We start from the raw sequence: 114311 nt of genomic DNA, 5'->3' as shown, positions 1-114311 counted from the left end.
CGACGCCGTCCAGGCCGAGCGCGCGCGCCAGCGCGAGGTCGGCCGGGGTGTTCACGGTCCAGGAGATCACCGAGATCCCCGCGCGGTGGCACTCCTGCACCAGCGCCAGGCTGATCCGCCGCAGGCTCAGGCTGACGAGCCTCGCGCCGACCGCCTGGGCGCGGGTGACGATCTCCGAGCCCATCGGGCCCTGGGCGACCAGCACGGTGCGCGCGTCGGGCAGCAGCTCGCGGATCTCGGCGAGCGCCTCGTCGTGGAAGGACAGCACGTCGACCCGCTCGACCAGGTCGCGCTCGCGCATCACGCCGGCCAGCACCCGGGCCGCCGCGACGTCCTTGATCTCGGCCTGGATCGGCTTGGTGACCGCGTCCAGCACGTCCTCGAACACCGGGATGCGCTCGCCGTGACCCGCGTCCAGATCGCGCAGCTCGTCCAGGGTGAAGTCGCCGATCAGCCCGGAACCGTCCGTGGTGCGGTCGACCTTCACGTCGTGCATGACGATCAGGGCGCCGTCCTTGCTCAGGTGCAGGTCGAGCTCGATCTGGTCCATGTCCTCGCGCTCGGCGCGAAGGAAGGAACGGAGGGTGTTCTCGGGCTCGACGCCCATGACACCGCGGTGGCCGACGGTGAGAAAGCTCAAAGGGGATCGCTTCCGTGCTGGGTGCTGCGGGTGGTCGACGGACGGTCGGCAGCCTAGCGGGCCCTTGCGGCGCAAGGCCGAACGCGGGATGAACGGCGCGGCCGCCCGCAGGAAGATCCACGGTCCGGGGCCTTCTCCGCGGAAGAATCTCCTCCGCCTCCACTTGAACGGGAGAAGCTGCCGTATATACGGTGAGCTGACAACAGGTTCTTCAGCGAAGGAGGGGTCATGACGGAAATTCTGTCGCCGGTAGCGGCATCGATGGACAGCGCAGCCACCAGCGAGACCGGTGTGTCCGGCGGCGGCATTGTCCGGCACCCGGCCTGGGCGGTCCTGAAGCAGGCGGTGGAGGAGATCCGCCCCTGGCAGAGCAAGGACGGCTCGATCGACTTCTCCGCGGAGGGCGCGCCCGGGCGCGCCGACGCCGAGAGCGCCCTGGACCGGGCGGTCCGCGCCGTCGAGGACCTCTCCCCGCTCGTGCCGCACGACAGGGCCTACCACGAGGCCCTGGTCGTGGACCTGCGCCGCTGGGCCGAGGGCGGCTTCGCGGTGCCCGACTTCCTCGACTCGCTGCTGGCCTTCCACCCCGCGGCCGACCGGCAGGACGGCCTGGAGCACCTCGTGGTGTTCCCGATGTACACGCAGAACGGCAACCCGGACCGCAACCTGGAGGCCGTCGCGCTGCGCGTCGTCTGGCCGGAGTGGCTGTCCGAGCTGGAGCGCACCCGCTACGACAACCCCCTCTTCGTGCCGATCACCTTCGAGGACTTCACCCCCGGGTACGACACGAACTCCGCCGTGCTCTTCCCGGAGACCGTCGCCGTCCGCGAGGCGCCCGAGCGCTTCACCTGGGGCGGCATCTTCTGCGACCGCGAGGCCGCCCGCTTCCGCGCGGTGAGCCGCGCCGCCGTGGACACCCTGGGCCTGGAACTCCCCGAGGACGCCGTCGAACTCCTCGGCGACCAGGACCTCAGCCAGCAGACCTTCGTGCTGTGGGACATGATCCACGACCGCACGCACAGCCACGGCGACCTGCCCTTCGACCCCTTCATGATCAAGCAGCGGCAGCCGTTCTGGATGTACGGACTGGAGGAGCTGCGCTGCGACCTCACGACCTTCAAGGAGGCCGTGCAGCTGGAGGCCGAGGGCCACGGCATGGGCCGCTACGTCCAGTACGCGGTCCTCTTCGACCGCCTCTTCCGCTTCCCGGTCACCGGCGACCGCGTCCGCAACTACGACGGCCTGGGCGGCCAGCTGCTCTTCGCCTACCTGCACAAGCACGACGCCGTACGCTGGACGGACAACAGGCTCCACATCGACTGGCAGCGCGCCCCGCAGGTGACCACCCAGCTGTGCGCCGACATCGAGAAGCTGTACCGGGACGGCATCGACCGCCCCAAGCTGGTGCACTGGTTCGCCGCCTACGACCTCGTCGCAGACTACCTCTCGCCGCACCCCGGTTCGGTCTGGGCCAAGGGGCCGGAGGCCCTGGACCTCGACCAGCCGCCGCGGAAGCTCGTGGACGACGTGCTGCCGGACGAATTTCCGCTCAGCATGTTCTACGAGGCCCTGGCGAAGAAGCTGCGTGATGTGATCGCCTCGACCAAGGGCATCACGGCCCACGGCACCGGCCAGGTGGCCGCGTGACCGATTCAGGCGAGGAGGCGGCGGAGATGACGGAAGCCAACGAGGCGGCCAGGGGACCCCTGGCCGGAGCCGTGATCGCGGTGGCCGGGGCCGGCGGCCCCGCCGGACGCGCGACGCTGCAGCGGCTCGCCCGTGCCGGCGCCTGGGTCATCGCCGCCGACGCCAACCCGGAGCGGCTCGCCGAGGCCGTGGACCTGGCCCGCTTCGACGCGGGTGGCGCCGGGATCACCGGGGACATCGTCGACCTGCTCGACCTGGACGCCACCCGCGAGTGGGCGGGCCGCATCGAGAAGGAGCACGGCCGGATCGACGGCATGGTCCACCTGGTCGGCGGCTGGCGCGGTTCGGCCTCCTTTCCGGAGACCGACCTCGCGGACTGGGACTTCCTGGAGAAGCTGCTGATCCGCACCGTGCAGCACACCTCGCTGGCCTTCCACGACGGACTGCTGTCCAGCCCCGTCGGTCGCTACGTGCTGATCAGCGCCGCCGGTGCCACCCAGCCCACCGCGGGCAACGCGGCGTACGCCGCGGCCAAGGCCGCCGCCGAGGCGTGGACGCTGGCGATGGGTGACTCCTTCCGCAAGCTCGCGGGGGAGCGGGTCCCGACCGCCGCCGCCACCGTCCTGGTGATCAAGGCGCTGGTGCACGAGCAGATGCGCAAGGAGCGCCCGAACGCGAAGTTCGCGGGCTTCACCGATGTGACCGACCTGGCCGACGCCATCGCGGACGTGTGGAACCGGCCCGCCGAAGAAGTGAACGGAACCCGCCAGTGGCTGACACCCCGCCCGTGACCGCACTCCAGACCGACGCGGTCCGGCACCACGACCCCCGCGTCCGGGGCTTCGCCAGCGACAACTACGCGGGCGTCCACCCCGAGGTGCTGGCGGCGATCGCGCTCGCCAACGGCGGTCACCAGGTCGCCTACGGCGAGGACGACTACACCGCCCATCTGCAGGACGTCTTCCGCGGCCACTTCGGCCCGCGGGCCGAGGCCTTCCCGGTCTTCAACGGCACCGGCGCCAACGTCGTGGCCCTGCAGGCGCTCACCGAGCGCTGGGGCGCGGTCGTCTGCGCCGCCTCCGCCCACATCAACGTGGACGAGGGCGGCGCCCCGGAACGGATGGGCGGCCTGAAGCTGCTCACCGTGCCCACCCCGGACGGCAAGCTCACCCCTGAGCTGATCGACCGGGAGGCCTGGGGCTTCGACGACGAGCACCGCGCGCAGCCGCAGGTCGTCTCGATCACGCAGTCCACCGAACTGGGCACCTGCTACACGCCCGAGGAGATCCGCGCGATCTGCGACCACGCCCACGAGCGGGGCCTGGCCGTCCACCTCGACGGCTCGCGGATCGCCAACGCCGCGGCCACCCTCGGGGTGCCGCTGCGCGAGTTCACCACGGACGCGGGCGTGGACGTGCTGTCCTTCGGCGGCACCAAGAACGGGCTGCTGCTGGGCGAGTGCGTCGTGGTGCTGAACCCGGAGCGGGTGCGGGCGATGAAGCACCTGCGCAAGCTGTCCATGCAGCTCGCCTCCAAGATGCGCTTCGTCTCGGTGCAGTTCGAGGCGCTGCTCACCGGCGACCTGTGGCTGCGCAGCGCCGGCCACGCCAACGCGATGGCCCGGCGCCTGGAGTCGGCCGTCCGCGCCGTCGAGGGTGTCACCGTCGTCCGTCCCGTACAGGCCAACGCGGTGTTCGCGCGGCTGCCGCGCGAGGTCGGCGAACGGCTGCAGAAGCGCTACCGCTTCTACTTCTGGGACGAGTCGACCGGTGAGGTCCGCTGGATGTGCTCGTTCGACACCACCGAAGAGGACGTGGATTCCTTCGCGGCGGCGCTGGCCGAGGAAATGGCCGCCCATTCCGCCTGAATCCGTCGTCCGCTTCGCGGGGCACCGCATCACAAAGCCCGAGGGGCGTACGGGATTTCCCGTACGCCCCTCGGTGCGTCATTCCGCGCCCCTCATCGGGCGCCGGATCACGCGTTGACGCAGACGTTGCCGGCCGTGGGGTTGAGCAGCCCGACGATGTTGATGGTGTTGCCACACAGGTTGATCGGCACGCTCACCGGAATCTGGATGACGTTGCCGCTGGCGACACCGGGCGAGCCGACGGCGGCGGCCTGGGCCGAGGCACCGCCGTGGTCGTAGCCGCGACCGTGGTCGGACGCGGCGGCGGCACCGGCGGCCCCCAGCACGGTGGCGCCGGCGACAGCAGTCAGGGCCGCGGCCTTGGCGATGCGCATCATTCGTTCTCCTTATGGAAGATCGCTCTGTGGACCCTGCTCAACGACCCGCCGTGGGGCCGGGTGTGGGAATCCACCCGTTCGGCCCTTGCGTCAACCGCGTAAACGTCACCGACTCGTACGGGGAGGTGATTCCGGTCTCGTAGAGCAGGCCGACCGTGCCGTCGGCGAGTTCGACGAGGTCGGAGTAGGCCGCGGGGAGGTCGCTGACGGGGGGTCCCGACGTCCACGACGCGCCCTGGTCGCCGCTGACCCGGAGGGTCATCAGGCGGCGCTTGGCGGGGTCGGCCGGGCCCGAGTACACCAGGGCCCCCGCGTGGGTGCGCAGTACGCTGCCCTGCACCTCGGGGCCCTCCAGGGTGCCCTGGGGCCGGAAGACGCCGGTGATCGTGAGCCCGCCGTCCGGACTGTAGGCGTCGGCGCGGGTGGGGGCGGAGAACCCTTTGTCGTCACGGCTGTTGACGTAGACCCGGCCGTCTGGGAGTTCGGCCATGGTGCTCTCGTTGAGGTTGAGCCAGTCCCCGGGAAGCGCCTGGACGAAGCCGATGTGCCAGTTCTGCCCGCCGTCGTCGCTGTACAGGGCGTGGGCTCCGTGCACCGTCTCGCCGGCCAGGACGGACGTGTGGTTGGCGGGTACCAGCAGCCGTCCGGCGTGCGGGCCGCTCCTCAGGGCGATGGCGTGCCCCGGACCGGTCGCGTACCAGCGCCAGCCCGGGGGTTTGACCGTGGACGTGATGTCGCGGGGCGGGGACCAGGTCATGCCGCCTGAGTCGCTGTGCAGTTCGTGGACCAGCCGTTCCTTGCCGGTGCCGCGGCAGATCAGCAGGACGACGCGGCCGGTGCGGGGATCGACCACCGGGGCCGGGTTGCCGAAGGTCTCGGTGCCGGCGTCGGCGATCACCTGGAGGGGTTCCCAGGTGCAGCCACCGTCGTAGGAGCGCCGGAGCACGACGTCGATGTCACCGTCGTCCGCCGCCGAGTTGCGCCGTCCCTCGGCGAAGGCGAGGACGGTGGTCCCTCCGATGCGCACGACCGCCGGGATCCGGAAGGTGTGGTAGCCCTGCGTCCCGGACCGGAAGGGCACCGAGGTCGTGCAGGCCACCGGGAGCGGCGTCACCGCCTCGCCCAGCGACGCCTGCCATCCGGTGGCGCCGGTGAGCAGCAGGGCGAGACCGGCCAGCGTGTGCCGGCGTCCGGCGGCGGCGAATGTCATCGGGCGATTCCTCCGGGGCGGCGTGCGGTCGGCCGGCGGCGCCACATTCTCATCGGTCCGCCCGGGTCGCGGTATGACACTCCGTTCGATGCTTTTCCGGTAGTTCAATATGAGGAATTAGGCCGAAACGGGCAGCGATATGCTTGACGATTCACCGGGGCCGGTCTTTCTCTGTGTCAGAGGTATCGACCAATGAATGTGCCCGGATCCTTTCGGGGGTGCTGGTCGAAAGGCCCGCGTGGAGCGATAGTTGTGCACCTGTCGTCCATGCCCATGACAGGGGGACACCCGCCATGACCCGACCGACCCCGCGTCGAACGGTGCTGGCCGCCGCCATCGCGGCAGCCACCGCGGCGGCGACCGCCCCGCGGGCCTTCGCCGCGTCCGACGCGGATGCGTGCGACCTCGCCGACGAGGTGGCGGGCACGCCTGGCGCCCACGACGGCGACGCGGCCCCCGTGGACTACCGCGCCTGGACGCGATGGGCCGACTGGCACCGCGGGCGGGACTCCGGCACGGGTGTCGTGCCCGGCCCGCGCCCCGGTGTGGCCATCCTGCGCCCCACGGGCACGGTGGAGTACACCGACCCGCACACCCGGATCACCGCCCCGTGGGAGACCGCCACCTGGACCTCTCCCGAGCACACCCCGCGGCACCCGGCGACCGAGATCGTCGCCTCCTGGAACGCCCGCACGCCTCCCGGCACCTGGATCCAGGTCGAGTTGCGCGCCACCTACACCGACGGCAGCCGCTCCCCGTGGTTCGTGATGGGCCGCTGGGCCTCGGGTGACGCGGACATCAGGCGCACCTCCGTCGACGACCAGAGCGACGGCAGGAGCAGCGTCTGGACCGACACGCTCTCCGTCGACGATCCCGCCTCGGGCCTGCGGCTCGCCTCCTACCGGCTGCGGCTCACCCTGCTGCGGACCCCCGGCTCGCGGGTCACCCCCACCGTCTGGCGGCTCGGTGCGATGGCCTCCGACATCCCCGACCGGTTCACGGTGCCGGCGTCCGTGCCGGGCGTGGGACGGGGGATCGAACTGCCCGTGCCGCGCTACTCGCAGGAGATCCACAAGGGCCAGTACCCGCAGTACGACAACGGTGGCGAGGCCTGGTGCAGCCCGACGGGCTCGCAGATGGTGATCGAGTACTGGGGCCGCGAACCGACCGCCGCCGACCTGGCCTGGGTCGACCCCTCCTACGCCGACCCCCAGGTCGACCACGCCGCCCGCTTCACCTACGACAGCCAGTACGAGGGCTGCGGCAACTGGCCCTTCAACGCTGCCTATGCCGCGACCTACCGCGACATGGTGGGCGTCATCACCCGGCTGCGGGGCATGGGCGACGTCGAACTGCTGATCAGGGCGGGCATCCCGGTGATAACGTCCCAGTCCTTCCTCGCCACCGAACTGGACGGCGCGGGGTACGGGACCTCCGGGCACCTGATGTGCGTCGTCGGCTTCACCGCCGACGGCGACGTGATCGCCAACGACCCCGCGAGCCCCGACGACGCCTCGGTGCGCCGCGTCTACAAGCGGTCGCAGTTCGAGACCATTTGGCTCAGGACGAAGCGCTACACCGCCGACGGGCAGCTGCGCAGCGGCACGGGCGGCGTCTGCTACCTGTACTGGCCGCTGCGGCCCTCCGGCCGCCAGGCCCGGGCACTGCAGCGGATCGGGGTCCTGTAGGGCGCCGCGATCACCGGGCCGGAAGGGGCGTGAGCGGCGGCACCAGGTCGGAGATCCGCGGGACCGGGCGCAGCGAGAAGCCGATGCTCGGGACGGGCAGCAGGGATGGATCGTACGTCGGGAAGTACGAGGGGTAGGCCGTCCGCCGGTTCCAGGACGGCGGGTAGGGGTTCGAGGAGGGGTACAGGGCCGGGCAGTCCGGGACGCCGTCGACGTAGGGGCAGCGGATCCCGGGTGGCGTTTGCGTCTCGCCGTCGTCGGCTATCCCCACGAGGACCCCGACGAAGACGGCGGCCCCGATCGTCCACAGACCGACACGGGTCTGGCGCTTCCGCTGCTCCTCCGCGTCGGGGTCGACCACGATCGTGAACCGCCGGCCCTGGAACGACGGCTCCTCCGCGTCGCCCGCCGGCTCCTCCAGCCACGGATTCGCCGGGTCGGGCGGCCCCGAGCGGTCGGGGTCCACGTCAAGGAGCGTGAGATGGAGCCGCAGCCGGTCGAGGACGGGCGGTTCGGAGAGCGCCTCCGCGACGAGTGACCGCAGTCCGTCGTCGGCCAGGCCGTCGCACACGAAGCGGGTGCCGCCGCCCCAGAGCGGGACCCAGGAGGCCCGCCCCTCCCTGAGCAGGGTGTGGCCCACCAGCGCGTACAGGGACTCCGAAAGCTCCTCGCGGGTGCCGTCGAACTCCCGGACCAGCGGCGCCGGTCCCTCGTCGGCGAGCAGACGCAGCACGGTGTCCAGCCCCGGGAGCCGCTCCCCGGTCGCACGCGACGCGGCACGCAGCAGGTCCCAGGCGCGCGTACCGGCGGCGCGGTTGGCGGTGAGCTCGATCCAGCGCTCCCAGGGCAGGGTCGTCAGGCTGTGGGCCAGCGGACCGCGCAGCTCGGTGAGCACCCGGCCCGGATTCTCGGGCAGCAGCCGGAGCGCCCCCGTCCCGTCGTCCTCCCCGGGCGGGACGTCGAGCTCCTCCAGGCGGCGCAGCCGCAGGCCGAGCGGGGGGTGGGAGTCGCGCCGGTGCGGGCGGGTGCGGTCGTCGTCCACCGGTTCGCGACGCACGCCCAGCTCGCCGAGGAGCGAACGGAACGCCAGATACGGGTTGTCCGGGTGCAGTCCCGCCAGGGCGGACGGATCGAGCCACTCCCGACGGAACCTCCGCCATGCCGTCGCGGTGCCGTGCGTCGCGCGCAGCGCGGACGCCGTCACCTCCCGGCCGGCGAGGGCGGCCGCCGTGCGGTCGGCCTCCAGTTCCTGGTGGCGTCGTACCGCGAAGGTGAGCCACCGGAAGGCCAGCGTGTACAGCCGGACGGAGCCGCGCACCACGAGGTGCGGGAGCGAGAACCACTTCCTGCCGGTGTCCCACTGCCCGAGCGTCGTGGCCAGTGCCACGTCGCACCGGTACGCGACGGCGCCGAAACGCGTGTGGCGGTGGGAGAAGTGGCCGAACTCGTGCGCCAGCACGGCCCGCAGCTCCGCGTGGGTGAGGCTCGCCAGCAGGGGCAGGCCCAGGTGGAGCCGCCGCTGCCCGGACAGCAGGCCCAGCGCGGCCCCGTCCTCCGACACCGAGGCGTTGGCGTCCCCGGTCAGCAGCAGCACGTCCGGCGGGCGTGCCCCGACCCGCCAGGCGATGCCGGTGGCCAACTCCCACAGCGCGGGGGCCTCTTCGCGGGACACCGGCACAGCGTCGGCGCGCAGGGGCGCCGACCGGGTGATCGCGCCCAGCCCCTGGGCCATGGTCAGCAGCAGGGGGACGGCCGCCGCCGCGATGAGGACACCGCGCATCGCGAGGTCCGCCTGGCCGTCACGCGCCGCCAGCAGGAAGAGCGCGAGCATTCCGAGGACGCCGAGCCCGAGCCCCCCGATCAGCACGACCAGCCCCGCCAGCAGCACGATCGCCAGCAGCGCCCGTAACGACGCCCACACCGTGCTCATCGCGCACCCCCTCGCGTCCCCGCGTCCCCCGTGTCCCTCGATGATGCCCTCTCGCGGACGCCGCGGACCACTTGTCCACAGGCTCCTCAGCCGGCCGGCACGCGCGCGTAACGGCCCGCCACGCGCAGGTCGTCGCCGATGCGCGCGGCGGCCTCGAGGAGCGGGGGCAGCAGTTCGGAGCGCGACTCCTCCACGGAGCGGCGGCTGGCGTGCATGGAGACGTTGATCGCCGCCACCACCCGGCCGCCGCGGTCGTGGACGGGGACGGCGATGGACCGCAGGCCCTCCTCCAGTTCCTCGCTGACCAGGGCGTGCCCGTCGGCGGCGACTTCGTCGAGGACCCGGGCCAGGTGCGGTGCGTCCGTGACGGTGTACCGGGTCAGCCGCGTGAAGCCGGTGCGCCCGAGGTGTGCCGCGCGTTCCCGCTCGGGCAGTCCCGCCAGCAGCACGCGCCCCATCGCGGTCGCGTAGGCGGGGAAGCGGGTGCCGAGCGTGATGTTGACGCTCATGATGCGGACGGTGGGGACGCGCGCCACGTACTGGATGTCCTCGCCGGACAGCACCGCCATCGACGCGGAGTCGTGCACCGTCTCGACCAGTTCGATCAGATGGGGCTGGGCGATCTCGGGGAGCGTCAGCCGCGACAGGTGGGCGCAGCCCAGCTCCAGCACATGCGGGGTGAGCCGGAACAGGCGCCCCGCGGAGGCGACGTAGCCCAGGTGCTCCAGGGTGATCAGGGAGCGCCGCGCGGTGGCCCGGGCGAGTCCGGTCGCCTCGGCGACGGCGGTCAGGGGGAGTTCGCCCCGGCCCTCGCCGAAGGCGGTGAGCACGGTGAGCCCGCGGGCCAGCGACTCCACGAACTCCGGCCCGAGTTCCTGCTTGGAGGCCCGCGTCCAGGCGGCGGGGGACGCGCCGGCCGGGGAGGGGGCGGGTGCGCCGGCGGGCCGGGAGAGGGCGTCCTCCATGGCCGTGACCGTCTCCCGCAGCCGGGGCAGCACGGCCTCGCGCAGCGACGCGGCGCTGTGCCTGCTGGTGTGGCTGACCACGCTCACCGCGCACACCGGCCGCCCGGCGCCGTCCCGTACGGGCACGGCGACGGCGATCAGTCCCGGTTCGATGAGCTGGTCGTCGGCCGACCAGCCGTGGGCACCGGCGGCGGCGACCCGCTCCGCGAAGGAGGCGGCGGCGTCGCCGTGTCCGCGCGGCAGCGCGGGGAAGCCGGTGTCCTGCGGGTCCGCGGCGCGGCGGCGGCGCCAGCGCTCCCAGTCGGCGTCGTCCCAGTCGCCGGCGAAGAGCGCACCGGGGGCGCCGCGCTCGGCGGGCAGCTGGTCGCCGATGCGGAAGGTCAGGGACATCGCCCGGCGCCGGGTCGCCTGGTGGACGAAGCGGACCCCGTCGCCGTCCGGCACGGCGATGGACACGGACTCGTCCAGGAAGTCAGCGAGGGCGTCTGCGAGCGGTCCCAGCAGGTCGGGGAAGCGGCTGGCGGCTAGGTAGGCGTTGCCGAGCTCCATCAGCCGGGGGGCGAGAACGGCGTCGCGGCCCTCGACCCGCAGGTACCCGGTGCGGACGAGGGTGCTGACCACCCGGTCCACCGTGGAGCGCGCCAGGCCGGTGGCGCGCACGAGGTCGCCGACCGAGCGGCGGCCGTCCGCCGCTGCCAGCTCGCGCAGCACCGCCAGTCCCCTGACCAGGGGGCCCACCGCCTCCTGCGGCGGGGGAGCGGTCGCGGTGGTCAGCGGTGTCATCAGCACTCCAGCGTGGCGAAATGTCGTCGAAACCGTACCGCCCCGGAACGTTGACAGAGCGGGCGCCCGAGGATCAGACTCAGGCACGAGTAATTGTGAACTTAAGTTCACTGGACGAACAAGACGAACGAGAAGGTGGACGCAGGATGGACAAGGTGGTCGCCTCGGCCGCTGAGGCCGTAGCGGACGTCCAGGACGGCGCTTCGCTGGCGGTCGGCGGCTTCGGCCTGAGCGGCGTGCCGAACACGCTGATCCAGGCGGTGTACGAAGCCGGGGTCGGCGGCCTCGCCGTCGTCTCCAACAACTGCGGCGCCCTCGACTCGGGCCTCGCGGTGCTGCTCGCCGCGCACCGCATCGCCCGCGTGACCGGCAGCTACATCGGGGCCAACAAGGAGTTCGCCCGCCAGTACCTGGCCGGCGAGCTGGAACTCGAACTGATCCCGCAGGGCACCCTGGCCGAGCGCCTGCGCGCGGGCGGCTGCGGCATCCCCGCCTTCTACACCCCGGCGGGCGTCGGCACCCAGGTCGCCGAGGGCGGCCTGCCCTGGCGCTACGACGGGGACGGAGGCGTGGCGCTGGCCTCCCCGCCCAAGGAAGTGCGCGCCTTCGACGGCGCCGAGTACGTCCTGGAGCGCGGCATCACCACCGACTTCGCCCTCGTGCGCGCCGCCAAGGGCGACCGCCACGGCAATCTGGTCTTCAACAAGTCCTCCCGCAACTTCAACCCGCTCGCCGCGATGGCCGGCCGGATCACCGTCGCCGAGGTCGAGGAACTCGTCGAGCCCGGCGCGATCGACCCCGACCAGGTGCACCTGCCCGGCATCTTCGTCCAGCGCGTGGTCGCGCTCACCCCGGAGCAGGCCGCCGACAAGAAGATCGAATTCCGTACCGTCACCGCCAGGGAGGTGCCGGCCTGATGGCCTGGACACGCGACGAGATGGCCGCCCGCGCGGCCCGGGAACTGCGCGACGGCGAGTACGTCAACCTCGGCATCGGCCTGCCGACGCTGATCCCCAACCACCTCCCCGAAGGCGTCGAGGTCGTCCTCGAGTCGGAGAACGGCATCCTCGGCACCGGCCCCTTCCCGTACGAGGAGGAGGTCGACCCCGACCTGATCAACGCCGGCAAGGAGACGGTCACCGTGCTGCCCGGCGCGGCCTTCTTCGACTCCGCGCTCTCCTTCGGGATGATCCGCGGCGGTCACATCGACACCGCCGTGCTCGGCGCCATGCAGGTCTCCGCCGGCGGCGACCTGGCGAACTGGGCCATCCCCGGCAAGCTCGTCACCGGCATCGGCGGCGCCATGGACCTGGTGCACGGCGCCCGGCGGGTCATCGTCACCATGACCCACACCGCCAAGGACGGCAGCCCCAAGATCCTCCGGGAGTGCGCGCTGCCGCTCACCGGGAAGGCCTGCGTGGACCGGATCATCACCGACCTGGGCGTCCTGGACGTCACCGACGGGGGACTCGTCCTCGTGGAGACCGCACCCGGCGTCACCACGCAGGAGATCCTGGAGAAGACCGCGGCCCCGGTGCACGTCGCCGTCGCCGCAGAAGGGAGCGCCCGATGAGCGGGCAGCTGCGTGAGGTGTACATCGTCGACGCCGTCCGTACCCCGGTCGGCAAGTACGGCGGCGCCCTGTCGAAAGTGCGCCCCGACGACCTCGCGGCGCACGTCGTGGCCTCGCTGGTGGCCCGTACGCCCGAGCTCGACCCGGCCAGGATCGACGACGTCTTCTTCGGCGACGCCAACGCCGCGGGTGAGGACAACCGCAACGTCGCCAGGATGGCCGCACTCCTGGCCGGGCTGCCCGTCACCGTCCCCGGCACCACGGTCAACCGGCTCTGCGGCTCCGGCATGGAGGCCGTGATCCAGGCCGCCCGAGCCGTGGCCGTCGGCGACGTCTCCGTCGCCGTCGCGGGCGGCGTGGAGTCGATGAGCCGCGCCCCCTGGGTGCTGCCCAAGCCGGAACGCGCCTTCCCGGTGGGCCACCAGGAGATGTACTCCACCACCCTCGGATGGCGCATGGTCAACCCGAGGATGGACCCGCGCTGGACCATCCCGCTGGGCGAGAGCGCCGAGCTGATCGCCGACCGGCACGGCATCACCAGGGAGCAGCAGGACGCCTTCGCCGTGGCCAGCCACGAGAAGGCGGCCCGCGCCTGGAAGGACGGCCTGTACGAGGCCGAGGTCGTCCCGGTCGACGGCGTGGACCTGGCGCGCGACGAGACGATCCGCGACAACACCTCCATGCAGGCGCTCGCCCGGCTGAAGCCCGCGTTCCGCAAGGACGGCGGCACCGTCACGGCGGGCAACTCCTCGCCCCTCAACGACGGGGCGGCGGCCCTGCTCATCGTGGACGAGGAGGGGCTGAAGGCCACCGGCCGCGAGCCGCTGGCCCGCGTCCGCGCCTCCGCCGTCACCGGCATCGAGCCCGACTACTTCGGCCTCGCCCCCGTCGAGGCCGTCCGCAAGGCACTCGCCAAGGCCGGCAAGGGCTTCGGCGACCTCGGCACCGTGGAGCTGAACGAGGCCTTCGCCGCACAGGTGCTCGGCTGCCTCGCCGGATGGCCCGAGCTCGACCCCTCCCTCGTCAACCCGCGCGGCGGCGCCATCGCCGTCGGCCACCCGCTCGGCGCCTCCGGCGCCCGCATCGCCGGGGCGGTCGCGCACCAGCTCGCGGCCGCGGGCTCCGGCACCGGCCTCGCCGCCCTGTGCATCGGCGTCGGGCAGGGACTGGCCCTCGTCCTTGAGAGGTAGGAGTCCCCGCATGAGCACTCCCCTCACCCAAGGTGACGTCTCCGCCGAGATCGCCGACGAGCGCGCGGCCTACGCCAAGCGCCTCGCCGACGGCGGCGCCGCCCGGGACCACCCCGACCGGGCCTACGCCCCCTACCGCAGCAGTGTGCTGCGGCACCCCAAGCGGCCGTTGGTGGCGGCGGGAGCGGCGGCCGGCGACCCCGAGGCGGTCGAGCTCTCCGGGCCGGTCTTCGGCGTCACCGACGTCACCGCACTCGACCACGACCTGACGCGGCAGCACCGTGCCGAGCCCCTGGGCGAGCGCATCAAGGTGACCGGGCGCGTCCTGGACCGAGCCGGCCGCCCCGTGCGCGGGCAGCTCGTCGAGATCTGGCAGGCCAACGCCTCCGGCCGCTACGCCCACCAGCGCGACGACCACCCCGCCCCGCTGGACCCCAATTTCACGGGCGTCGGCCGCACCCTGACCGGGGAGGACGGCTCCTACGAGTTCGTCACCATCAAGCCCGGCGCCTACCCCTGGCGCAACCACGTCAACGCCTGGCGCCCGGCGCACATCCACTTCTCGCTGTTCGGGCCGGCGTTCACCCAGCGCCTGGTCACCCAGATGTACTTCCCCGGCGACCCGCTCTTCGCGTACGACCCGATCCTGCAGTCCGTCACCGACGACTCGGCGCGGCAGCGCCTGATCGCGGCGTACGACCACGACCTGTCCACCCCCGAATGGTCGCTCGGCTACCGCTGGGACATCGTCCTGGACGGCCCGGCCGCCACCTGGATCGAGGAGGGCCGATGAGCGCCGAGGCACCCGCTCCCGGCCCCACGCCTTCGCAGACCGTGGGCCCCTTCTTCGGCTACGCGCTGCCCTTCCCCAAGGGCGGCGACCTCGCCCCGGCCGGGCACCCGGACACGATCACCGTCCACGGGTGGGTCTACGACGGTGCCGGGCAGCCCGTCCCCGACGCTCTCATCGAGGTCTGGCAGCCGGCACCCGACGGCTCCCGCCACGGCGCCCCCGGCTCGCTGCGCCGCGACCCGGTCACCGGCGCGGTCCTGGGGCGCGACGGACCGGCCTTCACCGGCTTCGGGCGCATCGCCACCGACGCGGACGGGCACTATGCGATCCGCACGCTGCCGCCCGGCGGCGTGCCCTACCTGTCGCTGATCGTCTTCGCCCGCGGTCTGCTCCACCATCTGCACACCCGCGTCTACCTCGGGGACGCCGAGGGCGACCCGCTGCTCGGCTCCCTGGCGCCGGAGCGGCGCGCCACCCTGGTCGCCACTCCTGAGGGCGGGCGCGTCCACCGCTTCGACGTAAGGCTCCAGTACGACGGAGTCCATGAGGAGACGGTCTTCCTTGCCTTCGACTGACCCCGCCGCGGACGTCGGCCTGCTCTCCCCGGTCCGGGCCGGATCGGCCGCCGAGGAGGCGACCGGGGACGCCGCCTTCGTGCGGGGCATGCTCGACGCCGAGGCCGCGCTGGCCCGGGCGCAGTCCGCACTCGGGCTGGCACCGGCCTTCGCCGCGGCCGCGGTGACCGCCACCGCGGCCGAGCCCGGCCGGTTCGACCCCCGCGACCTGGCGCTGCGCGCCCGGGCCGGGGGCAACCCGGTGATCCCGCTGGTGGCCGACCTGACCGCGGCAGTGGGGGAGCGGGACGCGAACGCCGCGTCCTATGTGCACCGCGGCGCCACCAGCCAGGACATCCTGGACACCGCCGCGATGCTCGTCGCGTCCCGTGCGCTGCGCCACGTCCTGGACGATCTGGCCGCCGCGGCCGAGGCGTTGGGGCGGCTCGCCGCGGAGCACCGCGACACCCCGATGGCGGGACGCACCCTGACGCAGCACGCCGTCCCCACCACCTTCGGACTCAAGGCGGCCGGCTGGCGCTCGCTCGTCCTGGACGCGCACGACCGCCTGACCGCCGTCCACGGCGCCCTGCCCGCGCAACTGGGCGGCGCCGCGGGCACGCTCGCCGCCTTCGGCGCTTTCGCCGAGGCGGACGGCGCCGCCCCGGGCGCCGCCGCCGCTCCGCGACTCCTCGCCGCCTACGCCGCCGAGACCGGGCTGGCGGAGCCCGCGCTGCCCTGGCACACCCTGCGGACCCCCGTCGCCGACCTCGCCGGGGCCCTCGCCTTCACGGCGGGCGCGCTCGGCAAGGTCGCCGCCGACGTCCTGGTGCTGTCGCGCACCGAGATCGGCGAGGTCTCCGAGGGCGCGGGCGGCGGTTCCTCGGCCATGCCCCACAAGGCCAACCCCGTCCGCGCCACGCTCATCGCCGCCGCGGCCCGCCAGGTGCCGGCGCTCGCCGCCGTGCTGTACGGCTCCCTGGCCGCCGAGGACGAGCGCCCGGCGGGTGCCTGGCACGCCGAATGGCAGCCCCTGCGCGAGGCCCTGCGCCTCGTCGGCGGCGCGGCCCTGGACACCGCGGAACTCGCCGCGGGCCTGCGCGTCCGCCCGCAGCGCATGCGCGAGAACCTCGACGCGACCAGGGGACTGGTGGTCACCGAACGTCTCGCCGCGGCCCTGGCCGCTCTCATGGACCGCGGCGAGGCCAAGTCCGCCCTCGCACGCGCCTCCAGGCGCGTCGCCGAGGAGGGGATCACCCTCGACGACGCCCTGGCGCGGGACCCGGTCCTCGGCGGCCTCCTCCCCGAAGGCCGCCTGCGCGAACTCACCGACCCCACCCGCTGCACCGGCTCCGCGGGCGCGCTCGCCGACCGCGCCCTGCGCCGCCCCGGCCCCGCGGGGACGTCCTCGTGACGGCCCCCGCCCCCTTCCGCGAGGAGCCCGCATGAGCACGCCGTACGAGGCCGTGGAACCGCGACTGCCGCACCACCGGGTGGACGGCGCCCCGGGCCTGCCGCCGCTGATCCTCGGCCCGAGCCTGGGCACCTCCCTCGCCGTGTGGGACCCGCAGGTCCCGGCCCTGGCCCGCGGTCACCGCGTCATCCGCTGGGACCTGCCCGGCCACGGCGGCAGCCCCGCCTCGCTGCTCCCCGAGGACGGCACCGTCGAGGACCTGGCGCGCGCGGTGCTGGCCCTCGCCGACGCGCTCGGCGCCGAACGCTTCGCCTACGCCGGCATCTCCCTCGGCGGCGCCGTGGGGACCTGGCTCGCGATCCACCACCCCGAACGGGTCACCGCGCTCGCGATCGTGTGCTCCTCGGCGGACTTCGGCGACCCGGACCGCTGGCGTGAACGCGCCGGCCTGGTCAGGGCGAAGGGCACGGGACCAGTCGCCGACACTGCCGCCGGGCGCTGGTTCACCCCGGACTTCGGCGGCGCCCCCGCCGTCAGTGCCCTGGTGGACGACCTGCGCGCCGCCGACCCGGAGGCGTACGCCACCCTCTGCGACGCCCTCGCCGCCTTCGACGTACGCGCCGACCTGCCCCGGATCACGGCGCCCACCCTCGTCGTCGCGGGCCGCGGCGACCCGGCGACCCCGGTCGCGGACGCCCGTGTCCTCGCCGACGGCATCCCCGGCGCGAGCCTCACCGAGGTGGCGCACGCCGCGCACCTGGCCGGCGTCGAGCGTCCGGCCCCCGTCCTCGCCGCACTCCTGCAGCACTTCGCCACCGAGCCCGCCGCCGACGACGGCGCCCGCCACACCGAGGGCATGGCCGTCCGCCGCGCCGTGCTCGGGGACGCGCACGTCGACCGGGCGATCGCCCGCACCACCGCCTTCACCGCCCCCTTCCAGGACCTCATCACCCGCTACGCGTGGGGCGAGATCTGGACCAGGCCGGGCCTGAGCCGCGGGACCCGCAGCTGCATCACCCTCACCGCGCTGGTGGCCCACGGCCACCTCGACGAGCTGGCGATGCACGTGCGCGCGGCCCGGCACAACGGCCTGACCCGGGAGGAGATCCAGGAGGTCCTGCTCCAGTCCGCCGTCTACTGCGGGGTTCCCGCGGCCAACGCAGCGTTCGCCGTCGCGAACCGCGTCCTCGAGGAAGAGCAAGAAGAGGAGTAGGAGAACACATGCAGCACCACACCACCGTCGGCATCATCGGTGGCGGCCCCGCCGGCCTCCTGCTGGCCCGTCTGCTCCACAACCACGGCATCGACTGCGTCGTCCTGGAGAGCCGTGAACGCGACTACGTCGAGCAACGCCAGCGCGCCGGGATCCTGGAACAGGGCACGGTCGACGTGCTGCGCTCCTGCGGCGCGGGGGAGCGGCTGGACCGCGAGGGCCTGGTCCACGACGGCATCGAGCTGCGCTGGAACCGCCGTTCCCACCGGGTGGACTTCCCGGCGCTCACCGGGGGCCGGCGCGTGTGGGTCTACGCCCAGACCGAGGTCGTCAAGGACCTGATCGCCCTCCAGCTGGCGGAGGGCGCCCCGCTGCTGTTCGGCGCCCATGTGCACGCGGTGGAGGGGGCCGACACGGACCGTCCGGTGGTCCGCTACCGCCACGAGGGCCGGGAGAAGACCCTCAGCTGCGACTACGTGATCGGCTGCGACGGCTTCCACGGCGTGACGCGTTCGGCGTTCCCGGAGCAGGCCCGGCGGACGTACGAGCGGGTCTACCCGTTCTCGTGGCTGGGCATCCTCGCCGACGTCGCGCCGTCCTGCGAGGAGTTGATCTACGCCCACTCGCCCCGCGGCTTCGCGCTGCACAGCATGCGTTCCCCCGAGGTCAGCCGGCTCTACCTGCAGGTGCCCAACGGCACCGACCCCGCCGATTGGTCCGACGAGCGGATCTGGGACGAACTGGAAGCCCGCTTCGCCGTGGACGGGGACTGGAAGCTGGAGCGCGGCCCCGTCACCTCCAAGGCCGTGCTGCCGATGCGCAGCTTCGTGACCGAGCCGATGCGCTGGGGCCGGGTCCTGCTGGCCGGCGACGCCGCGCACATCGTGCCGCCGACCGGCGCCAAGGGCCTCAACCTGGCCGCCGCCGACGTCATCGTGCTGGCCCGTGCCCTCGCCCACCTCGAGGAGACCGGCTCCACTGCCCTGCTCGACGCCTACTCCGACACCTGCCTGCGGCGGGTGTGGCGCGCCGAGCACTTCTCCTGGTTCATGACCACGACCCTGCACACCGACCCGGCGCAGAGCGACTTCGACACCCGGCTGCAGATCTCCCAGCTCGACCGGATCGCCGCCTCCCCGCACGCGGCGGCAGAACTCGCGGAGAACTACGCGGGCCTGGAGATCGGCTAGGCCAGGGGCCGGACCTCTTACGCCTTGCTTACGTGCGGCCCCGGCGGTCCGCGACCGCACCGCGCGGGATTACCGTGAGAGCCATGGAAGACAAGGGCACGCCGGTCGGCCGGCGCGTGGTGCTCGGGATGCTCGGGCTGGGCGCCCTGGGGGTGGCGTTCGGCAGCCGCGCGCAGGACGGCCTGGACTCGGCGCTCTCCCAGGTGGCGGGGAAGGACCCGACCGGGCTCAGCGGACTGCTCCCCGGGGGCGGCGGCTTCCGCATCTACAACGTGGCGAACTCCGTCCCCCACCGGGACGCGACCGACTACCGCCTCACCGTCTCCGGCCTCGTCGACCGGAAGGCCACGCACACCCTGGCCGACCTGCGGGCGATGCCGCAGACCCGGCTGGTGCGGGACGTGCAGTGCGTGACCGGGTGGCGCGTGCCCGGTACGCCCTTCGAAGGGGTGCGGCTGTCCCACCTCCTCGATCTCGCGGGGGTGCAGGACGGTGCCGGGGCCGTCCGCTTCACCTGCTTCGACGGGGTCTACAGCGAGAGCCTCACCCTCGAACAGGCCCGCAGGGAGGACGTCCTGGTCGCCCTGAGGATGCAGGACAAGCCGGTCAGCACGGCCCACGGCGGCCCCGTGCGGCTCTACGTGGCGCCGATGTACTTCTACAAGTCCGCCAAGTGGCTCTCGGGCATCGAGGTCACCCGCGACGTGCGGCCCGGCTACTGGGAGCACTACGGCTACGAGGTCGACGCCTGGGTCGGCCGCTCGAACGGACGCCACGATGACCCCACGTCCTGAGAGGGTGCGCCGCTTCACCCGCGGCGAGCGCCGGGTGCACCGCGCGACGGCCGCCCTGATGCTCGTCTGCCTCGTCACGGCGGCGGCCCTCTACCTGCCTCCGCTCGCCGAACTCGTGGGCCGCAGGCGGCTGGTGGTCGCCGTCCACGAGTGGTCCGGCATCGCCCTGCCGCTGCCGGCCCTCCTGGGCCTCGCCTCCCGCGCCTTCCGCCGCGACCTGCGGCTGCTCAACCGGTTCGCCCCGTACGACCGGGACTGGCTGCGCGACGCGCTGCGCCGCGTGCCCCGCGACCGGCGTGCGGCGGGCAAGTTCAACGCGGGGCAGAAGCTGTACGCGTCCTTCGCCGCGGGCGCGGTGCTCGTCATGCTCGGCACCGGGCTGCTGATGATGTTCCCGCACCTGAGCGGTGTGGTGTGGCGGACCGGCGCGACCTTCGTCCACGACTGGCTGGCCCTGGCGGTGGCGGCCGTGGTGGCGGGACACCTGTGGATGGCGGCCGATGACCCTCAGGCGCGTCTGGGGATGCGCACGGGGTTCGTCACGCCGGAATGGGCGCGTCGCCGGCATCCGCGGTGGGAGTACGCGGAGCCGGGCGAGACGGGTGAGCCGGGGCCGCCCGACACCGGCGCGTAGTGGGAGACATGCGGCCCGCGGGGTCCGCGGGGAACTGAACCAGACAACGGTTTCGGCCTCTTGACGTGCCGCCGACGATCACGGTCGGCGGCGCGTCGTCATGTTCATGTAATTTTTTCCGTCCGGCATCTACTCGCATAGACCCCTGCGGCTCCATCCTGGCTTCGCACACCAGTACCACCTGTTCGGTTCCGCATCCGGTTGCACCCCCATGCCCGCGCGTCACAACGCGCCCGTCAGTGACTGGAGTCCCCATGCGCCGAATCACGACCGGTTTCGCCGCCACCGCGGTCGCCGCCGTCGCCACCGTCGTCCTCGCCGTCCCCGCCCAGGCCGCTCCCGCCGACAAGGCCCAGGTGCTGGCCAGTTGGACCCAGACCAGCGCCTCCAGCTACAACACGTGGTGGTCCGCCCGCGGCAACCAGGGTGCCTGGGCGGCCTACGGCTTCGACTGGTCCACCGACTACTGCAGCAGCTCCCCGGACAACCCCTTCGGCTTCCCGTTCCAGAACTCCTGCGCCCGCCACGACTTCGGCTACCGCAACTACAAGGCGATGGGCTCCTTCTCCGCCAACAAGAGCCGCCTCGACAGCGCCTTCTACGAGGACCTGAAGCGCATCTGCGCCAACTACGGCGGCGCCACCGCGACCGCCTGCAACAGCACCGCCTGGACGTACTACCAGGCGGTCAAGGCCTTCGGCTGACCCGCGGAACACGGCGGCCCGGCACCGGGAGCTCCGGTGCCGGGCCGCTACCGTGCGACAGGGTCAGGCGACCGTGCCGGACTTGGCGATCTCGATGCGGGCGCTGGTGGCGCCGGTGCGCGAGCCGAGCGACTCGACCTTCTTGACGACGTCCATGCCCTCGACGACCTCGCCGAAGACCACGTGCTTGCCGTCGAGCCAGTCGGTGACGATCGTGGTGATGAAGAACTGCGAGCCGTTGGTGTTCGGGCCCGCGTTGGCCATGGAGAGCTGGCCGGGCTTGGTGTGCTTGAGCTGGAAGTTCTCGTCGGCGAACTTCTCGCCGTAGATGCTCTTGCCGCCGGTGCCGTTGCCGGCGGTGAAGTCGCCTCCCTGGAGCATGAAGTCGGGGATCACACGGTGGAAGTGCGAGCCCTCGAAGCCGAAGCCGTGCTCGCCGGTCGCGAGCTCACGGAAGTTCCGCGCGGTCTTGGGGACCACGTCGTCGAACAGGGTGAACACGATCCGTCCGGCGGGCTCGCCGTCGATCGTGATGTCGAAGAACACGTCGTTGCTGTTCATGCCCCCATTTTCGCATCCGTGACGCCCGGCCTCCGACGCGCCCCGCGGAAACGCGCTTGACGGGTGCCCCGGCAGGACACCACCATCCGGGGCATGCCCGAATCCGTGATCTTGGAAGGCCGGCACGTCCGCCTGGAGCCGCTGAGCGCCGCCCACACGGACGGGCTGCTGCGCGCCGCCGGCGAATCCCGCGACACCTACGCCTACACCAAGGTGCCGGAGGACCGTGAGGCGATGGCGCGCTACATCGAGGAGGCCCTCCAGGACCAGGCGAGCGGGGCCGCGCTCCCCTTCGCCGTACGGGACGTCCGGCGCGAGGTCCTGATCGGCTCCACCCGGTTCCTGGACCTCGACTACTGGACGGCCGCCCCCGCCTGGCCCGCGGGCCGCTCCGTGCCCCGCAGCGGCGCGGTGCCCACCGTCGCCGAGATCGGCAGCACCTGGCTCGCCGCCTCCGCCCAGCGCACCCCCTGCAACACCGAGGCGAAGCTGCTGCTGCTCACCCACGCGTTCGACGTGTGGGGTGTGTTCCGCGTCACCTTGAAGACGGACGCGCGCAACGCGCGTTCCCGGTCGGCGATCGAGCGCATCGGCGGCCGCTTCGAGGGCATCCGCCGCGCCCACACCCTTGCCGTGGACGGCACCGTCCGCGACAGCGCGTACTACTCGGTCGTCGCCGAGGAGTGGCCCGGTGTCCGCGCCGCGCTGGAGGCCCGTCTCGCCTGAGCCCGGCGGCGTACGCGAGGACGGGCCGGCCCTCGTGGGGTCCGGCCCGTCCTCGGCTGCGGAGAGGTCCTACGGGATGCGGACGCCCGCCTCGGCGGAGAGGCGGTCGATCTCGGCGAGCTCGTCGGCGCCGAGCGGGCCCGCGTCGAGGGCGGCGAGGTTCTGGTCGAGCTGGGCGACGCTGCTCGCGCCGATGAGCACGGAGACGACCCGCGGGTCGCGCAGCACCCAGGTCAGGGCCAGCTGGGCCAGGGTCTGGCCGCGCTCGCCCGCGAGCTTGTCGAGGGCGCGCAGGAAGGTGAGCTTCCGCTCGGTCAGGGCGTCGCGCTTGAGGAAGTGGCCCAGCGCCATCCGCGAGTCGGCGGGCACGCCGCCCAGGTAGCGGTCGGTGAGCTGGCCCTGGGCGAGCGGCGAGTACGCGATGAGGGCGGTCCCGGTGTCGCCGACGGCGTCGAGGACGCCGTCCTCCGGGTCGCGCTGGAGGATGCTGTAGGCCGCCTGGTGGATCAGCAGCGGGGTCCCCAGCTCGCGCAGGATCTCCGTCGCGCGGCGGTGCGCCTCGGCGGGGTAGTTGGAGATGCCGGCGTAGAGGGCCTTGCCCTGGCGGACCGCGGAGTCCAGGGCGCCCATGGTCTCCTCCAGGGGCGTGTCCGGGTCGAAGCGGTGCGAGTAGAAGACGTCCACGTAGTCCAGGCCCATGCGGCCCAGGGACTGGTCGAGGGAGGACAGCATGTACTTGCGGCTGCCCCACTCGCCGTACGGACCGGGCCACATGTCGTACCCGGCCTTGGTCGCGATGAAGAGCTCGTCGCGGTACGGGCGGAAGTCCTGGGCGAGGAGCGTGCCGAAGTTGGCCTCGGCCGAGCCCGCGGGCGGGCCGTAGTTGTTGGCCAGGTCGATGTGGACCACGCCGCGGTCGACGGCGCGGCGCAGCACCGCGCGCTGGTTCTCCAGCGGCGAGGTGTCGCCGAAGTTGTGCCACAGGCCCAGGGACACGACGGGCAGGAGAACCCCGCTGCGCCCGGTCCTGCGGTAGTCCATCGAGGCGTAGCGGTCGTCGGCGGCGAGGTAGGGCACGCGAGGGCTCCTGGGCGATGTAAGAAAATGTGCGGGATTGGGAGGCTACCGTCGCCGAATCGGCGCTGTCACGTCCCTTTTCCGCGCGCGGGCCGCCGTCCGCGCCCCTTCTCGCCCCGCCGGAGCGGCGATTGTGGCGCACACCACACCGCGGGCCGGGCCGGATGGGACGCATCCGGGAATCGCCGGCCGCCCCCGGCGGTTGGCTCAGGGGGTGTTCGTCCGGGCGGGCCCTCAGAAGGGCGCGGTCGGGGGCGGGTTGGACTGGAACACGTCCTTCCTTATCCGGCATTGAGGTATCTAACCGGACATATGCGCCCACAGTGCATGCGTAATACATCGTTGCGTGATGGGTGTCACGTGCCGGACACGCAGCGCAGGCTTCGGGCGACGCACCGTCTAATTTCGCCGCTGAATTTCACCGGGCGATATCACGCGATTACCGAGGGCCAATTTTTCGCCTACGCAGAGCGGACGCTTCTCACGTAAAGTCACAGAAGTAATTGATCGACTTGCGGTCTGCCGGGGGGCGTGATTCCGCTCCTTGCTCCGGAACGATTCCGTCGTTTAGCTTCCAGATCTCGCAGGACAAATGCCTGCGAGATTCTTCCGGGTGGAACGCCTAGTCCTGCCGCTGCCCGGACGCCGGATGACAAGACCGCACGGCAGGAGCGGGGGACCCAGGTAGTTTGCCGTTCCCGTTGGTCTCGGGACGGCTAGGGGTGAAGTCGCAGCGACATGCCTTGATTTGGCGTGCCCCATTGCGGCCGGGCATCTCCAGCCCGAACCCGACAGCTTACCTCGCAGGCGTCGGAGAGGAATTCGGCATGCCCGGTAAGGGAAAGCACCGTCGTCCGCGGAACACCCGCATCACCCGTATCAGCGCGCTGGCCGGCACCACCGGTGCGGCCGTGGCGCTCCCGATCGTCGGCGCCACCGGTGCCCACGCGGCTCCCGTGAGCGTCTGGGACAAGGTCGCGGCCTGCGAGAGCACCAACAACTGGTCCATCAACACCGGTAACGGCTTCTACGGCGGCCTGCAGTTCACCCAGAGCACCTGGGCCGGCTTCGGCGGTACGAAGTACGCCCCGCGCGCGGACCTGGCGACCAAGGCGCAGCAGATCGCGACCGCGGAGAAGGTCCTGGCGACCCAGGGCCCGCAGGCCTGGCCCGTGTGCGGCCCCAAGGCCGGTCTGACCAAGGCGATGGCCAACCCGTCGGCCACCCCGGAGAGCGTCTCCGGCACGGCCGCGAAGCCGGCCGCCAAGCCCGCGGCCCCCGCCAAGAAGGCCGAGGCGCCGAAGGCCGCCACCGCGCCGAAGAGCGCCGGCGGCTCCTACGCGGTCGCCGGCGGCGACACCCTCTCCAAGATCGCCGACGCCCGTTCGGTCGAGGGCGGCTGGCAGAAGCTGTACGCCGACAACAAGTCGGTCATCGGCGGCAACCCGAACCTGATCTACCCGGGCCAGGTCCTGTCCCTCGGGGAGAAGGCCGCCGCCAAGCCCGCGCCGAAGGCCGCGAAGGCCGCCCCGGCCGCCGTCAAGGCCGCCAGCACCTCCGGCTACACCGCCCCGCTCGACCGCGTCACCCTGGGCACCGCCTACCACCAGGCCGGCGCCATGTGGTCCAAGGGCTACCACACCGGTGTCGACTTCATCGCCTCGACCGGCACCAAGGTGAAGTCGATCGCCGCCGGCACCGTGGTCTCTTCGGGCTGGGGCGGCTCGTACGGCAACCAGGTCGTCGTCAAGCACGCCGACGGCCGGTACTCGCAGTACGCCCACCTGTCCTCGCTGTCGGTCTCGGCCGGCCAGACGGTCTCGGCCGGCCAGCAGCTGGGCCTGTCGGGCGCCACCGGCAACGTGACCGGTCCGCACCTGCACTTCGAGGTCCGCACCACCCCCGACTTCGGCTCCGACATGGACCCGCTGGGCTACCTGCGCGCCCACGGCGTCAACGTCTGATCGAACTGATCCACCGTCATCCGGCGGTAGCCTGTGCCCTGTTCCCCGCTTGTTGGGAACAGGGCACATGCCTTTGGTCTGTGACCGAAAACGGATCGAATATTTCCATTTCTTGTTTCCTCTCGAACGGTCGATCAGTAGCCTCTGTCGCACGTGGTCGTGTCCACGACCATGTGCCCCGATCGCCGACGACGAGCTGGAGCCGTTGATGGAGCGTCCCGCCTGGGCACCGCAAGGCATCGATCTTTCCGTGCCGAGCGTGTCCCGCATCTACGACTACTACCTCGGCGGCTCGCACAACTTCGAGGTCGACCGGGAGGCCGGACGGCGGGCCATCGAGGCATTCCCGGGGCTGCCGAAGATCATGCAGGCCAACCGGGCGTTCATGCGCAGGGCCGTGCGCTTCTCCGTCGACCAGGGCATCACCCAGTTCCTCGACATCGGCTCCGGCATTCCCACCTTCGGCAACGTCCACGAGGTCGCCCAGGCCGCCAGTCCCGGCGCCCACGTCGTCTACGTCGACCACGACCCGGTCGCCGTCGCCCACAGCCGTGCCGTGCTGGAGGGCGTCGAGCACGCCGCCATCGTCGCAGCCGACCTGCGTTCGCCCCGCGACATCCTGGACAGCGCGGAGGTGCGCGGGCTCATCGACCTGGAGCGCCCGGTCGCGCTGCTGCTCGTCGCGGTCCTGCACTTCCTCGAGGACGCTGACGAACCGGCCAAGGCGGTGGCCGAGTTGCGGGAGGCCATCGCCCCCGGCAGCCTGCTGGTCGTCACCCACGCCTCGGTCGAGGGAGGTCCGCGCAGACCCGAGGAGGGGGAGCGGGTCGAAAACGTCTACCGCAGCGCGAGTTCACCGCTGATCATGCGGTCCCGGGCCGAGGTGGAGCGCTTCTTCGACGGCTTCGACCTCGTCGAACCCGGCCTGGTCTCCGCGCCGTTGTGGCGCCCCGACGGCTCGGACGACGACGAGCTCGACCCGGTCGTCTTCAGCGGGTTCGCGGGCGTCGGCCGCAAGGCGTGACCGTGACCAGAGAACCCGGCCCGGAGCCGGAGCCCGCCGACAGCCTGCGGCGCTTCGCGATCATCTGGAGCCGGGCGATCTACCCGGCCACCGCCACCTCCATGACGCGCGGCGAGTTCGAGGAGTACCTGCTCCCGCTCGCCGCGCGTCTGAACGCCACCCTGCGCGCACAGCCCTTCGACCCCCGTCCGGCCGCGGAGGTCGGCGCCGCGCTGGTGGCCGCGCACTGCACCGACCCCGCCGCGCTGGCGCGGATCCTCGACGTCGTCGACGCCTACCTGCTGCTGTACTGCCCGCCCGGCCCCGCGCTCCCGTCCGAGGAGAGCCGTACCCGCTGCAACCGCCTGCAGCACTGGGTGGCCGCCGGGTACACCCGGGCCCTGCAGGAGCGCACGCGGACCGAGCAGGAGGCACTGTCCCGTGCGGCGCTGGCCGCCCGGGCCGCCACCGAGCAGGCCCTGTACGAGAGCGAGGTCCGCTTCCGCGCGGTCTTCCAGGGCGCCTCCATCGGCATCGGCATCGCCGACATGGACGGCCGCATTCTGGACGTCAACGCCGCCCTCACCACCATGTTCGGCGGCCTGGAGCGCCACATCCGCAGCCGGAACGTCTACGACTGGGTGCACCCGGACGACGCCCCCGAGGTCTGGGAGATGCAGCGCCAGCTCAACCGGGGCGAACGCGACCACTACCGCATGGAGAAGGCCTACTACCGGCCCGACGGCACCGTCCTGTGGACCAATCTGACGGTCTCCCTGCTGCGGGACGCCGGCGGCGTCCCCCAGTACATGCTCGCGCTGATGGAGGACATCACCGAGGAGCGCCTGCTCAGCGAGCGGCTGCGGTACGAGGCCACCCACGACGCGCTCACCGGCCTGGCCAACCGGAACCTCTTCTTCGAGCGTCTGGAGCAGACGCTGGACGGCCCCGACGGCGTGGGCGTCGGCGTCTGCTACCTCGACCTGGACGGCTTCAAGGACGTCAACGACAGCCTCGGCCACGCCGTCGGCGACCGGCTCCTGGTCGCCGTCGCCGAACGCCTCCAGGCCTGCGTCACCTCGCCCGACCAGCTCGTGGCCCGCATCGGCGGCGACGAGTTCGCCGCCCTGGTCGTCAACCCCGCCAGCCGCGCCGACATCACCGGCCTCGCCGACCTGATCCTGGCCGCGCTGGCCGACCCGATCCGGATGGACGGCCGCGACCTGTCCGTACGGTGCAGCATCGGCATCGTCGAGGGCCAGGCCGGCTCCCTGGGGCCCGCCGAGGCGCTGCGCAGCGCCGACATCACGATGTACCGGGCCAAGGCCGCGGGCGGCAACCGATTCGAGCTGGCAGACCCCGACTCCGACGCGCGCGCCATCACCCGGCACGGGCTGACCAACCGGCTGCCGACGGCCCTGGAACGCGGCGAGTTCTTCATCGAATACCAGCCATTGGTGCGGCTCGGCGACGGCAGTGTCCGGGGTGCCGAGGCACTGGTGCGCTGGTGCCACCCGGTGCACGGGGTGCTCGGCCCCGACCAGTTCATCCCGCTCGCCGAGAGCACCGGGCTGATCGTGCCGCTCGGCCACTGGGTGCTGCAGCAGGCCGCCTGGCAGGCCCGGGACTGGCAGTTCCCGCGCAGCGACGGCCATCCGCTGCGGATCAACGTCAACCTCTCCCCGGCCCAGCTCGGCCACCCCGGCCTCGTCCCGGAGACCCTCGCGGTGATCAAGGACGCCGGGCTGGAGCCGACCGCCCTGTGCCTGGAGGTCACCGAGAGCGCCTTCATCGGCGCCGACGAGGAACTGATGCGCCCGCTGCGGGAGTTCGCCGAACTCGGGATGGCCATCGCCCTCGACGACTTCGGCACCGGCTACTCCAATCTGGCCTCGCTGCGCCGGCTGCCCATCACCACGCTCAAGCTCGACCGCTCCTTCACGCGCGGGATGCAGCAGCAGCCCGCCGACCCGGTGGACGTGAAGATCGTCGAGATTGTCGTCGATCTGGCGCACACCCTCGGGCTGTCGGTGACGGTGGAGGGCGTGGAGACCGGCACCCAGGCCGAGCACCTGCGGGCGCTGGGCTGCGACACCGCGCAGGGCTGGTACTACGCCCGGCCCGGGCCGCCCGAACGCCTCCACTCGCTCTCCCTGGTCGACACCACGACCTAGCCGGGCGCGCCGAGGAACCGCAGCAGCGCGTCGTTGAACTCCTCGGGGCGCTCCAGGTTCGGCAGGTGCCCGGCGCCCTCGACGACCACGAGGCGCGATCCGCGGACGGCGGCGTGCATCGCCTCGGCCTCGGCGACGGGGGTGTACACGTCGTCCCGGCCGACCACGATCAGTGTGGGCACCCCGACCGCGGCCAGCACGGCCCCGTAGTCGGGCCGCCGGGCGCGGCCGCGCAGGGCCGCCGCGGCGCCCTCGGGGGAGGTGCCGCGCATCATCCGCAGGACGTGTGCGGCCACTTGGGGCAGCGCGGTCACGTTGCGGGGCGCGATCATCCGGTCCAGCACCTCGTCGGCGTAGCCGGACATCCCCTCGGCGGCCAGCCGCTGCGCCATCGCCTCGCGCGCCCGCCGGCCCTCCTCCGTGTCGGCGCCGGGGAAGGTGTCGGCGAGCACGAGCCCGGTCACCCGGGCGGGGAACAGCCGCTGGAACTCCATGACGATCTGACCGCCCATCGACAGCCCGCCGACGACCGCCTCAGGAACGCCCAGGTGGTCCAGCAGGGCGGCGACGTCGCGGGCGAAGGTCTCCAGCGGGGTGACCCCCGGGACGACCTCGCTCGCACCGTAGCCGCGCAGGTCCGGCACGATCACCCGGCGGCCGGCCGCCGCGGCGGCGGCGGCCTGAGGTGCCCACATCGAGCGGTCGAAGGGGTGGCCGTGCACCAGCACCAGAGGTGTGCCCGGGCCGTCCCCCTCGTCGTCGTACGCCAATGTGACGCCGTTGACCACTGCCGTCGCCAAGGGGGTCTCCTCGCCTCGCATGTGCCCCCTTCCGCAAGGGAGTTGAGCGTGATGCTAGGTTCCCCTCCCTGATCGGTGCAATAGGATCTTTGCTCTCGGTGCAATGTCAGGATTGCCTCAAGGGGGAACACCGATGGACGACTACCGCACGGTCGCGGACGCCGTCGCCGCCGACATCGCCGCCGGACGCCTGCGTCCCGGCGACCGGCTCGCACCGCAGCGGGCGTTCGCGCGGCGGCACGGGATCGCCAACTCCACGGCGATCCGCGTCTACGCCGAACTCGCCCGCCGCGGCCTGGTCGTGGGAGAGGTGGGGCGCGGCACCTTCGTCCGTGCCACGCCACCCGTCGACGGGCCCGCCCTCGCCGAGCCGGCACCCCAGCGGATCGACCTGGAGCTCAACCACCCCGTCGCCGAGGGCCAGTCGCAGTTGCTCGCCCCGGGGCTCGCCGCACTGCAGCGGCCCGACGTCCTCGGCGCCGCGCTGCGCCCGCTCACCGCCGCGGGCACCCCGGGCGCACGCGAGGCCTTCGCCGACCTGCTCGCCCGCGGCGGACCGCGTCCCGACCCGGGACGGCTGCTCTTCGCGGGCAACGGCCGCCAGGCCATCGCCGCCGCCCTGGCCGCGCTCGTACCGCCCGGCGGCCGTCTCGCCGTGGAGGCGCTCACCTATCCCGTCGTCAAGGCCCTCGCCGCACGGCTCGGGATCTCCCTCGTCCCCGTCCCCTCCGACGAGCACGGGATGCTGCCCGCCGCCCTCGCCGAACTCCACCGCGCCGCCCCGCTGCACGCGCTCTACACCCAGCCCACCCTGCACAATCCGCTCGGCGTCACCATGCCGGACGGCCGCCGGGGCGAACTCGCGGACACCCTCGGCCTGCTGGGCCTGCACGCCGTCGAGGACGCCGTCTGGGGGTTCCTCGCCGCGGACGCCCCGCCGCCGCTCGCGGCGTACGCCCCCGACCGCGTGGTCCTCGTCGACAGCCTCTCCAAGCGGCTCGCCCCCGGGCTCACCGTCGGCGTCGCGGTCACTCCCCGGGAGCTTTCCGCCCCGGTTTCCGCGGCCCTGCGCTCGGCGGGCACGGCCGCCTCCGGCTTCGCGCTGGCCGTCGCCTGCCGGTGGATCGCCGACGGGGCCGTGGACGCGGTGGTGGCGGCCAAGCGGCGCGACGCGGCCGCGCGGGCCCGTATCGCCGCCGAGCGACTCGCCGGGTTCTCGGTCACGGCCGATCCGCGCGCCTGCTTCTGCTGGTGGCGGCTGCCCGGCCGCTGGCGCGCCGACACCTTTGTCGCGGCCGCCGCCCGGCAGGGGATCGCCGTCACCCCGGCCGCCGCCTTCGCCGCGGGCCGCGGCGGCGCGCCGCACGCCGTACGGATCGGCCTGGCCTCGCCGTCGCCGCAGGTCCTGGGCGAGGCGCTGGACGTCCTCGCGCGGATCGCCAGGAGCGGCCCCGAGGACAATTGCGCCGACTGATCACAAGCGGCGGCGAATCCTAGCGAGTCGCCCGCACATGCCACTGGAAAATGCCCCAACTCACCTTTTTCGCGTACGGGATGAGTAACGTTCCGTGCTGTTCCGTATACCAGAAGTCGCGGCGAAGGGGTGCGCGTGCCCGGCATAGACGAGTGCCTTTCCGAGGCGCTGGCGATTCCAGGTGTGCTCGGGGCGAGCGTGGTCGACTGGAGCAGCGGCCTCCTCCTCGGGGCGGTCGGGCAGGAACCGGGACACGGTCACGAGGCGGCCGCGGCGGACACCACCGAGGCGGCACGCGCGGTCGTGGAGAGCGGCACCTTCACCGCCAAGGAGTCGGGAAGGGTGCCGGTCGAGGACATCATCATCACCGCGCCGGGGAGCTACCACCTCATCCGCTTCCTCGACACCTCCTTCGACAGCGACGTCGTCCTCTACCTGTGGCTGGACCGGTCGATGGCCAACCTGGCCGTCGCCCGGCTCGGACTGCAGTCCATCGCCGAGCGGCTGGTGCTCGTATGACGGGCGCGGAGGCGGCGCGGCCGGCGCTGGCCGTGCGCGGCCTTCCCCGGCGCATTCCGGCGCGCGGCGGCGCGCAGGCCCAGGTCCGCGCCGGGGTGGTGGGCGCGTACGCCTTCACCGCCGCGCTGGCCAGGCTCGCCGAGGCGAGGGCCAGCGGAGCGCTCTACGGCTCGGCGGGCGCGGTCTACCTGCGCGACGGGGCGATCGTCCACGCCGAGAGCCCCTGCGCCCCCGACCTCGGGGTACGGCTCATGGCCTGCGGACTGCTCTCCCCGGACCAGTGGCGCGAGGCGGTCACCACCGCGAGCGCCGAGCGCGGCGTCGGCGGGCACCTCGTCGACACCGGGCGGGTGGCCCGCGGGGAACTGGAGTTGTGCCACCTGCTGGCGCTCTTCGACGCCGCCTACTTCACGCTGCTGCCCGACTCGGAACCCGACCGGTTCCAGCCGGGGGCCACCTCCCGGCTGGGCCCGATCTCCCGGGCGGTCCCCGCGCAGCGCGTGGCCAGGGAGGCGCAGCGGCGGCGCGCTCAACTGGAGCGGGCCTGGCCCTGGGACGACACCGACGCCGGCCCCGTCGTCCCGCGCTCCGAGGGCGAGGTGCGCGGCGGCCGGGCCAGGGCCCCCACCCCCGGTCAGCTGGCGGTGCTGGCGGCGGCGGACGGATCCCGTACGCCCGTGCAGATCGCCTGGCACCTGGGACGCTCCGCCTTCGCGACCCTGCTGGACGTACGCCGGCTGGCCGCGACCGGCCGGATCAGCATGCCGGTCCGCGCCCAGGCACCCGCGGTGCCGGCTCCCGCGCGCCCCGTGGTCCCGCCGGTACCGCCCGCACCGCCCGCACCGCCCGCGCCGGTGGTGCCACCGGTTCCGGTGCCGCCGCCCCCGGCCCACGGCGGACCGCAGCCGGCGGTCCCGCCGTCCTCCGATCCCTCAGTCGCCCTGTTGCTGCGACTTCGTGCCGCCCTGGAGGCCCACCTGTGAGCGCCCTGCCGACCCGCCCGGCGCCCGCCGAACGACCGTGGAGGAAGGCTCTGCGGCAGCTCGCCGGAAGGAGACAGCTGGTGGCACTCGAAGCCGACGTACTGGCCGAACTCCGGAGCCTGCGGGCGAGGGTGCCGCACCTGACGGGCGGGCTCGTCGCCAGCGTCGACGGCCTGGTCGTCGCACACGACCTGAGCGGTCCGGAGCCGGAGGGGGTCGCCGCGCTGACCGCCGCGGCGCTGGGCGTGGCCGCCCGCATCACCGAGGCCACCGAATGCGGCGGCTTCCGGGAACTGCTCGTCAGGGGGGACCGCGGCTACATCGCCGCGTACGCGGCCGGCGGCGCCATGGCCCTCGCCCTGGTGGCGGGACCCGGCTCCAACGTGGGCCGCCTGCATCTGGAGGCCCGTCGATCCAGTCGACGGATCGAGGATCTCGTCGACCTCGCGCTCCAACGTCAGGAGCGGAAATGACCGTACGACCCGGCTCATCAGCCGACAAGCCGCCGGGCACGGGACGCGGCCGCGCCGTCGCCACCGGACCCAGGCATTCGTCACGTCAGAGAACTCAACCCCAAGGAAGCGAGACCGCAATGGCCAACACCGAGACCGCGCTGAAGGATGTAATGACGTCGATCGAGGGCGTCCTGGGCGTCGCTCTCGTGGACTACGGCAGCGGCATGGCCCTGGGCACCCTCGGGGGCTCCAAGGACCTCGACCTGACCGTCGCGGCCGCGGGCAACACCGACGTCGTCCGCGCCAAGATGCGCACGATGGAGATGCTCAACCTCAAGGAGCACATCGAGGACATCCTGATCACGCTCAACACCCAGATCCACATGATCCGGCTGTTGACCGGGCGTTCGGGCAAGGGCCTGTTCCTCTACGTCGCGCTGGACAAGGACCGCGCGAACCTGGCGATGGCCCGCCACCAGCTCAGGCGGATCGAAGCGGACCTGGAGGTCTGACCCACCCCCCCCGGAGCCCGCGGCCGACGGCGGCCCGGCACACCACGCGCAGGCCGACGTGTGCCGGGCCTCGCCCTGCCGGGCCGAGGTCCGCTAGCGGCTCGCGGAGGACGAAGGGGCCGAGGGGGCCGCGGACGAGCCGGCGGAGTGGCCGTGGTGCGCCCCCTCCTCGACCCTGCCGCCCAGCTTCTCCCGCACCGGCTCCAGCGCCTCGGGGTCGGCCTCCACCACCCAGCGCTCGCCGATCAGGTAGGAGCCGCCGTACGGCTCCGCCTCCTCCAGCCACGACTTCTGGCCGGCGGAGCTGGTGAAGGTGAGCATCACGTAGGCACCGCGTGCCGTCGTGCACGCCCCCTGGCGCAGGTCCTCCACGTCGGTCTGCAACTGCGGGGTGCAGCCGACGGCCTCGCCGATCCGCTCCAGGGCGACCGGCCCGCCCGCCGCATCCGTGTCCTGGCCGCCGCAGCCCGTCACCGCCAGCGCGACGACCGCCACCGCGGCCACCCTCGGGACCCACGTACGGAACACGGACACCGGCATCACCTTTCCTCGACTTCCGACGCGGGTTGCTCACGTCCCGCACGCGCACCACGCGCGCGACGACGTTAACCCGAATGGCCCATCCACCCGTACAGCCTTGCGAAAAGCCGGCCACCGGGTGTGCGGTATGGAAAAATCCGCCGACGCACGCCTCGGAGGGCCTGGCACCCCGTGACTCCGACGCCTCCGATCGGGCATACTCCAACGCGCCGAAGCCGCAGGTCGGACCATGCCGTGACCCGGCGGGAGACCATCGGTCGACGGTCGACAACCCGGTAGCGCCGCCACACCCTGAGCGGACGCCGCCGCAGCGCCCGACAGGGAGGAGAGTGCCGCCATGTCCCACGACGGCCTTCAGCCGGTGGACCGACAGCTTCCCACCGAGGAGGCCCGCGACCTGCTCGCGCTCGTACGCGAGCTGGCCCAGCGGGAGATCAAGCCCAGGGCGGCCGAGGAGGAGGACGCCGGCGTCTTCCCGCGCGAGGTCTTCCGCCTCATCGGCGAGGCGGGGCTGCTCGGACTGCCCTACCCGGAGGAGTACGGCGGCGGTGGCCAGCCGTACGAGGTGTACCTGCAGGTGCTCGAGGAACTGGCCGCGGCCCGGCTCACGGTTGGCCTCGGCGTCAGCGTGCACACCCTGGCCTGCCACGCGGTCGCCCACTACGGCAGCAAGGAGCAGCGCACCGAGCACCTGCCCGCCATGCTCGGCGGCTCCCTGCTCGGCGCCTACTGCCTCTCCGAGCCCGCCGCCGGCTCCGACGCCGCCTCCCTGCGCACCCGGGCCACCCGCGAGGGGGAGGCGTGGCGGATCGACGGCACCAAGGCGTGGATCACCCACGGCGGTGTCGCGGACTTCTACACGGTGCTGGCCCGCAGCGGTGCCGAGGGCGCGCGCGGCATCACCGCGTACCTGGTGCCCGGCGACGCGCAGGGCCTGACCGCGGCGGTCCCGGAGAAGAAGATGGGCATGAAGGGGTCGCCCACGGCCCAGGTGCACTTCGACGGCGTGACCGTCCCCGACAGCCGCCGCGTCGGCGACGAGGGCCAGGGCTTCACCATCGCCCTGTCCGCCCTCGACTCCGGCCGCCTCGGCATCGCCGCCTGCGCCATCGGCATCGCCCAGGCCGCCCTCGACGAGGCGCTCGCGTACGGGATGACCCGGCAGCAGTTCGGCCGTCCCGTCGTGGACTTCCAGGGGCTGCGCTTCATGATCGCCGACATGGCCACCAAGATCGAGGCCGGCCGGGCGCTGTATCTCGCCGCGGCCCGGCTGCGGGACGCGGGCCGCCCGTTCTCCCGGCAGGCGGCCATGGCCAAGCTGTTCTGCACGGACGCCGCGATGCAGGTCACCACGGACGCGGTCCAGCTGCTCGGGGGATACGGCTACACCGCCGACTTCCCCGTCGAGCGGTACATGCGGGAGGCCAAGGTGCTGCAGATCGTCGAGGGCACCAACCAGATCCAGCGCATGGTGATCGCCCGCAGCCTCGCCGGCCCGGAGAGCAAGGAGCGCTGACACGACGGTGCCGCGCCGCCCGGCGGGGCGGCGCGGCACCGTGCGTACGCGGTGGGCGCGGTCAGGCCGCGCGCTGGAACGGTACGCGGATCGGCCGCGAACCGGGGCCGCCCACGTGGGAGAACGGCTGCGTGCGCCAGTCCAGCCCGGCGGGGAGCGTCAGCAGCGCGCCCCATTCGAGGTCCTCGCCCCGGGCGTCGTCGTCGGCCGGCGCGATCTCGGGGGTGGGACGGCCCGAGCCGGGGCAGACCGTCAGCCCGAACGGGTTCCACGGCGAGGCGCACAGCGCGTGCTGCGGCAGCACGTCCTCGTCGGCGAGGAGCGCGATCGGGCGGGCACAGTCGGGGCAGTGCACCCGGAAGATCTCATAGCCCTCGTCGTCGAAGTCGGCGTCGTCCGCCGTCAGCAGCTCGAACGGCTCGCGACGTTCGTGCTCCTCCTCGAGCACCGTCAGCGTGCGTTCGCCGCGGCTGTGTCGTGCGTGGGTGCGCATGGGTGCATCTCCCCCTCAGAAGAACGCCCACCAGCGGGGCCGGCCGGGCTCTTGGCCTCGGCCATAGCGAGCATTTCCCGCCTCGCGCCCGTGGTAATCGCCGCCACTCCGAAGAGCGTTGACATCGGGTGTGGCCTTCGTCACATCGCCGCCCCAAGGGGTGCCCCGTGCCCCCGGGGACGACGCCGTGCGCCCGCTCCGCGCCCTTTCGGGCGTCAGCCCGCGGGTGTCGCCCCGGGTTCCCGCGGGGACGCCGTGCTCTTCCTGACGACCAGTCTGACGCCCAGCTCCATACGGGTGTTGCTCTTGTCGCCGGCCTCCTCGGGCTGCGACAGCCGGAGCAGCATCCGGGCGGCCTCCTCGGCCATCTCGACCAGCGGCTGGTTGACGGTGGTCAGCGACGGGCTCGCCCACTGGGCGAGCGGGAGGTCGTCGTACCCCACCACGGACAGGTCGCGGGGCACCTGCAGGCCCTTGACCCGGGCGGCTTCCAGGACGCCCAGCGCCTGCAGGTCGCTGCCCGCGAAGATGGCGGTCGGCGGGTCCGGCTGCTCCAGCAGGGCGAGGGCGCCGTCGTGACCGCCCTGGACGTGGAAGTCCCCGTAGCGGATCAGGTCGTTGTCGACGGCGAGTCCCGCCATGCCCATGGCCGAGCGGAAGCCGTCGAGGCGGGCCAGGGAGCACAGCATGTCGTCGGGTCCGGTGATGATCCCGATGCGGCGGTGGCCGAGGTCGATCAGGTGTCGGGTGGCCGCCACGCCGCCGGCCCAGTTCGCCGAGCCCACGGACGGGACGTCGGGCTCGGGGTCGCCCGCCGGATCGATGATCACGAAGTTGATGGCCCGTGAGCGCAGCTTGCGCTTGATGTCGTCGGGCAGCGAGGAGAAGACCAGGACGACGCCGAGCGGGCGGCGGCGCAGCACGCCCTCGATCCACTCGGGGCCGGGCGCGTGCCGGGTGCCGCTCTCGGTGAGCACCACGCTCATGTTGCGGCTCTTGGCGACGTTCTCCACGCCCCGGATGAGCTCCATCGCCCAGACGCTCTCGAGTTCGTGGAAGACGATCTCGATCAGCCGCGACTCGGGCTGGGTGGGGGCGGGGCGCTGGTAGCCGTTCGCCTCCAGCAGGCGTTCGACCTTGCTCCGGGTCGGCGCGGCCACATCGGGACGTCCGTTGAGCACCTTCGAAACTGTCGAAAGTGACACGCCCGCTTTCGAAGCCACATCGGCCAAGGTGATCCGGCCCTCGGTCTCATCATCACGCATGCGGCACAGGATAGAGCACCGCCGTTCGGTAACGGTTTGGTCGCGTCAATTCCACGCTGTTGACCCCGGCGAAGGGGGAGCCTACGGTCCGTCGTCAGGCGAATTTCGGCAAAGCGGCCGAAACTTTCGAGAGGTCGATCATGAAGAAGCGTGCGTGGTTCCCCCGTGCCGTCGCCGGCGGCGCGACACTGGCACTGGGCCTGACCCTGACCGCCTGCGGCGGTGATGGCGCCTCCGCGGGAGGCGATTCCGGGACGATTCACGTCCTCGTGTACGGCGACTCCGCGAACAAGGTGGAGAAGGCGATCGTCGCCGAGTTCAACAAGACCTCGAAGGTCAAGGCCGTCCTCGACACGGTCCCCGGTGCGGACTACCAGCAGAAGCTGCAGACCGTCATCAACACCAAGCAGGCCCCCGACGTCTTCTTCAACTGGGGTGGCGGCAGTATCCAGCCGTTCGTGAAGGCCGGTCTGCTGCTCCCGCTCGACGACTTCATCAAGAAGGACCCGGGCCTGAAGGACAACTTCCTGTCGTCGGTCTTCAACACGGCGGTCGTCGACGGCAAGTCCTACGGCGTGCCGATGCGCGGCACCCAGCCGGTGCTGATGTTCAACAACAAGAAGGTCCTCGCGGACGCGGGCGTCCAGCCCCCGCAGACCTGGGACGAGCTCATCGCCGCGGTCAAGAAGCTCAAGGCCAAGGGCGTCACCCCGATCGCGCTCGGCGGCGGCGACCAGTGGCCGACCCTGATGTGGTTCGAGTACCTCTACGACCGCGTCGCCGGCCCGGAGCTGTTCACCAAGGCCCTCGGCGGCGACAAGAGCGCCTGGGAGAGCGAGGACAGCAAGAAGGCGCTGAGCATGCTCAAGGAGCTGATCGACGCCGGTGCCTTCGGCACCAACTTCGACTCGGTGAAGTTCACCGACGGCGGCTCGCCCCAGCTGCTGGCGAGCGGCAAGGCCGGCTTCGAGCTCATGGGCTCCTGGGAGTACTCCACGCAGCAGGACGCCAGCCCGGACTTCGCCAAGAACGACCTCGGCTACACCAACTTCCCGACCGTGGCCGGCGGCAAGGGCGACGCCGCGAACGTCGTCGGCAACACCAACAACTTCTACTCGGTGCTGAAGAAGACCGAGCACCCCGAAGCGGTGGCGGAGTTCCTCAAGCTGATGTACTCCGACGACTTCGTGAAGCAGCAGCTGGCCATCGGCAACCTGCCCACCACCACGAACACCACCAAGTTCCTCGACACGGCCGACAACCCGGACTACCTGAAGTACCAGTTCGACCTGGTCGACAAGGCCCCGTCGTTCCAGCTGTCGTGGGACCAGGCCTACCCGCCGTCGGGCATCACGCCGATCCACCAGGCCGTGCAGCAGTTCTTCAACGGCCAGGTCGACGCGGACGGCTTCATCAAGGCCATGCAGGCCCTGCCCACCTCCTGAGAGTGACGTCCCGCATGGTCTCCCTCACCGCCACCGTGACGGGCAAGCGGCAGACGCAGCGCCCGGCCGGCCGTTCCATCGGCCGGCCGGGCCTCGCCTGGGCGCTCCCCGCCACGATCTTCTTCGCCCTGTTCGCCGTCGTGCCGCTGGTACTGGTGGCGGTCCTCTCCTTCACCACCTGGAGCGGACTGGGCTCGCCCGAGTACGCGGGCTTCGACACCTGGGCGCGGGTCTTCCAGGACCCCGTCATGATCAAGAGCCTCTGGCTGAGCGTGCTGCTCACCGTGCTGGGCGTCGTGGTCCAGACCCCGCTGAGCATCCTGCTCGGCGTCTGGGCGGCCGGTCCCCAGCGCAACCGCGCCGTGCTGTCGGCGATCTTCTTCGTGCCGCTGCTGCTCTCCGCGACCGCCGTGTCGGTGCTGTGGCGGGCGCTGCTCGACCCCAACTTCGGCGTGCCCTCGCAGGCGCGCTGGCTGTTCGGCGACGGCAACCTCTTCGGCACGCAGACCGCCGCGATCGGGGTCCTGGTGTTCGTCAGCACCTGGCAGTTCACCCCGTTCCACGCCCTGATCTACCAGGGCGCCACCCGGGCGATCCCGCAGGTGCTCTACCAGGCCGCGCAGATCGACGGCGCGGGCACGGTACGGCAGTTCTTCCACATCACGCTGCCGCAGCTGCGCAACTCGATCATCACCTCGATGATCCTCATGATCGTCGGCGGTCTCACCACCTTCGACACGGTGCTGATCCTCACCCAGGGCGGCCCCGGCACCGACACCACCATCAGCGCCTACTACATGTACGACAAGGCCTTCAAGGGCTTCGACTTCGGTGCGGGCGCCGCCGTCGCCCTGATGCTCGTCGTCGTGGCCACCGTGATCTCGCTGGTCGTCGTCCGGGTCTCCGGCTACGACAAGATGGCCGGCACCAAGGAGGGGCTCTGATGAGGCGCCGCCCCAACTACCTGGCGGGCCTCGGCGCCCTGCTCTGGCTCGCGCTGGTGGGCCTGCCGCTGTACGTGATGCTCGGCGCGACCGTGCAGACACGCGAGGAGTACAGCGCGGGCGGCCCGCTGGCCTTCCCCCGCTCCTTCACGCTGGACAACTACATCCAGGACTTCGGCAACGGCTTCGGGCAGTACTTCCTCAACACGGTCGTCGTCACGGTCAGCGTGGTCGCCATCGTGCTGCTGCTCGTGCCGCCGCTGGCGTTCACCATCGTCCGCAACCGCGGACGCGGCACCTCCGGGGTGTTCCGGCTCTTCCTGCTGGGCCTGGCCATCCCCGCGCAGGCCGTGATCGTCCCGATGTTCTACGTCATCAGCAAGGCCGGGCTCTACGACAACCTCATCGGCGTCATCCTGCCGACGGCGGCGTTCTGCCTGCCGGTCTGCACGCTGATCCTCACCGGCACGATGCGCGACATCACCTCCGACCTGTTCGAGGCGATGGCCATGGACGGCGCCTCCGTCCGGCGGACCTTCTTCCAGCTCGTCCTGCCGCTGTCCGGCAGCGGCTTGTCGACGATCGTGGTCTTCTCCGCCCTGCAGGCGTGGAACGGCTTCCTGTTCCCCCTGGTGCTCACCCAGTCCGAGGAGACCAAGGTGATCACCCTGGGCCTCTACAACTTCCGGACCCAGTACGGCATCAACATCCCCGGCCTGCTGGCCGCCGTGGTGCTGTCCACGATTCCCGTCCTGCTCGTCTACCTGTTCGCCCGCCGTGCCCTCGTGCAGGGGCTCATGGGCGTCGGAGGAAAGTGAACGACAACGTGACCGCCGACTCCCGCGTCGAGGCGCTCATCCGCGAGATGACGCTTGACGAGAAGATCGCCCAGCTCTACGGCGTCTGGGTCGGCGCCTCCGGCGAAGGTGCCGAAGTCGCCCCCCACCAGCACGACATGGAAGAGCCGCCCAGCCTCGACGAACTCCTGCCCGAGGGCCTCGGGCAGCTCACCCGGCCCTTCGGCACCGTCCCCGTCGACCCCGCCCTGGGTGCGCTGTCCCTGATGCGCACCCAGGAACGCATCGCCGCCGCCAACCGGTTCGGCATCCCGGCCATGGCCCACGAGGAGTGCCTCGCGGGCTTCGCCGCCTGGGGCGCCACCACCTACCCCGTCCCGCTGTCCTGGGGCGCCTCCTTCGACCCCGAGCTGGTCCGGGTGATGGCCGCGGCCATCGGCCGCGACATGCGCTCGGTCGGCGTCCACCAGGGCCTCGCCCCCGTACTCGACGTCGTGCGCGACGCGCGCTGGGGCCGGGTCGAGGAGACCATCGGCGAGGACCCGTACCTCGTCGGGACCATCGCCACCGCGTACATCCAGGGCCTGGAGTCCGCGGGCATCGTGGCCACCCTCAAGCACTTCGCCGGCTACTCCGCCTCCCGTGCCGGGCGCAACCTGGCGCCGGTCAGCATGGGCCCGAGGGAGCGTGCGGACGTCGTGCTGCCGCCCTTCGAGATGGCGGTCCGGGAGAGCGGCGTCCGGTCCGTGATGCACGCATACACCGACACCGACGGCGTGCCCTCGGCCGCCGACGAGGAACTGCTGACCGGGCTGCTCCGCGACACCTGGGGCTTCGACGGGACCGTCGTCGCCGACTACTTCGGGATCGCCTTCCTCAAGACCCTGCACGGCGTCGCCGCCGACTGGGCGGACGCCGCGGGCACCGCCCTGCACGCCGGCGTGGACGTGGAGCTGCCCACCGTCAAGACCTTCGGGCAGCCGCTGCGGGACGCCGTCGCCGCGGGCCTGGTCGACGAGAAGCTCGTGGACCGCGCGCTGCGCCGCGTCCTGACCCAGAAGGCGCAGCTCGGCCTGCTCGACCCCGGGTGGAGCCCGGTGCCGTCCGCGCTCGCCGGGGCCGACCTCACCGACCCGCAGGCCCTGCGCGGCACGGTCGACCTGAACTCCGCCGCCCACCGAGACCTGTCGCGGCGCCTCGCCGAGCGGTCCGCCGTCCTGCTGGGCAACGACGGCACCCTGCCCCTGGAGCGGCCCGCCCGCATCGCGCTCATCGGGCCCCAGGCGGAGACCCCGACCGCGGTGCTGGGCTGCTACTCCTTCCCCGTGCACGTCGGCGCACAGCACCCGGACACCCCGGTCGGCATCGACCTGCCCACGCTGCGCCAGGCCCTGGTGGCGGAGTTCCCCGGCTCGGAGATCGTCACCGTCGCCGGCTGCGGCATCAGCGACAGCGATGTCTCCGGGATCGCGACGGCCGTACGCGCGGCCCTCGACGCCGACGTGGTCGTCGCGGCGCTCGGCGACCGCGCCGGGCTCTTCGGCCGCGGCACCAGCGGCGAGGGCTGCGACGCGGAGACCCTCACCCTGCCCGGCGTGCAGCAGCGGCTGCTCGACGCGCTCCTCGACACGGGGACGCCCGTCGTGCTCACCCTGCTGGCCGGCCGCCCCTACGCCCTCGGGCGGGCCGTGGACGAGGCCGCGGCCGTCGTCCAGGCCTTCTTCCCGGGGCAGGAGGGCACTTCTGCGCTCGCCGGAGTGCTGAGCGGGCGGATCAACCCGTCCGGGCGGCTGCCGGTGAGCGTGCCCCGGCACCCGGGCGTCCAGCCGTCCACCTACCTCGCCGCGCCGCTCGCGCGGGCCAGCGAGGTCTCCAACATCGACCCCGCCGCCGCCTTCGGCTTCGGCCACGGACTGAGCTACACGGACTTCGAGTGGTCGGCGCCGCGGGTGCACGGCGCCTCCGACGGCCGGGCCGTGACCGGCACCGACGGCGAGGTCGAGCTGTCCTTCACCGTCCGCAACACCGGCGCCCGCGCGGGCAGCGAGGTCGTCCAGGTCTACCTGCACGACCCGATCGCCTCCGTCGTCCAGCCGGTGCAGCGGCTCGTGGGCTACCTGCGGGTGCCGCTGGAGGCGGGCGAGGCGCGGCGGATCGACGTCACCGTCCCAGCCGACGTCGCCGCCTTCACCGGCCGGGACGGCCGCCGCGTCGTGGAACCGGGGGAGCTGGAGGTGCGGCTGGCCGCCTCGAGCACCGACGTCCGCTTCGCCGTACGGGCCGAACTGACCGGCCCGGCGCGCCAGGTGGACCACACCCGGCGGCTGCACGCCCTGGTCACCGGCGCGCCGGAGGAGTCCAGGTGAGCCTGCCCGAAGGGACGGGGGAGGCGGCGGCGACCGTCGCCAACCCCGTCCTGCCGGGCTGCCATCCCGACCCCAGCGTCTGCCGGGTCGGGGCCGACTACTACCTGGTCACCTCGACCTTCGAGTACTTCCCGGGCATCCCGGTGTTCCACAGCCGCGACCTGGTCCACTGGCGGCCGGTCGGGCACGTCCTGGACCGGCCCTCGCAGGTGGACCTCGGCACGGTGGCGTCCTCCGAGGGGATCTTCGCCGCGACGATCCGGCACCACCGGGGCCGCTTCTACGTCGTGACCACCCTCGTCGGCGGCAGCGGACGGGGCGGCACCTTCGTCGTCACCGCCACCGACCCCGCCGGGCCCTGGAGCGATCCGGTGTGGCTTGACGACGCCCCCGGTATCGACCCCTCCCTGTTCTTCGACGACGACGGCCGCGCCTGGTGCACCGGCACACGGCTCGCGGAACCGGGCGAGTGGGAGGGCCAGACCGACGTCTGGCTGCGGGAGTTCGACACCGCGGAGCTGACCCTCACCGGCCCCGAGCACCTGCTGTGGCGCGGGGCGCTGCACGGCGCGGTGTGGGCCGAGGGGCCCCATCTGTACAAGGTGGACGGCCGCTACTACCTGCTGGCGGCCGAGGGCGGCACCGAGCACCGGCACGCCGTCAGCGTCGCCCGCGCCGACCGTGTCACCGGCCCGTACACCGGCAATCCGGCCAACCCGGTGTTCACCCACCGCCACCTGGGCCGCGACTTCCCCGTCGTCGGCGTCGGCCACGCCGACCTGGTGCGGACCGCCGCGGGGGAGTGGTGGGCGGTGCTGCTCGGCAGCCGCCCCTACGGCGGATACCACCCCAACCTCGGGCGGGAGACCTTCCTCGTCCCGGTGCGCTGGGAGGACGACTGGCCGCTCTTCGCGCCCGGCGCCGGCACCACGCTCGGCCCCTTCCGCCCGCCCGTTGTCGCCGCGCCCGCCGGCGGCCCCCACCCGGACGCGGTGCGCGACGACTTCGACGGCCCCCGGCCGGACCCGCGGTGGAACCAGGTGCGCACCGCGGAACCCTTCTGGTCGCTCACCGCACGCCCCGGCTCGCTCCGGCTGCCGCTCGGGCCCGCGACGCTCGCCGAGGTCGGCACCCCCTGCTTCCTGGGCCGACGTCAGCAGCACCAGGACGTCGCCGTGTCCGCGCTCGTGGACGTGGAGCCCCGGACGCCGCTGGAGTGGGCGGGGCTCGCCGTCCGCCAGTCCGAGGCGGACCATCTGGTGCTCGCGGTGGCGGGCGACGGCCGCGGCGGCCGCCGTGTGCTCGCCGCGGTCCGCACCGGCGGCGAGGAACACCTGGTCGCACAGGCGCCGTTGCCCTCCGGCCCCGTGGTGCTGCGGATCCACGCCGAGGGCCGGCGCTACGGGCTGCGCTACGCTCCAGCCGGCGCCGGACCGGACGCGGAGACCGAACTGACGGCCGTGGACGGCGGCTTCCTCAGCTCGCCCCGCGCCGGCGGCTTCCTCGGCGTCTGGCTCGGCCCGTACGCCACCGCCCACGGCGCCCCCTCCGCCACCGTCGCCGACATCGACTGGTTCGACTACCGGCCGCTCGCCCCCTGACCTGGAGCCGACGTTGTTCACCGACCTCCCCGAGGCCGAACTGCGGGACCACCGCAGCACCCAGACCGTGCCCGCCGACTTCGACGACTTCTGGCGGACGACCCTCGCCGAGTCGCGCGCCGCCGGGACCGCCGCGGTCACCGTCACCCCCGCGCCCGGACCCCGGCTGAGCACGGTGCGCGTCTTCGACGTCACCTTCCCCGGCTACGGCGGCGAGCCGGTGCGGGCCTGGCTGCGACTGCCGCACGGCGCCGAGGGACCGCTGCCCGCCGTCGTCCAGTACGTCGGCTACGGCGGCGGCCGCGGCCACGCCCTGGACAGCCTGCTGTGGGCGTCCGCGGGCTTCGCCCACTTCCACATGGACACCCGGGGCCAGGGCTCGGGCTGGAGCCGCGGCGACACCCCCGACTCCGGCACCACGGGCCCACAAGCCCCCGGCATGATGACCCGCGGCATCGACGACCCCCGCACCTACTACTACCGCCGCCTGTTCACGGACGCCGTCCGCGCCGTGGACGCGGTCCGTACGCTGCCCTCGGTCGACCCCGGCCGGATCGCGGTCCTCGGCGCGAGCCAGGGCGGCGGCACCGCGCTCGCCGTGGCGGCCCTCGCCCCCGAGGTGCACGCCCTGGTGGCGCACGTCCCGTTCCTGTGCGACTTCCCCCGGGCCACGGTCATCACGGACGCCGACCCGTACCGCGAGATCGGCCGCTACCTCGCCGTCCACCGCGGCAGCGCCGAGCGGGCCATGCGCACCCTGTCCTACTTCGACGGCGTCAACTTCGCCGCCCGCGCCAGGGTGCCGGCCCGCTTCTCCGCCGCCCTGATGGACGAGATCACACCGCCTTCGACGGTCTTCGCGGCGTACAACGCGTACGCGGGGCCCAAGGAGATGGCCGTCTGGCCCTGGAACGGCCACGAGGCCGGCGCGATCGACGACGACACGGAGGCACTGGCCTTCCTGCGCGCGCGGCTCTGACGCCCCGCCCCGGCAAACCTGTTGCCGGGTACCGGACCCCCGGCTACGGTCGCCCCCATGTCCCTGGGCATGTACCGCCACATCCTCATCCGGCCCGTCCTGACCTGGGGGGCCGTGGCCGTGGGGGCGCGGATGCCGGTGGCCATGGCACCGCTCGCGCTGGTGTTCCTGGTGCGGGAGCGGCCCGGTGGCTACACGTTCGGCGCGCTGCTCGCCGCCGCCTATGTGATCGGGGAGATCGTCGGGGCGCCACTGCTCGGCATGCGGCTCGAAGCCGAACGGGCACGGCCCCAGTTGGCGCTGGGGCTCGCGGCGGGAGCCGTGGGCTTCGCCGGACTCGGTGTCCTGCCCGACGCCCACCCCGCCGTACTGGCCGGGTTCGCGTTCCTGGCGGGGGCGGCTCCCGCCGCCGCCCCCGGTGGCATGCGGCAACTGCTCACCTCGAGCGTGCCGGAGCGGGCCGTGACGCAGGCCCTCAGCGCCGAGTCGGTGCTGACGTTCGGCATCTGGGCGGTGAGCCCCGCCGCGGTGACGGGGCTCGCGCTCGGCGTGGCCCCGTACACCCCGCTGCTGCTCGCCGCCGTCCTCATGGCGGCCTCGGTGGCCGGGCTGTGGGCCCTGCCCGCCGGATGGCAGACCGACCGCCGTGACCGCGGCGGTGAGTCGATGCTGCGGATCACGATCCGGGCCTGGCCGGTCTACGTCACCGGCGCCGCGTCCTTGTCGCTGCTCGCCCTCGCCGAGCTGATCCTCCCGGCACTCCTGGAGCACCGGGGGATGGCACTCGGTCTCGCCGGGCCGCTGCTCGCCGGGTTCGCGGCCGGGTCGGGGGTCGGGTCCTTCCTGTACGGCCTGCGCGCCGCCTGGCCGGGGCGGTTGCCCGTGCAGTCGCTGGTGCTGCTGCTCGCGGTGTCGGGGTGCGTGGCACTCGTCGCCGTACTGCCGTCGGCGCCCTGGATGGGGGCGGTCCTGCTGGCCGCCGGTGTCCTGCAGGCCGGGGCGATGCTGACCCGGAACCTGCAACTGCGGCAGGTCCTGCCCGCCAGCGCGCTCGCCGCCGGCTACTCGGTGATGTACGCCGCCGTGGGCGCGGGCTACGCCGCGGCGGGCAGCCTCTCCGGTGCGCTGCTCAGGGTGACCGAGCCGGACGTCGCGATCCTGGCCGGGGTCGGCCTGACCCTTCTGCTCACCGTCGTCGCGGCGGCCGGGGAGCGTTCGACGCGCCGGCGTACCGCCCGGGTCGGACCGGGGCTCGGCATCGCTGCGGAGGGCGCGCCGGTGAGCGATCGCGATGACGCCCGGCGCGGCCTGTAGCCGGCCGCGGACGGAGCGGGGGCGCGCCGGTGCGGGCAGCGCGTCCGCCGTCGTCCCGGACGGAACGAGCTACACCTTCGGCTCCGGCAGCGGCTCGCCGGTCTCCAGCAGCGTCTTCAGGCCCGATACCAGGGCGGGCCAGCCCTGGGAGACCATGCCCAGCACCGCGCTGCCCGGATCGTGGGCCTCGTGGACGACGGTCAGCCTGACCGTCTCCCCGAGCGGCTCGATCTCGAACGTCACCTGGGAGCGGCGGTCCGCGGCCAGCCGGGCGCGCAGCTCCTCGTCCACCCCCGCGTTCGCCGCCCACTCCGGGGTGAAGGTGTGCCAGGTGTAGGAGAGCCGGCGGGGCGGCTCGGACTCCAGCACGACCTGGGCGGGATCGGCGGTACGGGCGCCGCCCTCCTCCCAGACCATGGCCGAGCCGGCCGCCCAGTCGGTCTCGAAGGCGACGCCCCAGTAGCGGCGCGTGAACGCCGGGTCGGTCAGGGCCTGCCAGAGGCGCTCGGGTGTGGTGCGGATGTAGGTCGTTTGACATCCTCTCCGTCCTAGAGGACGGAGATTCCCGCGTGCCTGCCGGTGGTTACCGGCTGGGGCTTGGGGTGGGTTCCTGTTTCTTCGCGCTGCGCCGGTACGAGTACCGGTCTTACCCGCGCTCCGCAGGCTGATACGGCCAGTCCGGCCGCCTTCGCGATGTTGACCGCCGCATTGATGTCCCGGTCAAGGACGGTCCCGCAGGCCCCGCACGTCCACACGCGGAGGCTGAGGGGCTTGGGGCCGTCCTTGACGCCGCAGGCCGAGCAGACCTGAGAGGTCGGTTCGAAGCGTCCGATGCGGTGGAAAGTCCGCCCATACAGGGCGGCCTTGTACTCCAGCATCGCGGTGAATGCCGACCATCCGGCGTCGTGCACGGACTTGGCCATGCGGGTGCGGGCGAGTGCCTTGACCGCCAGGTCTTCCACTGCAACCGCTTGGTTCTCGCGGATGATCTTCGTGGAGAGCTGGTGGTGGAACTCGCGCCGCGCGTCGGCGGTCCGTGCGTGGGCGCGTGCCACCTTGATCCGGGCCTTCGCCCGGTTCTTCGATCCCTTGGCCTTCCGGCTGAGATCCCGCTGAGCCTTCTTCAGCTTCTTCTCGGCCCGGCGCAGGAAGCGGGGGCTGTCGATCTTCGTTCCGTCGGACAGGACCGCGAAGTGGGTCAGGCCCACGTCAATGCCGACGACGTTGTCCGTGGCGGGCAGCATCTCGGGGTCGGTCTCGACCACGAACGAGGCGAAGTACCGGCCCGCACTGTCCTTGACCACGGTCACCGTGGACGGTACCGACGGCAGGGAGCGCGACCACTTCACGGCCACGTCACCGACCTTGGGCAGCCGCAGCTTCCCGCCCGTCGTGATCTTCCATCCGGCGTTCGCAGTGAACCGGACCGCCTGCCGGGTGTCCTTGCGGGACTTCAAGCGGGGCGGTCCCATCGTGGGGCGCTTGCCCCTGAGGCCGTCGAAGAAGTTTCGGTACGCGGCGTCCAGGTCCCGAAGGGACTGCTGCAACACCACCGAGGACACCTCGCCGAGCCATGCCCGCTCGGGAGTCTTCTTCGCGACGGTGAGCTGCTTGGACAGCTCGGCCGAAGGGACGAACGGCAGCCCCACCGCACGAGCCTGTTCACGGACGCGCAGCGCGTCGTTGAAGACAACCCGAGCGCACCCGAACGCCCGTGCCAACGCAATGCGCTGACCGGTACTCGGGTACACGCGAAAGCTGTACCGAAGCTGCACGACGATCACCATACCCTTTGGTTCATGTCACCACGATGGAATCCCAACCCCGACGTACGTACGGGCCGTCACGTCGTCCACAACCTGCATGCTCATTTGGTTTTTGTCACGAAGTACCGGCGTGAAGCCATGACGGACACCATGCTCACCAGGTGCGAGGAGATCATGCGGGAGGTGTGCGCGGACTTCGAGGCCGAACTGAAGCAGTTCAACGGCGAGGACGACCACGTACACCTGCTCGTGCACTACCCCCCGAAAGTCCAGCTCTCCAAGCTGGTCAACTCCCTCAAGGGCGTGTCCGCCCGAATGCTCCGCAAGGAACACGACGCGCACGTCCGGCGGTACTTGTGGGGCGGGCACTTCTGGTCCGGCTCCTACTTCGCCGGTTCCTGTGGCGGCGCCCCACTGACCGTCGTACGCCAATACATCGAGAACCAGAAGCGCCCCGCCTGACCGTCACCCCAGATCCGGCAGCGAACTCCGCCACTTCGCGGCTCCAGCCCAAGGACGGCCCTCACCCCCGCCCTAAAAGACCGAGCACTGGCCAAGATCAGAGGTAGACAACTGCGGACTCGCTCATGGGTGCCTGCTCCAATGCCCACTGCAGGTCGGCGAGCGCCTGCGCGCGCCCGCGGTCGTACCGGTCGATCCATCGCATGGCGACGGCGTTGATCGGAGCGACGTTGAGGTAGTGCAGCTTCTCCCGGTCCCGCCGGACGGTGGTGACCAACGGGGCCGCCTCCAGTACGGACAGGTGCTTGCTGACCGACTGCCGGGCCATGTCCAGCTCGGCGCACCGCTCGCGCAGGGTTTGGCCGTTGCGCGCGTTGAGGCTGTCGAGCGACCGTCTGCGGCCGGCGTCGGCCAGTGCCCTGAAGACCTCGTCCATCCCGATTTCCCGCCGCTCGAACGTACAGCCGTATGGCTGCATGTCAACCGAAACGGCCGGGGGCGTGGGTGCGAGAGCGCGCCGCTATTCGGCCCGCAGGTCCCGTACGCGGCGGATCTTGCCGACGGAGCGCTCGACGGTGTCGGGTTCGACGACCGTCACCTCGACGCTGATGCCCACGCCGTCCTTGACGCCCGTCGCGATGGAGCGGGCCGCTTCCTCGCGCAGCGCCGCCCCGGCGTCGGGACGCGCCTCGACGACGACCTCCATGTGGTCCATCCGGCCGCGCTTGGTGAGCCGGATCTGGAAGTGCGGGGCCACACCGGGCGTGCGCAGCACGATCTCCTCGATCTGGCTGGGGAAGACGTTCACCCCGCGCAGGATGATCATGTCGTCGGAGCGGCCGGTGATCTTCTGGATGCGGCGGAAGGCGGGGCGCGCGGTGCCGGGGAGCAGCTGGGTCAGGTCGCGCGTGCGGTAGCGGATGATCGGCAGCGCCTCCTTGGTGAGGGAGGTGAAGACCAGCTCGCCCTCCTCGCCCTCGGGCAGCGGTTCGCCCGTGATCGGGTCGACGACCTCGGGGTAGAAGTGGTCCTCCCACACGTGCAGGCCGTCCTTGGTCTCCACGCACTCCTGGGCGACGCCCGGGCCGATCACCTCGGACAGGCCGTAGATGTCGACCGCGTGGATGTCCATGCGCTCCTCGATCTCGCGGCGCATCTCCTCCGTCCACGGCTCCGCGCCGAAGATGCCGACCCGCAGCGAGGTCCCGCGCGGGTCGACGCCCTGGCGCTCGAACTCGTCCAGCAGGGTGAGCATGTAGGACGGGGTGACCATGATGATCTCGGGCTTGAAGTCCTGGATGATCTGCACCTGGCGGGCCGTCATGCCGCCCGAGGCGGGGATCACCGTGCACCCCGCGCGCTCGGCACCGTAGTGCGCGCCCAGGCCGCCGGTGAACAGGCCGTAACCGTAGGAGATGTGCACCTTGTGGCCGGGACGGCCGCCGGCGGCGCGTATGGAGCGGGCCACCACGTCGGACCACATGGACAGGTCGTTCTCGGTGTAGCCCACCACGGTGGGCAGGCCGGTCGTGCCACTGGATGCGTGGACGCGCCGCACCTGGTCCATGGGGACGGCGAACATGCCGAAGGGGTAGTTGTCGCGCAGGTCGGCCTTGGTGGTGAAGGGGAAGCGGGCCAGGTCGTCCAGGCTCGCGCAGTCCTCGGGACGCAGCCCGGCCTCGTCGAACTTCTTCCGGTACGCCTCGACGTTGTCGTACGCGTGGCGCAGCGTCGCCCGGAGCCGGGTCGACTGCAGCTCCCGCAGCTGCGCGGGGCCCAGCTTCTCGGCGGGGTCCAGCAGGCCGTGGGGGAGCGGCTCGCCCAGGCGCGTCCCCGCGGTCGCCCGGTCCGTCGGCTCGCTGCTCATCCGTTCTCCTTCGTGCGTCCGATGCTGCGGCTGCGCCCGCGGAACTCGGCGACCACCTGGTCGCCCCGCAGGATGCTCACGTCGTAGATGCCGCTGCGGCCGAAGCGGGTGCGTTCCTGCGCGGTGGCGACGAGCTCGTCCCCCTCGTGGACGGGGGCGACGAAGCTGATGTCGGCGCCGGCGGCGACCGTCACCGGGCCGTGGCTGTTGCAGGCGCAGGCGAAGGCGGTGTCGGCGAACAGGAAGAGGTAGCCGCCGTGGGCGATCCCGTGCCCGTTGACCATCGCGGGCGTGACGGTCATGCGCAGCACGGCCGTGCCCGCACCGGTCTCCAGGAGCTCGATGCCGAGGCTCTGCGACGCCTTGTCCGCTGCGAACATGCTCTCCGCCGGGCCCTGCGTCGCGTCCATGGCACCCCTCACGATCGTCACCACCCTTGTGAACCGACCGAACATTCGGTTAGCGTGCGGCACGCCCAAGGTAATCCAGCATCCGAACTGCCTGTCAAGAGGTGGAACGCATGTCCCAGCACCGCCCCGCGCGACCCGTCGACGAGGTCTTCCTGATCGACGGCGCGCGCACCCCGCAGGGCCGCTACGGCGGCGCACTGGCGGCCGTGCGCCCCGACGACCTGGCCGCCCTGGTGGTCGGCGAGGCCGTGGGCCGCGCCGGGATCCCGGCCGAGTCCGTGGACGAGGTGATCCTCGGCGCCGCCAACCAGGCTGGCGAGGACAACCGCGACGTGGCCCGGATGGCCGTGCTGCTGGCCGGTCTGCCGCACACCGTGCCCGGCTACACCGTCAACCGGCTCTGCGCCTCCGGTCTCACCGCCGTCGCCTCGGCGGCGCAGGCGATCCGCTCCGGCGAGGCCGACCTGGTCGTCGCCGGCGGTGTGGAGTCGATGACCCGTGCCCCGTGGGTGATGGCCAAGCCCGGCACCCCGTGGGCCAAGCCCGGCGAGGTGCACGACACCTCCCTGGGCTGGCGCTTCACCAACCCGCGCTTCTCGGCCCGGGACACCCTGTCCATGGGGGAGACCGCGGAGGAGGTCGCCGCCCTGGACGGGATCACCCGCGCCGACTCCGACGCCTTCGCGCTGCGCAGCCACCGGCGGGCCGTGGCGGCCCAGGAGGCCGGTCGCTTCGACCGCGAGATCGTGCCGGTCTCCGTCAAGGGCGGCGAGGTCACCCGTGACGAGGGCCCGCGGCCCTCCACCACCCTGGAGAAGCTCGGCTCGCTGCGCACCATCTTCCGCCAGGACGGCATCGTGACCGCCGGATCCTCCTCGCCGCTGTCCGACGGCGCCGCGGCCCTGGTGGTGGCGAGCGGTGCGGCCGTCGAGCGGTACGGGCTCACCCCGCGGGCCCGGATCGTCACCACGGCCACGGCGGGAGTCGAGCCCCACCTCATGGGCCTCGGACCCGTCCCGGCGACGGAGAAGGCCCTCGCGCGCGCCGGATGGCAGACCGGCGACCTGGACGCGGTCGAGCTCAACGAGGCCTTCGCCGCCCAGGCGCTCGCCGTCGTCCGCCGCCTCAAGCTGGACGAGGAGCGGGTCAACGCCGACGGCGGCGCGATCGCGCTCGGCCACCCGCTGGGCTGCTCCGGCGCCCGCATCCTGCTCACCCTCCTCGGCCGCCTGGAGCGCGAGGGCGGCCGCCGCGGCCTGGCCACCCTCTGCGTGGGGGTCGGCCAGGGCGTGGCGATGCTGGTGGAGCGGGTGTGACAGGGGGCTCCCGCGGGTCGCGCGCGACCGTCGTCCACAGGGCTTGCCGGGTGCGGCAAAGTTCGTCAGACTGTAACCGAACGAATGGTCGGTAGGGGAAGCTGGTATCGATGACCACACCGAACGCCACCGTGCCGGCGGAGGGCGCGCAGAAGCCGCTCCAGGAGCACTTCGACGCCACGATCGCGCGGGACCAGCGCATCGAGCCGCGGGACTGGATGCCCGAGGGCTACCGCAGGACGCTGGTCCGGCAGATCGCGCAGCACGCGCACTCGGAGATCATCGGCATGCAGCCCGAGGGCGAGTGGATCACCCGCGCCCCCTCACTGCGCCGCAAGGCCATCCTGTTCGCCAAGGTCCAGGACGAGGCCGGCCACGGGCTCTACCTCTACTCGGCCGCCGAGACGCTCGGTGTCGACCGCGCGGACCTCACGCAGCGCCTGATCGAGGGCCGCCAGAAGTACTCCTCGATCTTCAACTACCCGACCCTCAGCTTCGCCGACGTCGGCGTCATCGGCTGGTTCGTCGACGGCGCCGCCATCTGCAACCAGGTGCCGCTGTGCCGCTCCTCCTACGGGCCGTACGCCCGCGCCATGGTGCGAATCTGCAAGGAGGAGTCCTTCCACCAGCGCCAGGGCTACGAGCTGCTGATGACGATGATGCGCGGCACCGAGGCCCAGCGGGAGATGGTGCAGGACGCGGTGGACCGCTGGTGGTGGCCGTCGCTGATGATGTTCGGCCCGCCCGACGGCGACTCGCCCAACTCGGCCGCCTCGATGGCCTGGAAGATCAAGCGCCACAGCAACGACGAGCTGCGCCGGCGGTTCGTCGACATGACCGTCCCGCAGGCCGACAAGCTGGGCGTGACCCTGCCCGACCCGGAGCTGCGCTGGAACCCGGAGCGCGGCCGGCACGACTTCGGCACCCCCGACTGGTCCGAGCTGCAGCGCGTCATCAGCGGCGACGGACCGTGCAACAGCGAGCGGATGGAACGCCGCCGCTCCGCACACGAGGAAGGCGCCTGGGTGCGCGAGGCCGCGACCGCCCACGCTGCCAAGCAGGCGGCCAGGGCAGAGGAAGGAGCCGTGGCATGAGCACCACCGGCGACAGCACGACCCGGGCCGAGTGGCCCCTGTACGAGGTGTTCGTCCGCGGCAAGCGCGGCCTGAACCACGTCCACGTCGGCTCCCTGCACGCCGCCGACGACCGCATGGCGCTCACCCACGCCCGCGACCTGTACACACGGCGCAACGAGGGCGTGAGCATCTGGGTGGTGCGCTCGGAGCACATCACCGCGTCCACGAGGGACGAGAAGGACCCCTTCTTCTCGCCCAGCGCCGACAAGGTCTACCGGCACCCGACCTTCTACGACATCCCCGAAGACGTCCCCCACATCTAGGAGCAGGGCATGAGCGACGAGCACGTCTACCTGTCCCTGGCCGAGGGGCACGACGACAGCGACGCCCGCTGGGCCTTCGGCACCGGCTTCGAGGACCCGCTGCACGGCGTCGACACCGCCGTGCCCGAGGGCGTGGACGCCGCGGAACTGGCCGCCCACTGCCTGGCGCTCGGCGACGACGCCCTGGTCGCCGCCCAGCGCCTGGCCGAGTGGTGTACCCGCGCCCCGGAGCTCGAGGAGGAGGTCGCCCTCGCCAACATCGGGCTCGACCTGCTCGGCCAGGCCCGCCTGCTCTACTCCCGCGCCGGCCAGGTGGACGGCACCGGCCGCGACGAGGACGCCTACGCCTACCTCCGGGACCCCGCCGACTTCCGCAACGTCCGCCTCGCCGAACTGCCCTGCGGGGACTTCGCGTTCTCCATGGCCCGGCTGCTGGTCACGTCCAGCTGGCGGCTCGCCGTCTTCGAGCGGCTCGCCCGTACCGCGCAGGACCCGGTGCTCGCCGCCATCGCCGCCAAGGGCGTCAACGAGCTGACCTACCACCGGCAGTACGCCGCCGAGTGGACGGTACGGCTCGGCGACGGCACCGAGGAGTCGCACCGCCGCATGCGGGCCGGCCTGGAGCAGACCGCCCCCTACCTGGAGGAGCTCTTCACGGCCGCCGCGACGTGCGGCGCCGACCCGGCCGGGGTCCGGCACGAGGTGACCGCCGCGCTGCGCCAGGTCACCGAGGCCGCCGGGCTGCCCGCGGTCGAGGCCGAGCCCCTGCCCGGGCACGGCCGCGAGGGCGACCGCACCGAGCACCTCGCCCCGCTGCTCGCGGAGCTGCAGGGCATCGCCCGCGCACACCCCGGAGCGGTCTGGTGAGCGCCGTGACCGTGCTCACCGACGCGCACCGGGCGGCCCGCGTGGCAGCCGAGGTGCCGGACCCCGAGCTGCCCATGCTGACCCTGGCCGACCTCGGCGTCCTGCGCGACGTCGAGGTCGCCCCGGACGGCACCGTCGTCGCCGCCCTCACCCCCACCTACTCGGGCTGCCCCGCCATGGCGGAGATGCGCGCCGACGTGGCCGCCCGGCTGCGCGCCGCCGGCTTCCCCCGCGTCGAGATCCGCACCGTCCTGGACCCGCCGTGGACGACCGACTGGATCACCCCCGAAGGCCGCCGCAAGCTCGCCGAGCACGGCATCGCACCCCCCGGCCCCGCGCCCCGGCGCGCCGCCGGCCCGGTGCCGCTGGTGCTCACCACCATCCGGCGCGCCGTCGCCTGCCCCCGCTGCGGCTCGGCGGACACCGAGGAGACCTCGCGCTTCGCCGCCACCTCCTGCAAGGCCCTGTGGCGCTGCCGTGCCTGCCTGGAGCCGTTCGAGTACGTCAAGGAGATCTGATGGCCCCGACCACCCCCGCCCCGCAGGCGCCGGCCCCGCGCGTCCGCCGCCGCCCGGCCTTCCACGCCCTGCGGGTCGCCGCGGTCGAGACGCTCTGCGAGGACGCGGCCGCCGTCAGCTTCGACATACCGCGAGAACTGGCCGAGGAGTTCGCCTTCGCGCCCGGGCAGTCCCTCACGCTGCGCCGCGAGGTCGACGGCCGCGACGAGCGACGCTCGTACTCCATCTGCTCCCCCTCCGGCGCCACCCCCCGCATCGGGGTGCGCGTGGTGCCCGGCGGCCTGTTCTCGGCCTGGCTGGTGCACGAGGTGCGCCCGGGCGACACCGTCGAGGTCATGGGGCCCACCGGCGCCTTCACCCCCGACCTCACCGCGCCCGGGCACCATGTGCTCATCGCGGCGGGGTCCGGCATCACCCCGATGCTCTCCATCGCCGAGTCCGTCCTCGCCGCCGACCTCGGCTCCCGGGTCACGCTCTTCTACGGCAACCGGCGCACGGACACGGTCATGTTCGCCGACGAGCTCGCCGAGCTGAAGGACCTGCACCCCGCCCGGTTCCAGCTCGCCCACGTGCTCTCGCGGGAGCCGCGCGAGGCCGACGTGCTCTCCGGCCGCCTGGACGCCGGACGGCTCGCCACGCTCGTCGAGGGCCTCGTCGACGTCCCGAACGCCGACCACTGGTGGCTCTGCGGCCCGCACGGCATGGTCGTCGACGCCCAGCAGGTCCTCGCCGGGCTCGGCGTGCCCGAAGACCGGGTGCACCAGGAGCTGTTCTACGCCGACGACGAGCCCGTCACCCCGGTCCGCCACGAGGACGCCGTCACGGAAGGTCCGGTCAGCCAGGTCACCGTCGTCCTCGACGGCCGCACCACCACGGCCGCGCTGCCGCGTGACCGAAGCGTCCTCGACGGCGCCCAGCGCACCCGCCCCGACCTGCCCTTCGCCTGCAAGGGCGGCGTCTGCGGCACCTGCCGGGCACTCGTCACCGACGGCAAGGCCGAGATGCGCCGCAACTTCGCCCTCGAGGCGTCCGAGGTCGACGCGGGCTATGTGCTGACCTGCCAGAGCTATCCGGTCTCCGAGACGCTGACGGTCGACTACGACAGCTGACGCCTCGAGGGCGTCCCGCTGACGTCCCGTCACTGCCTCCGACTCCCGGGAACCGGTTGGTAAGGTCGGCCCGGGGGTGGGAGGTGGCGACGTGCTGAGTGAGGTCGGCGAGGTCGGCGAGGTCTCCGACGCCGGGCCGTTCGCGCACCCCGCGCTGTTCTACCGGGACGCGGGGGAGTACACCGCCGGCACGGTGCCTTTTCTGCTGGAGGGGATGGACGCCGGGGAACCGGTCGCCGTCGCGGTGCCCCCGCCCCGTCTCGCCGAGCTGCGCGCCGCGTTGGGCCCGCGCGGCGCCGAAGTGCAGTGGGTCGACATGGAGCGGGCCGGGCGCAATCCCGGCCGCATCATCCCCGGCGTGCTGCGGGCCTTCGCCGACGCCCGCCCGGCGGGCCGGGTGCGCATCATCGGGGAGCCCGTCTGGCCCGGACGGACCGCCCTCGAGTACCCGGCGTGCGCCCAGCACGAAGCACTGATCAACATGGCGTTCGCGGGGCGCCCCGTCACGATCCTGTGCCCCTACGACGCCGCCCGGCTGGACGCCGCGGTGCTGGCGGAGGCCCGCGCCACCCATCCCGTGGTGCTCGACGGTGGCCGCGAGCACCGCAGCGCGCACTATGCCCCGCGCCGGGTGATCGCCGCACACAACCGGCTGCCGCAACGCCCCTCCGGCGCGCTCGCCTTCGGATTCGCGGAGCCGCAACTCGCCGAGGCCCGGCACACGGCGACGGCCGAGGCACACCGCCTCGGGCTGGACGGCGACCGGCTCGCCGAGTTCTCCCTCGCCGTCGCCGAACTGATCACGAACAGCGTGCTGCACGGCGGCGGTTCGGGCGCCGTCCACGTCTGGGCGGAGGACGGCCACGTGGTGTGCGAGGTGCACGACCGCGGACGGCTGACCGACCCGCTCGCCGGACGGCACCCGGCGTCCCGGGACCGGCCCCACGGCAGGGGCCTGCTGATGGTCAACCGCATCGCCGACCTGGTGCGCCAGCGCGCCACCGGCGACGGCACGACCATCCGCTTCTACCTGCGCTTCTGACGGCCGCGACCGACGGGCGCCTACAAAGACCGGCCGGCCCCACCACCGCACGCCCGTGGGACCGGCGGGCGCACTGCGCCCCGACGGTCCCACGGGCAACCCACAAACGGTGTGCGGACGGGCCGGCGTCAGTGGTCGAGGGTGTCCTTGCCCTTCTCCACTACTTGCTTGGCATCGCCCTTGACCTGGTCGGCCTTGCCCTTCAGCCGCAAGCTCTCATCGCCGGTCAGCTTGCCCGTGGCCTCCTCGGCTTTGCCCTTCATCTTCTGGCCGGTGTTCTTGACCTTCTTCTCGGCACCCATGGGGTTCTCCTTCCGGGGGTCGGTCGGCGCTCCCCTCCGCCTGCCCGTAAGGTCCCTGATGAAACCATTTGCTGGGATTCTGTAGATGGCGGCCCAGCAGGGCGCCCCCGAACACCACGAAGCCCACCCCGATCAGCCAGCACTGCACGATCAGCACCGTGCCGACGGCCCCGTACGAGACGGCGTTGGTCACGATCAGCGGGGAGAACACGAACGAGGAGAAGACCCGCAGCCCGATGAGGCCCGCCATCGTCGCGATCGCCCCGGGCACCAGCGCCGCCCACGGCACCTGCCCGGCCAGCAGGAAGTACTGCCCCCACCAGAAGAAGAGGAAGCCCAGCACGACGCCCGTGCCGCCGCGGAGCACCGTGTCCGGCCACCCCCCGCCCAGCACCGCGCCGCTCTGCGCCTCCGCGAACAGGTACGCCGTCAGCGCCGCCAGCCACACCGCCCGCCGCCACACGTGGTGCCACGGGGTGGGTGGCACCTGCCAGATCCGGGTGTACCCGACCTCGACGCACGCCGCGAAGGAGAGCCCGAACAGCGCCAGCGCCAGCAGGCTCAGACCGCTCGTACTGCTGATCACCTTGCGCGGGGCGGCGAACAGCTCCTTCACGGCCTGCGCGGGTTCGGCCGACAGCCCCATGCCGTCCACGACCCACTGCGCGAAGCCGTAACCGTGGAAGGGCACCGCCGCGGCGACCACGATCAGCAGCGGGACCAGCGTCACCAGGCCGAGCGCCGCGAACCCCATGGAGCGCTGCAGCAGCTCCAGTTCGCCGCCCTCGTGCCACATGCGGCCCGCCCGTGAGGCCCGCCAGGACCGGTACGGATGCCGGAGCCACCGGGCCGCCCCACCTGCCATCGCGGCGGCCTCAGCGCAGGGTGGCGCCGGCCGCCGCGCGGCGTGCCGTCCCCACGGTCCCCAGGGGTGCTGAGCGCATCGCTCGACCTCCTTGCTCAGGCCTGCTCGGCGGGCGGGACGCCGCTGCGACGCGCTGCCCGAGCCTCCTGAGGTGCACTTTCCCCGTACGATCCGGACGAACCGGACGGCAGGGAGAGCCCCGGCACCGCGCGCAGCGAGGTGCGCCCGGCGCGCCACGCGCCCAGCAGGTGCTCCTCCAGACGGCCGTCCAGCAGTGCCGTGGCGCGGATCCCCAGGACGACGTCGGCGGTGAGGCCCGGTTCGCGGGTCAGCAGGTCCCCGATGACGTCCCGGCGCATCACCTGCTCGTGGACCGCGTCGGCCTCGATGTGCTCGTCGTAGAAGTGCCGGCAGGCGGCACCGCCGCCGAGCCGGTCGATGGCCTGCACCGTACGGCGGGCCGACGGCGCGGTGGTGATCTCGGCGGCGGCGAAGTGCCCCACGAGGGCCCCGCGCAGTTCCCGGTGCAGACCCAGCCAGGACATCAGGTTCACGGTGGCGAGGGTGACGGCCGGCACGGCGTCCACATAGTGGCCGTACGAGGAGTCCAGCCCGGCGTCCCGCAGCAGATCGGCGTAGAGCCGCGCGTGGACGCGCTCCCCGCGCCCGCTCCCGAACTCGTCGTACTCGACGGCCACGAGCGCGGCCTTCGCCTGGCCGGTGAGCCTCGGGATGACCCATGCCTGGGGGTCGGCCTCCTTCAGCTGGTAGACCGACCGGTGCACGAAGTACTCCCGCAGCTGCTCCCAGGTCGCTTCGTCACGGAGGAAGTGCGACACGCCGCGGCCGTCGCGGGGTTCGCTCAGCAGCCCCTCCAGTTCCTGCTCCAGTTCCCGCTCCAGGGCCACGCGGCCCTCGGCGCCGCCCGGCGTGGCCGGCAGGCCGGCGCGGATCGCCGCCCCGAAGGCGCGCTCCATGCCGCCGCGCAGCGCCAGCAGGCCCGGATCCCACTCCCAGCCGGGGTGAACCCCGGCGAAGCCCCGGTAGTGGAGCTCGTAGCAGACGTGCAGGGCGAGCTGCAGGTCCTCGCCGAACGGATCGGCGTCCTCGACCGCGCCGGCGGGCGGCGACAGGGCGGTTCCCGGCGGGCCCCCGGTCAGGGCCCCGAGCACGACCCGGGAGAGGGGGCCGCGCGCCGCGGGCGGCGCGGGCTCGGCGGTCAGGGGATCGGCCGACAGGTCGCGGACGGCGTCCATCGGATCCTCCGTCGGTCGGGTGTGGTGACGCCCTCGGCGCAGGGGCGTCCCCGGTGCGGGCAGGCCGCCCACCGCCGCGGCCCGGAACCGGCGGCGGCCCGGGCGGGGGTCATCCGCCCGGGGCGACGCGACCGCGCCAGGCGCCCGTCTCGCTGCCCCGCTCCTCGATGAAGTGCTTGAACCGCCGCAGGTCGCCCCGCGCCCGCCGGTCGACGACGCCGAGCGCGTCGGCCGCCTTCTCCGCGAGCCCGGAGGTCTCCAGTTCCATGGCGAGGTTGACCCGGGTGTGCGAGGCGTCCAGTTCGAGGAAGGTCACGACTCCGCGCTGCCGAACGTCCCCGGTGACGGTGCGCCACGCGACCCGTTCGTCCGGCAGCTGGTCGACGATCTCCGTGTCGAATTCCCGGCGGGCACCGGCGACGTTCGTCACCCAGTGGTTGTGCCGGTCGTCGACCTGGGTCACCTGTTCCACGCCCTCCATGAAGTTCGGGAACTCCTCGAACTGCGTCCACTGGTTGTACGCGGTGTGCAGGGGGACGCCGACGTCGACGGATTCGCTGATCGTGCCCATGGGTGCTCTCCTTCCGAGGAATCTTCGCTGGGTCGGCTTCCCGGTGCGGATGTGCCTAATCGTCCCGATACGGTGCGGGCCCGCCCCGCCTCCGCAGGGCTCACCCGGCGCAGGGGTCCCCCGAGGGGTGATTGTGCGATGCTCGCAGAGTGAGCCACGACGGCGTCGGTTCCGCGTCCGGTGGCCGGCCTGACCAGCGGTCCGCGGCCGACCAGCTGGCCCGTACCGTCGCCCGGCTCCGCGCCGAACTCGACGAGGAGCGGCTCGCCGCACCCGCCCGGTCCGCGGCCGAACGGGCCAGGGGCGTGCTGATGGGGCGGCTCGGGCTGGGCCCCGGCGCCGCCCAGGAGGAACTGGATCGGCGTGCGAACCGGGCCGGGCGCACCGTGCTGGAGGAGGCGTGGGCGCTCCTCGGCGACATCCACACCCCCCGCGCCCCGCTCACCCCGCCGCCGCAGCGGCCGGAACCGGCCGCCGACGCCGGCGTCCCCCCGCCCGCGCCCGGCGGCGGACCGCCCTCCGTCTTCACCTCGTCCAGGTACACCTCCCGGAACCATCCCCCGCCGCCGCGCCCGCGGGGGATCGACGGCGTCCGCACCGCCGCGGGCACCTCGGAGGAACTGACCTGGCTGCTCGTCGGGCAACTCGGGGAGACCGCGGACGTCGACGCCGTCCTGCTCTACACCAGCGCACCGGCGGGCGGCCTCGACCTCGTCGCCCATTCGGGCGTCGACGCCGGCACCGCGTCCGCCTGGGGACACGTACCGCCGCTGGCGGAGCTGGCACCCGTGGAGGCGGTCCGCCTGGGCCGCCCGGTGTGGCTCCGCGGCCTCGACAAGGACGGCGCCGACCGCGCCCTCCTCGGCGACCGCCCCGGCACGTGGGCCTCCCGGGCCTGGCTGCCGCTGCGCCGCGGCGAGGACGTCGTGGGCGTGGCCGGATTCCTCCGCGAACGCCCCGACGACTTCGACGCCGCCGACCGCGCCGTGCTGACGGCCGCCGCGCGGGCCTGCGCCACGTGCCTGTCACCCGTCCCCGCCGCGACCTGGCCGGCGACCGTCCAGGCCGTCCTCGACACCCTGTACGAGGCCGCCGTCCTCCTCATCCCCGTGCGGGGCGCGGAGGGCGAGGTGACCGACTTCCGCATCGAGGCGGCCGCCCCCGCCTCGGTGGACGTGGCCGGGCGCACGGGGCGCGAACTGGTCGGGCGGCGCGTCCTGGAGTGCTACCCGACGGTGGCCGGCACCCCGCTCTGGCACGGGTACCTGGAGACCCTGGCGACCGGCGAACCGTTCGAGAGCGACCTCTTCGAATACCACGAGGTGGCCGCGGGCATACCGCGGACCTCCACCTACTCCGTGGCCGTGGCGCGCCTGGGCGGTGCCCTCGTCGTCTCCTGGCTGCGGCACGACACGGCCGACCGCGAGGTCGAACGGCTGCGCCGGCTCCAGAACCTGGGCAACCTCGGCTGGGCCGACTGGGACCTGGTCGCGGACGACCTGAGCTGGTCGCCGCAGGTGTACGCGGTCTTCGACCGGGACCCGGCACTCGGGCCGATGCCGCTCGACGAGCTGCCGCAGCACCTCTTCCCCGAGGACGTGCCGGCCGTCGGCGCCGCGGTGCACGCGCTGCTCGAACGGGGCGAACCGGTCGACGCGCCCTTCCGTATCCGCACCGGCCACGGCACCCGCCACCTGCGGATGGTCGCCGAGGCCGTCACCGACGCCGAGGGCACGCCCGTGGTGGTGCACGGCTTCTTCCAGGACCTGACCGACCTGCGCCACGGCGAGATCGCCCTCGACGAGGCCCACCGCGCGTTCAGCACGCAGCAGCGGACGCTGAACGCCGAGCACATCCTGGCGCGGCGGCTGCAGCGCGCGCTGCTGCCCGTCCCCGAGGAACCCTTCCGGCTGGGCGGCGTCAGCTGCGACGTCTCGTACCTGCCGGCCGAGAGCACGATCCAGATCGGCGGCGACTGGTTCACCGCCGTCGCGCTCCCCGACGGCTCCGTGATGCTCGCGGTCGGCGACGTCGCCGGCCACGGCGTCGAGGCCGTGGCCACGATGGCCGGGCTCCGCTACGGCGCCGAGGCGATGGCCCTGAGCGGCACGCCCCCGCACCGCCTGCTGGAACGCCTCAACCAGGTGCTCATGAACACCGGTTCCGCCACCGCCACCATGGTCCTCGCCCAGTACCGGCCCGCCGAGGGCGTCCTCACCTGGGCGCAGGCCGGGCACCTCCCCGTGCTCCACCTGCACGGCGGACGCGCGACGTACCTGGAACGCCCGCAGGGCCGCATCCTCGGCGCCGGCCGCGACAGCGTCTACGGGCTGTGCGAGACGCCGCTGCCCCCCGGGGACCGGCTCCTCCTCTTCACCGACGGTCTGATCGAGCGCCGCGGCCAGGACCTCGACACCGGCCTCGCCGGCCTCGCCCGCGTCGCGGAGCGCGTCGCCACCGAGGACGGCACGAGGGTCGCCGCCGCCCTCACGCACGCCCTCGGCCCCGCCAACCCGCGGGACGACACCTGCCTCCTCTGCGTCCGCATCTGCCCCTGACCCCCGAGGTCCGGCGCCGGACCGCTGCCGGACCGCCGCCGGGGCGGCCGGATACCGCCGACGACCGCGGACCCTGTAGGTTCTTGCGCTGTGGAGGAGCTGGACCGGCAGATCGTGGAACTTCTCGTGGCCGACGGGCGCATGAGCTACACCGACCTGGGCAAGGCCACCGGCCTGTCCACGTCCGCGGTGCACCAGCGCGTCCGGCGCCTGGAGCAGCGCGGGGTGATCCGCGGGTACGCGGCGATCGTGGACCCGGAGTCGGTCGGGCTGTCGCTGACGGCGTTCATCTCGGTGAAGCCCTTCGACCCGAGCGCCCCCGACGACATCGCCGACCGGCTCGCCGAGGTCCCCGAGATCGAGGCGTGCCACAGCGTCGCGGGCGAGGAGAACTACATCCTCAAGGTCCGGGTGGCGACCCCGATCGAGCTGGAGCACCTGCTCGCGAGGATCCGCACGCTGGCCGGGGTCTCCACCCGCACCACGGTCGTCCTCTCCACGCCGTACGAGGCGCGACCACCACGCGTCTGAGGGGCCCCACGGCCCCCCGACCCACCGCACCATCCCGTCCCCCGCCCCCACCGGGGCCCGGGCGGGCCCACCATCACATCGCGAGGCGAAACCCAGTGCCGCACACCACGAACGAGCCGACCACCACCGTGCTGCTGCGCGGCGGCAACGTCTACAGCCCCGCCGACCCCTTCGCGACGGCCATGGTCGTCGACGGCGGCACGGTCGCCTGGGTCGGCTCCGAGGGCGCCGCGGATTCCTACGCGGCGGGCGCGGACGAGGTGATCGACCTGGACGGGGCGCTGGTCACCCCCGCCTTCACCGACGCGCATGTGCACACCACCGCCACCGGCCTGGCGCTGACCGGCCTCGACCTGGCCCCGTCCCGGGACCTGGCCGACGCGCTCGCCCGGGTCGCCGCCTTCGCGCACGCCAACCCCGCCCACCGCGTGCTGCTCGGCCACGGCTGGGACGAGAGCCGCTGGCCGGGGCAGCGCCCGCCGACCCGCGCGGAGCTGGACGCGGCGACCGGCGGCCGCCCGCTGTACCTGACGCGCGCCGACGTCCACTCGGCCGTCGTCACCAGCGCCCTGCTGGCGCTGGTCCCCGGAGTCGAGGCCATGGCCGGCCACCACCCCGACGGGCCCCTCACCCGCGACGCCCACCACGCGGTCCGGCGCGCCGCCTACGCCGCCGTCACGCCCGAGCAGCGCGCCGCGGCCCAGCGTGCCGCGCTCGCCCACGCCGCCTCGCTCGGCATCGGCGCCGTCCACGAGTGCGCGGGCCCGGACATTTCCTCCGAGGACGACCTCACCGCGCTGCTGCGGCTCGCCGCCGCCGAGCCCGGGCCGCACGTGTCCGGCTACTGGGCCGAGGCCGTGACCGGCGCCGAGGACCTCGAGCGGATCCGCGACCTGGGCGCCGTCGGCGCCGGCGGCGACCTCTTCGTGGACGGCTCCATCGGCTCCCGTACGGCCTGCCTGCACGCCCCGTACACCGACGCGCCCGCCGTCGGCGGCACCGCCTACCTGGACGCGGCCGCGATCGCCGAACACGTGGCGCTGTGCACCGAGGCCGGGGTGCAGGCGGGGTTCCACGCGATCGGCGACGCCGCAGTGGCGGCCGTCGCGCAGGGGGTGCGCGAGGCCGCCCGCCGCGTGGGGCTTGACCGGGTGCGCGCGCTGCGGCACCGCGTGGAGCACGCCGAGATGATGACCGGGGAGACCGTCGCCGCCTTCGCCGAGCTGGGTCTGGTCGCCTCCGTGCAGCCCGCCTTCGACGCCGCCTGGGGCGGCGAGGACGGCATGTACGCCCAGCGTCTGGGCGCCGAGCGGGCCCGCACCCTCAACCCGTTCGCCGCGATGACCCGGGCCGGTGTGCCCCTCGCCCTCGGCTCCGACAGTCCCGTCACGCCGCTCGACCCCTGGGGCACGCTGCGCGCCGCCGCGTTCCACCGGACCCTGGAGCACCGCATCTCCGTCCGCGGCGCGTTCAACGCCCACACCCGTGGCGGCTGGCGTGCCGTGGGCCGCGACGACGCGGGCGTCCTCGTGCCCGGCGCACCCGCGGACTATGTGGTGTGGCAGGCCGGTGACCTCGTGGTCCAGGCCCCCGACGAGCGGGTCGCCAACTGGTCGACCGACCCGCGCTCCGGCACCCCCGGCCTGCCCGACCTCACCCCCGGGCTCCCGCTGCCGACGGCGCTGCGCACCGTGGTCGGCGGCCGTACGGTCTTCGCACGGCCGAACGAGTGACGGGTCAACGGACGATGCCCCCGAACGGTTCTCCGTCGGGATGGCGTGGAACTTTCCCCGGCCTTGCGTTGACCTGCTGATTTGGTCAATCCACGCAGGTCAAGCCGCTGTTGACAGGCGGCGGTCGGGGGCGAGTAGGTTCGGCCGGGTCCACCACCGGACGTCCGACCGGATCTCCGTGCGCCGACGGCCGCAGCTGGGCCACCGGGCGTCGCGCCGTACGGCGCGCGCCACCGGAGCCAGGTCCAGCGCTCGCGGCACGGAACGCGGTCCGCCTCACCGAGAGGCTCCGCCCGGTCGGCAGGTGTGACCCGGGAGGGGCCCGGACGCCCAGTAGACAACGGCCTTGTCGCCGATCCGCAGCCAGCGGGTCCCAGGTCGGCCCGAAGGGCGTTCCGGGCCCCGAGCAGATCACGCCCCTCCCGCGCCGCGCGCCCGCGCGGGAGGCTTTGCCCGCCCGGGGTCCGCGGACAGGGCCGTTGGAGGTACGGTCACTCTCACACAGTGACCACCTGCAGGAAGGCCGCGAACCTTGCGACCGCGCTCCGACGCCGCACCGGCCCCCGCCGCGCCGCCGGCGACGTCCGTAGAACCGCCGCCGCCGCCGTCCGCCCCGGCACCCGGACGCACGGCCCGCATGGCGCACGCCCTGCGGGCGAACGCGCGGCGGTCGGCGCTCGCCGCGCTGTGCGGCCTGGCCCTGGCGGCCGCGTTCCCGCCGTACGGGGTGTGGCCGTTGTCGGTCGTGGCCGTGGCGGGTCTCGCGCTGCTCACCCGGGGCCGCACCGCCCGTCAGGGCGCGTGGCTGGGCTTCGCCTTCGGACTGCCGTTCTTCGTGTGGCTCCTGATGTGGCTGCGGGTGATCGGCTGGGACGCGGTCGTGGGCCTGTCCGTCATCGAGGCCGCCTTCGTCGCCGTGCTGGGCGCGGGCCTGGCGGTCACCGCACGGCTGCGTGCCTGGCCGCTGTGGGGCGCCTGCCTGTGGGTGGCGGAGGAACTCGCCAGGGACCGGCTGCCGTTCGGCGGCTTCCCCTGGGGCCGGCTGGCCTTCGCGAACACCAGCACCCCCTTCACCCCGCTCGCCGCGCTCGGCGGCGCCCCGCTGGTGACCTTCGCCGTCGCGCTGTGCGGCTCGCTGCTGGCCGCGGCCGCGGTCGCCGTGTGGCGGCTGCGCAAGGGCCCGGTCGTCTTCGGCCCGCGGCGCTTCGTGCCCGCCGCGACGGCGGCGGTGCTGGCCGTCGCCGCCTTCGCCGCGGGATACGCGGTGCCGGTGCCCACCGCGGCGGACGACACCGTCAGGGTGGCCATTGTGCAGGGCAACGTCCAGCAGCCGGGCATGCACTTCCTCGGCCGGCCGCTGAAGATCCTCAACAACCACGTTGAGGCGACCCTGAAGCTCGCCGAGGACGTCAAGGCGGGCCGCGCGCCCAAGCCCGATCTGGTGATCTGGCCCGAGAACTCCTCCGACATGGACCCGTTCTCCGAGCCCCAGGCCTACGCCCTGATCACCGAGGCGGTCCGGGCCGTCGGCGTCCCCGTCCTCGTCGGCGCCCTGGTCGACGGCCCGGACGCGGACCACGTCCAGAACGAGGGCATCGTCTGGGACCCGGAGAGCGGCCCCGGCGACCACTACACCAAGCAGCACCCGGTGCCCTTCGGCGAGTACGTGCCCTTCCGCGAGCAGCTCACCAAGGTCATCAAGCGGCTCGACCAGGTCCCGCGCGACTTCTACCCCGGCAAGGGCAGCGGTGTCCTGCAGATCGGTCCGGCGAGGCTCGGCGACGTCATCTGCTTCGAGGTGGCGTACGACGGGATCGTCCACGACACCGTCACCGCGGGCGCCCGCGCCCTGGTCATCCAGACCAACAACGCCACCTACGGCCGCACCGGCCAGCCCGAGCAGCAGCTGGCGATGTCGCGGCTGCGCGCCGTCGAGCACGGCCGCGCCGTGGTGACGGCGGCGACCAGCGGGATCACGGCCGTGGTCGCTCCCGACGGGCGGATCGAGCAGCAGACCGAGGAGTTCACGCAGGCCGTGCTCAGCGCCCAGCTGCCCCTCCGCGACGATCTGACCGTCGCCGACCGCGTCGGCTCCGCTCCCGAATGGACCCTCGCTATGGTGGGCCTCCTGTCCTGGGCCGCGGCGATCGTGCTGGGCAGGCGAGGACGTACCGAGACGGAGGAGCAGCAGTGAGCGATGGCGGTGGGGTCACCCGTGGCGCAGCCCAGGGGAGGGCTTTCGGGCCGCTCGGCTCGGTTCTCGTGATCATCCCGACGTACAACGAGGCCGACAACGTCAAGCCGATCGTCGCGCGGGTCCGCGCGGCCGTGCCCGAGGCGCACGTCCTCGTCGCCGACGACAACAGCCCCGACGGCACCGGCAAGCTCGCCGACGAACTGGCCGCCGCCGACGACCACGTCCACGTGCTGCACCGCAGGGGCAAGGAGGGGCTGGGCGCCGCCTACCTGGCGGGCTTCCGCTGGGGCATCGAGCACGAGTACGGCGTGCTCGTGGAGATGGACGCCGACGGCTCGCACCAGCCCGAGGAGCTGCCGCGGCTGCTGACCGCGCTCAAGGGCGCCGACGTGGTGCTGGGCTCCCGGTGGATCCCCGGCGGGCGGGTGGTCAACTGGCCGAAGTCCCGGGAGTTCCTGTCGCGCGGCGGCAGCACCTACTCGCGGCTGCTGCTCGACGTGCCGCTGCGCGACGTCACCGGGGGCTACCGGGCGTTCCGCAAGGAGACGCTGCTGGGCCTGGGGATGGACGAGGTGGCCTCCCAGGGCTACTGCTTCCAGGTCGACCTCGCCTGGCGCGCGGTGAAGTCCGGCTTCCACGTCGTCGAGGTCCCGATCACCTTCGTGGAGCGGGAACGCGGCGACAGCAAGATGAGCCGGGAGATCGTCGCCGAGGCGCTGTGGCGGGTCACCGCCTGGGGCGTCGGCTCCCGTGTGAGGCGGCTGACGTCCGGACGGCGCCGCGGCTGACCGGCCCTCCGGACTCCGACGGGGAACAGGCACAATGGTGCGTATGACGATCAGTTCCCCGCCGCCGGCCGGTCCGCGGCAACCGGGCGGCGACGCGCGTCCGCGACGGCGCTCTCGCGCCGGCCGGTGGATACCTCTGGGTGTGGCCGCCTACGCGCTGCTGGAGATCTGGCTCCTCATCCTCGTGGCCGGGGCCGCGGGCGGACTCACCGTCCTCCTGCTGCTCGTGGCGGGCTTCGTCGGCGGGGCGCTGGCCGTACGGCACGCCGGGCGCAGCGCCTGGCGGGCGCTGAACGAGGCCATGCGCTCCGGCGGACCCGAGCGGGACGAACGGGACCGCGGGAAGCCGGACGCGTCCGGGGCCGGGAACGGCGGCGGCGCGGCGCCGATCATGATCGGCGGCCTGTTGCTGATGGTGCCCGGATTGATCTCGGACGTGGCGGGGCTGCTCTTCCTCTTCCCGCCGACCCGCTCCCTGCTGACGCGGGCCGGCACGCGTGCCCTGGACCGCCGGGCCGCCGCGGCACGCGAGCGGGACCCGGGCTCGGGCTCGCTGGGCGATCTCTTCGCCCAGGCGCGTGCCGCCGAGGAGCAGATGCGCATCCACCGTCCCGACGGCAAGGTCATCCAGGGCGAGGTCGTCGACCGCGCCCCCGAGCAGGACGACGAAAACCCCGGGCCGCGGCACTGAAGCCACGCTCGCCCGGGGCGCACGTCTGCCGGGCCCGCCCCTCACGGGCCCATTCCTTCTGTCAGGCGGTCTTGCGGTGGTCCCGCGGATGCACCGCGATGTTCATGGCGCCGGAGCGCAGGACGGCCAGCCGTTCGGCCAGCACCTCCTCCAGCTCCTCGAGCGTGCGCCGCTCCATGAGCATGTCCCAGTGCGTACGCGCGGGCTTGCTCGTCTTCTCTTCCGGGCCCTCTCCGTCGACCAGGAGCGCGATCTGGCCGCAGGCGCGGCACTCCCACTCCGGCGGAATCTCGGCCTCCACCGAGAACGGCATCTCGAATCGATGTCCGTTCCGGCATGCGTACTCAACGGTCTGGCGCGGTGCCAGATCGATGCCGCGGTCGGTCTCGTAGCTCGTCGCCCCGAGTCGCGTGCCGCGGAGAGCTCGCTCACTCATGAATCGTGCCTCCCGGGCTGTGTCGCCCACAGGACAGGTGTCGCTGTCGTCGTCATCCGGTCAACGTCCGGTCGGCGGTGAAGATTCCCGTTGCCGGGAGGTGCGTCGCCCGTCGTGCCGCCCCTTTTTGTACCCATCGACGCCCGTTTTGTCACATCTAGCGAGAGATATCACCCTGCGTTCTGGTATCTTTAGCGCGCAGTAACGGTCCGTCCGACGGCCAACGGCGTACACTACCGCGCCGCACCCATCCGTACTAAATCGTCTCGGGGACCGGATTGCCCGCGGCCGCCACGGCCCGCCGCATCGGCACCCTCGCCAGCAGCACGAACCCGATGACGAAGAACGCCACCAGGGACACGATCGCGTCCCGGTAGCTCCCGGTCAGCTGGTACGTCAGACCGAACAGCAGTGGGCCCAGCCAGCTGGTGCCCCGGTCGCTGATCTCGTACACCGAGTAGTACTCGGCCTCCTTGCCCCGCGGGATGAGGTGCGAGAAGAGCGAGCGCGACAGCGCCTGGCTGCCGCCCAGGACCATCCCGATGGCCGCCGCCAGACAGTAGAACGCCACCGGGTCGCCGGCCGGCAGGAAGAAGCCGGCCCCGATGGTCAGCGTCCACGCCACCAGCGAGCCCAGCACGGTCCGGCGCGCGCCGTACCGTGCCGCGAGCCGGCCCAGCAGCAGGGCGCCGAAGACGGCCAGCACCTGCACCAGGAGGATCGCGCCGATCAGGGCCGTCTCGTCCAGCTCCAGCTCCTCGGAGCCGTAGAGCGAGGCCTGCGAGATCACGGTCTGGATGCCGTCGTTGTAGACGAGATAGGCCAGCAGGAACGCCAGGGTGAGCGGGTGGCGGCGCATGTCCCGCAAGGTCGCGGCGAGTTGACGCCAGCCCTGGCGCAGTGACCCCGCGCCCTTGACGGCCTTTCCGCCGGGCCGCCCGCCCGGCGCGGTGTCGCGCAGCCGCAGCAGCGGGATGAGCGTGAAGACCGCCCACCACAGGCCCGCCGAGGCCAGGCAGATCCGCACCGCCATGCCCTTGGAGAGGCCGACCGCGTCGTGCCCGAGGAACAGCGCCAGATTGGCGACGAGCATCAACGCCCCGGCCGCGTAACCGAACGCCCAGCCCCGCGAGGAGACCGCGTCCCGCTCGTGCGGTTCGGCGATCTCCGGCAGGAAGGCGTTGTAGAGGACCATGGCCGACGCGAACGCCACGTTGGCCACGATCAGGAGTCCGCCGCCGAGGAGGTAGCGGTCCCCGGTCACGAAGAACATCGCCGTCGTCGCCGCGGCGCCGATGTACGCGAACGTCCCGAGCAGCGCCTTCTTGCGGCCCGTCCGGTCGGCGACCGCCCCGGCGAGCGGCATCACCAGCACCGACAGCAGCACGGAGGCGGAGACCACGTACGCGAAGTACGCACCGGCGCGGACCGGTATCCCGAGCGGGTGGACGTAGCCGTCCGGGCCCGCGGCCGCCTCCGCGATGTCGGTGAGGTACGGCCCAAGGAAGACCGTGATCACACTGGTGGAGAAGACCGAGTTGGCCCAGTCGTAGAAGTACCAGCCGCGCTGTGCGCGCCGCCGCTCGTGCGCCGGGGCGGCGGTACCGTCGTGCACCGCCGTGTCCTGCGCCTCGCCCGTGGTCACCCGTGGTTCCTGCCGATCCGTGTCGCGCGCCGTGCCGATGTGATCGGTCATGATGCCATCCACGGCCGGGGCGGGGGAGGGGGATCATCCGCCGGATTCCCGCGTTCATCCGGCGGACGCCTCCCGTCCGCCCGACCAGGGCACGGGACTGCCCCCGGGCGCCGCGCGGGCGGCCCGGGGGCAGTGCGGTCAGCCTGTGTCGCGGAGTTCCACGACGATCAGGCGCGACCGCCGTTCACGCGCCGACGGCGCAGCATGTAGACACCGCCACCGGCACCGGCGAGCAGGAGCGAGGCACCGAGCAGGGTCTCCGGGGTGTTCATGCCGATGGAACCGCCGAAGCCGGTGTCGGGGCCGCCGCCGTTGCCGCCGCCGCCACCACCGCCCCCGCCGTTGCCGCCGCCACCACCGCCGCCGTTGCCGCCACCGCCGTTGCCGCCGCCGCCGTTGCCGCCGCCGCCGTGGCCGCCCTTGCAGCCCTTGTTGCCGCGGCCGCCCCCGCCGTTGTCGTCGCCGCCGCGGCCGCCGCCGTTGCCGCCCCACGAGTCGTCCATGTTGCGGCCGTCGTCGGACCCGCCGCCGAAGCTCTGCGCGGTCAGGTCGTTGCCGTTGTTGTCGTCCCCTCCGTTGTTGTCGCTGTCGTTGTTGTTGCCGCCGTTCTCCCCGCCGTTGTCGCCACCGTTGTCGCCGCCACTGCCGCCGTTGTCACCGCCGCCGTTGCCGCCGCCACCACCGTTGCCGCCGCCACCACCGTTGCCGCCACGGCCGCCGTTGTCACCGCCGCCGTTGCCGCCGCCGCCGTAACCGCCGCCGCCGCCACCACCGCCGTGGCCGGAGTCGTCGTCGCCGCCCCACCACGACTCGCACCGGTCGTCGCCGCCGTAGTCGTGGCCGCGCCCGTAACCGCCGCCGCCGCCGTGGCCGCCGCCGCCGTGGCCGCCGCCGTAACCGCCGCCGCCGCCGTGGCCGCCGCCGTAACCGCTCTTTCCTCCGTGTTCGCCGCCGCGACCCTCGCCGTCACGGCCGCCCTCGCCGTCGCGGCCGCTGCTGCCGCTGCTGCCGCTGCTGCCGTCGACGCTGACGGTCACGGTCGAAGTGACCTGGCCGTCGGTGCCGTCCGGCTCGTTGCAGGTCAGCTGGACCTGGTAGGTGCCCTCGGGCGTGGCCTTGTCCACAAGGAGCCGGAGGCTGGTGGTCGTGGCAGAGCCCACCGGCTCCACCTTCGCGATGGTGGTCACGTAGGTCGGCGCCGTGACGCAGCCGCCGAGCGTGAAGGTGACGATTTCGCCCGGGGCCACACGGCCGTTGTTGGAGACGGAGACGATCGGGTCCGCGACCGCCACACTTGCCGGCAGGACGACGGCCGTGACCGTCATCGCCGCCGCTGCGAGAATGCGTGAACCACGCATGGGGGGAACCTCCTTGCGGACGGGGCAGGCGGGATCGGAGATCACCGCGACACGTACTGCGACCGCGTCCTTGAGATCCATGGCACGAGGGCGGGGATCTTCACGCACCTCGGAATCGGCACAGGCCGTCCCCCGGACGGGGCATCGAAATTCCGGCCGGAACAGCGTTGTCGCAGGTGGGAGCCATACCCCAGGCCGCGTCAGAAAAATGTGAAGAGCTCGTCAAACGGGTGACCCGAAAATGTCCCGAGGTCGCGTGGACGGACGTCCCATCAGTCGACGGCACATCAGGCAACGGGACGTCAAATGTGTGGCGGAAGGCGCTGGAAGCACGACCGTCTGCCGAGCCGCCCCTACGGGGCGATCGAGGCAGAGATCACCCCGGTCCAACGGCACCTCGTCAGCGTGGATCTCACGGCCATTCACTGCAGCGGCCTCAGTGCGATGTTCAGGCGCACCGACGCCGGCCGGCCGTGCGTACGGCAACCCGGCGCAGCGGGAGGCCCCGGCGGTCGCGGTTCGGGCGCGCGGGGGTACACGACGACCGTGGGCGCGGCCAGCGCGTGCGGACCTCCGGGGCGCAGGGCGCACGGGGTGCTGAGGGCCCATCAGGACACGGTCGGCATCATCGGCCCTGCTCCCGGCGGTGCAGCGCCGGTTGCCCCCGCTGCCGCAGCGACGCCACCCGATCGAGTGGGGCGCACATTGCCCGGTTCACGCTGATCCATCCGCGTTTGACGCATACTTCGGTTTAACATCATTTATGACGTACTGTCACTCATGACTGACCGGTCGGAGCCGAAGGACTGTGATGCTGCGAAATTCCGGGGATCACACCACCCCCGTGCCCTGGTACGGGCAGCCCGACGCCTGGTACGGGCAGCCCGACCCCTGGTTCGGCCAGCCGTTCGTGCCCGAGCCCACCGCCGACGCGCCAGGCGCGCCCGGCCGGCCGGACCGCACGCCGCAGCCCCCGGCCCGGGACCGGCCCGCGGGCCCGGCCACCGCGCGGGCGGGGCAGCCGCCCAGGAAGAAGAAGCGGAAGCCGAAGGGCGAACCGGCCGCGCCGGCACCGGGCGCGGAAAAGGGCACGGCGACGAGCACGGCGAAGGGAGCGGCGAAGCCGCCGGCACCGGCGGGCGGGAAGCCCCCGGTTCCGGCCGGCGGAAAACCGCCCGCCCCGGCGGGCGCGAAGCCCCCGGCGCCGACTCCCGCGAAACCGCCGGTCTCCGCCCCCGCGAAACCGCCGGTCTCCACCTCCGCGAAGCCCCCGGCCCGGTCGGGGCCGGGGGCGCCGACCCGACGCCGGCCGATGCGCCGTCCCGGCCGTCCGGGCAGTGGCTCCGCCGCGCGCCCCGGGGGCGGACGTCCCCGGCAGCTGAAGCTCACCCGGCGTGGCCGCGGCGCGGTCGGGGTGCTCGTGTGCTCGGTCCTCGTCGCCGGAGTGGTGCTGACCTTCCAGGGCTTCACCGGCATGGACGGCCCGCCCCAGCCCTCCGCCGCCTCCGCGGCCCTCTCCGACGCGGCCGCGATCAAGGCGCCGCCGCCGCTCCCCCCGGCACAGCCGACGCGCATCCGCATCCCCGGCGTGAGCATCGACGCGCCGATCATGAACGTGGGCCTGGACAGCCGCGGCGTGATCGCGGCGCCGCCGCTCGAGAAGGCGGGGGAGGCGGCCTGGTTCAAGGACTCGGTCAGCCCGGGGGCCCGGGGCTCCTCCGTCATCGTGGGGCACGTCGACAACGAGAGCGGCCCCGCGGTCTTCTACAGCCTCGGGGCGCTGAAGAAGGGCTCGACCATCGACGTCGTCCGCGACGACGGCACCACGGCGATCTTCACCATCTACGGCATCGAGGTGTTCACCAAGGCCGAGTTCCCCGCGAAGCGCATCTACGGCGACACCAAGGACCCCGAGCTGCGCGTCATCACCTGTGGCGGCACCTACACCAAGGACTCGGGCTACTCGGGCAACGTCGTGGTCTTCGCCCGCATGTCCAAGACGAAGCAGGCCAAGGTCTGACGGGCGCCGGCGGCCGGTCGGTACCGGCCGTCAGGCCCAGACCCCGCGTTCGGTGAACACCGTGCGCAGGGCCTCGAGCCGGTCGGTCATGATCCCGTCCACGCCGAGGTCGAGCAGGGCGTGCATCCGGGCCTCGTCGTTGATCGTCCACACGTGCACCTGCATGCCCAGCCGGTGCGCCGCCGCGATGAACGCGGGGTCGACGACCCGGATGCCGTACGCCCGCTCGGGCACCTGGACGCACACCGCGCCGCGCCGCCGCGCCGCGGCCAGGAGCAGCCGTTCGGCGGCACGGCCGCCGCGGGAGAGCAGCCGCAGGTCCGCCACGCCCCTGGTGCCCAGGGAACTGGCCAGCCGCGATCCGCCGAGTGCCCGGGCCCGGACCAGCCGGGCCTCGGAGAACGAGCCCACGCACACCCGGTCCCACGCACCGGCCCGGCGCACCGCCTCCACCAGCGGCTCGACCGCGGCGTCCGACTTGGTGTCCACGTTCCAGCGGGCCTCCGGGAACTCCTCCAGCAGTTCCTCGAACAGCGGCACCGGCTCGCGCCCGGCCACACGGGCCCGGCCCACCTCGCTCCACGGCAGGTCGGCGATCCGCCCGCCGGCGTCGGTGACCCGGTCCAGGGACGCGTCGTGGAAGGCCACCAGTACGCCGTCCGAGGTCAGGTGGACGTCGGTCTCCAGGTAGCGGTAGCCGAGGTCGACGGCCCGCCGGAAGGCCCAGGCGGTGTTCTCCAGGCCGTCCGCGGTGCCGCCGCGGTGGGCGAAGGCGATCGGGGCGGGGCTGTCCAGGTACGGATGGCGTATGTCGCTCACTCCGGCAGTATGGCGCGCCCCTCCGCGGAGTCCGCCACCGGCTGCCCCCCGCGGGCCACGACCACGGAGTCGTCCTCCGGCCCGGACCGCGGCAGCTCGAACAGGCGCAGGAAGAACTGGGCCAGCGGCCCGATCGAGACCGCGTAGACGACCGTGCCCACGCCGACGCTGCCGCCGAGCGCGAAGCCGACCGCCAGCACGGCGACCTCGATCGCCGTGCGCACCAGGCGGATGGAGCGGCCCGTGCGGCGGTGCAGGCCCGTCATCAGGCCGTCGCGGGGGCCCGGACCGTACCGGGCGGTGATGTAGAGGCCGGTCGCCACGCCGTTGAGCAGCACACCCGCCACCAGCAGCGGGATCCGCACGCCGAGACCGTGCGGCTGGGGCAGCAGGGCGAGCGTCGCGTCCATCGACAGGCCGACGACGAAGACGTTGGAGACGGTGCCGAGGCCCGGCCGCTGGCGCATCGGCCACCACAGCAGCAGGACGAGCGCGCCCACCGCCACCGAGACCAGGCCGATGCTGACCCCGGTGTGCCGTGAGATGCCCTGGTGGAGGACGTCCCACGGGTCGAGGCCCAGCGCGGCGCGCACCTGAAGGGCCGCGCTCGCCCCGTAGAGGGCCAGTCCCGCGTACAGGTGCAACAGGCGGCGTGCTGTTCTGGATTGGCCCTCCACGAGCCCCCCTCTGGCCGTGACGACGGGATGCGGGACACTATGTGGCATGGTCCTGGGAGAAATCCATGGCCAATGTGCGGAAGGTGGACCGGAAACCATGTCGCAGTGGACCGCAACGGTAGGGGTCACTCATCTCGCGCGCCTGCTCGAGCCCCGTCCGGCGCAGCGCGCCGCCGGCCGCCGCGTCCCCGCCTACCGGGGGCTCGCCGACGGCATCCGGGTCCTGGTGCTGGAGGGGCGCGTGCCGGTGGCCGCGCGGCTTCCCGCGGAACGCGAGCTGGCGCTGGCCCTCGCCGTCAGCCGCACCACCGTCGCCGCCGCCTACGAGGCGCTGCGCGCCGAGGGCTTCGCCCGGTCGAGGCGGGGCGCCGGCACGTGGACCGCCGTCCCGGACGGCCACGCCCTGCCCACCCGCGGTCTGGAGCCGCTGCCCCCGGACGCCGCCGGCACCGTCATCGATCTCGGCTGCGCGGCACTGCCCGCGCCCGAGCCGTGGCTGACCCGCGCGGTCCAGGGCGCCCTGGCCGACCTGCCGTCCTACTCGGCCACCCACGGCGACTTCCCCGCCGGGCTGCCCGTGCTGCGCGAGGCCATCGCGGCGCGCTACACCGCGCGCGGCATCCCCACCCTCCCCGAGCAGATCATGGTGACCACCGGCGCCATGGGGGCCATCGCGGCCGCCGTGCGGCGGCTCGGCACCCCCGGCGAGCGGGTGGCCGTCGAGTCGCCGAGCTACGCCAACGTCCTGGAGCTGCTGCGGGAGAACGGCGCCCGGCTCGTCCCCGTCGCCATGCGCGAGGGCCTCGGCGGCTGGGACCTCGACGCCTGGAAGCGCGTCCTGCGCGACGCGGCGCCCCGCATGGCCTACGTCATGCCCGACTTCCACAACCCCACCGGCACCCTCGTCCCGGACGACCAGCGCCGGGCCCTCGTCGAGGCCGCCCGCGCCGCCGGGACCGTGCTCGTCGCCGACGAGACCATGGCCGAGCTGCCCCTCGACGGGTCCGCGTCCGCGCCGCGACCGATGGCCGCATTCGACCGCGGCGGCAGCGTCATCACCGTCGGCTCCGCGAGCAAGGCGATCTGGGCCGGGCTGCGCATCGGCTGGGTCCGCGCCGCGCCCGACGTCGTACGCCGTCTCGTCAGCGCCCGTGCCTACCTCGACCTCGGCTCGCCCGTCGTCGACCAGCTCGCCGTGGCCTGGCTGCTGCGCACCGGGGCGTGGGACGACGCGGTCGCCGCCCGCCGGGAACGGGCCCGCGCCCACCGCGACGACCTGGTCGCGGCGCTGCGCGAGCGGCTGCCCGACTGGGAGTTCGCCGTCCCTGCCGGCGGCATGACGATGTGGGTGCGGACCGGCGACGTCTCCGGTTCACGCCTCGCCGTCGCAGGCGAGCGCCTCGGCGTCCGCGTCCCCTCCGGTCCGCGGTTCGGCGTCGACGGCGCGTTCGAGGGCTACATCCGGCTGCCCTTCACCGTCGGCGGTCCCGTCGCGCGGGACGCCGTCGAGCGCCTGGCGGCCGCCGCGCAGACCGTCCGCGACGGCGGCGGCTCCGAGGGCGAGGGCGCGGGGCTCTTCGTGGCCTGAACCGGCGGCGCCCGGGACAGGGCCCGGGACGGCCCGCCAGGCGGGCCGCCCCGGGCGCGGGGACGCCGGCGGGCTCAGCGGCCGTCGGGCAGCTCCGTGAGGCGGAGCCGGAGCTCGACCTCCTGGTCGCCGGAGACCGATCCCTGCTCCTCGAGGCGGAAGGAGTCGCCGAGCACCTTCTTGACCTCGCGCACGTGACGGGGCCCGCCGGAGAGGTCCGCGATCAGGGCGCCGTCGAGGTGGACGGGGCCGAGTTCGTGCCCGTGGCTGCGGGTGTCGACGGAGGCGGCCCACACGGTCGGGTGCGAGGACCCGGGACGGGGCTCCACGGCCTCGGTGAGCGACTCGCCGGGACGGGTCGGGAAAGCGGCCTCCAAGGCGCCGAGCACGGCTCCGGCGTCCTGCCGTTCGCAGCCGGTGAGGAGGACGTCGACGTGGGAATTGCTGTGGTGACTGCTCATCAGCGGTGCTCCTCTCGCGGGGCCCGGCACGGTGCGTTCGCCACCGCAAGTCGCGCCCCTCTTCAGCGTAGGACGGCGACCGTCCACCCGCAGCGGGCGCCCCGGCCCGGCCGAGCCGGGGCGCCGGTCGCTCGTGTGCCTGCCCACGACCGGGGGGCCGTCACGCGGGGTGTGCCACGGTGGGCGGCCGCGACGCGGGGGAGGAGTGCCGCCGCGGGTGAGCGGTCGACCGCGACGGTTTCGCGCGTGTGCAACAGGCGGCGCTTGCAAAAATCCCGGCGACGGCCTCCGCGCGAGAGCGGGGGCCGTCACCGGATCCGCCGGTCAGAACGTCAGTTTCCAGCTGTTGATGTAGCCCGTGTCCTGGGAGGCCACGTCCTGCACGCGCAGCCGCCACGTGCCGTTGGCGACCTCGCCGGAGGCGTTGACCGTGTACGTCGTGATGACGTTGTCCGCGGAGTCGCTGCCGCTGGAGTTCTTCAGCCGGTAGCTGCTCCCGTCCGGGGCGACCAGGTCCACGACGAGGTCGCCGCGCCAGGTGTGCCGGATGTCCACCCCGACCGCGAGGGCCGCGGGGGCGTTGCCGCTGATCCCGCTGACGGTGATCGAGGACGTCACGGCCGCGCCGTTGTCGGGGACGCTGACGTCCGCGGTGTTCTCGAAGACCGTGCCGGGCGGGGGAGCGGTGGCCGTGCCCAGGGTCCAGATCGCGTTGGCGATCGCGTCGCTGTTGTTGTCGAGCGCGGTGTCGTTGATGTTCGACGTCGTGTCGCAGGACGAGTGGTAGCAGCGGTCGAAGGCCTGTCCGGCCGTGCCGCCCCACTTCTGCGCCTGCGCCGAGGTCTTGGTGTAGTCCGCGCCGGAGAACAGCCCGCCGACCGGGATGCCCGCGCTCTTGAAGGGCGCGTGGTCGGAGCGGCCGTCGCCCTCGGTCTCGATCTCGGTCGCGATGCCCTTGGCGGCGTACCAGTCCTTGAAGACCTTCTCGAGGGCGGCGTTGTCGTCGTAGACGAAGTAGCCCGGGTTCGGCGAGCCGATCATGTCGAAGTTCAGGTAGCCGTCGATCTTGGCGCGGTCGGTGGAGGCCAGGCCGTTGACGTACGCACGGGAGCCGACCATGCCGAGTTCCTCGGCGCCCCACCAGCCGAACCGCAGGTGCTTCGTGGGCTGCAGGTTCTCGCGCGCGACGGCCAGGGCGGTCTCCAGGACCGCGGCGGAGCCGGAGCCGTTGTCGTTGATGCCGGGCCCCGCGGTGACGGAGTCGAGGTGGGCGCCCGCCATGATCACGTGGTTGGCGTCGCCGCCGGGCCAGTCGGCGACGAGGTTCCAGCCGGTGGCGCCGCCGGAGGTGAACTGCTGGAGCGCGGTGGTGTAGCCGGCCGCGTCCAGCTTGGCCTTGACGTAGTCGATCGAGGCCCGGTAGCCGGCTCTGCCGTGGGCCCGGTTGCCGCCGTTGGCGGTGGCGATCGACTGCAGCTGGCTCAGGTGCGCCTTGACGTTCGCCACCGGGATGTCGGGGGCGGCGGCGAGGGCGGTGGGCCGCGCGGAGGCGGGTGTCGCGGAGGCGGTGAGCAGGGCCGCCGCGAGCGCGGTGGCGGCCCCGGCCGCGACGATCTTGAATGCGGGCACAGGTCACTCCGGTGTGTGGGGGATGGAGTTGCGCGGGACTGTGCGGGCGGTACGGCGGCATCTTTGACGTGTGCATGCCTGGGCGCATCCTGTGGCTCGCGGGGCCTTCCGTCAAGAGCGCATACCGGACGCCGCGTTCCGGGAACCGGGCGCGCTAGGGTCGTGACATGGCTGACGACGAGGGCCCGGTGCGGGTCGACGCCTGGATCTGGTCCGTCCGGCTCACGAAGACGCGCTCCATGGCCGCCACCGCGTGCCGCGCCGGGCACGTGCGGGTCAACGGCGAGCGCGTCAAGCCCGCGCACGCGGTGCGCCCCGGTGACGAGGTACGGCTGCGCGGCGTGGGGCACGAGCGGATCGTCGTCGTCACGCGTCTGGTGCGGAAGCGGGTCGGCGCCCCCGTCGCGGCGGAGTGCTTCGTCGACAACAGTCCGCCGCCGCCCACCCCGGAGGCGGTGCCGGCGCCGGTCGTCCGCGACCGCGGCGCGGGCCGGCCGACCAAGCGCGAGCGGCGCGACATGGAACGGCTGCGCGGCACGCGCTGAGGCGGGACCGGTCGCTCAGCCGGAGGCGGTGGCCGGGAGACCGGGCGCGGCCGGCCGCGGCCGTGCCTCGTGCCGGCCGTTGCGGCCAGTGGCGCCTTGCGGGAACGCTGTTCACGGGCAGCGGTGCCTGTGAGGTTGCCTGCCGGGGCCGGGGCCGGGGCCGGGGCCGGGGCCGGGGCCGGTGCAGGTGCAGGTGCAGGTCGGTCAGTCGGTGGTGTCTGCGGGGAGGCCGAGTGCGGTCCGGCGTGCCGGGCCTCGTCGAGCCGGCGTCGGCCGTCCGTTGCGGCCGGCTGCCCTTCGCGGGATCGCTGTTGCCGGGCGGGGCCGGCGGGGGTCGTTCAGCTCGTGGCGGTGGCCGGGAGGCCGAGGGCGGTGAGGCGTGCGCGTGCCTCGTCGAGCTGCGGCCAGCCGTCCGTTCCGGCGAGCAGCGCCTCGCCGGAACGCTGCTCCCGGGCGGCGCCCACGGGGTCACCCGCGAGGACCAGCGCCTCGGCCAGGTGCAGCCGGCACAGCCCCTCCGCCACGGGATGGCGCAGACCGCTCAGCACCGTGAGGGCGGCCTCGAACTCCCGGACCGCTGCGGCGGGATCGCCCAGCAGGAGGAGCAGGCCGCCGAGGTCCCCGCGGGCGTAGGCGGTCCCCGGCGCGTTGCCCAGCTCCTCGAACAGGCGCAAGGCCGTACGGTGGCAGGCCAGCGCGGTCGCCGTGTCCCCCTCCTCGCGGGCCACCAGGCCCAGGCCGCCCAGGCCGTACGCCTCGCCCAGCCGGTTGCCGGCGCGACGGTGGACCGCCACGGCCTCCTCCGCCGCGGCCCGGGCCTCCGCGACGCGGCCCAGCCGCAGATACGCGGCCGCGGCCAGCCCGCGCAGCTGCGCGTACGCGGGTGAGGAGCCCGCGCCGCCCGCCAGCAGTGCCAGCGCCCGCTCCGCTTCCCGCGCGGCCGCGTCGAACTCCCACCGCACCAGGTGCACCGTGGCCAGCTTCCCGAGTGCGTCGGACTCCTCGGGGGGCATGCCGAGCCCGCGGTACAGATCCCGCGCACGGCGCAGGTGGTGCAGGGCCCCGGTGGTTCCGCCCGTCTGCCGCAGTACGTCGCCGAGGTGGCGGTGCGCGTCCGCCTCCCACTGGGTGTCGCCGGTCCGGCCCGCCAGCTCCGCCGCCTCCCGCAGCAGGGGCGCCGCCTGCTCCAGGTTGCCGTCCGCACCGTGGATGGAGCCGATGACCAGGGCGGCGCGCGCGGTGATGCGCGCGTCGCCGGCCGCCCGTCCGGCGTCCTCGGCCGTCCGCCAGACCCGCAGCCGCTGGGCGTGGTAGTGCTGCAGGTGCCAGCCGTGCTCGGCGGCCTCGGCCAGCCGGAACACGCGCTCGTGGGCGCCGGCCGCCGCGCCCTGCCGGGCGACCGCGGCGAGGTTGGCCGCCTCGTCCGCGATCCAGCGGGGCGGGTGGTCCCGGGCCGCGGCCGCGTACCAGTCCAGGAGGCGTTCGGCGATGCGGTCCGCGGAGCCCGGTGGTTCCTCCGCCGCGAGCCGTTCGAGGGCGAAGAGCCGGATCAGGTCGTGCAGGCGGTACCGCTCCCCGCCCGAGCCCTCCAGGAGTTGCGCGTCCACCAGGCGGTCGAGCCCGTCACACGCCTCGGACCCGCCGGTCCCGGCCAGCGCGGCCGCCGCCGCTACGGGGAACTCCCCGCCCGGGAAGGCGCCGAGCCGACGCAGCAGGCGGCGGTCCCGCGGGGCCAGGTCCTCGTAGGCGGTGCCGAGCGTGGCGCGGACGGCCCAGGCGCGGAAGTGGAGTTCGTCCAGCCGGGTCCGTTCGTCCTCCAGCCGCCGGGCGAGGTCGGCCACCGCCAGCCGGGACCGGGCGGCGCGCGCGCCCGCCACCCGGATCGCCAGCGGCAGCCCACCGCAGGCCCGGACCACCGCCGTGGCGGCCTCCGCGTCGGCCGCGCCGCCGTCCGATCCGCTGACGCGGGCCAGCAGCACCAGGCGTCGGCGGTGGCGAGTGGCGCGAGCTCGAACGCGACCGCCTCGGGCAGATCGGCCGGCAGCGGGCGGCTGGTCACGATCGCCGCACACCGCGGGCCCGCGGGCAGCAACGGCCGTACCTGGTCGGCGTCCTGGGCGTCGTCCAGGACGACCAGCAGCCTGCGGTCCGCCACCAGGGTGCGGTAGCGCGCCGTCAGTGCTTCGGTATCGCCGTACGGGGCCGGTTCGGCGTCGCCGAGGGTGGCCAGGAACCGGGCGAGCGCCTCGTCCGTGCTCATCGGATCGCCGCGCCCCGCGCCGAGGTTCACGTACAACTGGCCGTCCGGGTACGCCGCGCGCAGCAGGTGCGCCAGCCGGTTGGCCAATGTCGACTTGCCGACCCCCGGCGGGCCGGCGATCGCCACCACCCGGGCGCCGCCCGCGATCGCGGCCCGCAGCGCCGCCTCGTCGGCCTCCCTTCCGGTGAAGTCGGCCACCTCGGGCGGCAGTTGCGCGGGGGTGAGGCGCGGGGCCGGATCCGTCGCGACCGCCGTGGAGGGCGCCGCGGGGAGTTGCAGACGCTGCTGCCACAGGGCCAGCCCGGCCGCGGCGACCGCACCCGCGCCGACCGCGGGCCAGGCCCAGACGGCCAACGGGCGGAGCGCGGGCGGCAGGACGCCTCCTGTGGCGACGTTCACCGCGACGGCCAGGGCCACCGACACCACGCCCGACGCCAGTGCCAGAAGCGCGAGTACCCAGCCTCGCCGCACCGCCCCACCCCCAAGACCACCGTCGCCCGGTCCCGCGCAGGATCCCGCGAACCCCACCCCTCGCGGAAGTGCCCAGCCCCACGGAAGTGGCGGGCGCCCGGGCACCGGCACGCGTCGGGGCGCGTGGTCGCCGCCCGTCGACGCCGGGCCTGCTGCCGGAAGCGCGGGCGCTCGGCGAAGGGGCAGAACACCCGAGGTGCCGGTCGCTTCCCGCGTCTGCGGGCCCGTCGACGCCCGCACGTACCGGCGGCCGGCATCGCCAGGCAGACCACGGCCTCGGCCTGGGGTATGCCGCGGATCCACCAGGGCCCGCTCCCCGGGCCCCTCGTCCTGTCCCGGGGCGGCGGCAGGACGCGGTGGGGCTGCCCGACCCCGGGTCCTGTACGGACCGTCATGTCGGGTGGCCGGTCGGCACCGGCTCCATGATGCGGGGCAGGTACTCGGCCGGGCGCCGGGGCGAGTGGGCGGGCTGAGAACGCCGGGGGCACCCCGCGCGGCCGACGGGCGGGCGTGGGCTGGGCGACGCCGGCGGCAAACCCGCCACCCGGGCTTCCTGCGGGCCCACGCCGGGTGCCCTTGCCGCCGGACGGGCAGGGGCAGGGGCACCCCGGCGTGGGGACTCGCGGCCGAACCGCGTTCGCGCCGTCACTCGTTGTGGAGCACCTGGGCGATCGTCAGGCGGGCCGCGCGGCGGGCGGGGAGATACGCGCCGAGGACCGCGATGGCGATGCCCGTCAGGGCGAGGGCGGTCAGGGCCGCCGGGTGCCAGACGTCCGTCATGTACGGGGGGAGGGTGATGTCGACGGCGTCCACCATGCGCGGAACCACCTGCCTGTAGCCCCAGATGCCGAGCGGGACGCCGAGCACGGAGCCGAGGGCGCCGAGTGCCGCCATCGAGGTCGTCATCATCACCGTGACCTGGCGCGGGGTCATGCCGATGGACTTCAGCATGCCCAGGTCGCGGCGCCGGTCGCGGGTGTTGAGGACGACCGTGTTGAAGACGCCGAGGGACGCGACGACGGCCAGCATCGCGGTGAGCGCCGAGGCGGAGCCGACGACGGTCTGGGTGATGGTGTTCGGGCCCGTGATCGCCGGGCCGACGCCCGGGTCGGCGGCCGCGGCCGCGCGGGCGTACGCGGCCGGGTCGGTGCCGTCGCGGAGCTTGACGTGGTAGGCGATGGGCTTCTCCTCGGGGGCGAGTGCCGTGAACGTCGCCCAGTCGGTCGCGAGCAGTTCGCCGTTGGTCTCCATGAACGCGCCGACGACGGTCACCTCCCGGCTCCGCCCGCCCTTCTGCAACCGCACCTCGTCGCCGACCCGCAGCCCCGACTGCCGGAGCCAGGCCGTCCCCGCGACGACCTCGCCGGCCCGCCGCGTCCAGCGGCCCTCGGTGAGCACGCTGTCCAGTTCGGGTCCGTCGCCGCGGCGGCCCTCGAGCATCGCCTTCCGGGCGGAACCGGCGACCGTCACCTCCACGTCCCCCCGGGCCGTGACCCCGGCGGCGCCTGGCAACGAGGAGAGCAGGGAGTGGAGTTCCGGGTCGGAGTGCTCGGGCTCGACGAGCTTGCCGTGCCGCACGGTGCTCGCGTACACCGTGACCTGGTAGGCGTCCCGGCCCGCGTTGCCGAACCGGGTCATCGTCGTGGCCAGACCGGAGGCGAACGTCACGGTGGTCACGCCCAGGACCACCGCCGCCACCGTCAGGGCGCTGCGGCCGGGCCGGGCGAACGGCAGCCCCACGCCGAGGCTCACCGAGCGCGGCAGCCGGCTGCCGGCCAGGCGCCGCTGCACGCCCGGCGCGCGGCCGGTCCGCGGGGCGGTGCCCGCGCTGATCGCCCGCGCCGCGGAGAGCCGGCGCGCACGCAGCGAGGGGGCGAGCGCGGCGAGGACGCAGACGGCCGGCATGCCGAGCAGGGCGAGCACGTTCACCCACGGCGGGATGCCGACGCTGTCGTGGAACACGCCCGCGTCGGGCCCGGTGAACGTGAACCGGAGGAACGGCGCCGCCAGCAGGTTCCCGGCGAAGACGCCGGCGGCGCAGCCGAGGACCGCGGGCGCGGTCACCATCACCAGGTACACCGCGAGCACCTGCCCCGGGGTGAACCCCAGGGCCTTGAGGATGCCGATGTGCCGGAAGCCGGAGATCACGGCACCGCTGACCACATTGGCGACGATCAGCACGGACACGACGATGCCGAGGATGCCGAAGGCCGACAGATACGGCGCGTACGCCCGCGCCGCCGCGCCGATCCGGTGCTTGAGCGTGAGGTACGACTCGGAACCGGCGAGCGCGCCCTGCGGGAGCCGCGCGGTCACCGCGCCCATCCGCTCGCGGAGCAGGGTGTCCGACGACGCGTCGGAGAAGCGGAGGAGCAGCTGGGTGGCGGCCGGGTGCAGCGCGTCGATCTGGGAGGGTGCCACCCAGGCGTCCGCGGTACGGCTCAGGTCGAAGGCGAAGCCGACGATGGTCAGCGTGGGGCCGGACGGGACCGGGATCCGTTTGCCCAGGTCGTCGGCGGTCCAGTCCGACTGCCGGTTGAGGACCACCTCGCCGGGCGCGGTCGCCCAGCGGCCCGCCCAGAGGTCGAGCCGGTCCACCTCCCCGCCCGGCTCCGCCCGGCCCACGATCGTGACCTCGCCGAAGACCCCGTACTGCGCGGTGTCCCGCGGCAGCGCGACCGTGGCCCGGGGGAACGGCCCTTCGACGGCCTCGACGCCGGGATCCCGTGCCGCCCGCGCCAGTTGTGCGTCCGAGGCCACGGACCGGTCGAACGCGGCGACGACATGGGGCCCGCGCTGCTCGCCGAAGGCCTTGTCGAACGGCGCGGAGGCGGCGTCGACCAGTCCGAGCGCGACGACGATCGCCCCCGTCGAGGTCAGCGTCACCAGAGCGATGACGAGGGTCTGGAGCCTGCGCCGCCGTACGGCCGCCCGCGCGGCCCGCCACACCGCCCTCATGCGGACGGCTCCAGGGTGTGCTGCCCGGTCACCCGGCCGTCGGCGAGGGTGACCAGGCGGCCGGCGCAGCGGCGCGCCAGGTGCTCGTCGTGCGTCACCAGGACGAGCGTCTGGCCGATCTGGTTGAGGTCGAGGAGCAGGTCCATCACCTGCTCGCCCGCGCGGCTGTCCAGGGCGCCGGTCGGTTCGTCGGCGAGCAGCAGGGCGGGCCGGTTCATCAACGCGCGGGCCACGGCGACCCGTTGGCGTTCGCCGCCGCTCAGCACGGCCGGGTGGGCGTTGGCGCGGTCCGCGATGCCGAGTTCCTCGAAGAGTTCCATGGCGCGGCGCCGGGCGGGACGGGCCGGGGTGCCGGTGAGCTGGGCGGCGAGCGCGACGTTGTCCAGTGCGGACAGGTCGTCGACGAGGTTGAAGAACTGGAAGATCATGCCGATGCGGCGTCGCCGGTACAGGGCGAGGCCCTTCTCGCTCAACCGCCCCACGTCCTCGCCGTGCACCAGCACGGTGCCGGCCGTGGGCCGGTCGAGGCCGGCGATCATGTTGAGCAGGGTGGACTTGCCGCACCCCGAGGGACCCATCACCGCGACCGCCTCGCCGGCGCGGATCTCCAGCGTCACGCCGTCCAGGGCCGTCGTCTCGCCGTATTCCCTGCGTACGCCGTCGAGTCGTACGACCGTCTTCCCGCTGCTGTCCTCAGTGACCATGCACAGGACGCTAGGCGCCCGGCGCGGCCCGGACATCCCTCCCCGGATGGCATCTTGACGGGGATCTCATCCCGGGGATGCAGAACTCTGCATCCAGGGGCTGATGCGCCCGTGGTGATCGTCTGGGAAGGTGAACCCGTGGCGATCGGGGAGCCGTACGTGCTGGTGGCGGCGCTGGGGGTGGCGTGCGCGGTCGCCGTGTGCCTGGCGGTGGCCCTGGTGCGCACGCGGCGCAGCCGGCAGTCGGCCCTGGGGGAGCGTGGCTGGCTGCTGGAGCGGGAGCGGGAGATCGCCGCGCGTACCGCGGTGGCGGCCGAACGCGAGCGCATCGCGCGGGAGTTGCACGACATCGTCAGTCACAACGTCAGCCTGATGGTGGTGCAGGCCGGGGCCGCCCGCGAGGTGCTGGGCACCATGCCGGACGAGGCCGCGGCGGCGCTCCGGTCGGTCGAGGAGGCGGGGCGCGGCGCCATGACGGACCTGCGGCACATGCTGGGGCTGCTGGCGCCGTCCGCGGGCGGCGTGGACGACGAGGGCGGGGTGCGCGATCCGGACGGGGCCGGCGGGGGCGGCGGCGAGGCGCTGGCCCCGCAGCCCGGCCTCGACCGGCTGGGGGTGCTGATCGACCGGGTCTCCTTCGCCGGGCTGCCCGTCGAGGTGCGCGTCGCCGGGGAGCCGCGCCCGCTGCCGCAGGGCGTCGACGTGACGGCGTACCGCATCATCCAGGAGGCGCTGACCAACGCGCTCCGGCACGGAGACGGGGGGAGGGCGGAGGTGACGGTGCGGTACGCGGAGCGCGCGCTGCGCGTCGAGGTGCTCAACACCGGCCCCAGCGTGCTGAACGGAACAGGAACAGGAACCGGAACAGGGCCCGGGGCCACTTCCGCTCCGCGCCGCCGGGAAGGCACCGGGCGCGGGCTGCTGGGCCTGCGTGAACGGGTCGCGGTGTACGGGGGAGACCTGGACGCCCGGCGCCGTCTCGGCGGCGGTTACCGGGTCAGGGCGCGCATCCCGCTGGACCGGCCGTGACGGCGGCGGAGGGGGCGTCCCCGCGTGTGCTCATCGCCGACGACCAGACGCTCATCCGTACCGGCTTCCGGCTCATCCTCACCGCGCGCGGCATCACGGTGGTCGGCGAGGCGGCGGACGGCGCGGAGGCGGTCGCCGAGGCCCGCAGGCTGCGGCCGGACGTCGTGCTCATGGACATCCGCATGCCCACCATGGACGGCCTGGAGGCCACCGCCCGCATCCTGGAGCAGATCCCGGAGTGCCGGGTGCTCATCCTCACCACCTTCGACCTCGACCGCTACGTTTACACGGCGCTGTCGGCCGGGGCGAGCGGCTTCCTGCTCAAGGACGTCACGCCCGAGCACCTGGCGGCGGCCGTGCGGCTCGTCGACACCGGGGACGCCCTGCTGGCGCCGTCGATCACGCGCAGGCTGGTGGAACGCTTCGCCTCCGGAGCGGGTGCCGCGCAGGACGGTCCCTCGGCCCACGCCGGCCTCGCCGCCCTGACGCCCCGCGAACGGGAGGTCCTCACGCTGCTCGGCCGCGGCCTGTCCAACCTCGAACTGGCCGCGGAGCTGACACTGAGCGAGGCGACGGTGAAGTCGCACGTCGCCCGGATCTTCGCCAAGCTGGCGTTGCGCGACCGGGCCCAGGCGGTGGTCCTGGCCTACGAGACCGGCCTGGTACGGCCGGGCGCCCCCGGCGCCGGATCCTCCCCCGGGCGTTGACGCCGCCTCAGACGCGGTCGGCCGCGGGGACGGGGTCCGGGGCGGCGAGGCGCCGCCGGTAGGGCAGCAGGAAGGCCGTACCCAGGATCAGGACGCCGGCGGCGGCGACGGCCGTACGGGGACCGGTGACGGCGGCGAGCAGGCCCCAACCGGCCGTCAGTGCCGCGATGGTGGCGCTGCTGGTGATGGACCAGGCCGACAGGACGCGGGCGACCTGGTCGGCGGGGCTGTGCGCGAGCCGGTAGGTGGCGAGCACGGGGTTGAACACCCCCACGCACGTGACCAGGCCGAACTCGACCAGGATGACGAGCACCAGTCCCCACGGGCCCGGCCGGACGAAGGCCAGGCCGACGAGCCAGCAGGCCCTGAGGGCCCCGCTGACGACCATCACGCGGCGCTGCCCGTACCGGGGGACCAGCCGCCGTGAGAGCCGGGAGCCGACCAGGCCGCCGAGGCAGGGCACCCCGAAGGCGAGCCCGTACTGCCAGGGAGTGAACCCCAGGTCGCGCAGGAGGAGGACGGCCAGCAGCGGTGCGGTCGCCATGATCAGGCCGTTGACCAGGGTGGTGTTGAAGAACAGCAGGCGCAGGGTGGGGTGGCCCAGGATGCGCCGCCAGCCGTCGAGCAGGTCTCCGGGGCGGAAGGGCCGTGCGGTCCTCGGCGCCGGTGGCGCGTCCTCACCGCCCATCGCCCGGATGCCGAACGCCGACAGCAGGAAGCTGACCGCGTTCACCACGGTGGTCACCAGGGGCCCGAACGCCCCCATGGCGAGACCGCCCGACGGCGGGCCGAGCGCCGTCGCCGTCCACATCGTCGACTCGAACCGGCCGTTGGCGCTCAGCAGGTGCTCCGGACGCACCAGCGCCTTCAGGCAGGCTCCGCTCGCCGCGGTGAACACGACGTTGGAGGCGGCGACGACGATGGACACGAGGACCAGGTGCAGAAAGGTCAGCGCCCCCGCCAGATGGGCCACCGGGAGCGAGAGCAGGACCGCGAACCGGAGCACGTCGGCGCCGATCATCACGGGCCGTTTGCGGCGCCGGTCCACCCAGGGGCCGAGCGGGATCGCGATGAGCGCCGCTCCGGCCAGCCCTGCCGCGGACAGCAGGGACACCTGCGCCGGGCTGCTGTGCAGCAGGCGGATGGCGATGAGCGGGAAGGCGTCGAGCGCGAACCACGTGCCCACCGTGCTCGTGGCGTACGCCGTCCACAGCCATCCGAATTCGCGCCCCAGCGACGGCCCGCGCTCCACGACGTCCTCCCCGCTTCCGTTCCCCGCTCCGGCTGCCCTGTCGTGCGGTCCGGGGCTCAGGGCAGGGGCGCCACGTAGACCCAGGCGCCGTCATGGCGGACGAAGCGGCTGTTCTCCTCCATCACGTCGTGCTCGCCGCGCAGGCCGTAGTGCGCGCGGAAGGCGACGGTGCCCTCGCTGTGGAAGGCGCTGCCGTCGGTCGTGGCGAGGATCTCCAGCCGCTCCCAGCGCATGTGGTGGTCGAGGTCCAGCTCCGCGGGCCGGGTCTCCGGGTGCCAGGTGCGCAGCACGTACGCCGCGTCGTGCACCGCGTAGGCGCTGTAGCGGGAGCGCATCAGGGCCTCGGCGGTGGGGGCGGCGGCGTGGCCCGAGTGGTACCGGCCGCAGCAGTCGCCGTACGCGGCGGGCAGCCCGCAGGGGCAGGGCGCGCCGGGGGAGTGCGGCACGGGACGGGTGCGGGGGCGCGGGGCGGAACGGCGGCCGGGACGGGACTTGGGCATGCCGCCCATTGTGCACCGCCGCCACGGGCCCGCCCGCAGGCCCCGTGACCACCGGCGATTCCGCCCGGGTAGCCTGCGGGACGGCAAGATCTCCGCCCGCCCGACCCCGAGGAGCCCCCGTGCCGCAGCCGAGGATCGCCCTGGTGACGACCGCGCACCTCCCGGAGGGCACCGTCGATCGCGACCTGCCCCTGCTGCGGGACGCCGTCGCCGCCGCGGGCGCCGAGGCCGCGGTCGTGAACTGGGACGATCCCGGCGTCGAATGGGCCGGGTTCGACCTGGCGCTCATACGCTCGACCTGGGACTACACCTGGCGCACCGGGGAGTTCCTGGCCTGGGCCGACCGCTGCGGTGCCGCGACCACCCTGCTCAACCCGCCCGCGGTCGTGCGCTGGAACTGCGACAAGCGCTACCTGGGCGAGCTGGCCTCCCTCGGCGTTCCCGCGGTCGCCACCCGCTACCTGCCGCCGGGCGGCGGCACCGACGGGCTGCCCGCCGACCACGAGTTCGTGGTCAAGCCCGCGGCGGGCGCGGGCGCCCGCTACGCCGCGCGCTACCGCCCCGGGCAGCACGAGGAGGCGCGGGCGCACGTGGCGCGGATGCACGACGAGGGCATCACCGCGATGGTCCAGCCGTACATGCCGCGGATCGACACCACCGGCGAGCGCGCCCTGGTCTTCCTCGGCGGCCGCTTCCTGCACGCCATCGCCAAGAACGCCGTGCTCTCCCCGGACACGCGCTACGACCAGCGCAAGGTCGCCCACCCCGGAGTGCGCCCCTGGACCCCGACGGAGGCCGAACTGGCCGCCGCGGAGCGGGCGCTGGCCGCCGTCCCGGGCAGGCCGGAGCTGCTCTACGCCCGGGTGGACCTGGTCGACGCCGAGGACGGCACGCCCCGCGTGATGGAACTGGAGCTCATCGAGCCCAACCTGTTCCTCAAGGACCACCCGGAGTCGCTGCCCGAGGTCGCCGGCGCGATCGTGCGCGCCGCGGGCCGAGCCGCGGGCCGAGCGACAGGTCCCGTCGCGGGCTGAGCCTCAGCGGGTCACGGGCAGTCCGGCCCGCTCGGCGGCCGCCGCCAGGACCTCGCGCAGCATGGCGGGGGTCAGCCGCCCGGTGAAGGTGTTCTGCTGGCTGACGTGGTAGCAGCCGTACAGGTGCAGCGGCGGCTCCCCCTCCGCGGGGGCCGCCAGCTCCACGTGGGCGCCGTGCCCGAAGCGCGGCAGCGGCCGCGGCAGCCGGTACCCTGCGCCGCCGAGCACGGGCAGCAGCGCCTGCCAGCCGAACGCGCCGAGGACGACGATCGCGCGCAGCGTCGGCCGCAGCAGCTCCAGTTCTCGCACCAGCCACGGGCGGCAGGTCAGCCGCTCCTGCGGGGTGGGCTTGTTGTCGGGCGGCGCGCAGTGGACGGGCGCCGTGACCCGCACCCCGTACAGCTCCAGGCCGTCGCCGCGTTCCGTGGACGTGGGCTGGGAGGCGAGGCCGACGGCGTGCAGGGCCTCGAACAGCACGTCGCCGGAGCGGTCGCCGGTGAACATCCGCCCGGTGCGGTTGCCGCCGTGCGCGGCGGGGGCCAGACCGACCAGGGCCAGCGCGGCGTCCGGCGGGCCGAAGCCCGGCACCGGACGAGCCCAGTACTCCCACCCCGCGTAGGCGCGGCGCCGGACCCGGGCGGTCTCCTCACGCCAGTCGACCAGCCGCGGGCAGGCCCGGCAGCCGGTCAGCCGTTCGTCGAGCACGGCCAGGTCCTTCGCCCCGGGCGCGGCGAGGGCGGGGAAGTCCGCCGATTCCTGCTGCACCTGCGTGCCGTCCCTTCGCGGCCGGTACGGCGCTCGTACGGCCCGCCCCCACGCTACCCAGCCCCCGGCCCCGCCGCAGGAGGCGGCGGGGCCGGGGGCACGCGGTGGGGCGTACGCGGTGGGGCGTACGCGGGGGTCAGGCGCGGGCCGGCTCCGGCTCGGCCGCCGGACCCGGCGCCTCGACCTCGTCCGCCGCGCCGGCGGGGCGCAGCCCCTCGCCCTCGACGTCGACGTTCGGCAGGATCCGGTCCAGCCAGGACGGCAGCCACCAGGCACGCCGGCCCAGCAGCGCCAGCACCGCGGGGACGATGGCCATCCGCACGACGAAGGCGTCGAAGAAGACGGCCGTCGCCAGGCCGAAGCCGATCGACTTGATCATCGCCTCGTGGGATCCGATGAAGCCGGCGAAGACGGCGATCATGATGACCGCGGCGGCGGTGACGACCCGTGCACTGTGCCGGAAGCCGGTCACGATGGCCTGCCCGGGCCGTTCCCCGTGGACGTGTGCCTCGCGGATGCGCGTGACCAGGAAGACCTCGTAGTCCATGGCGAGACCGAAGACCACGCCCACCAGGAAGATCGGCATCATCGACATGATCGGGCCGGTCTGCTCGACCCCCAGCAGCGAACCGAGCCAGCCCCACTGGAAGACCGCGACGACCGCGCCGAGTGCCGCCATCACCGAGAGCAGGAAGCCGAGGGCGGCCTTCAGCGGGACGAGGACCGAGCGGAACACCACGATCAGCAGCAGGAAGGCCAGGCCGACGACGAGCGCCAGGTAGGGCAGCATCGCGTCGGTGAGCTTCTGGGAGGTGTCGATGTTGAGCGCCGTGGTGCCGGTGACGGAGACCTCGGCGCCGGTACGGTCCGTGATCCCGCCGCCCGCGGCGCGGATCGCGCCGACCAGTTCCTCGGTCTCGCCGCTGCTCGGCTTGGACGCGGGGACCACGGTGATGATCGCGGTGTCACCGGCCTTGTTGAAGGTCGCCGGGGTCACGGCCGCCACGTCGTCGAGGCCCTTGAGGTCCGCGGCGACGTCCCGGACCACGCCCCGGGGGTCGTCGGTGCCCTTGGCGTCGGTGACCACGACCAGCGGGCCGTTGAAACCGGGCCCGAAGCCCTCCGAGAGCAGGTCGTACGCCCGGCGCTGGGTCGTCGAGGCGGGCTGCGACCCGTCGTCGCCGAGGCCGAGTTCGATCGAGCCGGCGGGCACGGCCACCGCGCCGAGTGCCGCGACGCAGAGCAGCAGGACGGCGACGGGGCGCCGGATGACGAACCGGGCCCAGCGGGTGCCCATGTTGGGGCGCTCCGCGCGGGGCACGCGGTGGGCGTGGTGCCGGGCGTCCCCGCCGCGGCGGCGGAAGAGGCCGCCGGCGTTCGCGGGACGGACGCGCTTGCCCGCGAAGCCGATCAGCGCGGGCACGAGGGTGAGGGCGATGAGGACGGCGATGACGACCGTGCCGGCGGCGGCCACGCCCATCTTCGTCAGCATCGGGATGTCGACGACGGACAGGCCCACCAGCGCGATCACGACCGTGAGCCCGGCGAAGACCACCGCGGAGCCCGCGGTGCCGACGGCGCGCCCGGCCGCCTCCTCGCCCCGCCGCCCCTCGGCGAGTTCGGCCCGGAAGCGGGAGACGATGAACAGGGCGTAGTCGATGCCGACCGCCAGGCCGATCATCATGGCCAGGATCGAGGTGGTGGACCCCAGGTCGAGGGTGCTCGCGAGCGCGGTGATGGAGCTGACGCCGATCCCGACGCCGATCAGTGCCGTGACCAGGGGCAGTCCGGCGGACACCAGGGAGCCGAAGGTGATCACCAGCACGACGGCGGCGACGGCGATGCCGATCACCTCGGTGGCCCCCGTCTCCGGCGCCGTCTGGAGCGCGTCACCGCCGATCTCCACGGTCAGCCCGCTGTCGCGGGCGTGCTCGGCCGCGGTCTCCAGGGCCTCGCGGGAGGAGTCCCGCAGTTCCATGCCTGGGACGTCGTACGCCACTCGCGCGTAGGCGATCGTCCGGTCCTTGCTCACCGCCCCGGCCGTGTACGGGTCGTCGACGGAGGCGACTTCGGCGCCCTGCCGCAGTTCGGCCACGGCCTTCCGGACGGCCTTCTTCCCGGCGGGTTCCGTCAGCTTCTCGCCGGCGGGGGCCTTGAAGACCACGCGTGCGGTCGCGCCGTCGGCGCCGGCGCCGGGGAAGCGCTCGTCGAGGAGGTCGAAGGCCTTCTGGGACTCGGTGCCGGGCACGGAGAAGGACGAACTGCCGGCGGCTGGCGCGTTGGCGGCGCCGACACCGGCGAGGGCGAGCAGCGCCACCCAGATCAGGACGACGAAGTGCCGTCGCCGGAAGGCGAACCGGCCGGTCCGGTAGAGGAATGTGGCCACGGGGTGTACTCCCTGTCGGGTTCGAGGGGCGGTGGAGGACGGTCGCCGTCAGGGAGCGGACGCGGCGGCGGGGTGGGGGTCGGGAGCGGGGTCGGGGCCGGGACGGAGGCCGAGTGCGGGCAGGATCACCGCGTCGAGGAAGGCCAGCAGGTAGGCACGGGTGGGCGGCAGGTCCTCGAGCACGTTCCGGGTGAAGAAGGCGCCCAGCAGCATCTGCAGGAGGTAGGGAAGCGCCGGGTCGTCCGCGTGGATCTCCCCGCGGTCGACGGCGCGCCGCAGCAGGGTGTCCAGGCCGGAGCGCTCCGGCTGGATCATGAACTCGTGCAGTGCGCGCATCAGGTCGGGGTTGCCGTGCAGCGCCATGGCCAGGCCGCGCATGAGGGCGCAGTCGCGTTCCAGCTGCCGGTCGTCGTCTAGGGTCAGCAGGGCGCGCAGGTCGCCGCGGAGGCTCCCGGTGTCGATGTCCCCGGGGCCGACGGGCCTCCCGTGCCGCAGGGCCGTGGCGACCAGCGCGGCCTTGCCGCCCCACTGGCGGTACAGGGTGGCCTTGCTGCAGTGGCCGCGGGCGGCGACGGCGTCCATGGTCAGGGCCTCGTAGCCGACCTCGCGGAGCAGGTCGAGCGTGCTCGCGTGGACCGCGGCCTCGCGTTCCGCGGTGAGGCGGCTGCCACGGCGGGTGGTGACCGGTGCGGTCATGGACCCTCTCCGTCCTGAACGAAACGGTTTCGTACTCCTCAGAGCATAGGGTCGGGGCTCATCGAAACGAAACGGTTTCGTACGTGGGCTGCATCACGCCGGGGACGGGAACTTCCGCGGCGGGCCCTCAGAAGGCGTAGCGGACGCGGAGCCACGGCGCGTGCTCCGCCGCGAGCGCCAGCAACCGGCGTACGGACGCCGCCTTCTCCGCCGCGCGGTAGCGCACGTTGAGGTCCCCGTTCTGCGAACGCTTGGGCTCCTGCAGCGCGGGGCGCCACAGCAGTTCCTCGGCCCGGGGGTGCCAGCCCAGGTTGACCTCGTGCAGCCCGGCGTTGTGGGTGAGCATGATCACCTCGGCCGCGGCCTGGGCCTTCACCGCCGCCGGAAGGACGTCGTCCAGATGCCGGAACAACTCCCCCCACGCGTCCTGCCAGCCGGGGCGCACCACGACCGGCGACAGGTTGAAGTGCACCTCGTACCCGGCCTCGAGGAAGTCGCCGGCGGCGGCGATCCGTTCGGCCACCGGGCTGGTCCTGACGTCCAGCAGCCGGGAGTCCTCGGGCGGCATCAGCGAGAAGCGGACCCTCGTGCGTCCGCGCGGATCGAGCCGCAGCAGGTCGGGGTTGACGAACTTGGTCGCGAAGGACGCCTTCGCCGTCGGCCACCGGCCGAACGCCGACACGAGGTCGGCGGTGTTGTCGCAGATCAGGGCGTCCACCGAGCAGTCGCCGTTCTCGCCGACGTCGTACACCCACGCCAGCGGGTCGCACTGGTTGGGCTCGGGCTTGCGGCCCTGCTCGGCGACGTGCCGGGCGATGCGGCCGACGATCCGGTCGATGTTGGTGAAGGTGGTGACAGGGTTGGCGTAGCCCTTGCGGCGCGGGACGTAGCAGTAGGCGCAGGCCATCGCGCAGCCGTTGGAGGCGCCGGGCGCGATCCAGTCGGCGGAACGGCCGTTGGGGCGGACGGTCAGCGTCTTCTTCACCCCGAGGACCAGGGTCCGCGTCTTCACCCGTACCCAGCGCGCCGCGTTGCCCTCGTTGCCGTGCAGGCCCGGGATCCGCCAGTGCGACGGCACCTCGACGACCTCGGCGGCCGGGAAGCGGGCGAGGATCTCCCGCCCCCGCGGGGAGGCGGCCGCCGCCGGCTCGGCGTACACGGTGCGGACGTCCAGCAGGCGTGCGGCGGCGGGGGAGTCGCGGAACGACGCGCCGCCCGCCGCCGCCTTCCGCGGGGGCAGGACGTCGTCGAGCGGGAACAGCCCGTCGGGTTCCGGTGCCACCGTCGCGACCCTACCCGTACGGGCGGGGCCGCCCGCTCAGACGGCGCGCAGCGTCGCGGTCACCTCCCGGCCCGGCTGCAGGGTCAGGCCCGGGCGCGGGGGGATCTCGCCGGGGTCGACGTCGACGTGGAAGCGCCGGGCCAGGGTGGCCAGCACCAGCACCGCCTCCACCATCGCGAAGCGGGCGCCCAGGCAGGCCCGCGCGCCGCCGCCGAAGGGGAACCAGGCGTGGTCCGGCAGTGCGGCGGCCTCCTCGCCCTCCCAGCGCTCGGGCCGGAACTCCCCCGGCGCGGGGAACCAGCGCGCGTCGCGGTGCGCGCTCCACTGGCTGGACCACAGCACCGTCCCCTCGGGGACCGGCCGCCCGTCGAGCACGGAGTCCTCCTTGGCGATGCCGGTCATCAGCCACACGGGAGGGTAGAGCCGCAACGTCTCCTTGACGACCTGCTCGGTCCAGTGCAGTTCCTTGAGGTCGTCGAAGCGCGGGTCGCGGTCGCCCAGCACCCGGGCGAGCTCTTCGGTGAGCCGGTCGCGCGCGGCGGGGTTGCGCGCGAGCAGGTACCAGGCCCAGGTGAGGGTGGTGCCGGTGGTCTCGTGGCCGCCGATGTAGAGCGTGACCGCCTCGTCCCGGACCTCCCGGTCGGTGAGCGGGCGGCCCTCCTCGTCGACGGCCGCGAGCAGCCGGCTCAGCAGGTCGTCGCGCTCCTCGCCACTGCGCCGCCGGGCGTCGGTGACCCGGGCCACCTCCGCGTCGACGACCCGGACCGCCGCCTTGAGCCGTCTGCGGCCCGGCGTCGGAACCCACGGCGGCAGGAACAGGGTGACGCCCCGGAACTCGTCGCCGATGGCGCGCTGGGCGACGTCCATCGCCCGGCCGATCACGTCCTCCCGTCCCGCCGTGTCGGCGCCGAACAGGGTCCGCACCGCGATCCGCTGGGTGAGGGCCAGCATCTCCCGCCGTACGTCGATGTGCCGGCCCGCGCTCCAGCGCTCCGCGGTGGCGGCCGCGCTCTCCGCCATCGTGTCCGCGTACGACCGGACCTGACGCGGGCGGACGGCGGGCTGCACCAGCGCCCGCTTGCGGCGCCAGGCGGGACCCTCGCTGGTGACCACGCCGTCGCCGAGCACCAGCTTGAACGCCCAGCCGAGTTCGGGATGGCGGAAGACGGTCTCGACGCCGGTCAGCAGCTCGCCGATGTGCTCCGGCCGGGACAGGAACAGCGCACGCTGCGGGCCGAGCCGCCAGCGCACGAGGTCGCCGTGCCCGCGCAGCGTGACGAAGAAGGCGAGCGGGTCACGGGCGAAGGCCGGAAGACTGCCGATCAGCGGCAGTCCGCGCGGGCCGGGGACGGGCAGGACGTCCGCAGCGGCGTCCTCGGGCTGTGCGGTGGTCTCCGCGGTCATGTCGTCCTGTCCTCGGGCTCGACGGCGGGGCACGGGCAGAGCGGTCCGCACCCCAGCAAAGCGGCGCGGCGCGCCTTGCGCCAGAGGGCGTCGCGGCGCGGCCGACGCCGGGGCCTTCGGCGGACTCGACCGGGCGGAACCCCGCACCGGGCCCCCCGGGGTCCGCGTCCGCGATGCCTGGGGACCGGCCGGGGCCGGGGCGGTGGCTCTCACGAGGCATGTGCAGCGGCAGGTCCGTGTGTCCGGTCGGGCCGAGGGGGCGTGAGGTTGCGGCGGCGCGGCCCGACGCGGTGCGACCTGGCCGGCGCGAGCCACCCCGGAGTTCGCACCACGCAGCAGGAGGCGACCCGCTCCGTTGGGCGACCACAGGTGCCGCGTCGGCCGTGTCGGAGCCTCGGCCGTGGCGCGTGGAGCGACGTGTACACGCTCGGCGGGGTTCCGTCACCGCGGGCGCGCCCACCGGCGGCCGGTCAGCGGCGCCGGGCGGAAGGTCGCGGAGTCCGAGACGGCCGGGCCGTCACGGGACGGCGGGGCCGGTGATCGCGCGGCCGTGGCGGTCGTACGGCCAGGCGTTGGGGGTGCAGCCGTGCAGGCCCTTGATCTGCTGCATCATCGCCGGGGCGGGGCGCCCGGGGCCGGGGCAGCCGCGATGGCCGCGGCCGAGGCGGTGCCCGACCTCGTGGTTGATGATCAGGGCGCGGTACTCGGCCGGGCGGCCCTTGTAGTACGGGCTCAGCAGCACCCAGCGCTTGAGGTTGACCACGACGTCCTTGCCGCCGCTGCAGTTCACCTCGCCGCCGGTGTCCAGGCCGTACACCGCGCACAGCGCGTCCGTGGTGTCCGGGGTGGCCAGGCGCACGAGGAAGTCGTACGGCGGAGCGTCGACGCGCCGGAAGGCGGCGCCGGCCGTCGTCCAGCCGCGCTTGTCGGCGAGTATGCGGCCGACCTCCGCGGCCACCGAGGCGGCCGAGAACCCGGTGCCGTCCTCGACCTCCACGCCGTACCGCAGCGGGGTGCCGTGCCCGATGGTCCGCGAGGTGCCGGGGGCCTCGGTGAACCTGCCGTCGCCGTGCTCCGGCACCCGGGTCGGGGTCGGCTTCGGCTTCGGCGTGGTGCCGGGGGCCGGCGTGGTCGCCGGGGCCGTGGCGGCGGCCGGTCCGTGCTGGGCGGTCGCGGGGACCGCGCGCTCGTGGTCGTGCCGCTCGGTCAGCACCGAGCCCAGACCCACGGCGAGGACCGCGAGGACGGCGAGGATGGCGAGGCGCCGTACCAGCACCCGCCGCCGCGGCTTCGTCCCGGGATGTCGGTTCGTCCGGGGGTGTTCCATACGTCGTACTCCGTAGTGCTGCGCGTGAACCGGCGGCGGGCGCCGGACCTCACGCTCCTGTCAGGCGTGCGTGGTCATGCCGGGCGGGCAACGCGACGGTGACCGTCAGCCCGCCCCCGTGACGGGGTTCCGCCGTCACGTCACCCCCGTGGGCCCGCGCCACGGCCCGTACGATCGACAGGCCGAGACCGCTGCCGCGCGCGGACCCCACGCGGTCGGTGAGCCGTCGGAAGGGCTCGAAGAGCACCGGGATCTCGTGCGCCGAGATCCTGGCGCCGGTGTTGGCGACGACGACGCGCGGGCCGTGCCGGTCGTGGGCGGTGGTGACCCGGACCAGACCGCCGGACTCGTTGTAGCGGACCGCGTTGTCGACGAGGTTGCGCACCAACTGCTCCAGCAGGATCGGGTCGCCGATCGACGGCGCCGGGTCCAGCCCGGCCTCCAGCCGCACCCGCTGCCGTTCGGCCTCGGGTTCCGCCGCGGTCACGACGGCGTCGCACACGTCGGCGAGGTCGAGCGGGACGCGGTCGGTCAGCGCGTCCTCGGCGCGGGCCAGGGTGAGCAGGGCGTCGATCAACCGCTCGTGGCGGGCGTTGACGGCCAGCAGGTTCTCGCCCAGCCGCAGCAGCTCCACCGGGGCGTCGGGCCGGTTCATGGCGACCTCGACCAGGGTGCGGTTGATCACCAGGGGGGTCTTCAGCTCGTGCGCCGCGTTGGCGATGAACCGTTCCTGCCCCGCGAAGGCGCCGTCCAGCCGGTCCAGCATCCGGTCGAAGGTGTCCGCCAGCCGCTTCACCTCGCCGGGAGGCATCTCCAGCGCGATGCGGCGGTGCAGGGTACGGCCGGCGATGCGCTCGGCGGTGGAGGTGATCCGGTGGAGCGGGCGCAGCAGCCGCCCGGCGGCCAGCCACCCGGCCGTCGTCGCGAGCACGCCGACCACCAGGACCGTGATCCCGCCCTTGGCCAGCAGGTTCCTCTCCATCGAGGACACGATGACGGCCTTGGTCATCTCGTTCGAGACGGGGAACACCCGCGGATCGAAGGCGAGGTCGAGGCTGTAGCGCATGCCGTTGCGCACCAGGATCAGCGATCCGGCGAGCACGGCCGTGGCGGCGACGAAGAACAGCAGGCCGAAGACGGCGGTCAGCTGCACGCGCAGGCTGCCGCGCCAGACACGGCCGGACGGTGCGCCGGTCACGGTGCTCATCGGATGCGGTACCCCACACCCGTGACGGTCTCCACGACCCCGGGCTCGCCCAGCTTGCGGCGCAGGCCGCGGATGGTGACGCGGACGATCGTGGTGAACGGGTCGATGTTCTCGTCCCAGACCCGCTCCAGCAGGGACTCGGCCGAGACCGGGCCGCCCTGGGCGCGCAGGAGCTCCTCCAGCACCGCGAACTCCTTGCGCGACAGGGGCACGGCACGGCCGTCGCGGCGTGTCTCGCGCAGGTGCGGGTCGAGCCGGATGCCCGCGCGCTCCAGCACCGGCGGGGCGGGCGGCCGCACCCGGCGCCCCAGGGCCCGGATCCGGGCCACCAGTTCGGCGAACGCGAACGGCTTGACCAGGTAGTCGTCCGCACCGAGGCGCAGCCCGGCCACGCGCTCGGCGACCGTCGTGGAGACGGTCAGCATCAGGATCCGCACGTCGGCCGCGTCGGCGGCGGTGCGCCGGCACACCTCGTCCCCGTGCAGTCCCGGCAGGTCGCGGTCGAGGACCATCACGTCGTACTCGTTGACCGACAGGCGCTCCAGGGCCGCCTCGCCGTCGTGGACGACGTCGACCGCGAACGCCTCCTGCCGCAGTCCCTCGGCTATGGCGTCCGCGAGCATCTCCTCGTCCTCCACGACCAGCACCCGCACGTCCCACCAGCCTGTCTCGCATCGCTCGGTACCGTGACCCGCGCAGGTCACGGGCGGGTCAGGCCTCCAGTATGCGGAGGCGAGGTGAACGGGAGGTGAGCCCTCAGTCCTGCCGCGACGCCGCCAGCCGGGACGTGGCGCTGTCGAGCAGCATGTCGAGGGCGGTGGGGTAGGCGCTGCGGTTCATACGGGCGACCAGCAGGCCGGCGGTGGCCGCGATGTGCGGATGGGTCCGCGCCGGCAGCCGCGCGTACGTCTCGCGCCACACGTCCCGGTCGGCGGCGCGGGCGGCCTCGGGGAGGGCCAGGGTCGCCGCGTCCAGCGCGGCGAAGGCCAGGGCCTGGTCGATGAAGGCCTGGTAGATCGCGACCGCGGCGGGGTCGGGGAACCCGGCGGTGCGCAGGATGCCGAGGACCGCCTCGTCGGCCGCCGTCTCGCGGGCGCGCCCGGAGACCCGGCTGGCGGTGAGCACCGCCGCCTGCGGGTGGGCGAGGTACGCGGTGTGGATGCGCAGCCCCAGGCCGCGCAGGTCGGTACGCCAGGCGCCGGTGGACTCCCAGCCGTCCATCGCCCGGCCCATCAGGTCGTCCGCGATGGCCAGGGTGAGGTCGTCCATGCCGCGGAAGTAGCGGTACAGCGTGCTCGGGTCGGCACCCAGCGCGGTGCCCAGCCGCCGTACGGTCAGCCCGGCCGAGCCGTGCTCGTGCAGCATGCGCAGCGCGGTGTCGACGATCAGCCGGTGCGAGAGCACCGCCCCGTTCCTGGTGGGGCGGCGGCGCCGGCGTGCCGCCTCCTGGACGACCCTCTTGGGCACGAGCCCCTCCCCTTTCGCCGCGCCGAGCTTATGCCAACACCATTGACCATACGTCGCGGGGCGGCGTTTCATCCCTGGGCAGAGGCGCCTCCGCCTCGGAACGGAGACTTGTCAGCCATGCGTGTACTGCTTGTGGGAGCCGGCGGGGTGGGTACCGCGATCACCCGGATCGCCGCCCGTCGCTCGTTCTTCGAGGCCATGGTCGTCGCCGACCGGGACCTCGCCCGCGCCGAGGCCGCCGTGGCGGCCGTGGACGACGGGACCGGCCGCTTCTCCGCCGCCCCCGTAGACGCCTCCGACGAGGCCGCGGTCACCGCGCTGCTCACCGAGCGGGGCTGCGACGTCCTGCTCAACGCCACCGACCCGCGCTTCGTGATGCCCCTGTTCGGCGCCGCCCTCGCCGCCGGCGCCGACTACCTCGACATGGCGATGTCGCTGTCCCGACCGCACCCGGAGCGCCCCTACGAGGAGTGCGGGGTCAAGCTCGGCGACGCCCAGTTCGAGCGGGCCGCCGAGTGGGAGAAGGCCGGACGGCTGGCCCTGGTCGGGATGGGCGTGGAGCCGGGCCTGTCGGACGTCTTCGCCCGCTACGCCGCCGACGAGCTGTTCGACACGATCGAGGAGATCGGGGTGCGCGACGGCGCGAACCTCACCGTCGACGGCTACGACTTCGCACCGTCGTTCAGCATCTGGACCACCATCGAGGAGTGCCTCAACCCGCCGGTGGTCTACGAGACAGGACGCGGCTGGTTCACGACCGAGCCCTTCAGCGAGCCCGAGGTCTTCGACTTCCCCGAGGGCATCGGGCCCGTCGGTTGCGTGAACGTCGAGCACGAGGAGGTGCTGCTGATGCCACGCTGGGTCGACGCCGGACGCGTGACCTTCAAGTACGGCCTGGGGGAGGAGTTCATCGGCACCCTCAGGACCCTCCACCAGCTCGGCCTGGACCGCACCGGACCCGTCACCGTGCAGAGCGACCGCGGTCCGGTCCGGGTCAGCCCGCGGGACGTCGTGGCCGCCTGCCTGCCCGACCCGGCCACGCTGGGCGAGCGCATGCACGGCAAGACCTGCGCCGGAACGTGGGTGAAGGGGACGAAGGACGGCCGGGCGCGCGAGGTGTACCTGTACCACGTCGTCGACAACCAGTGGTCGATGCGCGAGTACGGCTCGCAGGCCGTCGTCTGGCAGACGGCCGTCAACCCCGTCGTGGCCCTGGAGCTGATGGCCGCGGGCACCTGGGCGGGCAGCGGCGTCCTCGGCCCCGAGGCCCTGGCCCCGCGTCCCTTCCTCGACCTGCTGACCTCCTACGGCTCCCCGTGGGGCGTGCGGGAGTCCTGACCGCCGGCCAGCCAGTCGGCGATGGCCGCGGTGATGGGCTGCCCCGTCGCCAGCTCGACGAAGCCGAACTGACCGCCCTGGTTGCACTCCAGGAACCACCAGGTCCCGTCGGTGTCCTCGGCGAAGTCGAAGGCGCCGTAGGCGAGTCCGGCCGCGGCCATGTACTCCCGCACCGAGCGCGCGATGCGCACCGGCGGCTCCACGGGCTCCCAGTCGGCGTCCTCGGGGCTGTTGAACCGGCCGTCGACCTGGCCGGGACCGGACTTCTTGCGGGCCGCGAACAACCCCGTCCCCACACAGGTCAGGCGGATGTCGGCGGCCTTGGGTATGTACTGCTGCAGCAGCGTCGGCCCCGCCGCGACCGCGGAGAAGTCGGCGTCCGGGGCGACCAGCGTGGTCGGCAGCGCCATCGGCGGATCGCCCGGGTGCGTGCCGGAGACCGACTTGACGACCAGCTGCGGATGCTGCTCGGCGAACTCCCGTGCCGCCTGCGGGAAGGTGGTGATGAGCGTGGCGGGGACCGCGAACCCCGAGTGGTGCGCGGTGAACAACTGCCACGGCTTGTAACGGGCCTGCGCCGCGGCGGCCGGGTGGTTCATCCACCGGGCCCGCACGCAGCGCAGCGCCCCGTACAGTGCCGCGCCGGCCTCGGCGGTCAGCCACTCGGACTGCTCCGCCGCGCCCGCGCCGGGTGTGCCGGGTCTTCGTATCCAGATGGAGCGCACGCTGTCCATGCTCACCATGCGCTCCTGGACCGACAGATACCCGCGTACGTCACCGCGTACGTACTCGGCGGACATGGAGACCTCACCGGGCAGGTCCGCAGGGTCCAGGCGGACCACCGGTGTCCCGCGGTCGTGCAGCGCCGCCACCACCAGGTCGGCTGTCACGTCCTCGGGTGAGGTGAGGATCAGGACGGTCATGGGGGTTCGGGGTGCTCAGTCGTCGAAGTGCGTCTTGGAGCCGGCGGTGGAGACGGTGGCGGCCGTGGCGAGCAGCAGCGCGCGGTCGGTGATGACGGGGCGTCCGTCGGGGAGCACGTTCAGCTGCAGGGCGGAATCGTAGGTGTACGGCGCTACAAATGTTTCGGGTGTGGCCGGCCGGGCATGAATCAGCGCGAACGGTCGCATGGCTTCTCCTCACTTCTCCTGCGCGTCGGGCAGCAACCAGCTCAAGTGCCCAACTGCGGCCCTACGTATGAGACTCACGTGGTGCCCTGAACCGTTCCCTGTAACTGGTGTGACGCAGGTAACTATACGTGCTTGAAGTGCATGGGTTCGCTACTCAGAGTGACCAAGTGACTCTCTTTCGTAGGTATCGCCAGGGGGTACTTGTCTACGGGTACCCGCTGCACGGCCTGGGTTGCGCACTGTCACGGAGCCCGTCGCCCGCGTTCCTCCTCCAGCGCCAGCACCTCGGGCAGGTTCCCGAGCCGCTCCAGACCTCGAACCGCCCTCGCCGTACGGTGGTTGGCGGCGAGCAGATCGCGGTGCCGGTGCACGAAGGACCAGTAGCCGGTGGTGTACGGGCAGGCGCGCTCGCCCGTCCGTTCGGCGGGCCGGTAGGCGCAGCCGTCGCAGAGGTCGCTCATGCGGTGGATGTAGGCGCCCGCGGAGGTGTACGGCTTGGTCGTCATCAGCCCGCCGTCCGCGTACTGGGACATCCCGACCACGTTCGGCGCCATCACCCAGTCGTGGCCGTCGACGAAGCAGCGGTGGAACCAGTCGGTCAACTCCGCCGGATCCCAGCCGTGTTGGAGCGCGTGGCTGCCCAGCACCATCAGCCGGGGGGTGTGGTGGGTCCACCCCGTGTCGCGGACCTGGGCCAGCACCGTCGACAGGCAGCGCGCCCGCACCGCGTCCGCGTCCAGTTCCAGGAACCAGCGCGGCAGCCGTGTGTGGTGCCGCAGTTCGTTGCGCTGCCGGTAGTCCGCGCCGAAGTGCCAGTACAACTGCTGCACGTACTCCCGCCAGCCGGCGATCTGCCGGACGAAGCCCTCCACGCTGTTCAGCGGCGCGTCACCTGAGCGCAACGCGCGCTCGGCCCGCTCGACGCACTCGGCGGGGTGCAGCAGCCCCAGGTTCAGCGGGGCGGAGAGCAGGCTGTGGCTCATCACCGGGTCCCCGGCGAGCATGGCGTCCTCGTACCGCCCGAACTCCGGCAGCCGGTGCGCGACGAAGGAGCGCAGCGCCGACAGGGCCTCGCGCCGGGTCACGGGGAACAACCGGGGGCCGTCGCGGCCGACGAAGCGGACCCGGCCCTCGCGCTCCCAGCGGTCGAGGTCGCGCCGGACCTCCTCGTCGATCTCGTCCTCGTGCGGCCGCCAGGGCGGCGGTACCCCGAGGTCGTCCCGGTCGCGCGGGGGCGGCTCCCGGTTGTCGTGGTCCAGGTTCCAGCGGCCGCCGGCCGGTTCGCCGCCGTCCATCAGCAGGTCGTGGGAGCGGCGCACCCAGCGGTAGAAGTCCTCCAGCCGCAGGCGTGCCCCGCCGCGATCCTCGAGCCAGCCGGCGAACTCCTCGCGCGACACCAGGAATCCGCGGTCCGGCAGGACCTCGACCCGGTCCATCGACTCCACCAGCCGCAGCGCGGCCCGCGAGCTCGGCCGGGACACCGTCACCCGCGCGTCGCCGGCCGCCTCGCGCAGCCCCTCGCGATAGGTGCCGGCCCGCACGTAGCGCACACGGTCGCCGAGTTCCGCCGCCCGGTGCCGCATCGCGGACAGCAGGAGGTGGGCCTTGGCCCGGTGCGAGCGGCGCCGGGCGAACGCCGAGCGCGCCTCGACCATTACCACGGGCACGCCGGGGTCGAGGAAGTGCGGTCCCAGCTGGTCGCCGAAGAGCCAGTGCGGACGTGGCGCCATGCGGGCGCACCTCCCGTGCGACGTAGGGCGGACGTCCGGGATGTACCGGATGTCCCGGGCGGGGGACATCCTTCATCACGGCGGCGCCCGACGCCCGCAACGGCGCCCGCCGCGGGGCGCCGATGTCGTCGTACGGAGTACCGGAGTACCGCGGAGTGCCGCGCCCGGACGGCGTCAGCCGCCCTGTGCCCCGCCGGGCCGGGTGACGTCGCGCTGCCAGCGGACCTCGCCGTCCACGACGACGGACGTGGGGGTGAGGCCGGCGGCCGCGGCGACGGAACGGGACGCAACGTGACCGGGGTGGACATGGGCGACGACGCGGTCCACGGGGAGTGCCGCGAGCCGGGCGACGAGGGCGACGGCGGCCTCGGTGGCGATGCCGCGGCCCTGCCAGGGGACGCCGGTCACCCAGGCGACCTCCGCGACCGTGCCGTCGGGGGTGTCCCACGCCACCGTGGCCTGCACGGTGCCCGTGAGGCGGTCCTCCGCGCGCAGCCGGACCACCCAGTTCCACCAGGACACGGCGGGGTCCCCGGAGCCGGCGACCAGGCGGGTGTAGCGGGCGCGCAGACCCGGCGCGTCGTACGGGGTGCCACCGGTGAACTCGTGGAGCCCGGGGTCGCAGAGCACGTCGGCCATCTCCCGCGCGTGATCGACCCGCAGCGGTTCGAGCACCAGCCGCGGCGTGGTGATCGCCTCGGGCGCGCAGGGGCGCGCGGGCGGCGTCACCGCGGGATCCCGAAGAGCCGGACGGCGTTGCCGTACAGGACGCCCCGCGCCCACGCCTCGCCCAGCTCCAGCCGCGTCAGCGCCTGCAGGGCGTGCGGGTACGCGTACGGGATGTTGGGGAAGTCGCTGCCGAACAGGACGCGTTCGCCGAGGTCGGCCAGTCGCTTGCGCTCCGGGGGCGGGAAGGGCGCGTCGGCCTCGCTGAAGTCCGTGAACGCCATCGTCGTGTCCAGGTGCACGCCCTCGTACCGCTCGGCGAGGTCCAGGAACGCCCCGTACTCCGGCATGCCCATGTGCGCGACGACCAGCCGCAGCCGGGGGTGCCGGGCCAGCAGCCGGGCGATCGGGCCGGGGCCGGTGTGGCGGCCGGGGACGGGCCCCGAACCGCAGTGGGTGACGACGGGGACGCCGCTGTCCGCGAGCAGGCCCCAGACGGGGTCGAGCAGCGCGTCGTTGGGGTCGAAGGCGCCGACCTGCACGTGGCACTTGAAGACCCGGGCGCCCGCCTCCAGCGCCTGCCGGACGTAGCCCGGCGCCTCCGGCTCCGGGAAGAAGGTCGCCGTGTGCAGGCAGTCGGGCGTCCGGGCGGCGAAGCCGGCGGCCCAGGAGTTCAGCCAGGCGGCCATCGCGGGCTTGTGCGGGTAGAGCATCGAGGTGAAGGCGCGCACCCCGAACGCCCGCAGCGTGGCCACCCGCTCGTCCTCGTCGGTGCGGTAGGCGATCGGCCACGGTCGGCCCGTGAGCGGGCCGGCCGAGTCGAAGTACGCCCAGACCTTGGCCAGCACGCGGTCGGGCATGAAGTGGGTGTGGACGTCCACGATCCCCGGCAGGCCCAGGTCCTGCCAGAGCCGCCTCACCCGTAGGGCCTCGTCCGCCGGCGCCATGTCCGTCACCTCTGCCACTGTGCCTCCTCCATGGCGGTGATCCTCACACGAACCGCGGCCCGCCGGGGCTGCGGCCCTTGTCATCGGCATCGCGCATCCATAGCATCGCCAGTGTTACAGCAATACTGTCATGCTCGTCGCGAAGCCGGAGGCCCCGATGACCGAGGCGCGAACGCGACCGGGGGAACGACCGGGGGAACGGCCGGGAGAAGCGTCCTCCGCCGGAGGACCGCTCGCCGGTGTGCGCGTGGTGGAGCTGGCCGGCATCGGTCCGGCCCCCTTCGCCGCCATGCTCCTCGGCGACCTCGGCGCCGACGTCGTCCGCGTCGACCGGCCGGGCGGCCCCCGCCTCGGCGTCGACCCGGCGCACGACGTCACCAACCGCAACAAGCGCTCCGTGGTCGCCGACCTCAAGAGCGAGGAGGGCGTCCGGCTGGTCCTGGACCTCGCCGCCCGTGCCGACGTCCTGCTGGAGGGCAACCGCCCCGGCGTCGCCGAACGCCTCGGCGTCGGCCCGGCCGACTGCCACGCCCGCAACCCCCGCCTCGTCTACGGCCGCATGACCGGCTGGGGTCAGGACGGGCCGCTCGCCCCGCGCGCCGGGCACGACATCGGGTACATCGCCGTCGCCGGGGCCCTGGGGATGATCGGCCCCGGCGACGGTCCGCCCGCGATCCCGGCCAATCTGCTCGGGGACTACGCCGGCGGCTCCCTCTACCTGGTCACCGGTGTGCTCGCGGCCCTGCACCACGCCCGCGCCACCGGCACCGGCCAGGTCGTCGACGCGGCCGTCGTCGACGGCGTCGCCCACCTCGGCGCGATGATCCGCGGCATGGTCGCCGCCGGCGGCTGGCAGGACCGGCGGGGCGCCAACCTGCTGGACGGCGGCTGCCCCTACTACGCCGTCTACGGGACCGCCGACGGCGGCTGGATGGCCGTCGGCGCCCTGGAACCCGCCTTCTACGCGGAGTTCGCCCGGCTGCTCGGCCTCCCGGAGGACGCGCCGGACCGGGGCGACCTCGGACGCTGGGACGAACTGCGCACCCTGATCGCGGCCCGCTTCATGTCCCGTACCCGTCGGGAGTGGACGGAGGTCTTCGAGGGCAGCGACGCGTGCACGGCGCCGGTGCTCTCGCTGGCCGAGGCCGCGTCCCATCCCCACCTGGCCGCCCGCGGCACCTTCGCCGCCACCGGCGGCATCACCCAGCCCGCTCCCGCCCCGCGCTTCTCCGCGACGCCCGGCGCGCTGCGGCGGCCGCCCGCCCTGCCCGGCGCGCACACCGCGGAGGTCGCCCGCGACTGGGACCTTCCGGTGTCCGTCCCCGGGGTCACGACGCCCACCCCCCTCGTCGAGCGGGCCGGCGACCGGCTCCCGTAGCCGGGCCACCGGCGGAAGGCAGGCACCAGCATGCGGCGCGACCTCTTCACGGCCGAGCACGAGGCGTTCCGGGAGACCGTCAGGGCCTTCCTGGCCAGGGAGGTGCTGCCGCACCACGAGCGCTGGGAGAAGGCCGGCATCGTCGACCGCGAGGCCTGGCTCGCCGCCGGCCGCCAGGGCCTGCTCGGCCTCTCGGTGCCGGAGGAGTACGGCGGCGGAGGCGGCGACGACTTCCGCTACGCGGTCGTGCTGGCCGAGGAGTTCGCGCGCGCCGGAGCGCACGGGCTCGCCCTCGGCCTCCACAACGACATCGTCGGCCCGTACCTGACCGGGCTGGCCACCGAGGAGCAGAAGCGGCGCTGGCTGCCCGGGTTCTGCAGCGGCGAGACCATCACGGCCATCGCCATGACCGAGCCCGGCGCCGGCTCTGACCTGCAGGGCATCCGCACCACCACCGCCGACGAGGGCGACGCCTGGGTCCTCAACGGCTCCAAGACCTTCATCTCCAACGGGATCCTCGCCGACCTCGTCGTGGTCGTCGCCCGCACCACCCCCGAGGGCGGCGCGCGCGGGCTGAGCCTGCTCGTGGTGGAACGCGGCATGCCCGGCTTCGAACGCGGCCGCAACCTCGACAAGATCGGCCAGAGGGCCCAGGACACCGCCGAACTCTTCTTCCGCGACGTACGGGTGCCCAAGGAGAACCTGCTGGGCACCGAGAACCAGGCCTTCCTCCACCTCATGGCCAACCTCGCCCAGGAGCGGCTCACCATCGCCGTCGCCGCGGCGGCGGCCGCCGAGCACCTGCTGGACCTCACCACCACCTACGTCAAGGAGCGCGAGGCCTTCGGCCGGCAGCTCGCGCGGCTCCAGCACATACGCTTCGAGATCGCCGAGATGGCCACCGAGTGCGCCGTCACACGCGCCTTCGTCGACCGTTGCGTCGGCGAGCACGCGGCGGGCCGCCTCGACGCGGTGCACGCGTCGATGGCCAAATGGTGGGCGACGGAACTGCAGAAGCGGGTCACCGACAGGTGTTTGCAACTGCACGGCGGCTACGGCTACATGAGCGAGTTCCCGATCGCCAGGGCCTTCACCGACGGACGTGTCCAGACCATCTACGGCGGCACCACGGAGATCATGAAGGAGATCATCGGCCGTTCGCTGCTCGGCTGATCCACCCCCTCGCACCACCCCCACACCCACACCCACACCGACACCCTCATCGAAAGGCATCCGACGTTGAGCACCGACGCCTACGTCTACGAGGCCATCCGCACCCCGCGCGGGCGCGGCAAGGCCAACGGCTCCCTGCACGGCACCAAGCCCATCGACCTGGTCACCGGGCTCATCGACGAACTGCGCCGCCGCCTGCCGGGCCTCGACCCGGCCGCAATCGACGACATCGTGCTCGGTGTCGTCACCCCGATCGGCGACCAGGGCTCCGACATCGCCAAGACCGCCGCCATCGCCGCCGGGCTGCCCGAGACCGTGGCCGGCGTCCAGGAGAACCGCTTCTGCGCCTCCGGCCTGGAGGCCGTCAACATGGCCGCCGCCAAGGTCCGCTCCGGCTGGGAGGACCTGGTGCTCGCGGGCGGCGTGGAGTCGATGTCCCGTGTCGCCATGGGCTCCGACGGCGGCGCCTGGGCCATGGACCCGATGACCAGCTACACCACGGGCTTCGTGCCCCAGGGCGTCGGCGCCGACCTCATCGCCACCATCGAGGGCTTCAGCCGCCACGACGTGGACTCCTACGCCGCCGAGTCGCAGGCCCGCGCCGTCGAGGCGTGGAAGGAGGGCCGCTTCGACCGCTCCGTCGTCCCCGTCGTCGACCGCAACGGCCTGGTCGTCCTCGACCGCGACGAGCACATCCGGCCCGGCACCACCGCGGAGAGCCTGGCGGGGCTCAAGCCGTCCTTCGCCACGATCGGCGAGGCGGGCGGCTTCGACGCCGTCGCGCTGCAGAAGTACCACTGGGTCGAGAGGATCGACCACGTCCACCACGCGGGCAACTCCTCGGGCATCGTGGACGGCGCCGCACTGGTGGCCATCGGCAACCGCGAGACAGGCGAGCGCTTCGGCCTGACCCCGCGCGCCCGCATCGTCTCCGCCGCGGTCTCCGGCTCGGACCCCACCATCATGCTCACCGGCCCCGCCCCCGCCTGCCGCAAGGCGCTCGCCAAGGCCGGGCTGACCGTCGACGACATCGACCTGGTCGAGATCAACGAGGCCTTCGCCGCGGTCGTCCTGCGCTTCATGCGCGAGATGGGCCTGAGCCACGACAAGGTCAACGTCAACGGCGGCGCCATCGCGCTCGGCCACCCCCTCGGTGCCACCGGCGCCATGATCCTGGGGACCCTCGTCGACGAACTGGAACGCCGCGACCAGCGGTACGGACTCGCCACGCTGTGCGTCGGCGGCGGCATGGGCATCGCCACCGTCGTCGAGCGCCTCTGACCTGCTGTCCCGCACCCCGCTACGGAGCCGACCGAACATGACCGCTCTTCCGACGAACACCACCATCCGCTGGGAACAGGACGAGACCGGGGTCGTCACCCTCGTCCTCGACGACCCGAACCAGTCCGCGAACACCATGAACCAGGCCTTCAGGGAGTCCCTGCGGGCCGTCGCCGACCGCCTGGAGGCGGAACGCGACTCCGTCCGCGGCGTCATCGTCACCTCCGCCAAGAAGACCTTCTTCGCCGGCGGCGACCTCAAGGACATGATCAAGGCGGGGCCCGAGGACGCCCCGCAGATCTTCGAGGCCGGCATGGGCATGAAGCGCGACCTGCGCCGCATCGAGACCCTCGGCAAGCCCGTCGTCGCCGCCATCAACGGCGCGGCCCTCGGCGGCGGTTACGAGATCGCGCTCGCCTGCCACCATCGCGTGGCACTCGACGCGCCCGGCTCGAAGATCGGCCTGCCCGAGGCCACCCTCGGCCTGCTCCCCGGCGGCGGCGGGGTCGTCCGCACGGTGCGGCTGCTCGGCATCACCGACGCGCTGCTGAAGGTGCTGCTGCAGGGCAACCAGTACGACCCGCGGCGCGCGCTGGAGAACGGGCTGGTCCACGAGGTCGCGACCGACCACGACGACATGCTCGCCAGGGCGCACGCCTTCATCGACGCCCACCCCGAGTCGGCGCAGCCCTGGGACGCCAAGGGCTACCGCATCCCCGGCGGCACCCCCAGCACGCCCAAGTTCGCCGCCAACCTGCCCGCCTTCCCGGCCAACCTGCGCAAGCAGCTCGCCGGCGCCCCCTACCCGGCCCAGCGCAACATCCTCGCCACCGCCGTGGAGAGCGCCCAGGTCGACGTCGACACCGCTTTCGCCATCGAGGCCCGCTACTTCACCGAGCTGGTGACCGGCCCGATCGCCAAGAACATGATCCAGGCCTTCTTCTTCGACATGCAGGCCGTCAACTCCGGTGCCAGCCGCCCCAAGGACGTACCGGCCCGCACCGTCACCAAGGTGGCCGTGCTCGGCGCCGGCATGATGGGCGCGGGCATCGCCTACTCGTGCGCCAAGGCCGGCATCGAGGTCGTCCTGAAGGACGTCAGCGCCGAGGCCGCCGAGCGCGGCAAGGCGTACTCCGCCGGTCTCCTCGACAAGGCCCTGGCCAGGGGCCGTACCACCCAGGAGAAGCGGGACGAGCTGCTCGCCCGGATCCACGCCACCGCCGACCCGCAGGACCTGGCGGGCTGCGACGCCGTCATCGAGGCGGTCTTCGAGGACCCGGCCCTGAAGCACAAGGTGTTCCAGGAGATCGAGGGCGTCGTCGCCCCCGACGCCCTGCTGTGCTCCAACACCTCCACCCTGCCCATCTCGCTCCTGGCGGAGGGCGTGCAGCGCCGCGAGGACTTCATCGGCCTGCACTTCTTCTCGCCGGTCGACAGGATGCCGCTGGTCGAGATCATCAAGGGGGCCCGCACCGGCGACGAGGCGATCGCCCGCGCCTTCGACCTGGTCCGGCAGATCCGCAAGACCCCGATCGTCGTCAACGACTCGCGGGGCTTCTTCACCTCGCGCGTCATCGGGCACTTCATCAACGAGGGGGTGGCGATGGTCGGCGAGGGCGTCGACCCCGCGACCGTGGAACAGGCCGCCGCCCAGGCCGGTTACCCGGCCAAGGTGCTCTCCCTGATGGACGAGCTGACGCTCACTCTGCCCCGCAAGATCCGCGAGGAGTCGCGGCGCGCCGTGGAGGAGGCAGGCGGCACCTGGCAGCCGCATCCCGCCGATGCCGTCGTCGACCGCATGGTCGAGGAGTTCGGACGCACCGGACGCAGCGGCGGCGCCGGGTTCTACGACTACGCCGACGGCAAGCGGGCGGGCCTGTGGCCCGGGCTTCGCGAGCACTTCACCAAGCCCGAGGCGGCGGCCGTCCCCCTGGAGGACCTCAAGGAGCGCATGCTCTTCGTGGAGGCGCTGGACTCCGTCCGCTGCCTGGAGGAGGGCGTTCTGACCTCCGTCACCGACGCCAACATCGGTTCCATCCTGGGCATCGGCTTCCCCGCCTGGACCGGCGGTGTCCTGCAGTACGTCAACGGCTACTCCGGAGGCCCGGCCGGCTTCCTGGCCCGCGCCGAGGAGCTGAGGGCCGCGTACGGCGAGCGCTTCGCGGCCCCGGAGCTGCTGGTGCGGAAGGCCGGGCGGGGCGAGACCTTCACCGACGGCTGAGCCGTACGGCTGACCCGTACGACCGGCCCGTACGACCGGCCCGGACGCCGGCGCCGCGGCCCCCCTCGGTGGGGGGACCGCGGCGCCGCCGTCTCACTCCCCGCCGCGCCCCCGGTCGCCGAACCCGGCGGCGGTGGCCCGCAGTTCCTCGGCGAGCGACCGCTGGAAGGCGGTGACCAGGGCCTGGACGACCATCGGCTGCAGGTCGTCGGTGAGCCTGCGCATCCGGGCCCGCTCCTCGGGCGCCGGGCGCCCGGCCACGTACGGCTGCCACACCTCCTGCTGGAAGAGCCGGTGCAGCTCGTGGGCGACCGCGCGGGCGTGCTTCAGCACGATCTCCCGGGTGGCGAGCAGCGTCTCCAGCGGGATCGGCACGTCCAGCAGGCGCACCCCCAGGTGCAGCAGCGCCGGGTTCACCAGCAGCACACCGGGGTCCGCGGTGGGGTGCAGGACGCCCATGGCGGCGAGCCGGTCCAGGTCGTGGCCGCTCAGCGGCCGGCCCGCCCGCTGCTCCAGCCCGTCCCGGGCCAGTTCCTCCGCCGCGTCGGGCATCCACGTCGCCACCAGCGCCCGGTGCAGCGCGAGGTCCTCGGGGGTGATGTCGGCGGGCAGCTGCTCCAGGTAGCGGCCGATCGCGGCCAGGGTCAGCCCCTGCCGCTGCAGCTCCTCGATCAACGCCAGCCGGGCGAGGTGGTCCGGCCCGTACAGACCGATGCGGCGGGTGCCCAGTTCCGGCGGCGGCAGCAGGCCCTTGGCGCTGTAGAAGCGGATCGTGCGGACCGTCGTACCGGACCGTGCCGCGAGCTCGTCCACCGTCAGACGCGGCTCCTCGGCCGCCGGCGCGGTC

106 protein-coding genes and 1 riboswitch (2 of these 107 cut by a window edge) are annotated in these 114311 nt (G+C 73.4%); of the genes, 57 read left to right on the top strand and 49 right to left on the bottom strand.

Going from position 1 to position 114311, the window contains the following annotated elements; translation table 11 throughout:
* On the bottom strand, positions 1-640 hold the 5' portion of the coding sequence (locus CHF15_RS10300) for a glycerophosphodiester phosphodiesterase (RefSeq protein WP_089223364.1). The gene continues 56 nt to the left of window position 1, outside the view; the window shows 640 of its 696 coding nt (coding positions 1-640); its start codon is at positions 638-640; its stop codon lies off the left edge, out of view.
* Positions 641-868: 228 nt separating this feature from the next.
* On the opposite strand from CHF15_RS10300, the gene CHF15_RS10295 reads away from it, so the two are divergent.
* From CHF15_RS10295 to CHF15_RS10285, 3 genes are read left to right on the top strand one after another with little or no spacing between them, the layout of a single operon-like run.
* Positions 869-2287, top strand: coding sequence for a DUF6421 family protein (locus CHF15_RS10295; RefSeq protein ID WP_410169627.1), 1419 nt, complete (start codon positions 869-871; stop codon positions 2285-2287).
* A 26-nt stretch (positions 2288-2313) separates the two neighbouring features.
* Positions 2314-3078, top strand: coding sequence for an SDR family oxidoreductase (locus tag CHF15_RS10290; RefSeq protein WP_089223576.1), 765 nt, complete (start codon positions 2314-2316; stop codon positions 3076-3078).
* The gene (locus CHF15_RS10285) at positions 3057-4154 is read left to right on the top strand and encodes a threonine aldolase family protein (RefSeq protein ID WP_089223362.1); all 1098 of its coding nucleotides are present in this window, start codon (positions 3057-3059) and stop codon (positions 4152-4154) included. The genes CHF15_RS10290 and CHF15_RS10285 overlap by 22 nt, the downstream gene beginning before the upstream one ends.
* 107 nt (positions 4155-4261) lie before the next feature.
* On the opposite strand, the gene CHF15_RS10280 is transcribed toward CHF15_RS10285, so the two are convergent.
* Positions 4262-4531, bottom strand: a complete 270-nt coding sequence (locus tag CHF15_RS10280) for a chaplin (protein ID WP_089223361.1) — start codon at positions 4529-4531, stop codon at positions 4262-4264.
* Between the two features lie 37 nt (positions 4532-4568).
* Positions 4569-5741: a sialidase family protein gene (locus CHF15_RS10275; RefSeq protein WP_089223360.1), complete on the bottom strand. Its 1173-nt coding sequence runs from the start codon at positions 5739-5741 to the stop codon at positions 4569-4571.
* Between the two features lie 293 nt (positions 5742-6034).
* On the opposite strand from CHF15_RS10275, the gene CHF15_RS10270 reads away from it, so the two are divergent.
* Complete coding sequence (locus CHF15_RS10270) at positions 6035-7429, top strand: peptidase C39 family protein (protein WP_089223359.1); 1395 nt, start codon at positions 6035-6037, stop codon at positions 7427-7429.
* A 10-nt stretch (positions 7430-7439) separates the two neighbouring features.
* Here the strand turns inward: CHF15_RS10270 and CHF15_RS10265 are convergent, their stop codons facing one another.
* Both CHF15_RS10265 and CHF15_RS10260 read right to left on the bottom strand, forming a co-directional pair.
* Complete coding sequence (locus CHF15_RS10265; RefSeq protein ID WP_089223358.1) at positions 7440-9359, bottom strand: M48 family metallopeptidase; 1920 nt, start codon at positions 9357-9359, stop codon at positions 7440-7442.
* A gap of 86 nt (positions 9360-9445) precedes the next feature.
* Positions 9446-11107 carry an IclR family transcriptional regulator domain-containing protein gene (locus CHF15_RS10260; RefSeq protein WP_089223357.1) on the bottom strand — a complete coding sequence of 554 codons (1662 nt, stop codon included), beginning with the start codon at positions 11105-11107 and terminating at the stop codon, positions 9446-9448.
* Between the two features lie 146 nt (positions 11108-11253).
* On the opposite strand from CHF15_RS10260, the gene CHF15_RS10255 reads away from it, so the two are divergent.
* From CHF15_RS10255 to CHF15_RS10205, 11 genes are all read left to right on the top strand, one after another.
* A complete protein-coding gene (locus CHF15_RS10255; RefSeq protein ID WP_089223356.1) occupies positions 11254-12024 on the top strand; it encodes a CoA transferase subunit A in 771 nt (256 codons plus the stop codon).
* Complete coding sequence (locus tag CHF15_RS10250) at positions 12024-12680, top strand: CoA transferase subunit B (protein ID WP_089223355.1); 657 nt, start codon at positions 12024-12026, stop codon at positions 12678-12680. The genes CHF15_RS10255 and CHF15_RS10250 overlap by 1 nt, the downstream gene beginning before the upstream one ends.
* Positions 12677-13870, top strand: a complete 1194-nt coding sequence (locus tag CHF15_RS10245) for a thiolase family protein (protein ID WP_089223354.1) — start codon at positions 12677-12679, stop codon at positions 13868-13870. Before CHF15_RS10250 ends, CHF15_RS10245 begins: the two co-directional genes overlap by 4 nt.
* 10 nt (positions 13871-13880) lie before the next feature.
* The gene (pcaH, locus tag CHF15_RS10240; protein WP_089223353.1) at positions 13881-14663 is read left to right on the top strand and encodes a protocatechuate 3,4-dioxygenase subunit beta; all 783 of its coding nucleotides are present in this window, start codon (positions 13881-13883) and stop codon (positions 14661-14663) included.
* Complete coding sequence (gene pcaG / locus CHF15_RS10235; protein ID WP_089223352.1) at positions 14660-15238, top strand: protocatechuate 3,4-dioxygenase subunit alpha; 579 nt, start codon at positions 14660-14662, stop codon at positions 15236-15238. The genes pcaH and pcaG overlap by 4 nt, the downstream gene beginning before the upstream one ends.
* Positions 15207-16631: a 3-carboxy-cis,cis-muconate cycloisomerase gene (gene pcaB / locus CHF15_RS10230; RefSeq protein ID WP_179279725.1), complete on the top strand. Its 1425-nt coding sequence runs from the start codon at positions 15207-15209 to the stop codon at positions 16629-16631. Before pcaG ends, pcaB begins: the two co-directional genes overlap by 32 nt.
* A 31-nt stretch (positions 16632-16662) precedes the next feature.
* Entirely contained in the window at positions 16663-17844 is a 1182-nt protein-coding gene (gene pcaDC / locus CHF15_RS10225; RefSeq protein WP_089223350.1) for a bifunctional 3-oxoadipate enol-lactonase/4-carboxymuconolactone decarboxylase PcaDC, read from the top strand.
* 8 nt (positions 17845-17852) lie between these two features.
* Positions 17853-19034: a 4-hydroxybenzoate 3-monooxygenase gene (locus CHF15_RS10220; protein ID WP_089223349.1), complete on the top strand. Its 1182-nt coding sequence runs from the start codon at positions 17853-17855 to the stop codon at positions 19032-19034.
* A gap of 83 nt (positions 19035-19117) precedes the next feature.
* Positions 19118-19828 (top strand): molybdopterin-dependent oxidoreductase, encoded by a 711-nt coding sequence (locus tag CHF15_RS10215; RefSeq protein ID WP_089223348.1) that lies wholly within the window; start codon positions 19118-19120, stop codon positions 19826-19828.
* On the top strand, positions 19812-20462 hold the full coding sequence (locus tag CHF15_RS10210; protein ID WP_089223347.1) for a cytochrome b/b6 domain-containing protein: 651 nt from the start codon (positions 19812-19814) through the stop codon (positions 20460-20462). The genes CHF15_RS10215 and CHF15_RS10210 overlap by 17 nt, the downstream gene beginning before the upstream one ends.
* A gap of 254 nt (positions 20463-20716) precedes the next feature.
* A complete protein-coding gene (locus CHF15_RS10205; protein WP_089223346.1) occupies positions 20717-21166 on the top strand; it encodes a phospholipase in 450 nt (149 codons plus the stop codon).
* Positions 21167-21229: 63 nt separating this feature from the next.
* Here the strand turns inward: CHF15_RS10205 and CHF15_RS10200 are convergent, their stop codons facing one another.
* The gene (locus tag CHF15_RS10200) at positions 21230-21727 is read right to left on the bottom strand and encodes a peptidylprolyl isomerase (RefSeq protein WP_018562386.1); all 498 of its coding nucleotides are present in this window, start codon (positions 21725-21727) and stop codon (positions 21230-21232) included.
* Positions 21728-21820: 93 nt separating this feature from the next.
* On the opposite strand from CHF15_RS10200, the gene CHF15_RS10195 reads away from it, so the two are divergent.
* Positions 21821-22453 (top strand): GNAT family N-acetyltransferase, encoded by a 633-nt coding sequence (locus CHF15_RS10195; protein ID WP_089223575.1) that lies wholly within the window; start codon positions 21821-21823, stop codon positions 22451-22453.
* Between the two features lie 69 nt (positions 22454-22522).
* On the opposite strand, the gene CHF15_RS10190 is transcribed toward CHF15_RS10195, so the two are convergent.
* A complete protein-coding gene (locus CHF15_RS10190) occupies positions 22523-23530 on the bottom strand; it encodes an aldo/keto reductase (RefSeq protein WP_089223345.1) in 1008 nt (335 codons plus the stop codon).
* A gap of 633 nt (positions 23531-24163) precedes the next feature.
* Positions 24164-24355, top strand: a riboswitch (cyclic di-AMP (ydaO/yuaA leader).
* Between the two features lie 2 nt (positions 24356-24357).
* Here CHF15_RS10190 and CHF15_RS10185 point away from each other — a divergent pair.
* The 3 genes from CHF15_RS10185 to CHF15_RS10175 all read left to right on the top strand — a co-directional run bounded on the left by CHF15_RS10185 (position 24358) and on the right by CHF15_RS10175 (position 28671).
* Positions 24358-25494 (top strand): transglycosylase family protein, encoded by a 1137-nt coding sequence (locus CHF15_RS10185; RefSeq protein WP_089223344.1) that lies wholly within the window; start codon positions 24358-24360, stop codon positions 25492-25494.
* A 208-nt stretch (positions 25495-25702) separates the two neighbouring features.
* Entirely contained in the window at positions 25703-26518 is an 816-nt protein-coding gene (locus CHF15_RS10180; protein WP_089223343.1) for an SAM-dependent methyltransferase, read from the top strand.
* Positions 26515-28671: a putative bifunctional diguanylate cyclase/phosphodiesterase gene (locus CHF15_RS10175; protein WP_089223342.1), complete on the top strand. Its 2157-nt coding sequence runs from the start codon at positions 26515-26517 to the stop codon at positions 28669-28671. Before CHF15_RS10180 ends, CHF15_RS10175 begins: the two co-directional genes overlap by 4 nt.
* On the opposite strand, the gene CHF15_RS10170 is transcribed toward CHF15_RS10175, so the two are convergent.
* Positions 28668-29471, bottom strand: coding sequence for an alpha/beta fold hydrolase (locus CHF15_RS10170; protein WP_089223341.1), 804 nt, complete (start codon positions 29469-29471; stop codon positions 28668-28670). The genes CHF15_RS10175 and CHF15_RS10170 overlap by 4 nt on opposite strands.
* A 133-nt stretch (positions 29472-29604) precedes the next feature.
* On the opposite strand from CHF15_RS10170, the gene CHF15_RS10165 reads away from it, so the two are divergent.
* The 5 genes from CHF15_RS10165 to CHF15_RS10145 all read left to right on the top strand — a co-directional run bounded on the left by CHF15_RS10165 (position 29605) and on the right by CHF15_RS10145 (position 33414).
* Positions 29605-30945 carry an aminotransferase-like domain-containing protein gene (locus CHF15_RS10165; RefSeq protein WP_089223340.1) on the top strand — a complete coding sequence of 447 codons (1341 nt, stop codon included), beginning with the start codon at positions 29605-29607 and terminating at the stop codon, positions 30943-30945.
* 135 nt (positions 30946-31080) lie between these two features.
* Positions 31081-31464: a hypothetical protein gene (locus CHF15_RS10160; protein ID WP_089223574.1), complete on the top strand. Its 384-nt coding sequence runs from the start codon at positions 31081-31083 to the stop codon at positions 31462-31464.
* Entirely contained in the window at positions 31461-32447 is a 987-nt protein-coding gene (locus CHF15_RS10155) for a transcriptional regulator (protein WP_143681548.1), read from the top strand. Before CHF15_RS10160 ends, CHF15_RS10155 begins: the two co-directional genes overlap by 4 nt.
* Positions 32448-32527: 80 nt before the next feature.
* Positions 32528-32920 (top strand): roadblock/LC7 domain-containing protein, encoded by a 393-nt coding sequence (locus CHF15_RS10150; RefSeq protein ID WP_089223339.1) that lies wholly within the window; start codon positions 32528-32530, stop codon positions 32918-32920.
* Between the two features lie 119 nt (positions 32921-33039).
* Positions 33040-33414, top strand: coding sequence for a hypothetical protein (locus CHF15_RS10145; protein ID WP_089223338.1), 375 nt, complete (start codon positions 33040-33042; stop codon positions 33412-33414).
* Positions 33415-33507: 93 nt separating this feature from the next.
* On the opposite strand, the gene CHF15_RS10140 is transcribed toward CHF15_RS10145, so the two are convergent.
* Positions 33508-33948: a hypothetical protein gene (locus CHF15_RS10140; protein WP_143681547.1), complete on the bottom strand. Its 441-nt coding sequence runs from the start codon at positions 33946-33948 to the stop codon at positions 33508-33510.
* A 343-nt stretch (positions 33949-34291) separates the two neighbouring features.
* On the opposite strand from CHF15_RS10140, the gene CHF15_RS10135 reads away from it, so the two are divergent.
* Positions 34292-35470, top strand: a complete 1179-nt coding sequence (locus CHF15_RS10135; protein ID WP_089223336.1) for an acyl-CoA dehydrogenase family protein — start codon at positions 34292-34294, stop codon at positions 35468-35470.
* Positions 35471-35531: 61 nt separating this feature from the next.
* Here the strand turns inward: CHF15_RS10135 and CHF15_RS10130 are convergent, their stop codons facing one another.
* The gene (locus tag CHF15_RS10130; RefSeq protein WP_089223335.1) at positions 35532-35963 is read right to left on the bottom strand and encodes a hypothetical protein; all 432 of its coding nucleotides are present in this window, start codon (positions 35961-35963) and stop codon (positions 35532-35534) included.
* A 215-nt stretch (positions 35964-36178) separates the two neighbouring features.
* Positions 36179-37240, bottom strand: a complete 1062-nt coding sequence (locus tag CHF15_RS10125) for a LacI family DNA-binding transcriptional regulator (RefSeq protein WP_089223334.1) — start codon at positions 37238-37240, stop codon at positions 36179-36181.
* Between the two features lie 128 nt (positions 37241-37368).
* Here CHF15_RS10125 and CHF15_RS10120 point away from each other — a divergent pair, with 128 nt between their 5' ends.
* Genes CHF15_RS10120 through CHF15_RS10090 form a run of 7 tightly spaced genes read left to right on the top strand, consistent with a single transcriptional unit; the run spans position 37369 to position 46674 of the window.
* Positions 37369-38673 (top strand): ABC transporter substrate-binding protein, encoded by a 1305-nt coding sequence (locus CHF15_RS10120; protein ID WP_089223333.1) that lies wholly within the window; start codon positions 37369-37371, stop codon positions 38671-38673.
* Positions 38674-38687: 14 nt separating this feature from the next.
* Positions 38688-39617: a carbohydrate ABC transporter permease gene (locus tag CHF15_RS10115; RefSeq protein ID WP_089223332.1), complete on the top strand. Its 930-nt coding sequence runs from the start codon at positions 38688-38690 to the stop codon at positions 39615-39617.
* Positions 39617-40435: a carbohydrate ABC transporter permease gene (locus CHF15_RS10110; RefSeq protein ID WP_089223331.1), complete on the top strand. Its 819-nt coding sequence runs from the start codon at positions 39617-39619 to the stop codon at positions 40433-40435. Before CHF15_RS10115 ends, CHF15_RS10110 begins: the two co-directional genes overlap by 1 nt.
* Positions 40432-42780: a beta-xylosidase/alpha-l-arabinosidase gene (locus tag CHF15_RS10105; protein ID WP_089223330.1), complete on the top strand. Its 2349-nt coding sequence runs from the start codon at positions 40432-40434 to the stop codon at positions 42778-42780. Before CHF15_RS10110 ends, CHF15_RS10105 begins: the two co-directional genes overlap by 4 nt.
* Positions 42777-44381, top strand: coding sequence for a glycoside hydrolase family 43 protein (locus CHF15_RS10100; protein ID WP_089223329.1), 1605 nt, complete (start codon positions 42777-42779; stop codon positions 44379-44381). The genes CHF15_RS10105 and CHF15_RS10100 overlap by 4 nt, the downstream gene beginning before the upstream one ends.
* A gap of 13 nt (positions 44382-44394) precedes the next feature.
* Positions 44395-45360, top strand: a complete 966-nt coding sequence (locus CHF15_RS10095) for an acetylxylan esterase (protein WP_089223328.1) — start codon at positions 44395-44397, stop codon at positions 45358-45360.
* 57 nt (positions 45361-45417) lie between these two features.
* Positions 45418-46674 carry an MFS transporter gene (locus tag CHF15_RS10090; protein WP_089223327.1) on the top strand — a complete coding sequence of 419 codons (1257 nt, stop codon included), beginning with the start codon at positions 45418-45420 and terminating at the stop codon, positions 46672-46674.
* Positions 46675-46743: 69 nt separating this feature from the next.
* On the opposite strand, the gene CHF15_RS10085 is transcribed toward CHF15_RS10090, so the two are convergent.
* Together CHF15_RS10085 and CHF15_RS10080 are read right to left on the bottom strand one after the other, a co-directional pair.
* The gene (locus tag CHF15_RS10085; protein WP_089223326.1) at positions 46744-47196 is read right to left on the bottom strand and encodes an SRPBCC family protein; all 453 of its coding nucleotides are present in this window, start codon (positions 47194-47196) and stop codon (positions 46744-46746) included.
* 26 nt (positions 47197-47222) lie between these two features.
* Positions 47223-48449 carry an RNA-guided endonuclease InsQ/TnpB family protein gene (locus tag CHF15_RS10080; RefSeq protein WP_089223572.1) on the bottom strand — a complete coding sequence of 409 codons (1227 nt, stop codon included), beginning with the start codon at positions 48447-48449 and terminating at the stop codon, positions 47223-47225.
* A gap of 24 nt (positions 48450-48473) precedes the next feature.
* Between CHF15_RS10080 and tnpA the strand changes: the two genes are divergently transcribed.
* Positions 48474-48902: an IS200/IS605 family transposase gene (tnpA, locus tag CHF15_RS10075; protein WP_089223325.1), complete on the top strand. Its 429-nt coding sequence runs from the start codon at positions 48474-48476 to the stop codon at positions 48900-48902.
* 97 nt (positions 48903-48999) lie between these two features.
* Here the strand turns inward: tnpA and CHF15_RS10070 are convergent, their stop codons facing one another.
* The 3 genes from CHF15_RS10070 to paaI all read right to left on the bottom strand — a co-directional run bounded on the left by CHF15_RS10070 (position 49000) and on the right by paaI (position 51179).
* On the bottom strand, positions 49000-49338 hold the full coding sequence (locus CHF15_RS10070) for an ArsR/SmtB family transcription factor (RefSeq protein WP_245938758.1): 339 nt from the start codon (positions 49336-49338) through the stop codon (positions 49000-49002).
* An 84-nt stretch (positions 49339-49422) separates the two neighbouring features.
* Positions 49423-50769, bottom strand: coding sequence for a phenylacetate--CoA ligase PaaK (gene paaK / locus CHF15_RS10065; RefSeq protein ID WP_089223324.1), 1347 nt, complete (start codon positions 50767-50769; stop codon positions 49423-49425).
* Positions 50766-51179 (bottom strand): hydroxyphenylacetyl-CoA thioesterase PaaI, encoded by a 414-nt coding sequence (gene paaI / locus CHF15_RS10060; RefSeq protein WP_089223323.1) that lies wholly within the window; start codon positions 51177-51179, stop codon positions 50766-50768. The genes paaK and paaI overlap by 4 nt, the downstream gene beginning before the upstream one ends.
* A gap of 110 nt (positions 51180-51289) precedes the next feature.
* Here paaI and CHF15_RS10055 point away from each other — a divergent pair, with 110 nt between their 5' ends.
* From CHF15_RS10055 to CHF15_RS10025, 7 genes are all read left to right on the top strand, one after another.
* Complete coding sequence (locus CHF15_RS10055) at positions 51290-52495, top strand: thiolase family protein (protein WP_089223322.1); 1206 nt, start codon at positions 51290-51292, stop codon at positions 52493-52495.
* A gap of 110 nt (positions 52496-52605) precedes the next feature.
* A complete protein-coding gene (paaA, locus tag CHF15_RS10050; protein WP_089223321.1) occupies positions 52606-53589 on the top strand; it encodes a 1,2-phenylacetyl-CoA epoxidase subunit PaaA in 984 nt (327 codons plus the stop codon).
* The gene (paaB, locus tag CHF15_RS10045) at positions 53586-53894 is read left to right on the top strand and encodes a 1,2-phenylacetyl-CoA epoxidase subunit PaaB (RefSeq protein ID WP_089223320.1); all 309 of its coding nucleotides are present in this window, start codon (positions 53586-53588) and stop codon (positions 53892-53894) included. Before paaA ends, paaB begins: the two co-directional genes overlap by 4 nt.
* A gap of 9 nt (positions 53895-53903) precedes the next feature.
* On the top strand, positions 53904-54761 hold the full coding sequence (gene paaC / locus CHF15_RS10040) for a 1,2-phenylacetyl-CoA epoxidase subunit PaaC (protein WP_089223319.1): 858 nt from the start codon (positions 53904-53906) through the stop codon (positions 54759-54761).
* A complete protein-coding gene (gene paaD, locus CHF15_RS10035; protein ID WP_089223318.1) occupies positions 54758-55279 on the top strand; it encodes a 1,2-phenylacetyl-CoA epoxidase subunit PaaD in 522 nt (173 codons plus the stop codon). The genes paaC and paaD overlap by 4 nt, the downstream gene beginning before the upstream one ends.
* Positions 55279-56388 (top strand): 1,2-phenylacetyl-CoA epoxidase subunit PaaE, encoded by a 1110-nt coding sequence (gene paaE / locus CHF15_RS10030; RefSeq protein WP_089223317.1) that lies wholly within the window; start codon positions 55279-55281, stop codon positions 56386-56388. The genes paaD and paaE overlap by 1 nt, the downstream gene beginning before the upstream one ends.
* Positions 56389-56479: 91 nt before the next feature.
* On the top strand, positions 56480-57430 hold the full coding sequence (locus CHF15_RS10025) for an anti-sigma factor RsbA family regulatory protein (protein ID WP_245938757.1): 951 nt from the start codon (positions 56480-56482) through the stop codon (positions 57428-57430).
* 128 nt (positions 57431-57558) lie between these two features.
* Here CHF15_RS10025 and CHF15_RS10020 read toward each other — a convergent pair whose 3' ends face one another.
* The 4 genes from CHF15_RS10020 to CHF15_RS10005 all read right to left on the bottom strand — a co-directional run bounded on the left by CHF15_RS10020 (position 57559) and on the right by CHF15_RS10005 (position 60424).
* Positions 57559-57693, bottom strand: coding sequence for a CsbD family protein (locus tag CHF15_RS10020; RefSeq protein WP_245938779.1), 135 nt, complete (start codon positions 57691-57693; stop codon positions 57559-57561).
* Positions 57647-58528, bottom strand: coding sequence for a YhjD/YihY/BrkB family envelope integrity protein (locus tag CHF15_RS10015; RefSeq protein WP_089223316.1), 882 nt, complete (start codon positions 58526-58528; stop codon positions 57647-57649). Before CHF15_RS10015 ends, CHF15_RS10020 begins: the two co-directional genes overlap by 47 nt.
* Before the next feature lie 164 nt (positions 58529-58692).
* On the bottom strand, positions 58693-59853 hold the full coding sequence (locus CHF15_RS10010) for an iron-containing redox enzyme family protein (protein WP_089223315.1): 1161 nt from the start codon (positions 59851-59853) through the stop codon (positions 58693-58695).
* Between the two features lie 109 nt (positions 59854-59962).
* The gene (locus CHF15_RS10005) at positions 59963-60424 is read right to left on the bottom strand and encodes an SRPBCC family protein (protein WP_089223314.1); all 462 of its coding nucleotides are present in this window, start codon (positions 60422-60424) and stop codon (positions 59963-59965) included.
* A 149-nt stretch (positions 60425-60573) separates the two neighbouring features.
* Here CHF15_RS10005 and CHF15_RS10000 point away from each other — a divergent pair, with 149 nt between their 5' ends.
* From CHF15_RS10000 to fxsA, 6 genes are all read left to right on the top strand, one after another.
* Positions 60574-62982, top strand: a complete 2409-nt coding sequence (locus tag CHF15_RS10000) for a SpoIIE family protein phosphatase (RefSeq protein ID WP_089223313.1) — start codon at positions 60574-60576, stop codon at positions 62980-62982.
* Positions 62983-63072: 90 nt separating this feature from the next.
* On the top strand, positions 63073-63513 hold the full coding sequence (locus tag CHF15_RS09995; protein WP_018562423.1) for an Lrp/AsnC family transcriptional regulator: 441 nt from the start codon (positions 63073-63075) through the stop codon (positions 63511-63513).
* Between the two features lie 182 nt (positions 63514-63695).
* On the top strand, positions 63696-65246 hold the full coding sequence (locus tag CHF15_RS09990) for an amidohydrolase (RefSeq protein ID WP_245938778.1): 1551 nt from the start codon (positions 63696-63698) through the stop codon (positions 65244-65246).
* Positions 65247-65778: 532 nt separating this feature from the next.
* Positions 65779-67440 (top strand): apolipoprotein N-acyltransferase, encoded by a 1662-nt coding sequence (gene lnt / locus CHF15_RS09985; RefSeq protein WP_089223310.1) that lies wholly within the window; start codon positions 65779-65781, stop codon positions 67438-67440.
* Positions 67437-68231 carry a polyprenol monophosphomannose synthase gene (locus CHF15_RS09980; RefSeq protein WP_089223309.1) on the top strand — a complete coding sequence of 265 codons (795 nt, stop codon included), beginning with the start codon at positions 67437-67439 and terminating at the stop codon, positions 68229-68231. The genes lnt and CHF15_RS09980 overlap by 4 nt, the downstream gene beginning before the upstream one ends.
* A gap of 43 nt (positions 68232-68274) precedes the next feature.
* A complete protein-coding gene (fxsA, locus tag CHF15_RS09975) occupies positions 68275-68922 on the top strand; it encodes an FxsA family membrane protein (protein ID WP_089223569.1) in 648 nt (215 codons plus the stop codon).
* 61 nt (positions 68923-68983) lie between these two features.
* Here fxsA and CHF15_RS09970 read toward each other — a convergent pair whose 3' ends face one another.
* From CHF15_RS09970 to CHF15_RS09955, 4 genes are all read right to left on the bottom strand, one after another.
* Complete coding sequence (locus tag CHF15_RS09970) at positions 68984-69358, bottom strand: RNA polymerase-binding protein RbpA (protein ID WP_089223308.1); 375 nt, start codon at positions 69356-69358, stop codon at positions 68984-68986.
* A gap of 256 nt (positions 69359-69614) precedes the next feature.
* A complete protein-coding gene (locus tag CHF15_RS09965; protein WP_245938755.1) occupies positions 69615-71054 on the bottom strand; it encodes an MFS transporter in 1440 nt (479 codons plus the stop codon).
* A gap of 167 nt (positions 71055-71221) precedes the next feature.
* Positions 71222-72412 carry a hypothetical protein gene (locus CHF15_RS44805; RefSeq protein WP_179279722.1) on the bottom strand — a complete coding sequence of 397 codons (1191 nt, stop codon included), beginning with the start codon at positions 72410-72412 and terminating at the stop codon, positions 71222-71224.
* An 831-nt stretch (positions 72413-73243) separates the two neighbouring features.
* On the bottom strand, positions 73244-73669 hold the full coding sequence (locus CHF15_RS09955) for a hypothetical protein (RefSeq protein WP_143681546.1): 426 nt from the start codon (positions 73667-73669) through the stop codon (positions 73244-73246).
* Between the two features lie 55 nt (positions 73670-73724).
* On the opposite strand from CHF15_RS09955, the gene CHF15_RS09950 reads away from it, so the two are divergent.
* Positions 73725-74432 carry a class F sortase gene (locus tag CHF15_RS09950; RefSeq protein WP_089223305.1) on the top strand — a complete coding sequence of 236 codons (708 nt, stop codon included), beginning with the start codon at positions 73725-73727 and terminating at the stop codon, positions 74430-74432.
* Positions 74433-74462: 30 nt separating this feature from the next.
* On the opposite strand, the gene CHF15_RS09945 is transcribed toward CHF15_RS09950, so the two are convergent.
* The gene (locus CHF15_RS09945; RefSeq protein WP_089223304.1) at positions 74463-75251 is read right to left on the bottom strand and encodes a glycerophosphodiester phosphodiesterase; all 789 of its coding nucleotides are present in this window, start codon (positions 75249-75251) and stop codon (positions 74463-74465) included.
* Positions 75248-75928: a membrane protein YczE gene (yczE, locus tag CHF15_RS09940; RefSeq protein WP_245938754.1), complete on the bottom strand. Its 681-nt coding sequence runs from the start codon at positions 75926-75928 to the stop codon at positions 75248-75250. The genes CHF15_RS09945 and yczE overlap by 4 nt, the downstream gene beginning before the upstream one ends.
* Positions 75929-76025: 97 nt before the next feature.
* Between yczE and yczR the strand changes: the two genes are divergently transcribed.
* Positions 76026-77516 (top strand): MocR-like transcription factor YczR, encoded by a 1491-nt coding sequence (yczR, locus tag CHF15_RS09935; RefSeq protein WP_089223302.1) that lies wholly within the window; start codon positions 76026-76028, stop codon positions 77514-77516.
* Positions 77517-77590: 74 nt separating this feature from the next.
* Here the strand turns inward: yczR and CHF15_RS09930 are convergent, their stop codons facing one another.
* Together CHF15_RS09930 and CHF15_RS09925 are read right to left on the bottom strand one after the other, a co-directional pair.
* On the bottom strand, positions 77591-77977 hold the full coding sequence (locus CHF15_RS09930; protein WP_089223301.1) for a hypothetical protein: 387 nt from the start codon (positions 77975-77977) through the stop codon (positions 77591-77593).
* A gap of 324 nt (positions 77978-78301) precedes the next feature.
* On the bottom strand, positions 78302-79606 hold the full coding sequence (locus CHF15_RS09925) for a M28 family metallopeptidase (RefSeq protein WP_089223300.1): 1305 nt from the start codon (positions 79604-79606) through the stop codon (positions 78302-78304).
* A gap of 167 nt (positions 79607-79773) precedes the next feature.
* Here CHF15_RS09925 and CHF15_RS09920 point away from each other — a divergent pair, with 167 nt between their 5' ends.
* Complete coding sequence (locus CHF15_RS09920; RefSeq protein WP_089223299.1) at positions 79774-80151, top strand: RNA-binding S4 domain-containing protein; 378 nt, start codon at positions 79774-79776, stop codon at positions 80149-80151.
* 338 nt (positions 80152-80489) lie between these two features.
* On the opposite strand, the gene CHF15_RS09915 is transcribed toward CHF15_RS09920, so the two are convergent.
* The 4 genes from CHF15_RS09915 to CHF15_RS09900 all read right to left on the bottom strand — a co-directional run bounded on the left by CHF15_RS09915 (position 80490) and on the right by CHF15_RS09900 (position 86544).
* Positions 80490-81512 carry a tetratricopeptide repeat protein gene (locus tag CHF15_RS09915; RefSeq protein WP_245938777.1) on the bottom strand — a complete coding sequence of 341 codons (1023 nt, stop codon included), beginning with the start codon at positions 81510-81512 and terminating at the stop codon, positions 80490-80492.
* Between the two features lie 308 nt (positions 81513-81820).
* Positions 81821-82882 (bottom strand): ATP-binding protein, encoded by a 1062-nt coding sequence (locus CHF15_RS45670; protein ID WP_245938753.1) that lies wholly within the window; start codon positions 82880-82882, stop codon positions 81821-81823.
* 645 nt (positions 82883-83527) lie between these two features.
* Positions 83528-85840, bottom strand: coding sequence for an ABC transporter permease (locus CHF15_RS09905; RefSeq protein WP_089223296.1), 2313 nt, complete (start codon positions 85838-85840; stop codon positions 83528-83530).
* Positions 85837-86544: an ABC transporter ATP-binding protein gene (locus CHF15_RS09900; RefSeq protein ID WP_089223295.1), complete on the bottom strand. Its 708-nt coding sequence runs from the start codon at positions 86542-86544 to the stop codon at positions 85837-85839. The genes CHF15_RS09905 and CHF15_RS09900 overlap by 4 nt, the downstream gene beginning before the upstream one ends.
* A gap of 138 nt (positions 86545-86682) precedes the next feature.
* On the opposite strand from CHF15_RS09900, the gene CHF15_RS09895 reads away from it, so the two are divergent.
* On the top strand, positions 86683-87573 hold the full coding sequence (locus CHF15_RS09895; RefSeq protein ID WP_089223567.1) for a sensor histidine kinase: 891 nt from the start codon (positions 86683-86685) through the stop codon (positions 87571-87573).
* Entirely contained in the window at positions 87570-88280 is a 711-nt protein-coding gene (locus CHF15_RS09890) for a response regulator (RefSeq protein WP_089223294.1), read from the top strand. The genes CHF15_RS09895 and CHF15_RS09890 overlap by 4 nt, the downstream gene beginning before the upstream one ends.
* Before the next feature lie 7 nt (positions 88281-88287).
* Here the strand turns inward: CHF15_RS09890 and CHF15_RS09885 are convergent, their stop codons facing one another.
* Together CHF15_RS09885 and CHF15_RS09880 are read right to left on the bottom strand one after the other, a co-directional pair.
* Positions 88288-89532, bottom strand: coding sequence for an MFS transporter (locus CHF15_RS09885; protein WP_089223293.1), 1245 nt, complete (start codon positions 89530-89532; stop codon positions 88288-88290).
* A 56-nt stretch (positions 89533-89588) separates the two neighbouring features.
* Entirely contained in the window at positions 89589-90041 is a 453-nt protein-coding gene (locus tag CHF15_RS09880; protein WP_375820190.1) for a YchJ family protein, read from the bottom strand.
* A gap of 110 nt (positions 90042-90151) precedes the next feature.
* Between CHF15_RS09880 and CHF15_RS09875 the strand changes: the two genes are divergently transcribed.
* Positions 90152-91066, top strand: a complete 915-nt coding sequence (locus tag CHF15_RS09875; protein ID WP_089223292.1) for an ATP-grasp domain-containing protein — start codon at positions 90152-90154, stop codon at positions 91064-91066.
* A 3-nt stretch (positions 91067-91069) separates the two neighbouring features.
* Here the strand turns inward: CHF15_RS09875 and CHF15_RS09870 are convergent, their stop codons facing one another.
* The 9 genes from CHF15_RS09870 to CHF15_RS09830 form a co-directional block, all read right to left on the bottom strand.
* Complete coding sequence (locus CHF15_RS09870; protein WP_179279720.1) at positions 91070-91831, bottom strand: uracil-DNA glycosylase; 762 nt, start codon at positions 91829-91831, stop codon at positions 91070-91072.
* Positions 91832-91967: 136 nt separating this feature from the next.
* Positions 91968-94217 (bottom strand): MMPL family transporter, encoded by a 2250-nt coding sequence (locus tag CHF15_RS09865; protein WP_089223291.1) that lies wholly within the window; start codon positions 94215-94217, stop codon positions 91968-91970.
* Positions 94218-94265: 48 nt separating this feature from the next.
* A complete protein-coding gene (locus tag CHF15_RS09860; protein ID WP_089223290.1) occupies positions 94266-94913 on the bottom strand; it encodes a TetR/AcrR family transcriptional regulator in 648 nt (215 codons plus the stop codon).
* A gap of 127 nt (positions 94914-95040) precedes the next feature.
* Positions 95041-96195, bottom strand: coding sequence for a spore photoproduct lyase family protein (locus CHF15_RS09855; RefSeq protein ID WP_089223289.1), 1155 nt, complete (start codon positions 96193-96195; stop codon positions 95041-95043).
* A gap of 36 nt (positions 96196-96231) precedes the next feature.
* The gene (locus tag CHF15_RS09850) at positions 96232-97599 is read right to left on the bottom strand and encodes a cytochrome P450 (protein WP_089223288.1); all 1368 of its coding nucleotides are present in this window, start codon (positions 97597-97599) and stop codon (positions 96232-96234) included.
* A gap of 517 nt (positions 97600-98116) precedes the next feature.
* A complete protein-coding gene (locus CHF15_RS09845; RefSeq protein ID WP_089223287.1) occupies positions 98117-98926 on the bottom strand; it encodes a DUF3152 domain-containing protein in 810 nt (269 codons plus the stop codon).
* A 49-nt stretch (positions 98927-98975) separates the two neighbouring features.
* Complete coding sequence (locus CHF15_RS09840) at positions 98976-100133, bottom strand: sensor histidine kinase (protein WP_089223286.1); 1158 nt, start codon at positions 100131-100133, stop codon at positions 98976-98978.
* Positions 100130-100786 (bottom strand): response regulator transcription factor, encoded by a 657-nt coding sequence (locus CHF15_RS09835; protein WP_089223285.1) that lies wholly within the window; start codon positions 100784-100786, stop codon positions 100130-100132. Before CHF15_RS09835 ends, CHF15_RS09840 begins: the two co-directional genes overlap by 4 nt.
* A 103-nt stretch (positions 100787-100889) precedes the next feature.
* Entirely contained in the window at positions 100890-101600 is a 711-nt protein-coding gene (locus CHF15_RS09830; RefSeq protein WP_089223284.1) for a TetR/AcrR family transcriptional regulator, read from the bottom strand.
* Positions 101601-101717: 117 nt separating this feature from the next.
* Between CHF15_RS09830 and CHF15_RS09825 the strand changes: the two genes are divergently transcribed.
* Positions 101718-102938 carry a saccharopine dehydrogenase family protein gene (locus CHF15_RS09825; RefSeq protein WP_089223283.1) on the top strand — a complete coding sequence of 407 codons (1221 nt, stop codon included), beginning with the start codon at positions 101718-101720 and terminating at the stop codon, positions 102936-102938.
* On the opposite strand, the gene tgmB is transcribed toward CHF15_RS09825, so the two are convergent.
* The 5 genes from tgmB to CHF15_RS09800 all read right to left on the bottom strand — a co-directional run bounded on the left by tgmB (position 102905) and on the right by CHF15_RS09800 (position 107411).
* On the bottom strand, positions 102905-103861 hold the full coding sequence (gene tgmB / locus CHF15_RS09820) for an ATP-grasp ribosomal peptide maturase (RefSeq protein ID WP_089223282.1): 957 nt from the start codon (positions 103859-103861) through the stop codon (positions 102905-102907). The genes CHF15_RS09825 and tgmB overlap by 34 nt on opposite strands.
* Positions 103862-103876: 15 nt before the next feature.
* Entirely contained in the window at positions 103877-104068 is a 192-nt protein-coding gene (tgmA, locus tag CHF15_RS09815) for a putative ATP-grasp-modified RiPP (RefSeq protein WP_018562451.1), read from the bottom strand.
* Between the two features lie 242 nt (positions 104069-104310).
* Complete coding sequence (locus CHF15_RS09810; RefSeq protein ID WP_089223281.1) at positions 104311-105798, bottom strand: cryptochrome/photolyase family protein; 1488 nt, start codon at positions 105796-105798, stop codon at positions 104311-104313.
* 174 nt (positions 105799-105972) lie between these two features.
* Entirely contained in the window at positions 105973-106527 is a 555-nt protein-coding gene (locus CHF15_RS09805; RefSeq protein ID WP_089223280.1) for a GNAT family N-acetyltransferase, read from the bottom strand.
* Positions 106524-107411 carry an amidohydrolase family protein gene (locus CHF15_RS09800; protein WP_089223564.1) on the bottom strand — a complete coding sequence of 296 codons (888 nt, stop codon included), beginning with the start codon at positions 107409-107411 and terminating at the stop codon, positions 106524-106526. The genes CHF15_RS09805 and CHF15_RS09800 overlap by 4 nt, the downstream gene beginning before the upstream one ends.
* 157 nt (positions 107412-107568) lie before the next feature.
* Between CHF15_RS09800 and CHF15_RS09795 the strand changes: the two genes are divergently transcribed.
* The 4 genes from CHF15_RS09795 to CHF15_RS09780 all read left to right on the top strand — a co-directional run bounded on the left by CHF15_RS09795 (position 107569) and on the right by CHF15_RS09780 (position 113464).
* Complete coding sequence (locus tag CHF15_RS09795) at positions 107569-108789, top strand: CaiB/BaiF CoA transferase family protein (protein WP_245938752.1); 1221 nt, start codon at positions 107569-107571, stop codon at positions 108787-108789.
* A gap of 30 nt (positions 108790-108819) precedes the next feature.
* Positions 108820-109962, top strand: a complete 1143-nt coding sequence (locus CHF15_RS09790) for an acyl-CoA dehydrogenase family protein (protein WP_089223278.1) — start codon at positions 108820-108822, stop codon at positions 109960-109962.
* A gap of 66 nt (positions 109963-110028) precedes the next feature.
* Entirely contained in the window at positions 110029-111243 is a 1215-nt protein-coding gene (locus CHF15_RS09785; RefSeq protein WP_089223277.1) for an acetyl-CoA C-acetyltransferase, read from the top strand.
* A gap of 37 nt (positions 111244-111280) precedes the next feature.
* A complete protein-coding gene (locus tag CHF15_RS09780; protein ID WP_089223276.1) occupies positions 111281-113464 on the top strand; it encodes a 3-hydroxyacyl-CoA dehydrogenase NAD-binding domain-containing protein in 2184 nt (727 codons plus the stop codon).
* Between the two features lie 93 nt (positions 113465-113557).
* On the opposite strand, the gene CHF15_RS09775 is transcribed toward CHF15_RS09780, so the two are convergent.
* Positions 113558-114311 carry the 3' portion of a MerR family transcriptional regulator gene (locus tag CHF15_RS09775; protein WP_089223275.1) on the bottom strand. 23 nt of this gene lie beyond the right edge of the window, so only the last 754 of its 777 coding nucleotides appear in the window; its start codon lies beyond the right edge, outside the window; it ends in the stop codon at positions 113558-113560.

Source organism: Actinacidiphila glaucinigra, from assembly GCF_900188405.1.
In the GTDB taxonomy this organism is placed as follows: domain Bacteria; phylum Actinomycetota; class Actinomycetes; order Streptomycetales; family Streptomycetaceae; genus Actinacidiphila; species Actinacidiphila glaucinigra.
The sequence above is the reverse complement of the archived record's forward strand: the minus strand, read 5'-3'. Positions and strand labels throughout refer to the sequence as shown.

Coding starts and splice junctions, on each gene's coding strand:
- CHF15_RS09825 (WP_089223283.1), top strand. CDS start 101,718: ATGCGTGTACTGCTTGTGGGAGCCGGCGGGGTGGGTACCGCGATCACC.
- CHF15_RS09900 (WP_089223295.1), bottom strand. CDS start 86,544: ATGGTCACTGAGGACAGCAGCGGGAAGACGGTCGTACGACTCGACGGC.
- pcaG (WP_089223352.1), top strand. CDS start 14,660: ATGAGCGCCGAGGCACCCGCTCCCGGCCCCACGCCTTCGCAGACCGTG.
- CHF15_RS09780 (WP_089223276.1), top strand. CDS start 111,281: ATGACCGCTCTTCCGACGAACACCACCATCCGCTGGGAACAGGACGAG.
- CHF15_RS10180 (WP_089223343.1), top strand. CDS start 25,703: ATGGAGCGTCCCGCCTGGGCACCGCAAGGCATCGATCTTTCCGTGCCG.
- CHF15_RS09920 (WP_089223299.1), top strand. CDS start 79,774: ATGGCTGACGACGAGGGCCCGGTGCGGGTCGACGCCTGGATCTGGTCC.
- CHF15_RS10120 (WP_089223333.1), top strand. CDS start 37,369: ATGAAGAAGCGTGCGTGGTTCCCCCGTGCCGTCGCCGGCGGCGCGACA.
- paaI (WP_089223323.1), bottom strand. CDS start 51,179: ATGGACGCGACGCAGGGCCCGGCGGAGAGCATGTTCGCAGCGGACAAG.
- paaK (WP_089223324.1), bottom strand. CDS start 50,769: ATGAGCAGCGAGCCGACGGACCGGGCGACCGCGGGGACGCGCCTGGGC.
- CHF15_RS10195 (WP_089223575.1), top strand. CDS start 21,821: ATGCCCGAATCCGTGATCTTGGAAGGCCGGCACGTCCGCCTGGAGCCG.
- CHF15_RS10015 (WP_089223316.1), bottom strand. CDS start 58,528: ATGTGGCACGAGGGCGGCGAACTGGAGCTGCTGCAGCGCTCCATGGGG.
- CHF15_RS10010 (WP_089223315.1), bottom strand. CDS start 59,853: ATGGACGCCGTCCGCGACCTGTCGGCCGATCCCCTGACCGCCGAGCCC.
- CHF15_RS10245 (WP_089223354.1), top strand. CDS start 12,677: ATGAGCGGGCAGCTGCGTGAGGTGTACATCGTCGACGCCGTCCGTACC.
- paaA (WP_089223321.1), top strand. CDS start 52,606: ATGACCACACCGAACGCCACCGTGCCGGCGGAGGGCGCGCAGAAGCCG.
- CHF15_RS10070 (WP_245938758.1), bottom strand. CDS start 49,338: ATGGACGAGGTCTTCAGGGCACTGGCCGACGCCGGCCGCAGACGGTCG.
- CHF15_RS10270 (WP_089223359.1), top strand. CDS start 6,035: ATGACCCGACCGACCCCGCGTCGAACGGTGCTGGCCGCCGCCATCGCG.
- CHF15_RS10215 (WP_089223348.1), top strand. CDS start 19,118: ATGGAAGACAAGGGCACGCCGGTCGGCCGGCGCGTGGTGCTCGGGATG.
- CHF15_RS10130 (WP_089223335.1), bottom strand. CDS start 35,963: ATGCGCACCCACGCACGACACAGCCGCGGCGAACGCACGCTGACGGTG.
- pcaDC (WP_089223350.1), top strand. CDS start 16,663: ATGAGCACGCCGTACGAGGCCGTGGAACCGCGACTGCCGCACCACCGG.
- CHF15_RS10110 (WP_089223331.1), top strand. CDS start 39,617: ATGAGGCGCCGCCCCAACTACCTGGCGGGCCTCGGCGCCCTGCTCTGG.
- CHF15_RS09930 (WP_089223301.1), bottom strand. CDS start 77,977: ATGAGCAGTCACCACAGCAATTCCCACGTCGACGTCCTCCTCACCGGC.
- pcaB (WP_179279725.1), top strand. CDS start 15,207: ATGAGGAGACGGTCTTCCTTGCCTTCGACTGACCCCGCCGCGGACGTC.
- CHF15_RS10200 (WP_018562386.1), bottom strand. CDS start 21,727: ATGAACAGCAACGACGTGTTCTTCGACATCACGATCGACGGCGAGCCC.
- paaC (WP_089223319.1), top strand. CDS start 53,904: ATGAGCGACGAGCACGTCTACCTGTCCCTGGCCGAGGGGCACGACGAC.
- CHF15_RS10155 (WP_143681548.1), top strand. CDS start 31,461: ATGACGGGCGCGGAGGCGGCGCGGCCGGCGCTGGCCGTGCGCGGCCTT.
- CHF15_RS10020 (WP_245938779.1), bottom strand. CDS start 57,693: ATGAAGGGCAAAGCCGAGGAGGCCACGGGCAAGCTGACCGGCGATGAG.
- CHF15_RS10115 (WP_089223332.1), top strand. CDS start 38,688: ATGGTCTCCCTCACCGCCACCGTGACGGGCAAGCGGCAGACGCAGCGC.
- CHF15_RS44805 (WP_179279722.1), bottom strand. CDS start 72,412: ATGCGTGGTTCACGCATTCTCGCAGCGGCGGCGATGACGGTCACGGCC.
- tgmB (WP_089223282.1), bottom strand. CDS start 103,861: ATGACCGTCCTGATCCTCACCTCACCCGAGGACGTGACAGCCGACCTG.
- CHF15_RS09860 (WP_089223290.1), bottom strand. CDS start 94,913: ATGACCGCACCGGTCACCACCCGCCGTGGCAGCCGCCTCACCGCGGAA.
- CHF15_RS09880 (WP_375820190.1), bottom strand. CDS start 90,041: ATGGGCGGCATGCCCAAGTCCCGTCCCGGCCGCCGTTCCGCCCCGCGC.
- CHF15_RS09850 (WP_089223288.1), bottom strand. CDS start 97,599: ATGACCGCGGAGACCACCGCACAGCCCGAGGACGCCGCTGCGGACGTC.
- CHF15_RS10295 (WP_410169627.1), top strand. CDS start 869: ATGACGGAAATTCTGTCGCCGGTAGCGGCATCGATGGACAGCGCAGCC.
- fxsA (WP_089223569.1), top strand. CDS start 68,275: ATGACGATCAGTTCCCCGCCGCCGGCCGGTCCGCGGCAACCGGGCGGC.
- CHF15_RS10255 (WP_089223356.1), top strand. CDS start 11,254: ATGGACAAGGTGGTCGCCTCGGCCGCTGAGGCCGTAGCGGACGTCCAG.
- CHF15_RS09790 (WP_089223278.1), top strand. CDS start 108,820: ATGCGGCGCGACCTCTTCACGGCCGAGCACGAGGCGTTCCGGGAGACC.
- CHF15_RS09840 (WP_089223286.1), bottom strand. CDS start 100,133: ATGAGCACCGTGACCGGCGCACCGTCCGGCCGTGTCTGGCGCGGCAGC.
- CHF15_RS10265 (WP_089223358.1), bottom strand. CDS start 9,359: ATGAGCACGGTGTGGGCGTCGTTACGGGCGCTGCTGGCGATCGTGCTG.
- CHF15_RS09795 (WP_245938752.1), top strand. CDS start 107,569: ATGACCGAGGCGCGAACGCGACCGGGGGAACGACCGGGGGAACGGCCG.
- CHF15_RS10250 (WP_089223355.1), top strand. CDS start 12,024: ATGGCCTGGACACGCGACGAGATGGCCGCCCGCGCGGCCCGGGAACTG.
- CHF15_RS10260 (WP_089223357.1), bottom strand. CDS start 11,107: ATGACACCGCTGACCACCGCGACCGCTCCCCCGCCGCAGGAGGCGGTG.
- CHF15_RS10005 (WP_089223314.1), bottom strand. CDS start 60,424: ATGGGCACGATCAGCGAATCCGTCGACGTCGGCGTCCCCCTGCACACC.
- pcaH (WP_089223353.1), top strand. CDS start 13,881: ATGAGCACTCCCCTCACCCAAGGTGACGTCTCCGCCGAGATCGCCGAC.
- CHF15_RS10145 (WP_089223338.1), top strand. CDS start 33,040: ATGGCCAACACCGAGACCGCGCTGAAGGATGTAATGACGTCGATCGAG.
- CHF15_RS10205 (WP_089223346.1), top strand. CDS start 20,717: ATGCGCCGAATCACGACCGGTTTCGCCGCCACCGCGGTCGCCGCCGTC.
- CHF15_RS09990 (WP_245938778.1), top strand. CDS start 63,696: ATGGTCGTCGACGGCGGCACGGTCGCCTGGGTCGGCTCCGAGGGCGCC.
- CHF15_RS09905 (WP_089223296.1), bottom strand. CDS start 85,840: ATGAGGGCGGTGTGGCGGGCCGCGCGGGCGGCCGTACGGCGGCGCAGG.
- paaB (WP_089223320.1), top strand. CDS start 53,586: ATGAGCACCACCGGCGACAGCACGACCCGGGCCGAGTGGCCCCTGTAC.
- CHF15_RS10135 (WP_089223336.1), top strand. CDS start 34,292: ATGTCCCACGACGGCCTTCAGCCGGTGGACCGACAGCTTCCCACCGAG.
- CHF15_RS10290 (WP_089223576.1), top strand. CDS start 2,314: ATGACGGAAGCCAACGAGGCGGCCAGGGGACCCCTGGCCGGAGCCGTG.
- CHF15_RS10090 (WP_089223327.1), top strand. CDS start 45,418: ATGTCCCTGGGCATGTACCGCCACATCCTCATCCGGCCCGTCCTGACC.
- CHF15_RS10275 (WP_089223360.1), bottom strand. CDS start 5,741: ATGACATTCGCCGCCGCCGGACGCCGGCACACGCTGGCCGGTCTCGCC.
- CHF15_RS09970 (WP_089223308.1), bottom strand. CDS start 69,358: ATGAGTGAGCGAGCTCTCCGCGGCACGCGACTCGGGGCGACGAGCTAC.
- CHF15_RS10210 (WP_089223347.1), top strand. CDS start 19,812: ATGACCCCACGTCCTGAGAGGGTGCGCCGCTTCACCCGCGGCGAGCGC.
- CHF15_RS10220 (WP_089223349.1), top strand. CDS start 17,853: ATGCAGCACCACACCACCGTCGGCATCATCGGTGGCGGCCCCGCCGGC.
- CHF15_RS09950 (WP_089223305.1), top strand. CDS start 73,725: ATGCGCCGTCCCGGCCGTCCGGGCAGTGGCTCCGCCGCGCGCCCCGGG.
- CHF15_RS09965 (WP_245938755.1), bottom strand. CDS start 71,054: ATGACCGATCACATCGGCACGGCGCGCGACACGGATCGGCAGGAACCA.
- CHF15_RS10165 (WP_089223340.1), top strand. CDS start 29,605: ATGGACGACTACCGCACGGTCGCGGACGCCGTCGCCGCCGACATCGCC.
- CHF15_RS09845 (WP_089223287.1), bottom strand. CDS start 98,926: ATGGAACACCCCCGGACGAACCGACATCCCGGGACGAAGCCGCGGCGG.
- CHF15_RS09800 (WP_089223564.1), bottom strand. CDS start 107,411: ATGGCGCCGGCGGACGAGGCCCTACGGGTGAGGCGGCTCTGGCAGGAC.
- yczR (WP_089223302.1), top strand. CDS start 76,026: ATGTCGCAGTGGACCGCAACGGTAGGGGTCACTCATCTCGCGCGCCTG.
- tnpA (WP_089223325.1), top strand. CDS start 48,474: ATGTCACCACGATGGAATCCCAACCCCGACGTACGTACGGGCCGTCAC.
- tgmA (WP_018562451.1), bottom strand. CDS start 104,068: ATGCGACCGTTCGCGCTGATTCATGCCCGGCCGGCCACACCCGAAACA.
- paaE (WP_089223317.1), top strand. CDS start 55,279: ATGGCCCCGACCACCCCCGCCCCGCAGGCGCCGGCCCCGCGCGTCCGC.
- CHF15_RS10055 (WP_089223322.1), top strand. CDS start 51,290: ATGTCCCAGCACCGCCCCGCGCGACCCGTCGACGAGGTCTTCCTGATC.
- CHF15_RS09810 (WP_089223281.1), bottom strand. CDS start 105,798: ATGGCGCCACGTCCGCACTGGCTCTTCGGCGACCAGCTGGGACCGCAC.
- CHF15_RS10185 (WP_089223344.1), top strand. CDS start 24,358: ATGCCCGGTAAGGGAAAGCACCGTCGTCCGCGGAACACCCGCATCACC.
- CHF15_RS10280 (WP_089223361.1), bottom strand. CDS start 4,531: ATGATGCGCATCGCCAAGGCCGCGGCCCTGACTGCTGTCGCCGGCGCC.